A 115343-nucleotide genomic window follows, 5' to 3' on the forward strand; every position below is an offset into this window, starting at 1 on the left:
AATTCATTGTGCACGGCAGCCGACAGTTTCAGCATTTGCTGTTCGTCGACTTCGACCAGGTGTACTTTCTCTTGCGCCGTCAGCGAACGGCTTTCACGCGCAATGGCTTGCGGCGCGGCTTTCTTCAACTGCGCGTAGGCGGCATCGCCTACGGTGATCCAGAAGGTCTTTTGCTGGGCCTGTGCGGCGCCTGCCGCGCCAGCCAGCAAGCTTGCAGCCAACAACGTGGTGAAGCGAACTGCCATGTCTGTCTCCTTGGTTGTCTCAGTACCGGTTGTACGAGCAGCCAAAGGTAGACAGATGCGGCAGGCGAGTCAAAAAAATTGCAAAAATAGACACACAATTAAAATATGTTATAGGTTTAACAGTGGGAGTACCTCATGCCAATATTCCCTCTATCGCCGCCTGATTCAAATTAAGGTTGATGTTGACGGCTATTTCCGATATCCCTCCGAAGGGCATGGTTCATCCTCCTTGAAGTAGGGAGCAATGTATTCTCCGTATAGGGTATGTACATTACCTTTAGAAGTAATTGAAACAGCTCGCCGTATATTACAATCAGCTTGCAATGCACGTTTCGCCAGAGCATTGAGATCTTCCGTTGTTTGCTGGTGGCTAGTCGTTATTTTCTTCAATGCATCTTGTATTGCCTTTAAGTCCATCTCCGTAGACCATTTGATTCCCGACATAGTATTGCTAAATACCGTGGCTGCTGCGGAAAGGGTTTCACTGGACTGCTTCAATTGCCGGGTCTCCGTAACAAGGTTATCGGTAGCCGACTTTAGAGAAGAAGCATAAGTTTCCCACGCTGCCCCCGGCTCTAACTTCACCGGACTCAGAGGTATCGGCTCGTCCAACTTTACAGTCAATGGCGATGGCATTGTCACGTGTTCGTCTCCGCGCCAAATACGGTTATCTTGCTGATTATTAATATTTTTCTGATTCGATGCCTGTGGCGCCACGATTTCAGCGTGGCGCACGGTGTTTCCACCGCCACCGCCATTGCCCGCCAGTGCGGCCCCTACCGACGCGGCCCCCACCAGCGTAGCCGCCCCCACAGCCAGTGCTGGCAACGTCCCCTTTTCTTTTAAAGCCGAGAAAATCTCACCGAAGCTCTTCCCACCTTCAACCGATATTTTCATGCACTTAGCCAAGGTATACATCAGATATAAGCCACAGTATGAAAAGGCCACAACCAAGCCAATGATGATCGCCTTATAGAGGTAGTAGATTGATGACTTTTCATCCACAAATGTTTCCACAAAGCCGTGCTTAGGGGGAGGATTCGCGTTACCTGAGTCCTGCTTTTTCTCCGACGTCATCGCGGCGTTGTGGAGTTTAGCCAAGGCCGGCGGTTTCTCGGACTCCTTCGGTGCATCTTCATCCAGCTTGTCGATGTGCGCTATCACGGCATCGATATCCGGTGTTAACGACACATGTAATTTATTGATTGCAACCTTTGCCTTGTCTAAGCGATCTAGTTTCTCACGAAATAACTTCTCCCGCTCCGATTCCGGGAGTGCAGGAGTCTTTTTCGCCCCGCCTGCAGGCTTCTCTCTATCAGGATCGCTTTTAACGTCGGCAAACTCTAGCCACGCGTCCGTCTCTTGACGCTTCAACTCCAATGAACTCTCATAGGCTGCCTTGCGCTCACTAATAATATGGGCTAATTCATCCATCGCGATTTGCCGACGCACCTCCAGCCTTTTACTTAACAGTTCAGGCTTGGTGTCGATTCTAAGCTGATCCAATTGCCAAATACAAAGTGCCGCAACTAGCATCATGGCCAATGCAAGTAACGGACTCAACCACTTCCAATATCCCGATGCAAAATCAGGCGGCAGAAGAATGCGCGAAAGCATATTCCCTCCCTTTCTCTGATAGAGAAAAGTAATATACCAAAATGTGAATATTTCAAAAAAGTAAAACCAATCTTAAAAAAACCAACCTGGCTGATCTCTCAGATGAGATAGTCAGAACTATTATCGTCAATTTTCTCGCGAAGATTCTCGCCAATCTTCACACCATGCCTTCTCGTGAACCGAGTAATTGAGGCCGAGGTAGTATGCAGAGTGCGCTGAGTGAGAATGTGTGAGTTTTAATAGGTGTTTGGCGGCGCATACTCATAAGATATTCCAACCGCCGGAGGATATATGGACCCTGCAACGCCAAACACCGATGCAACGGCGCCCCCCTCCTGCCTGCTAGCCGACTGCCGCCTTATGTTGCGATATGCGCGTAGCAACGCCATCGCCATTCCTTCCGAAGTGACAGCGATGATCGCTGCGCTTGATCGCGTACTGATTGCGCTCGGCGAACCACCTGTCGCCGACCTTGATCCAGGCATAGTGGCCCAACTCCGCAAAAGGGATTTGCCAAGTAATGAACTGAACGACATGACGCTCGTGGCAATTAAGCCTCGGGACAGCAGTAGCGGTACAAAGTGGCTGCAACTGGAAGAAGCCATCCTGGAGATACATGAAGAACTGTCTCGCGCAATCGCCCCCACCACTGCGCTCACTTTGCGCGTATCAGAACCGCCCCCTGGGAGACACCGTGCATTCGGCGGTATGCCCATGATGGTGAAAAGCGCGGCAGCGCTTTCGTTCGTATTCGCATTATTGTTCGTAATTACAGCCGCCATTACAGCTAAGCATCAGCTCACAGAAACAACGATTTCTAAGACAGCAACCGTTGGCGGCATACCTCCCGTTGCTGCACACCCCATCCGTCCGGAGAGCAGACAATGAACTACTCTGATTACGTGCCGATGCTAAATATCTTTGCCGGGGCTGGTTTAGGCGCCTCATTTTATATCCTGCTGCGGACCCAGCCCTATCTTGAAAATCGTTCATATGACCCAAAGTACAACGCCGCTTATTTTTCCCGCTTCGTAACCGGGCTGATCGCAGGTGTGATACTCGCGTCGGCATTGCGGCCGGTACTTGTACAATCAGGCGGTACTGTAGCGACGCTAGGTGCTGGCATTCTCGCAATACTCGGTGGCTATTCCGCAGAAGCTGTGGAATTGATTCTGCAACGGCTGGTAGAAGTAATACTCGCCACCATACGTGGTGATGGAAGTGCACAGGTGCAGGCCAAGGCTTCGGCCGCGGAACGGGAGAAACTCGCCAAGGTGGACGACGGTGCCGCGAATGTATTGGCAGCGGACACCCTTGAGCAAGCAAAAGCCGAGGCACGTAAGCTTCGCGATAGCGTACGCCGCGATGTCAAACCGTAGCACCACTTACCTGAAGAGGCATGTCATCCCACAGTTCTAGAAGATGAATGTGACGGGAAGGCGACTTGTCAGTTCAGGTCTTGGCCGGTATGGCTGCAGGAGTTCAGCCGAACAGCATAAACTCCATGCAGCCGTGGATAGCTTCGATCACTTGTGCCTTGTTTCTCGTGCCTTCGCTAAAGTGCGCCACGCCCATCTTTGCTGACATTCCAAATGTCACCCCCACGGTGTGTAATCGCAGCCATGATCGATCTTGCCCACCACCTGCACCTGGTTTTCATGGCTTTCGCTGAAATTCACCAGCACGTTGGCGCGGTCTTCACCGTGGTCCAGCACATCGATCCAGTATTTGAGGCCGGCTTCCTCGCCATCGCGATGCAGCACATTGTTGTACAGGTGTGCAACAAACGATGCGTTCGACGAGTGCTCGCCATACCGCTTGATGAATTCATCGCTGTTGATGAAGTTGCGCGCCAGATCGCGCAGCGTCATGTCGTGGTCCAGCGCCTTGATCCAGTAACCTAGGCCCGGCTTATCGGGATCGCGGTCAAACGCGGCGCAATACATACGCCATGCTTTACCGGCATTGCCGTCAATGTCATACGCCACAGATGCATCCGAGAATTGCAAGCGCTCGACATTCGTCAGCACATCCGTTCCGCCGTCGCCCACCACCGTCAATTGATTGCCCGTCTGCGTCACCGTATATTGCGATTTGGTTCCGCTGAACACGACGGTATCCGTGCCGACGCCACCATCAACGCGGTGGGAGCCGGACAGTATCGTGATGGTGTCGTTGCCGGCGCCTGCCAGCACGTCAAGCTTGCCGCCGCCACCGGCCACGGAAATTTTGTCGTCGCCGGCGCCGGAGGCAATCAAGACCGCATGCGGCAGCACGGCCGGCAAATCCACTTTAATGGTGTCGTCGCCGGACAAGGCGCCATGCACGAGACCCAGCATGTCATCGAGCTGGCCGCTGTTGAACATGACGCCCAGGCCGCTGGCGCGCACATAGCTGCCGTCGCGGAATTCCACATCCAGCGATGTGGCTTTGCCATCGAGCGTTACGTCGGAGACGGGCGGCTTCAGCGAGATATCCGGCCGGCCGGCGCCACCGTCCATCGCATCAGGATGGGCCTCGGCATCCGGATTGCCCGACAAGTTGAAGCGGCCCTCCAGGGTGGCCGACGTGAGGAATTTATCGGCCGCCACCTTCAGCGTGCTGAAGGTGCCATGCAGTTGCCCGTCCGCGCCGACCGTCAAGCGGCCCTCCAGCTCCGCACTGACATTGCCGTACACGGGGTCATAATCGGCCGACGTGGTGGCATATAGCGTATGGATCTTGATCGTGTCCATTGCCGCCGCTGTGGCATCCACGCTGAACGATGGCGCCGTCGTGAAACTGAAGTCGAACTTGCCGGTTGTTTCAATTGCCACCGCACCGGGCGACGTCAACTTCATGCCGGTAGCGCTGGCAACGCCATGCGCGGCATCCAATGCCACGCCGGTATATTCCTGCACCACGCCGTTGGGATACGTAATTTTGACTGTATTGTTGACCAAGGTGGCGGCCGTGAATTTTGCGCTATCGCCGGGCAAGCTTGCAACGGCAGCCTTCATTGCATCCAATGCCGCATCCAGCGCGCCATCGTCATGCGCCAACCCATCCAGCGCAGCGCTGTCCATCACTGCCTGGGAAACCTTGACATCGATCTTAGCCATGTTTGCCTCCGATTATTGTTAGCAGCGGGAGTCGTATTTCCAAAAAGCAAACCTTGAAAATATGATTTCATTATATGAAAGCACCCCAATCGAACAGGCCCGCACTCATCAGTTCTTACACTTGCTTACAACTGATGAATTCGCTTACAGGAAGTGAAATATTTTATTTTTAATAACATTATACCCAGAAAAAAAATTGTGCACTGCGGCGGCAGCAACATGCACTGGCGCGATTGCACCCTTATAATGGTCGTTTTCGCATATAACTCACGCCCAACATCATGGAATTAGCCAAGTCTTTCGAGCCTGCCAATATTGAACAGTTCTGGCGCAGCGAGTGGGAAAAGCGCGGTTACTTTGCCGCTTCCCTCGACCTGTCGAAACCGTCCTTCAGCATCCAGCTGCCGCCACCGAACGTGACGGGTACGCTGCACATGGGGCACGCGTTCAACCAGACCATCATGGACGGCCTGACCCGCTACCACCGCATGCTGGGCCACAACACGGCCTGGATCCCGGGCACCGACCACGCCGGTATCGCCACGCAAATCGTCGTGGAACGCCAGCTGGACGCGCAAAAAATTTCGCGCCACGACCTGGGCCGCGAGAAGTTCGTGGAAAAAGTGTGGGAGTGGAAAGAGAAATCCGGTTCCACCATCACGGGCCAGATGCGCCGCATGGGCACGTCCCCGGACTGGGCCCGCGAATACTTCACGATGGACGAGCCGCGCTCGAAAATCGTGTCGGACGTGTTCGTGCGCCTGTATGAACAAGGCTTGATTTACCGCGGCAAGCGCCTGGTCAACTGGGACCCGGTGCTGGGCACGGCAGTGTCGGACCTGGAAGTCGTGTCGGAAGAAGAAGATGGCTCGATGTGGTACATCAAGTACCCGCTGGCTGACGGCAGCGGCCACCTGACCGTGGCGACGACCCGTCCTGAAACCATGCTGGGTGACGTGGCCGTGGCCGTGGACCCGACCGACGAGCGCTACACGGCGCTGGTGGGCAAGATGCTGAAGCTGCCGCTGTGCGACCGTGAAATTCCGATCATTGCCGACTCGTACGTCGACAAGGCATTCGGTACCGGCTGCGTGAAAATCACGCCGGCGCATGACCTGAACGATTACGCCGTTGGCCAGCGCCACAACCTGCCGATGCTGACCATCATGACCCTGGAAGCCAAGATCGCGGACAACGCGCCAGCTGCTTACGTGGGCCTGGACCGCTACGCCGCCCGCAAGCAAATCGTGGCCGACCTCGATGCACAGGGCTTGCTGGAACAAGTCAAACCGCACAAACTGATGGTGCCGCGCGGTGACCGTACCGGCGTCGTCATTGAGCCGATGCTGACGGACCAGTGGTTTGTCGCCATGAGCAAGCCGGCGCCGGAAGGCACGTACTTCCCGGGCAAATCCATCGCTGAAGTGGCGCTGGAAAAAGTCGCCAATGGCGAAATCAAATTCGTGCCGGAAAACTGGTCGACCACGTACAACCAGTGGCTGAACAATATCCAGGACTGGTGCATTTCCCGCCAGCTGTGGTGGGGCCACCAGATTCCAGCCTGGTACGACGAGCAGGGCAATGTATTCGTGGCCAAGACGGAAGAAGAAGCGCAAGCCAAGGCGGCTGCCGCCGGTTCGACCGGCGCGCTGACGCGCGACAACGACGTGCTGGATACGTGGTTCTCGTCCGCGCTGGTGCCGTTCTCGACCCTGGGCTGGCCGGAACAGACGCCGGAACTGTCGGCCTTCCTGCCATCGAACGTGCTGGTGACGGGCTTTGACATCATCTTCTTCTGGGTCGCGCGCATGGTCATGATGACGGCGCACTTCACGGGCAAGGTGCCGTTCAACACCGTGTATGTGCACGGCCTGGTGCGCGATTCGCAGGGCCAGAAAATGTCCAAGTCCAAGGGCAACACGCTGGACCCGATCGACTTGATCGATGGTATCGGCGTCGATGCGCTGGTGGAAAAACGCACCACCGGCCTGATGAATCCGAAGGCGGCGGAAAAGATCGAGAAAGCCACCCGTAAAGAGTTCCCTGAAGGGATCGCTGCTTACGGCACGGATGCCGTGCGCTTCACGATGGCGTCGTATGCATCGCTGGGCCGCAACATCAACTTCGACCTGGGCCGCTGCGAGGGTTACCGCAACTTCGGCAACAAGCTGTGGAATGCGACCCGCTTCGTCATCATGAACACGGAAGGCAAGGATTGCTCGGCTCCGGCCAGCGATGCCGATCTGTCGCAAGCGGACAAGTGGATCATCTCGCTGCTGCAAAAAACCGAACTGGAAGTGGCGAAGGGTTTCGAAGACTACCGCTTCGACAATATCGCCAGCGCGATCTACAAGTTCGTGTGGGACGAGTACTGTGACTGGTATCTGGAACTGGCCAAGGTACAGGTGCAGAACGGCACGGAAGCGCAGCAGCGCGCCACCCGCCACACCTTGCTGCGCGTGCTGGAAGTCGTGCTGCGCCTGGCGCACCCGATCATTCCATTCATCACGGAAGAACTGTGGCAAACCGTGGCGCCACTAGCCGGCAAAGGCGATACGGCAGGTAAATCGATCATGACGCAGCCTTACCCTATCGCTGTGGAAGCCAACATCAATGAAGCGGCGGAAGCCTGGATGGGCGAACTGAAAGCGCTGACCGACGCGACGCGTAATCTGCGCGGTGAAATGAAGCTGGCGCCATCGCTGCGCGTGCCGCTGATCGTGGAAGCCTCCGGTGCGGACAAGGAGCGCATGGCAGTCTTTGCGCCATATATCCAGGCGCTGGGCAAGCTGTCGGATGTGTCGATTGTCGACACGCTGCCGGAAACTACGGCGGCCGTGTCGGTGGTGGGTACGACCAAGCTGATGCTGAAAGTCGAAATCGACGTGAAAGCGGAACGCGAGCGCCTGTCGAAGGAAATCGCCCGTCTGGAAGGCGAGATTGCCAAGGCGTCGGGCAAGCTGTCGTCGGAATCGTTTGTCGCGCGTGCACCGGCTGCCGTGGTGGCGCAAGAAAAAGAACGTGTCGCGACGTTCGGCGCCACGCTGGCGAAGATGCAGGAGCAATTAGCGAAGCTGCCAGCGTAATCCGCGTCAACTCCCAGAAAGCCGGCCATCGCGCCGGCTTTATTCATTTCGGGGCCTGCCCCTAAAAGCACTATCGTTCGCTGCGAATCCAATAGTTGCAAATCCCATCGGTGCCTGGCACCTTTTGTACTATCGTTCGCATTGAGGTTGATAGCAATGCGACACACCGAGTGCACCCTCTAATTAGGTCTATGAAATAGCACGACCGTTTTGCTACACTGGCTGGATAACACCAACAACCCTCTTTGGAGACACTCTCATGTTCAAGCGCTTCACCGCCGGCTTCCTGCTGGCTGCTGCCCTGGCCCCTGCCTTCGCTGCGGACCTTTCCCCTGTTGGCTTGTGGCAAAACATTGATGATGAAACCGGTAAACCGAAAGCCCTGATCCGCATCACGGAAAACAATGGCGTGCTGCAAGGCCAGATTGAAAAGCTGTTCCGCGCGCCAAATGAAGACCAGGCGCCAAAATGCGAAAAGTGCACGGACGCGCGCAAGGACAAGCCGGTCATCGGCATGGTGATCTTGACCGGCCTGAAAAAAGATGGCGATGAATACTCGGGCGGCGAAATCCTCGACCCGAACAACGGCAAAGTCTACAAGAGCAAGCTGGAACTGACGGATGGCGGCAAGAAGCTGAAAATGCGCGGCTACATCGGCATGCCGATGCTGGGCCGTACGCAAACCTGGATCCGCCAAGAGTAAACCCTACCCCGGCGAATTACCCGTTCGCCAAGAGCCGCGTGGATTCCGCATCACTGCGGAATACCAGCGGCTGCATCACCTCCCTGCCCGGCCGCTGCGCCAACTTCACCACCTGGCTGTACCACCCCACACGTGGGTGACTTGTCGCATACCGGATCAGCGGTTCAGCATGTACATGGCGATTCAAAGCCGAAACGCTGAACACACGTGACGGGCAATGCATTGCGGCAAAGTGCAGCAATGTGTGCCATTTCGCGCCAACCATTGCGCTAGCGGATTGTGCCAGCGGACCTCTGCCGCGATGGCATTACATTCTGGGGCAGCAACTTTGATAGAATCGGGGGATTGCCAACCGGACGCCCCTCGTGGCGTCCACACTTAGACAACATCCATGAGCACTCCAGACATCCTGATCCAGCCTTCCACCACTGCCCTGTCCGCCGCCGAACGCGAAAAGCTGATGGCCTCGCCAGGCTTTGGCAAACTGTTCACCGACCACATGGTGACCATCGCTTACAAGGATGGCGCATGGCAGCAGGGTCAGGTGAAGCCATACGGTCCGCTGACCCTGGCGCCTTCGGCATCGGTGCTGCACTATGGCCAGGCGATTTTTGAAGGCTTCAAAGCCTTCATGCAGCCAGACGGTTCGATCGGCACCTTCCGTCCGGAAGCCAACGCCGAACGCTTCAACCGCAGCGCGGCCCGCCTGGCGATGCCGGCCCTGCCAGTGGAACTGTTCATGAAAGCCGCCGACGCGCTGATCAATATCGACAAAGGCTGGGTACCAAAAAATGTGGGCGAGAGCTTGTACTTGCGTCCCTTCATGATTGCCACGGACGCCTTCCTGGGCGTGCGCCCATCGAAAGAATACCTGTTCGTCATGATTGCCTCGCCAGCCGGCGCTTACTTCCCGCAAGGCGTGAAGCCGGTCACCGTCTGGATCAGCGAAGATTACGTGCGCGCCGCGCCAGGCGGCACGGGCGAAGCCAAGTGCGCCGGCAACTACGCGGCCAGCCTGCTGGCGCAAGCCCAGGCGCAAGATGAAGGCTGCGACCAGGTGGTGTGGCTGGATGCCGTACAGCGTTCGTACATCGAAGAAATGGGTGGCATGAACCTGTTCTTCGTCTACAACGAAAACGGCAAGCCAGTCATCGTGACGCCGGAACTGACCGGCACCCTGCTGCCAGGCGTGACCCGCCGCAGCCTGCTGCAAGTGGCAAAAGACCTGGGCTATGAATCGCGTGAAGTGAAACTGACGGCCCAGCAATGGCGCGACGACGTCGCCAGCGGCCGCATGACGGAAGTATTCGCGTGCGGCACCGCTGCCGTAATCACGCCTGTGGGCCACGTGAAAGCCAAGGGCTACAACTTCACCATCAACAATGGCGAAAACGGTCCGGTCACGATGGCGCTGCGCGACGCGCTGCTGGGCATCCAGCACGGCACCAAGCCGGATACGCATGGCTGGATGCACAAGGTCTGCTAAGCGCCAAGTAAGACATTCAAACGCCCGGACGGTTTGCACTCTCCGGGCGTTGCCAGGCAACCCTGACTTACTTCTTCTTCACTTCAATTTCAAAGATCTTCGGCCACAGCTTACCCGTGACAAACAGCCGGTGCGCCTTGCTGTCGTACGCAATGCCATTCAACACGTTATCGGCGCCCGGCACGATATTGGCCTGCGCCGCCAGCCCGGATAAATCGATCCAGCCTACGACACGGCCGCTGAACGGGTCGATCCGCGCAATGCGGTCAGTCTGCCAGATATTCGCGTAAATCTCGCCTTCCACCCATTCCAGCTCATTGATTTGCGTGACGGGTTCGCCATCGGCTGTCACGCGGATGCGGCGCGTCTGGCCCAGCGTCTTCCCATCGAGTACACGGATGTATGGCGTACCGTCGCTCATATAGAGGCGCTCGCCATCGGTGGTCAGCGCCCAGCCCTCGCCCGGATAGTTGAAGGTCTGTTTCAATGCAAAGGTTTTCGCATCAAAAATAAAACCAGTCTGCGACGTCCACGTCAGCGCCACAATATCGCCGCCCATGGGGGCAATCCCTTCGCCGAAATACTGTTGGGGGATATCGCGCTTTTGCAGCACCTTGCCCGACTCCAGCTCCACGCGCCGCACCGACGACCGGCCATTCAAGCCGGTACTCTCGTACAGATAACCATCCTGGAAAAACAAGCCTTGCGTGAACGCGCCGCTATCGTGCGGGTACGATTTCTTCACCGTGTAGCCATACACGGGCACGGCCGAATGCGCGTGCGCCGTCACCACCGCAGCCAACCCCATGGCGGCGGCGCATTTCATATTAAGCGTCAACATTAAAGGTCATCCCACAGTTCTCCGTTTGGACTGGTGCGCGGCGGCGTGGCGCCGAAATGTTTATAGGCCGCGGGAGTGGCCACGCGGCCGCGCGGCGTGCGCTGCAAATAGCCCTGCTGGATCAAATACGGTTCCAGCACGTCTTCAATGGTGTCGGCTGCCTCGCCGATGGCGGCGGACAAGTTGCCCACGCCGACCGGGCCGCCGCCGAATTTATACAAGACCGCTTCCAGCAGCTTGCGGTCCATGACGTCAAAGCCGACCGTATCGACATCGAGCATCACCAGCGCATCGGCCGCGATTTGCTGCGTGATGTCGCCATTGCCTTTGACTTCCGCATAATCGCGCACGCGGCGCAGCAGGCGGTTGGCGATACGGGGCGTGCCGCGCGCCCGGCGCGCGATTTCCGCCGCGCCCTCCGGCGCAATCGATGCTTTCAGCAAGGCCGCGCTGCGCGTGACGATCTTCGTCAATTCCGGCACCGTATAAAACTCCAGCCGCGCCACGATGCCGAAGCGGTCGCGCAGCGGATTGGTCAGCATGCCGGCGCGCGTCGTGGCGCCAACCAAGGTGAATGGTTGCAAATCCAGCTTCACGGAACGCGCCGCCGGGCCTTCGCCGATCATGATGTCGATCTGGTAATCTTCCAGTGCTGGATACAGGATTTCTTCGACGACCGGCGACAGCCGGTGGATTTCATCGATGAACAGCACATCGTTGGCTTCCAGGTTCGTCAGCAATGCCGCCAGATCGCCGGGGCGCTCCAATACCGGGCCAGACGTCTGGCGCAAATTCACGCCCATTTCGCGCGCAATGATGTTGGCCAAGGTGGTTTTACCAAGGCCCGGCGGACCGAACAGCAGCGTGTGGTCCAGCGCTTCCTGCCGCTTGCGGGCGGCGGAAATAAAGATTTCCAGCTGATCGCGGATTTTCGCCTGGCCGACATATTCGTCCAGCAGCTTGGGGCGCAACGCGCGTTCGATGGCTTCTTCGTTCGGCGACGAAGGGGCCGCATCGATGATGCGCTGCTCGGTGAAATTGTCAGTTTGAATACTCATGCTCATCCGGACGCGGGGTCACGCGCATTATCCCTTCGACAGCGCCTTCAGCGCCAGTTTGATACCTTCTGATACACCTGCTTCGGCCGGCACCTTTTTCAGGGCCAGCAACGCTTCCTTGTCAGAATACCCCAGCGCCAGCAGCGCGTTCAAAATATCGGTCTGTGCATCCGGCACGGCATGCGCACCGCCAGCGGCGCCAATATCGGCGCCCAGCTTGCCCTTCAATTCCAGCAACAGGCGTTCCGCCGTCTTCTTGCCGATGCCCGGCACTTTTACGAGGCGGCCCGACTCCTGCAGCGTGACAGCCTGCGCCAAATCCGCAATCGACATGCCCGACAAAATCGACAGCGCCGTGCGCGCGCCCACGCCGGTAATCTTGATCAACTGGCGGAACACGGCCCGCTCTTCCGCATTGCCAAAGCCAAACAGCAAATGCGCATCTTCGCGGATGGCCTGGTGCGTGAACAGCACGACTTTCTCGCCCACGCCGGGCAAGTTGTAGAACGTGCTCATGGACACATCGACTTCATAGCCGACGCCCTGTACGTCGACCAGCAATTGCGGCGGATTTTTTTCAAGCAGGATGCCGGAGAGACGTCCGATCATAAATTCTTTCGTTGAATGAAGTTAGCCGACCAGGCGGCCGCGCCGCATGCGCAGCGAACCCAGCTCGATGGCGGTGGCGACGGCGCCTGTGCTGCGCACGGTGCGCGAGCCAGTCACGGGCACAACGGGATCATCGGCAATGCCAGTGGCGGCGGCGCGCAAGCTGCGCCGTGCAGGTTTGGTCCCCTGCAACAGTGCATGGGCCGCGCCCGCAATGGCCACCATATCCTGGCAATGCGCATGGCAAATCGCCACGCCCAACGCATCGGCCGCATCGGTGCCGGGCAAGCCGGGCAGCGCCAGCAAACGCGCCACCATCTCCTGCACTTGCGACTTCGCAGCGCGGCCCGTGCCGACCACGGCTTGTTTTAATTGGGTGGGTGAATATTCGGCGACCGGCAAACCATTGCTGACCAGCGCGCAAATCGCCGCACCGCGCGCCTGCCCCAGCAGCAGGGTCGATTGCGGATTCACGTTGACGAAGACTTTTTCAATCGCCGCGCAGTCCGGCTTATAGGTGGCGGCAACTTCAGCCACGCCGTCCAGGATGACTTTGAGACGCGCAGGCAATTCCCCTTCGCCACTCTTGATGGTGCCGGAAGCGATGTAGCGCAATTTGTGGCCGTGCTTATGGATAACGCCAAAGCCGGTGGTGCGCAAACCGGGGTCGATGCCGAGGATAATCATCCCCGGATTGTACCCGGGATAATTCATACCTGTATATAAAAACAGTAGGGCGGCTTCCGCTGCATGGAAGCCGCCCTACGTGATCCGTACGGAACTACTTACCGATTAATGGCGGAAGTGACGGGTACCCGTGTACAGCATCACGACGCCGCGCTCATCGGCCGCGTCAATGACTTCCTGGTCGCGCATCGAGCCGCCCGGCTGGATCACGCAAGTTGCACCGGCATCCACCACCACATCGAGGCCGTCGCGGAACGGGAAGAAGGCATCCGACGCCACCGCGGAACCGGCCAGGGTCAGGCCGGCGTTTTGCGCCTTGATGGAAGCGATGCGGGCTGAATCGATGCGGCTCATCTGGCCGGCGCCCACGCCCAAGGTCATGTTATTGCCGCAGAAGACGATCGCATTCGACTTCACGTACTTGGCCACGCGCCACGCAAACATCAAGTCTTGCAATTGCTGCGGGGTTGGCTGCAGCTTGGTCACGACTTTCAAGTCCGCCAGCAGCACGTTTTTCGCGTCCGCCGATTGCACCAGCAAACCGCCGCCGACACGCTTGAAGTCCATGCCGTTCACGCCGTCGCCCAGCGGGATTTCCAGCAAGCGCACGTTTTGCTTGGCCGACAGGATTTGCTTGGCTTCAGCGGAGAACGAAGGCGCGATCAGCACTTCCACGAACAGCTTGGCCAGCTCGGTGGCCGCTTGCGCGTCCACTTCCACGTTGAACGCAATGATGCCGCCGAATGCGGAAGTCGGGTCCGTTTGCAGCGCGCGCTTGTACGCGTCCACCGCGCTCACGCCCAGCGCCACGCCGCATGGGTTCGCGTGCTTGATGATGACGCAAGCGGCAGGCTGGTCGAAACCGCCCATGGATTTCACGCATTCCCATGCGGCATCCGCGTCAGCGATATTGTTGAACGACAGTTCCTTGCCTTGCAGCTGGCGGTAGTTGGCCAGCGCGCCGGCCACGGGCGACAAGTCTTTGTAGAAAGCAGCGGACTGGTGCGGGTTTTCACCGTAGCGCATGTCCTGCACTTTTTCAAAGTGCACGTTCAGGGTTTGCGGGTACGACGAACGGTTCGCGTGCGAACGGTCCGGGCCCAGGCTCGACAGGTAGTTGGCGATGGCGCCATCGTACTGTGCCGTGTGGGCATACACTTTCTTGGCCAGCATGAAACGGGTTTCATAGCTGACGTAGCCTGGCGCATTGTCCGTGGTCTTCATTTCAGCCAGCACCACGCCGTAGTCGGATGGATCGCAGATCACCACCACGTCTTTGTGGTTCTTGGCGGACGAACGCAGCATGGCTGGGCCGCCGATATCGATGTTTTCAATTGCGTCGTCCAAGGTGCACGTATCCTTGGCCACCGTGGCCTGGAACGGATACAGGTTCACCACCACCATGTCGATGGTCGGGATATTGTGCTCTTCCAGTTTCGCCATGTGCTCCGGGAAGTCGCGGCGGGCCAGGATGCCGCCGTGCACTTTCGGGTGCAGCGTCTTTACGCGGCCATCCAGCATTTCCGGGAAGCCGGTGTAATCGGCGACTTCGGTCACAGGGACGCCGTTGTCGGCCAGCAGCTTGGCGGTGCCGCCGGTGGACAGGATGTTCACACCCATCGCGGACAGGGCGCGTGCAAAGTCCAGCACACCGGTTTTATCGGAGACGGAAATGAGAGCTTGTTTGATCATGGCTATGGCTAGGTTGTTGAATATTCTGGATGAGCACGCTGACGTGCTGATGGAACATCCGGCAACATGGCCCAGTCACAGCCATGCCAGCCGGACGTGGAACGGACTGTTTACAGCAGACCGTGTTCCTGCAATTTCTTGCGCAAAGTATTGCGGTTGATGCCCAGCATCTGGGCGGCGTGCGACTGGTTGCCGTCGGCACGGGTCATCACCACTTCAAGGATCGGACGCTCTACGGTCAGAACGACCATGTCGTACACGTTGGAAGCTTTTTGTTCGCCCAGGTCGTTGAAATAATCTTCAAGGCTTTTTTGGACGACTTCCTGGATGCTTTCTTTGCTCATGTTCTTATCTTCTTGCTAAATGTTCTGCCAACTGCGCAGCGATCAAGCTGCCAGCATTTGTTCGGCGAGGCGGTATTGTAACCGCTCACCGTATTTCAATTGCGAATCAAAAAATTCATTGACTGCGAGCAACTGTTCGTCCGTCGATTCCATACGGTTCATGCGCTGACGGAATGCTTCGCCGCCTTCCAGGTCTTGCACGTACCAGCCGATGTGTTTGCGGGCCGTGCGCACGCCCAGGTATTCGCCGTAAAACTGGTAGTGTGCGCGCAAGTGCTCGTCCATCAAGTGGCGTACTTCTTCGACCATCGGCGCGGGCAAATGTTCCCCGGTCCGCAAAAAATGATCGATTTCGCGGAAAATCCACGGACGGCCCTGGGCGGCGCGGCCGATCATGACAGCGTCAGCTTTGGTTTTTTCCAGCACAAACTTAGCTTTTTCCGGCGTCGTGATATCGCCGTTAGCCACCAGCGGGATGTTCACGGACGCTTTGACGGCGGCAATCGTGTCGTATTCCGCATCGCCCTTGTAGCCATCGGCCCGCGTGCGGCCATGCAAGGTCAGCATTTGTATACCAGCCTGTTCGGCGATGCGGGCAATGCGCAGGGCATTCTTGTTTTCCCGGTCCCACCCCGTACGGAATTTCAACGTGACAGGCACATCCACCGCGCGCACCACCGCATTGACGATGCGCTCGACCAGGTCTTCGTGCTGCAACAGTGCGGAACCGCACCAGTTATTGCACACCTTTTTCACGGGGCAGCCCATGTTGATGTCGATAATCTGCGCGCCCTTGTCCACGTTGAATTTGGCGCAGTCAGCCAGGTCTTGCGGGTCGGCGCCCGCAATTTGCACGGCTTTCGGCTCCATCTCGCCTGCGTGGTCGATGCGGCGCGAACTCTTTTCACTGGCCCACAGGCGGGGATTCGACGCAGCCATCTCCGACACGGCATAACCGGCGCCCAGCTGCTTGCACAGCTGCCGGAATGGCCGGTCTGTCACGCCCGCCATGGGGGCGACAAAGACGTTATTGCGGAGGATATGCGGACCGATCTGCACCGTGTGAACCTGTTTCTCGAATGGGGAAGCCGACTATTTTAACCGAACAACTGCTCAATTTATAAGCACAATTTTGTATTGTTCGATTGTTTGTGCAGCATAGTGGTTATGAAACAGATTTTCCGTGTAGAAATAACAACGGCGGCAAGTGTTCAGGACACTTTGCCGCCGTCCATCCGGCCGGAACTTAAATGATGTCGTCCAGCGCCAGTGCGAGGTGATCGACTTCACCCCAGCTGTCCAATGACAATTTCCCGTCAGACAACGTAAAGCGGTTGATGCTGGCGTTGCGCACCTGGAAGTCGCGCGGGCTGTCCAGGCTCATGCCTTTCGCGGCGCGGTACGCGCATTCCAGCACGCCGCCATGCGCCACGATGGCAATGGTTTTGCCCGGATAACGCTCGGCCCATTCCGTGATGGCGGCAATGCAACGTTGATAAAACTGCCTGAAACTTTCCGCGAACCGGTCCCCGTGCGGCATCACGGCATCTGCATCGCGCGATTGCCACTTGGCGAACTCCGCCGGGTACTGGCGCTCGATGTCCGCATACAGCATGCCTTCGAACACGCCATACGCCCGTTCGCGCAATTGCTCATCTTGCTGCACTAGCAACGCATGGTGTGCGCACGCAGCCTGCGCCGTTTGCACGGCGCGCTGCAAATCGCTGGACACAACGGCGGCCAGCGGTTCGTCCGCCAGCGCCCGGGCCAAGGCTTGTGCCTGGCGCACGCCTTCGTCATTGAGGGCAATGTCGATGTGCCCTTGCAGGCGGCGTACCGCGTTCCACGCGGTTTCGCCGTGGCGTATCAATAAGATTGTCGTCATCTCGTTCAGTTAGCGACTGCCGGATTTAACGTGTACGAACCGATCAGCTGCGCCTCGTCCAGGATATGGCCGCGGATCGCTTCCAGCGCTTGCGGCCCGGTGAACCGGCCGTCCAGCGGCAGGCGCGGCACATCCAGCGCATACAAGCGGAAAACGTAATGATGCAGCCGTTCATCGTTCCACGGAGGACATGGGCCGTCATACCCGTAATAATCGCCCGCCATCTGTGCATCACCGGCAAACCAGCCTGTGTAATCGTTGACGCCCTGGCGGACCGGCGCCCCGTTCAACGCGGCATCCGGACCGGGCTTGCCTTGGGCCACCACGCCATCGGCCAGCTGGCCGGCGGCGATCGCCGTGACCGTGGCGGGGATGTCCGCCAGCGTCCAGTGGTAAAAGTCTGCGCGGGGCATCGAGGCGGGCAAGGTTTTGCCTTCCTGGTTGACGTCGGTACCGATGGTGGGCACGTCGCCATCGATGCACACCAGCAGCAGCGATTGCGTACCGGCCGGCACGTCACCCCACGCCAAGTGCGGATTGCGGTTGGCGGACAGGTGAATATGCGTGGCCGCATCCTGTTCGGCAAAGGCAAATTCGGCGGGAATCGCACCGCCATCTTTAAAGGAATCACTCCACAGCTTCATTACTGCCCTCCCTTGGGATCCACTTGCAGCCAGATCGTCACGGGACCATCGTTGGTCAGCGACACTTTCATGTCGGCGCCAAAGCGGCCCGTTTCCACCACGGGGTGTTTCCCCCGTGCTTGTTCGACAAAGTAATTAAACAGGCGTTCGCCGTCGGCCGGCGCGGCGGCGGGGCTGAACGAGGGGCGGGTGCCGGATTTCGTGTCAGCCGCCAGCGTGAACTGGGGCACCAGCAGCAAACCACCCGCTACATCGGCGACGCTGCGGTTCATCTTGCCGGCGTCATCGGAAAACACGCGGTAGCCCAGCAACTTGGCCAGCAAGGCATCCGCTTCTTTTTCCGTATCGCCCTTTTCCGCGCACACCAGCACCATCAATCCATGGCCGATCGCGCCCACGGTGTCGCCATCGACCACCACCTGGGCGCTGGACGCACGCTGCAGCAAGCCGATCATGCGGACAGCGTGATGCGGGCAAACTTGCGCTTGCCAACTTGCACGACGAAGGTACCGGCTTCGACTTTCAAGCCCTTGTCGCTGATGACGGCGCCATCGAGGCGCACGCCGCCCTGCTCCACCATGCGCATGGCTTCCGACGTGGAAGCGCACAAGCCTGCGTTTTTCAGGATATTGGCGATACCTGCCGGCGCGCCGCCCAGCGCGACTTCCGGAATATCGTCCGGGATGCCGCCTTTGGAACGGTTGACGAAGTCGGCCAGCGCCTCCTCGGCTGCCTGGCGCGAGTGGAAACGTTCGACGATTTCCTGGCCCAGCGCGACTTTCGCATCGCGCGGGTTGCGGCCTTCAGCCACTTCGCGTTTCAACTGGGCAATATCTTCGATGGACTTCCACGACAGCAAGTCGTAGTAGCGCCACATCATGTCGTCGGAAATACTCATCAGCTTGCCGAACATGGTGTTGCCCGGTTCCGTGATGCCGATGTAGTTGTTCTTGGACTTCGACATTTTTTCCACGCCGTCCAAGCCTTCCAGCAGCGGCATCGTCAAGATGCACTGCGGCTCCTGGTTCCAATCCTTTTGCAATTCACGGCCTACCAGCAAGTTGAATTTCTGGTCCGTGCCGCCCAGCTCCAGGTCGGCTTTCAGGGCAACAGAATCGTAGCCCTGCATCAGCGGGTACAGGAATTCATGGACGGAAATCGGCGTACCGGCTTTAAAGCGCTTCGTGAAGTCATCGCGCTCCATCATGCGCGCCACCGTGTAGCGGGACGCCAGCTGGATCATGCCGCGTGCGCCCAGCGCGTCGCACCACTCGGAGTTGTAGCGGATTTCGGTTTTAGCGGGATCCAGTACCAGCGATGCCTGCTTGAAGTACGTTTTCGCGTTTTCTTCGATCTGTTCGCGGGTCAGCGGCGGACGGGTGGCATTGCGGCCGGACGGGTCGCCGATCATCGACGTGAAATCGCCGATCAGGAAGATCACCTGGTGGCCCAGGTTTTGCAGCTGGCGCATTTTGTTCAGCACGACCGTGTGGCCCAGGTGCAAGTCCGGGGCAGTCGGGTCCAGGCCCAGCTTGATGCGCAGCGGCACGCCGCTCTGTTCCGAACGGGCCAGTTTTTGCGCGAATTCGCTTTCGATCAGCAGCTCATCGACGCCGCGTTTAGTGATGGCCAGGGCTTCCTGGACGCTGTCGGTCAACGGCAATACGGTGTTGGGCGCCTTCTTCGGCGCATGGGTTGTCTGATCCATAAGGGGGTAACGCGTTCTTTTAAAAATGTAGGAGGAGTCCGATAGTTTGATATAATTCGCGATCCGACCAATCTTGCCGTACGAAAACGAACCAATTAGACAACTATAAAAATATCAAAGTCCCGGAAAGTTCAAGCGGTAAATTTTAACTGATTGCATGGACCCTATAAACAAATTCACAGGCTCCGGCCTGGTCAACTTGCTAGGTTCGACGCGCAAAGCGCGCATCATGAGTGCATCAGCATTGTTTCTCGCTGTGTGCGCTTTTGGTGCGGCTGGCGTCGCTCCGTTGGCGCCGGACGCCGCGGAGCTGCCGGTCACGTCGGTTACCACCGACCTCGCCCTGCCTAGCCTGTCTGATCAAATCAACGCCCTCCAGCAGCAAGAATCCACTGAAAAATACGTGCACGAAGAGCGCATCCGCGCTGGTGACACGTTGGCAACCCTGATGACGCGCCTGGGTGTGGAAGATGATGCTGCCGAAAATTTCATCAAGAAAGACAAAGTCGCCAAGGGCGTCATGCAGCTGAAAACCGGCAAGCGTGTACAAGCCCAGACGGATGAAAACGGCAACCTGATCTGGCTGCGCGCCACCGTGGTGGATGGCAAGGACATTCCTGTCAAAAACATTTCCATTACGCGCAATGGCGACAAGTTCGAGGCTTCGGAAGTGGCCGCGAAACTGGAACGCCGCGTGGAAATGCACTCGCGCACGATTGAAACCACGCTGTTTGCCGCGACGGACAATTCCAACGATGGCGCCAAGCTGCCGGATTCCGTGGTCAAGCAAATCGTTGAAATGTTCTCGACCAACATTGACTTCCGCTCCGACCTGAAGCGCGGCGACAACTTCAATGTGGTCTATGAATCGTTCTATCAGGATGGCGAATTCGTCAAAGCCGGCCGTATCCTGGCGGGTGAATTCACCAACCGTGGCGTGACGTACCAGTCCGTGTGGTTTGAAGATCCTGTGTCGGGCCAGAGCGGCTATTACAGCGTTGACGGCAAGGCGCTGAAAAAAGCGTTCCTGAAGTCGCCGCTGGAATTCTCCCGTATTTCGTCCGGCTTCTCGATGCGCGTGCACCCGATTTCCGGCAACTGGAAACAGCACAAAGGGATCGACTTCGCGGCAGCCGCCGGTACGCCGATCCGCGCTGCGGGCGATGGCGTGGTGGACTTCGCGGGCATGGACAAGGGCGGCTACGGCAACCTGGTCGTGCTGAAGCACTGGGCGAATTACACGACGGCTTATGCGCACATGAGCGGCTTTGCGCCTGGCTTGAAGAAAGGCCAGAAAGTATCGCAGGGTGACGTGATTGGCTATGTGGGTTCCACGGGCTGGTCGACGGGCGCGCACTTGCACTATGAATTCCGTGTGGGCGGCGATGCGAAAGACCCTTCGAAGCTGGCAATGATCCAGCAGGCGCCGCTGACGACGGCAGAAATGGCGCGCTTCAAGTCGGTCTCCGGCGAGATGATGCACCGCTTCGCCCTGCTGCGCCCACTGGGCCGCACGGCCGCGATGATGGCTGCAAAATAATCCTGCCCTACTGCCCTGCGGCAGCGAACCAGACGGCGCCCCAGCGGCGCCGTTTTCATTTCCCCACCGTGGGGTCAGACCTGCATTCGTGCATATTCCCCGTGGGGTCAGGCACGCATTGATGCATGTAATTCGTCCTGAAACCCGCAACAACACTGGATTTCGCACTGTTGAGGTCGCTTGAAAATTCAAGCAGGCTCTACCGCGAAAAAACGGTTCTTACAGCCGGTTCTCCTATGGCGGGAACGCACGAATGCACGTCTGACCCCAGCGGGGAAACGCATGAATGCACGTCTGACCCCACACTAAGCTGATTAATCAACGGGCTATTGGGTGGTGTTCGGGTTTTGTGTTGAGCGCGGGACAGGCGACAATAGGGGGAATTGAACGTGGGAGGGGAATGATGAGCTTGTTTATTGGCTTGATGTCCGGCACCAGCCTGGATGGCGTGGATGGCGTGCTGGTGGATTTCTGGGCGGGCGCGGCGCGCACCATGTCGGCGGCTTATGTGCCCTTCCCTGACGATTTGCGCGCTGAACTGCTGGCCCTGCAGGCTGCCTCGCCCAACGAACTGGAGCGGGAAGCGCTGGCCGCCAATCGCCTCGCGCAACTGTATGCACAATGCGTGGCCGATATCCTCGCCCCCACGGACATGAAAGCTGCCGACGTACGCGCAGTCGGCGTGCATGGCCAAACCATCCGCCACCGGCCCGAACTGGGTTTTACCCGCCAGACCAACAATCCCGCGCTGCTGGCCGAATTGTGCGGCATCGACGTGATTGCCGATTTCCGCAGCCGCGATATCGCCGCCGGCGGCCAGGGCGCACCGCTGGTGCCCGCCTTCCACCAGGCGCTGTTTGCCCAGCAAGGCAAAACCCGTGTGCTGGCCAATATCGGCGGCATCGCCAATATCAGCATCCTCAAAGGCGACAACAATGCCACCGGTTTCGATACCGGCCCCGGCAATGTGCTGATGGATGCATGGATCGCCCGGCACCAGGGCAAACCCTATGACGACAATGGCGCCTGGGCCGCCAGCGGCACGCCCATCCAGCCACTGCTGCAAGCCATGCTGCAAGACCCGTATTTCCTCCTGCCTCCGCCAAAAAGCACCGGCCGCGATTTATTCCACATGGACTGGCTGCAACGCCATTTGAGCCACTACCCGGACGCCCGGCCGCAGGATGTCCAGGCCACGCTGCTGCAATTGACAGCGCAATCGCTGGCCGATGCCATTACCACCCATGCCCCGCGTACGGAAGCCGTCTACCTCTGCGGCGGCGGCGCCTACAACAGCGTGCTGATGCAAGCGATCGAAAACAAGCTGGGACAGAACGTGAAAGTCGCGTCGACCGACGCATTGGGCGTGCCGCCGAACCGCATGGAAGCGCTGGCGTTTGCGTGGCTGGCATTCCGCTTCAACGAGCGGCAGGCAGGAAATTTGCCCGCTGTAACAGGGGCGAAGGGAGAACGGGTATTGGGTGCACTCTACCCGCGCTAAGCGGGGTAGGCACGAAGCCGCGCCGGCGGGATCGCCCGCCAGGCGGCATCAGCAGAAGACCTTAAACGGAGAACGACGAACCGCAGCCGCAAGTCGACTGGGCGTTCGGGTTCTTGATGACGAACTGCGCGCCTTCCAGATCATCCTTGTAATCGATTTCCGCGCCAACCAGGTATTGGTAGCTCATCGCGTCGATCAGCAATTGCACGCCGTTTTTCTCCATCGTCGTGTCATCTTCGTTGGTGATTTCATCGAACGTGAAGCCATACTGGAAGCCGGAGCAGCCGCCGCCCTGCACGAAGACGCGCAGTTTCAAGTCTGGATTGCCTTCTTCTTCGATCAGTTGCGCAACTTTTTCAGCGGCCGCATCGGTGAAAACGATGGGCGACGGAATCGCGTCTTGCGCTTGCGTGGCTTCTGCTACTTCACTCATTTGGTACTCCTTCAAAATCAATGCCTTATTATAGACCGTCGCACGAACTCATGCTGTAGGCGGCCACTTCTACGATCCACTACGCAACAACGTTATTTCGGCGGCAACGCGGTAATTTTGCCGGATGCTGCGGTGCCTGCAGCCGCGGCTGATGCAGCGAAACCCGATGCCGCAGCGCCGGCGCCTTCCGTCAGCCCCACACCCTGCGACGGCGGCGCCGGTACACCCGCCGCCTTCAGCGCCGCCTGCAACGCATCGCGCTCCGCTGTCAGCCGCGCAATTTCCGCCTGCGCGTCATCGAGCTGCCGCTGCACGTCCGGCACGCCCGAACCGTGGCTGGCGCCCATAATGCGCTTGCCCAGGTCCACGCCCCACACCACCAGCACGCCAGCCATCACCAGCACCACGGCAATGCCCAGCACGCGGGCCGCCAGTGGCGGCCGCTTTTCTTCCAGCACCACCGTGCCTTTAGCGCCGTTCTTCACAGGCAATTACGGCAGCAGCGCAATATTGTTCAAGCCCGTGCCTTCGTCCAGGCCGAACATCAAGTTCATGCACTGCACTGCCTGGCCGGATGCGCCTTTCACGAGGTTGTCCTGCACCACCAGCACGATCAGTGTGTCGCCATTGTCCGGACGGTGCAGCGCCAGGCGCAGCATGTTCGCGCCACGCGTGGTGCGGGTTTCTGGATGGGAACCCCAGGGCATCACGTCAACGAATGGCTGATCCTTATATGCGTCCTCGAACAGCTTTTGCAATTCCTCGTTCGACACGTCCTTGGTCAGGCGCGCGTACAAGGTCGAGTGCATGCCGCGGATCATCGGCACCAGGTGCGGCGTGAAGATCAGGCGCACTTTGTCAGAAGTGAAACGCTGCAGCTGCGCAACGGTTTCCGGCGTGTGGCGGTGGCCCGATACGCCGTAAGCCTTGAAATTATCGGAAGCTTCCGAGAACAGGATACCGATTTCCGCCTTGCGGCCCGCGCCGGACACGCCGGATTTGCAGTCAGCAATCAAATTGCCCGCGTCAATGACGCCGGCCTTCAACAGCGGCACGAAGCCCAGCTGCATCGTGGTCGGGTAGCAGCCCGGATTGGCGATCAGGTTCGCGCCTTTGATGTCTTCCCGGTTCAGTTCCGGCAAACCATATACGGCCTCATCGATCAGCTGTGGCGCCGTATGGGCAATCTTGTACGTTTTTTCAAATACAGCCTGGTCCTTGATGCGGAAGTCCGCCGCCAGGTCAATCACTTTCACGCCAGCTTTCAGCAGCGCAGGCGCTTGCTCCATGGCCACGCCGTGCGGGGTGGCGAAAAACACCACGTCGCACTGGGTCAAGTCCACTTTGTCCGGCGCGGAAAATGCCAGATTCACACGGCCGCGCAGGGAAGGATACATGTCAGCCACCGGCAAACCATCTTCCTTGCGCGACGTAATTGCCGTCAGCTGCACTTGTGGATGGACTGCCAACAATCGCAGCAGTTCCACTCCGGTGTAACCGGTGCCGCCGACGATGCCAACTTTGATCATGTTCTTTCCTTGAGAGTGAATGGTAAAAAGGACGTGTATTTTATCAGGGCTGAAAAACCAGCGTCGCCTGCTGAAAAAAGCAAAAAGCCGCCAGGCGAACCGGGCGGCTTTTCCACCAGCACCTGGCAAGCCAGGTGCTGCATAAGCGAAATTAACGCTTCGAGAATTGCTTTGCGCGACGTGCTTTGCGCAGACCAACTTTCTTACGCTCAACTTCACGTGCATCGCGGGTCACGAAGCCGGCGCGTGCCAGATCGCCCTTCAGCGCTGCATCGTAGTCGATCAGGGCGCGGGTGATACCGTGGCGCACTGCACCTGCCTGGCCGGACTCGCCGCCACCGTGCACGTTGACTTTGATGTCGAAACGTTCGGTGTTGCCGGTCAGTTCCAGCGGCTGACGAATAACCATCAGGCCGGTTTCGCGGGAGAAGTATTCAGCGGCTGGTTTGCCGTTGACGATGATTTGGCCGGTGCCAGCTTTGATGAACACACGAGCCACTGCACTCTTGCGACGGCCGGTGCCGTAGTTGTAGTTACCGATCATGGCAATTCCTTACAGTTCGAGTGCTTTAGGTTGCTGGGCAGCGTGCGGGTGCGAACCTTCAGCGTACACTTTCAGCTTCTTGATCATTGCGTAGCCCAGTGGGCCTTTTGGCAGCATGCCTTTAACGGCTTTTTCCAGGGCGCGGCCAGGGAAACGCTGTTGCATTTTCAGGAAGTTGGTTTCGTAGATGCCACCTGGGTAGCCCGAGTGACGGTAGTAGGTCTTCTCGGTTGCTTTGGTGCCGGTCACGCGCAGTTTGCCTGCGTTCACGACAACGATGAAGTCGCCGGTGTCAACGTGAGGGGTGAATTCTGGCTTATGCTTGCCGCGCAGTCGGCGTGCCACTTCGCTGGCAACACGGCCGAGGACTTTGTCCGTCGCGTCAATCACGAACCAATCGCGCTGGACTTCATGGCCCTTAGCGGAAAAAGTTTTCATGTTTTGACTTTCTGTGAAAGATTAACTAACGCTCAAATGGTGGTTCCGCCCTGGTGTTGCAGCGGACGCAGCCTTTTTGTTTACTTTTCCTGAGCGAATGGAAAGCCTGCGAGTATAGCAGTGTTTAATTAAACGGGTCAAGCCGGCTATTTGAGTGAGAAATTCGGCCGGGTCGATAGCAAGGTTGCGCCGCAACTGGTTTTGTCTCCCTCATAAGCAACAGCCTTGCCGTTGATGCGATGGCGCGGGTGACCGGTTGCGACGGTGCAGTTGTCATGTCCCCGTATCGGACACATGACCTTGTCGCCAACGACTGCGATGGGGATCGAACCGGCTTTGACATTGCGGGAACAGCATTCGATGACTTTGCCGCCATGAGAAGTGGGATCACCCAGCCGGATCACGTTAGCCATCATTGATCTCCTGCCAATTTGGTTTCCGTCAACGCAATCGGCACGTTCCGCTCGTCTACGCGTAGCAATTGCCAGGCGGTTTTGCGCGCAACCACGGCTGGTTGCCCCGCAAGACGCTGCCACCAGTGCAAGTGGACGCGATAGCGGATATCCGGCGTGGTTTCCCCTTGCGCAAACCAGCGCACCGGCTCGACAGCACCAGCGTCTTTGCATCCCCACCAGCCACTGGCCGGACTTGGCGAACCGCAGGCACACGTGGCGCCAGGCGCCAGCGTGACCTCGGCAAGATCTGCCGCAGCGCCCCCGACCACCATGTCCCGGGCATCACTTAATTGCGCGCTACCCGGTTGTAACGGACGGGCACACCACCGCCGGTCGATCAGCTGCCATTGCGACGGCTGGGCCATTTGAAACGTCTTACCTTCACCAAACAGGCGCGACCACCCACTGCGTGACTGCAGAATAGCTTGCGGCATCGCGCCCCCGTCACGGAAATAGCGCAGTTGCCCGCCTTTTACCTCAGTGCGGCCATCATCTTGGTCCGCATCCAGGCATTTCCACCAGCCAGCCTGCGGGCAAGGGCCGGCACTGGATACCATGCCGAGTGTGACGACAGGTTTGGCATCGACAGGTGCCGCGACCGGCCGTATCTTGATTGAACCGAGTAACTTATCCCACAACGCCAGCGCTTCCGCATCCGTCAGGCTTGGTGCCCGGGCGCCCTTTTTATTGTCTTTGAGGCCAGTATCCAGTTCGATGTCAACTTCAGGGTGAAATGGGTCATTCGCTGCACCCACACTGTAAAAATTGAACTCATGCCGGTCGTGACTGCCAGGTAATGCAGGTACTCTCGCCAGCACCTGCTGGCCATTCCACTCAAGCACCGTACGTGACTCACGGCTGAAAAATTTGATGCGGTCATACCATTTGCCCTGGCCATGCGCACGCGCCATACGTTCCGAGCTGGCATAGCGGTCGAGGAAATCCTGTTGGGGCTTGACGTAATTTAGATTTTTCCGCGACTCAATCGAGAAATGCACATCGGGGAACTCTGCCAGGCGGATGCCGAGTTGGATGTTTTCATATGTCGACCGCCGGTCCGCGATAGCGCCATCGATGCAAATGCCTTCACCGGACGGGATTTCATTATCCTTGCGGGCACGGAGCTGGCGTGCCACTTCTTCGTGCATATTGAACTTTCGTGGAAGATCCTCCTCAAAAATCCCCAGCCCTTCCATCAAATAAATGTCGTCGCCTAGTACAAAGAACGAATGCAGGTGATATCGCGCGAGCCCAGACTTGCTCAACAAATGCGTCAGTCCCGGCATTTCCCCTGGCAAGCGCTTCCCCGCCCGATCGTCGAGCACGGCATCCGGACTAGCCGTACCAGCACTTTCACGCCGCATATTTTCCCTCATATATTCTTCTATTCTCCCATCCAGTTCCGCAGCTTGACCTGCATAGCGGCTCACTTCTGTATCAACTGTCATCCGCCCGTAGACAACCTTAGCTGACGCCGGCACCTCGATGACAAAACGGGTAAAGCAAATGGCTTTCGTACGCTTAAAGAGTGGCTGCAAGCGATGTGGCAATGACATAGTGGTCGCCCTTTCCTGGGTGATGGCGGCGCGGCCGCCAGTGGATTGCGCCAGCGTCGGCAACGAGCTTGCAAAGCAGGCACAAAGCAATACGCGAGTGATCAAGTTCATGGTTAGCTCCACTTCATTGTCTGGGCAATGCGAACGATGCTGTACACAGTGCTGTACAGCGCGTTTTCATCCTTATAGCTGGCTTGATGTTCATAACCGATCTGCCGGAAAATGCCGCGGAATTTTCCACTATGCAATTGGTCTTCCGCTGATGACAGGGGCACGGTTTGATCGCCAGGGTCGGCAGCGGGCAAGAGGGTGGCCCCAATCGGCAATCCTGCCTGGCTCTGCACAGCCAATACCGGTACTCCGGCTGCGAGAGCCCCTTTCTTGACAGGGCTAGTTAGCCGCAACTGCCCCTCCGCATTGTCGTCGCTTAGCGCCAGGCCAGCAATTTCACTGGAGTTAACATGCGTGTCGAGATCCCACACGACTTTTTTCCACGCCCGCCTAGTCGTGTCTACGCCATAATGGGCGTAGCTAACTGGATGGTAAAAGCCAGCAAGGGTTTGATGGAAGGTCTTTGCTTTGTCGAGCAATCTCAAGGTATTTCGCATCCCATAGCCATCTAGCCCACCGGGATTAATCCAAAGCTCATTCAACAACTGATACCACTTTCCCTGGACCTTGTAGATCTCCTCATAAGGATCCCCCTTGGCCGGCAACTGAAATAGCGTCGTTCCATGGTGCTGCACCTGCAGCCAGCCATTGCCATATGTCTGACTAGGCAGCAATTCCAGCCCGCCCTGCGCATTGGCCAGCACACAAGTCACATCCGGCCCCTTTTGCCCCAGCACCTTGCGCAGTATGCTGTCTGTATCCCCCTCAAAACCACACCGTATGCGTTTATAGCCCGCCCCGGCGCCAATGGCAGGCATCACGCCGTGAACGATACCAAGCACCTCGTTCAACCCACCCATTTCCGGGTGCACCGCTGCCCGCGCCACCAGTCCCCCCATGGAATGCGTCACCAAAATCACTTTCTCGCACTTGAATCCCTTGGCCCTGTACGACTGGATCAATGCCCGCACACGATCCGCAATGTACTTCCCCGATTCCCGATTCGATCTAAGCCAGTTATAGCCCATCGCATGCACCGGATACCAGCAGCCACGCATGATCTGCTTGAACTCTTCCGCAGTGAGCGGCTGCAATGGCGGCTGCGCATAGGCGCCCCACTTGGCAGGCGGCACATCCAGTATGGTGCGGCGCCACCATCCCGCCGGGTTGCCGTCATCACCGAATGGATCATTGAAATTTTTCTCACATAAGCGCAGCAATACACCGTAACTCGAGTAATAGACTTCCCCCCAGCCCCGCTCCAACGCTTTCTGCACCTTGGTGCGGCGATTGGGCGTAGTAACAGGGTCATCGATCAGCAGCAGCGAATCAGCCCGGCCTAAATACAGGGTCGCAAAATTCGTTATCTGCTTGTTCCGTGCATCGGCGGTCTCGCCCGGATTGCCAGTGGGATTTAACTTCGGATCATAATCATCGACTTCTGTGGCCTCGGGATCGAGTTGTGCCTGCCGTTGAGCTGGCGTGGCATCTTTCAACTCCAGGCACGCTCCCGTATCATCCGGGCGCCATGCAATATTGTCCGATTTCTTCAGTTTCTCCTGCCGCGCCTTATTCATTCGCAAATGCGACCCCATAATCCCCGGAATAAAAACAATCGGCAGCACGCGGTTCGGCGCCACGCACATCACCTGCGGTTGTTTGAGCTGCCGTGGTGTGCAATAGCCCTTTGCCTTCTTGCCGCCGCTATCAACGTCCACAGGCAATCGTTGTCCAGTCGCCATCTCATGTCCTTTCAGTCGATTACTTCAATGGTGTAATTGGCAAACGCCAGCTTGGTATCGAACCGTTCCGTCAGCCCATTGGCATCGCTGACGCCCTCAATTTCCGTGCCGTCTTCCACCCGGATGCGATAGCGGCGGTTGGGAAGTACCGCGCGTGTGATCAAGTCCAGCAGTTGCACTTGCTGGTCGTGCTGCACGTCCGTGGCAGGCAAATCCAGTTCCTCAGGTTCGCCATCGCCGGCATCGAGTTGATCGAAGCAAGACGAACGTATCGTGTGTTCCCCACTGCTTTGCTGCGTGATCTTGCCGCCGCCATAGTCGGCCTGCACGCCTTGTGCGACGATCTTGACCGCAGGCGCGTCCAAGCTGATTCCTTCAGCTGCAACCAGCCGAATGTGCTTGAGCGCTGTAATGACGATGTCGCCGTTATGTGCAGACACCTCAACATTGCCCGCCCCGGCGATCAGCTTGATGCCAAGCTTGACGGCAAACAGTTCCAGCGCCCGTGCGGCCCGTGCGAACAAGCCCCGTCCGGCCGACAACTGAACGTCGCCAACGCTGGCCACCTCGACCTGTATTTCCGAGCCCAGCACTACGCCTTTCTGGCTGGTCAACAGCAAACCAGCATCGCCGTGTGCGGCAACAATCGGCTGACCTCCCGCCCCTTCGCCCGATGCATCGACATTGGAACCCTGATCCCAATCCTCAACGTGTTCAGTCAATCGATCCAGCGCCGCAGCCGGTGCCGATTCGGCCATATGCGACCGGGCATGGTTATTGAGGTCGCACGTCAGAGACGCCAGCGAACGAACCGCACCTGCCAGCGTATCGCGCTTCAACTGCGGCACGTCTTCCTGACCAGGCGAGGCAGTAAGCAACACGCCCCGGCCACCACGTATGGCTACCGCATGGTCACTACACAGCTCGGCGCCTTCACCACGCGGCTCGCCCAGGCCATCGCGGCGCCCTTCCGTCAGATAGCCCAGATTCAATTCGCTGGCGCCGTGCTCGCTGGCCAGCTGCACGCTAATCTGGCCCGGCGTATCGTCCAGCCGCAACTGATTACCTCGCATGCCACCCACTTCGCGGCTGCGGATCCCCGACAAATGCCGGTTGCCCGGCAATCCTCCGGCCCGGCTCAACGCGGGCGGCAATGCTGTGCCGTTATAGAGCTGGCCAACGATAATGGGCTTGTCCGGGTCGCCACCAAGGAAGTCCACCAGCACTTCCGTCCCTACGCGCGGCAATGCCAGCGTACCGCACTGTGCCACGTCGCCAGGCCCGTTGCCGGCCCAGTTGGACGCAACGCGGACCCAGGCCGAGTCGCCATCCGCATCGCTAGTCCCCATCCCGGCCGCGTGCGCATGATCTTCCGTGCGGGTCGCGGGAAAGCGTATCTTTACACGCCCATATTCGTCACAAGCCACTTCATCCATCAACGGTCCGACCACAATCGCGCTTTGTAATTGCGGCCGGGGCAAATCCACACGCGGATCAAACGACGGTACGATCCGCACACCACGCCGCACGCACGTGAAACGAGTACGGAAACGCAGTACCTCCCCGGAAGGATGGTGAAAAGCCGCGTAGCGTCCGTCATCCCAGCCGCTGCCGGAAAACAGCCGCTCGATGCGAGGTGCGATCTCCTTCGGTAAATTATTACTGGCAGCAACGTGCTGCGACGTGACAACAAACCGCCGCTGTTCCACGTCATGCGTATCGATTTCAGGATGTTCGCTCAGCGTGAACCATTCACCCGCTGCCAGCGCCCGGACACAGCCTTCGCCACGAAATGTCTTGCTGTCGTAGAGTTGGCGCGCAGCCTGCGCCTCTGCCATGCCGGCAAAGTCGTTGGCATCAGCCGCCACGTGCGGCGCATCGACAAAATATGCATCAAGCCGCGCTGCGAGGTGATTGCCAAACGCGCCCTGGTCAGCCTGAAAAGTGTTCGCCGACGCCATGAAGTCGCGTCCAGCGGGATTCCGGTAATCCCAGCTATGGCGCGTTGCGGTGCTGGCCTGCAATGTACGCACGGCACACCAGCCAGTCACCGTATCACGCTCTTCGGTCGGATTATCCCGGTGATACCGCACCTCGCCGGCCGCACTTTCCGGCAAACGCATGGAGTCATCGAACAGCACCAGCGTATGCGCTGGCATGGCGGATTGCAGCAAATTTGACGGTAGGCCGCGGTTGGCATGGCCGGGGCGAAAATACCAGGCAATGCCGCGCCGTTTCAGCAAGCGGCGGATGAACGCAGCATCCGATTCATTGTGCTGCATCGTGAATGCGCGCTGGGGATGCTGCCGGCCCACCCCATTGCACTCGATGTCGAACGCACTTCCCAGCGGCCCCATACGTTCACGCCATTCCCCCACCAGCAACGTGACGATCTCCAGTTCATTCATATCGCGGAATACTCTGGTATTGGTACGCCGCTCCAGCAACGCCAGGGCATCGGTCACGGCCAGCTGATAGGTGGCCAATGCACCGTCGCTTTCTCCACTCGATGCTTCAGCGACCAGCCCGCATATACTGCGCAACCGCCCTTCATCAGTGACGATCTGCAGTTCGGCCGGTACGCCAATGAAATCCTTCAAAGGCAGCATTGCACTGTCCGCCACGCACAGTACGTGGTATTCAAAGCCGCCACACACGGCTTCATGCCCGACCAGGCGCTGCGGCAATAGAACGTTGTCACACATGCCTGCTGGCAGCATCAAGCGCAGCTTGAGTGGGCGGTTGGCAACGCTCAGCCGGTCAAATGCGCCGATCAAGTCGAGAAGATCTAAATCGCTCTCCATATGGACTCCCGGTTGGCAAGGCGCCGGCGCGACACCGGGCGCAGGATGAACAAGTCACAACAAGCGGCCAGGGCGCCACTTGTGCATCAAGAATTTATGCCGTTAGTTGCGCGAAACCACTGCTTCACCGCCAGTAGATTCCGGCGTGGTGGGCGCAGTTTTTACTTCGTGCTTTACGGACGCCTCCTGCTCCGGCAACCGTTGCTGTAACCGGCGGTCCAGCAACCGCCATTGCGACGGAATAGCACTATGAAAGATGTCGCGCGTCCCTGTCATGCGTTGCCACCAGCTCTGCTTTTGTAAGGCAGCCTGGGGCATTGCATTCCCTTCGCGGAAATAGCGCACCGCACTGCCTTTCACCTGCACTTTGGGACCATATTGTTTGGCATCCTGGCACTCCCACCACCCCGCATTGGGGCACGGCAAGCCGGCGCTGACCGACGTACCGGGAACGACAACGGACTTGGCCACTGCAGCGGGGGCGGCAGGACGAACACGGATGGAACCCAGTAACGTATCCCACAGTGCGATGGCTTCTTCATTCGTCACACTGGGCGGCGTGGCAGCACGCTTGTTTTCTTTGACACCGGTATGGAACTCCGCTCGAATCTGGGGATGGTAAGGATCGTTGGCGCGTCCCGGACTCCAAAAGATGAACTCATGATTGGCCTCATGGAATCCGGCCCTTGCTGGTTTCCATGCTGCGACTTCTTCGCCTTGCAATTCCAGTATGGTGCGCCGGCCCCGCCGCAAGTATTGAATGGAGTCCCACCACGCGCCCAGACCTTCCTCTCGAGCGGATTTCTCCGCATATTTCAAATCACGCTGAAAATCAGTTTGGGGCAAGACAAATTCCCGATTTTTCATGATATTCAATGACAAATGCACGTCCGGAAAATCCTCGAGCCTGAAACCGATCGAGGTATTTTCAAACTCATCGTCATGATCGACGAAACCACCTTCCAAACAGACGCCTTTGCCTGTGGGGATCTCATCGTCTGTGCGGGGACGCAAAAGGTGAGCGACGCGGTTATGTTCTGCGATGCGCTGCTTAATCTTAGTGGGTATGATTCGCATATCTTCAAAAATAAACAGACCGGTGGAAAGCGGAATAAAAGAAAACAATGTGTAGTTGATCGAATTCAAACCCACGAGCATTTTGTGTCCCATTCCGGCGCCGTCGAATACCTTGCCGAAAACAGCATCCGGTGCAGTAACCCGCTCATCCCGGCGATCAAGCTCCTCTTCAATCTTGATGCGCTGTCTCTCGACAAATTGACCGATCTCGCCAGACTTATTCGGACCAATATAAATTTCCGCTCCCACTGTCATGCGGCCCCATATGACCTTGGTTCTGGCCGGCACAGTAATGACGAAGCGGCCAAAGCAAACGGTCTTGGTTTGTGCAAACGTGGCTTGCAAGCGGCTGGGAACTTCAGTCATGTTGGATTTCCTTGGCAAGTTGGGGGTCTGGTCAGCCATGGCGGGAGGAATGGCCAGCAGCGCCAACCACAGCGGCCATCCACGTAAAGCATGCAGAGCGAATAATTTCATGGTGTGCTCCCGGTCATCGAGTGGGCGATACGAATGATGCTGTAGAGGGTGCTGAACAGTGCATTGCTATCCGCATAGCTGGCTTGATGCTCATATCCGGCTTGCCGGAAGATGCCTTTGAACTTTCCGCTTCGGACTTGATCATCGGCCGAATGCATCGGCACCGTCTGGGCACCTGGCGCCGTTGCATCCAGCAGCGTGCAAGTCAAGACACGGGCAGAGGGGTCCAGCGTGTCGAAGTTGGACAAGGGTTCGGTATTGCGTTTTTCGCCGCCATATTCATTTAACGTCAGGGTACCGGTGCCTTCGTCGCCCAGCGTTCGCAATGTATCGACAGCTTTTGCATTCACCCGCTTTGACAGGCGCCAGACAATATCGCGCCATGCGGGACGTTTTGCGGCGGAGCCATAATGGGCATAGCTGTTTTCGTGATAAAAGCCATTGCGTTTGCCAGAACAGCGGTCACGTGCTGGCCTGTCGGACCACACACTTTGGATGCAGGTCCAATTCCCTCCACGCCGCAGCGAAACCGCCGATAGCCTGCTGCCGCACCAATCGCAGGCATCACACCATGTACGATCCCCGCCACCCGGTGCTTCAGATTCCCCATCTCCGGATGAATAACGGCGCGCGCCACCAGGCCGCCCATGGAATGGGTGACGAGTATCACTTGATCACATTGAAAGCCCCACGACTGGTACTTGGCAATCAGCGCGTCAATGCGCTTTGCCACCGCGATTCCGGAATCCCTGTTTGATTTCAGCCAGTTGTAGCCCATTGCATGCACTGGAAAGCAGCGTCCTTTTACTGCCTCGCGCAAGGTCTTTTCATCCAGGGGCGGCAACGCCATCCCGGGCACCGCGCCCCAGCGCACCGGCGCTACGCCCAGTACATTGGTGGCCCACCATTCAGTCGGCTTACCGCCGGTGCAAAACGGCATATTCAAATGCGACTCGCATAATTCCAGGACAGACTTGTAGCTGCTGAAAAGCACTTCGCCCCAGCCACGCTCGTACGCTTTTTGTTCGCGACTCTTGCTGTTCGGCATGCCTGGCGGATCGTTCAACAATAAGACCGATCTGATATCCAGTACCCCTTGTGGAAAAGCGTAATATTCCTTTGTAGGTTTCGAAGGACTATGCCGCATATCCGCTGTTTCAGCGGGATCTCCGGTGGGGTTATGTACCGGATCATAGGTGTCCACTTCCGTCTGGTCCGGATCAAGCTGCTTTTGGCGTACATCCGGCGTTGCTTTGATGAGCGCCGCGCAGGTCGACTTGTCATCCGGGTTCCAAGCCATATTGTCGCTTTTCCCCAGATCCTTCTGCCGGGCAGCGCTCAGCCGCAAATTGCTTCCCATGATTCCCGGGATGAACACAACGGGCACGACGCGCTTCGGCGGCACGTTCATGATCTGTAGCCGTTTATCCGATTTCGGCGTGACATACCCTGTCGTGGTCTTGCCGCCCTTGTCGAGATTAACGGGAAGGTTTTTTCCATCCGCCATGGCAATCCTTTCCTTGTGATGAAGTCCGTTGACCAGCTACGGCGCCAACTCATAGAAATAACTGAATTCACCTGCCGTCTCGGGCCGCCCCAGGCAATATCCCCGCCCCAGCTGATGTCCGCATCCCAATTGCAGCCTGGTGATGTCTGGCTTGCGCAGCACGAGTTGCACGTCAAACCGCATGCTGTCCAGCTTGAAGAGTCCAAGAAACGCCGCCAATGCTTGCGCTCCGGGGGCGTGTGGCAGGAAATAATCAAAGTCGGCCCGGCGCAATGGCCCTATGCGCACGCGTGCGCGGCGGCCACGCACACGCTGCCTTGCCCCCAGCGTGATACTGCCCAGCGTGCAATTGCCGCGCCCCAGCACAGTCAATTCATTGGGTTGAAGCCGATACCACTCGGTATGGAAGGGCTGCACTTCAAACGGCAAACCAAAGTAATCCACCAGCAGCCCTTGCAAAGCCGTAGCCGGCACACAGTGACTACGCGAGACCGCCGCGTAGTAAGCCGCCACTTCATCCGGGACATTGGGCTTGCTTTGCCGTGCCGGCGGCATGCTGGCAATGGCTAGCAGAATCGGAAGAAATGCATCGCTTCCCTGTGCATCCATCGTGTAATGAACGCGCGCCTGTGCCCACGCCTGATAAAACAAATCCACGGAACGCTGCGATAGCATGTCGAAAAACGCACGCACGCTTTCCAACCGGCCGTTTTCCTGCGTCGCTAAAACGCGGCGGGTAAACGCAAACGGCATTTGCCCAGTCGAACCCAGCAAGCTAACCACTGCCGGCGTGACGTTGATCCGCACAATGGCACCTTGCTGCCTCGCACGCCCCAATTCAGCGTTTGTGCCGATGGGGACCCCGGCATCAATAGTGATGCTGTCAACCTCGCTTTGCGGGAAGCTCAGCGAAACGCGGTTGCAAAAGCGGACGCGCCTGTCCAGCCGAAACGGGATGCTGCGCCCCAGCCAGCGGTCCAGCAGGTAGACCGCCTGACCAAACTGGAACTGCCACGGTTCATCAAGCAGCCGTCGGATTACACCAGGGCCAGCATGCCATTGCGTGGTTTGCATCGCATGAGTTCCTTTCCTGTGTGATGGGACACGACAATCAGGTGGACAAAGCTGTTGAGATGGACAGTCAGGCCAAACACGTAGTCCAGTACCTGCACAAAGACGTGCAGTCCGCTGCCCGCATACGCATCCTCGTCCACCGCCAGCGTCACTTCGGTGCCAAACAAATGACCGCTGCCGTGAACATCGCGCCATGGAATGCGCGCCGGGCGATGGCGGATACTTCGCATGCCGCCAATCTGGCGGCGTGTCACAGCGGATTGCGGCAAGTCGTACAACGTCAGCATTTCAGTCAACACCGCCAAATCTTCCTGCAACAGCGAATGCAGCGACACCGACAAGTGCGAGACCAGGCGCCAATGATCCGCGTCGGATACCCGATATGAACGGGAAGGTTTGCGCAGCATGCGGATAGGGAAGCTGCCGACCGGACTGGCCATGGACAAGTCACCGCCCTCGGCGCCACATGCCAGTTGGAGCGGCAAATCCCGATTGGTGCACGTGAGGTCGACCGATACGGTACTGCTGTCCGCCTCAAGCGGATTGAACGCGCTATCGACCAGAGATATCGCCATTTCATAGCCAGGATTGGTGGCAGCCAGCAGCGCGTCCCGCCGCGTCAGCCAATAGCGGCCACACCGTCCTTCCTGAAAACCATGTTTCAAGGAATAGTAAGGGTGGAACTGTGCAGACGTGGTTCCGGCCGAATCATTCGTCGTGACGCAAACCGCATCCACGCTGTAAATTTCATAGGCTTGTGCGTGTTGCACACTCGGCAACAAAGCATATTCGCTCTTGGTGTAATCTTGATAAATGGGACAGGCACTGGTACTGAACAAATTGACGATAGGGGTACAGCCAGTCGCCAAATGCGTTCTTGCCAGCGGCGCCAGCACGTTTGCCAGTGCCGGCTTATCCAAGCGTACGCCAAGATGCAATGTCAACCGGCGGCAATCCGGTGGCAACGTCAATGCGGTCAAATCGAGGTCGAAGAAATTGAATTTCTCCGGATAGAGGAAATATTCCGTGACAATGCGGCAAGCTGGCTGCAACCGTGCCTCATAGGGCAGCATTGCGTCGTCAGGTTCGAAACCGGCGGCGGCCAATGGCACCGTTGCCAGCCGCCGCCACGTTTTTGCATCACCCGCCTGCAACCAGGCTGCAACCACTCTCGTGAACAAGGTATCCCGTAACGTAGCAGCCAGGGCAGCGTCGGCATCAATGAACAGCCTCAGACGCGCCAGCCCAAACTTCGCCGCTGACATGACAGCCGATGTCGACTCCAAAGTGATGGCGATATCCGCCAGCCATTCCCCCGTGGCATATCCCATCAGCGGTTGCTGAGTAGCTGGCGTAAAGCATGCGTCAGCCACACGCACCGGCACGACGTCAACATCATACACTGTGCGGAATTCACAGCGGACACCTTCGCGCTGAGGCGCAAACAAGGCGGTCCCGCGCGGCACCCTCTTTGCTTGTCCCGAGGCCAGCCGCAACGCTTCTTCGAAATCGAACCGCGCGATGGTTGCCGGCGGACTGGGTCTGTCCATATGCGGCAACATGGTTGCAATCAAGTCACGTGCCAGTTGCTGCTGATTGCGCTGCAGGCGGTCGGCGGTACGGGCGTTGGTGAAGCTGATGGCATCCAGCAGGCCCTGCGTGTGCGGATGCTTGGCATGGGAACCGCCTGTCATCCCCAGCGCCCCAGCTTCCGCAGGGAAGCGCTCAGCAAAGTCGCGGCAACTGCGTTCTTGCTCGATGCGCTCCCGCTCGTAATGGCGCAATAAATCCATCAGGCCACGCGTCATACGCGCCCCCATCAGCAATGATCAAGAAGAAGAGCGGCAGCACGCCGCAGCGAAGGTCAAGTCATGCGGCGCCGAATGGTACATCGCTGTCCGGAAGGCTCCAGCATGCCGTCAAAGCAAACAGTTTGCCCCCCGGCGCCGGCCTTCAGGCGAGCGTGAACTTGAAAGCTAATCCGATTGATCGCACTGGCTTCTGGAAGCATTCGCGCACGCACGTCGGCCAGCCGTGGCTCATGCCGGCTGATGGCATGAGCTACCGCAGCGCCAATGCTGTTGACATCGTTACTGACGCACAGTGCAGAAAAGTCCGGCAAGCCATAAGCCAGAATAGAAACTTGCGCGTGAGGGAAGCCATTCAATATGGCATCGGGAAGGGCGCGCCGGGTATTGAGTAAATCTTCCAGGTCGCGGGCTATCGCGCTCTTGAGGTCTTCCAGTGACCAGCCGGTCGGCCTGTCGTGTTCACCAAACAGGCCAGACCAAAAGTCCGGTAATAAGGGTTGTGGCATGGCGAATTCCCACTGGCGGCATTAGAGAATTCATTATTGAAAAAATTGCCAAGCCACAACTTGCGCATGCGCAATTAATGTGAAGGCCACCTCACAGCAGCCCCCACGTACCACTCAATACTGGTACACATTGACCACATTAAACGTCGTATCCGGCACATACACATGCCGGTTATGCGCAAAGATAAAGAACGGCATCCACACGCCGCCCACTTCCGGATAGCGTTTAAACACCAGGTCGCCCGTTTCATATTCCAGCGTATCGCCATCGATCTTGAACACTTTCAAGGCGCGGTTCACCAGGTCGTTGACGATCAGGTTATCTTCTTCATCGATGCACAGGCTGGCCGGCAGGTAGAATTTTTCATAATCCTTGTCCAGGTCGTCGCAATACCCTGCTTCGCCATACGACCACAGGCTCTTACCCTCGCGGTCAAACACGCGGATGCAATTATTGAACTGGTCGCACACGAACAGACGGTCTTGCGAATCCACGTCGACATCGCACGGCGTGAACGTCATCAATTCCTTGCCGTCTTCCTTCCAGCGGAAATTCTTCACGAACGTCACCAGGCCAGTCGGCTGCAACTGCCACATGGAGATGCGGTTGTTGAGCGAATCGGCAATGAAGATTTCACCGTGGCTGTTGACGGTAATGCCTTGCGGCGCCTTCAACGTGCCGTCACCGCCGACGCCTTCGCGTCCAAACGGTATGCCATAGTTCAGCAAGTGGCCGTTCGGGCCATACTGGAACATCGACACCGTGCACATATTGAAGTTCGTAATGAAGATCAGCGGCGTACCGGGGCAAATCTGCCCCAGCAGCGGCTGGCTTGGGTAATACACCGTCATGGCCAGGTCGCCCGGCGCGAAGAAGCCGCGCACCATGTTTTGCAACTGCGCGTACGGATTGACGGCCGTATCGAATGTCTTCAGGCACCAGTTGCCGGAATCGATATTGTACGAAGCGGTACCGACCGCTTTCAGCGGATCGAGGCCCATGTTCACGAGGAAGTGGTCGTACCAGTATTTATAAACCGACGCCGTGGTCTTGGCCCAGCTATCGAGCCAGTTCTGGTTCGGCAATTCGCCTTTACCGGTCTTGCCGCCGCCTTTGCGTTTCGGATCCACACGGATCACGGACGTCATGCAATTGAATTGCGACGTGGCCAGCGCCTTGTTGATGTTATCGCGGCGCTGCCCAACGGAGTCCAGCAGCACGGCGATAGTCGGCAAGTCATCGTCGATGATATTGATGCCGGTATGCAGCACGGTGGACGTGAATGGCTCGGTAATGTAATACGTATTCTTGTCCTTGCCCGCGCAAATCTGGTACGGGCTGACAAACACGCGGTCTTCCAGCGTGTTGTAGATATAGTCCGAGACGGAACGTGGCAATTCCGGCTGGTGGTTCCACAGCGGGTGCATGCCGATCACGGTTTCCTGCAGCACGCCGTCCGGGTTGTACACGGTGATGGCCGCTTCCACCTGGCCCGGCACAAACACGTAATCGTCAATCACGCACACGGAACGCATGACGTTGAACTTGCCGATCCCGGCCGGATTGCCAAACGTGTGCAGCAACGCGGTTTCCTTCGGCGCGATGATGACTTCATCCTTGACCGGCCACGCGGTATCGATTTTCAGCACTTCGTAATAGCCCGTGTTGGCCAGATACAGGTTGCCTTTGCTGTCGCTGGCCAGGCCCTGCGGCCACAGCAAGTCGTGCGTGTGGTCGATATCCTTGACGGTACGGAATTGCAGCACGAATTCGCCATCGAGCGTGAATTTCACGCAGCGGCTGCGCACGTCGTCGCCCGTATGGAAAAATTCATCGGCCACATAAATAAAGTGGTTACCCGACGCTTCGCGGATGATGGTAATGCCGTTCGGATCGGAGAGCGGCACAAAGGACTTGGTCGCCTTGTCGCCGAACGCGAACTGGAAGTCCACGCCATGTTCGTCGTACTCAAACGCCACGACACGGCCATTGCCCATGTCCGTGCAATACATGACGTCTTCCGTCGGATGCGGGCACAGGTGGAATGGCATTAACAGGCGTTTATCTTTGCCCCCCTTTTCCGGCGTGGCGTCGATCACGTGCAGCAGCGTGTCCAGGTCTGCCGTAAACACCAGCACGCGGCTGTTGCCGGTATCGCAGACCCATACATGGTCGTAATTATCGCGCGCAATGCCGACCGGCGAATTCATCGTGAAGTTCGCGGGCAATGCGCCGCTCTTCGTCATGCCCGGCAAGACCAGCTCGCCGTAGTGGCAAATGTGCTTGAAGTTGTTATTCGGTTCCAACGTGGTTTGCGTCATCGGTGTACCTCCTGAATTGATAGGGGAAGGAGTGCGCTGCGTATCCCTCAAGTATGCGCAATAGTGTGTGGACCAGCAACAGGAACCATTTCGCCAATTGCCACCGGGGGAAATCCGGTAGTAAGCTGCATGCGTGTCTGCCTCGTAGGAATTTTCCGACCTCAACCGTATACGATGATGACCCTGCCTACTGCCGTCGTGCATTGCATCCTGCTTCTTGCAGGCTCCGTGTTGATCCTGATGGCAGGCGCGCCGTGGTGGGCGCTGGCCTATTTGCTGGCCGGCGCCGCGCTAGCATGGCTTTCATCGCGCAAGGGAGGATTGGACTTCCGGCCCGTGATGCGCCTGGTGCGCGGCCATAACATCGGCATGTCCGTCGAAGCTGTCCACATCGGCAAGCAAATCAAGGAAGCGGCAGAACACGCAAACAAACAGCAAGACCTCAGCAGCCATATCTATACGCTGGCGGAACGCTCGTCCAGCGAAGTGCAGGTGGTGCAGTCGAGTATCAGCACCATTGCCGGCTTTGCCAATGACCTGGCGTCCGGCATGTCCACGGCGCGGACCGATATGGCGCAGGCCAATGACCAGGCGCGTGAAGCAGCGGAAGTCATGCAGACCTTTAACGCCAACATCGGCAAGCTGCTGGAAGGGACCAAGTCCACACTGGGCTTGATGCATCAAATCTCGGAAATTTCGCAGCAAACGAATCTGCTGTCGCTGAATGCATCGATTGAAGCGGCGCGTGCCGGTGAAAAAGGCCGCGGCTTTGCCGTGGTGGCGTCGGAAGTACGCAGCCTGGCCGAACGCACGCGGGTACTGGCGGTGTCCGTCACCACGCAAGTGAAGGAAATCCAGGAACATTCGCAGCACACGGCAAAAGTCGCCGCCACCATCACGGAGCGCATTGGCCGCACGTGCGAGGTGATGGGCGCCACCACGCAGCAGCTCGATACCTTTGCCGGCGGCAGCGTGCGGGTGTCCAGTGAAATCGATTCGATCCGCGACATCGTGGACCGTGTCACCGACAACAACAACACCATCAGCGACAACATCGGCCAGATGCGCAACCTGTCGCAAGACATGGCCAAGGCCATGAACGCCTGCAGCACGCGTTCGCGCAAATTGACGGCGGCAGCGGAAGACGGCATGCGCGAATTAGGCAAGGTCACGCTGGGTGAAGCAGCCTTCGACAAAGTCATTGTGCGCCTCAATGAATGCCGGCGCGAATGCGAGAAAGGCTTGAAACAGCTGGTGGACCAGGGCTTCGACGTATTCGATAAAAATTACCAGCCTATCCCCGGCACCAATCCGCAGCAATACCACACCACGTATGACATGGCGTATGAGCGGCATTTCCAGCCGCTGTTTGACGCTTGGGCGGAAAGCATCCCCGGCTGCGACCTGGCTGTCATGTGCACGGAAGGTGAAACGTATCCACCCACGCACGTATCGAAATACTGCAGCAAGCCCAGCGGCGACGTGGCATGGGACACGGCCCACTGCCGCGACAAGCGCTTCCACAACGGCAACCAGATGCTGTCCAACGTCAGCAACGATACGCGGGAATTCCTGTTCCAGGCGTATATGCGCGATATCGGCGATATCTTTGTGCTGGTATCGCAGCCCGTGTATGTGAACGGCCGCCACTGGGGCGGCTTCATGTTCGGCCTGCAGCATGAGGCATTAAAGGATTAACCGGCATATTCCGCCCCAGCCAGCAAGCCTGGATTCGCTCCATTACAATAGCCGCAGTCTTTAATTACTGCGGAGATGGAAAATGGAATGCAAAGTCAGCTGGAATGGCCCGTCGGGCATGAGTTTCCGGGCTCAAACGGGTTCCGGCCACATGGTGGTCATGGATGGCGCGCCGGAAGGCGGCGGCCACAATCTGGCGCCCCGTCCTATGGAAATGGTGTTGCTGGGGACGGGCGGCTGCACGGCGTATGACGTGGTATTGATCTTGAAACGGGGCCGTGAAGATGTGCAGGGTTGCGACGTGACCCTGAAGGCAGAGCGCGCGGACGTGGATCCGAAAGTGTTCACCAAAGTGCACTTCCACTTCACCGTGACGGGCAAGAATTTAAAACAGTCGGCGGTGGAACGTGCCGTCAACCTGTCGCATGAAAAGTATTGCTCGGCCTCGATCATGATGGCCAAGACGGCGGAAATTACGCACTCGTACGAAATCGTTGAGGTGTAATGATACGCACGGCGGATTTTATAAATCCGCCGTGCGTCAACGCGGCGCAAACATGGCGGGTTCGGCTCGGCGCCCCGCCCTTGTATTAAATGTAGTAAGCCGTCGACGTCATGATTTTGCCCATGACCGTCATTGCCATCCGCGCCGGCAGCGGCGCTTCTTCCGCGCCCAGCGCTTGCGCCTTTTCCCCGTGTTCGATTTCGTCCGTCTTCATCTGTTCGACGATGGCGCGCGACTTGGCATCTTGCGGCGGCAGTTTTTCCAGGTGGCTGGCCAAATGCGCCTCCACCTGCTTTTCCGTCTCGACGACAAAGCCCAGGCTGCGTGCATCCCCCATCACGGCAGCCACGGTGCCCAGCGCATACGCGCCCGCATAAAACAAGGGATTCAACACGCTGATTTGCGACCCCAGTTCGTGCAGGCGCTGCGCCGTCCACGCCAGATGGTCTTCTTCTTCACGCGACGCCTGTTCAAATTGCGCGCGGATTTCCTCGCTTTTCGCGAAGCGCGCCTGCGAGTTGTACAGCGCCTGCGCCATCACTTCACCCACGTGATTTACGCGCATCAAGCCTGCCGCGTGGCGCTGTTCGGATTCGCTCATGACGGCATCGTCGGCATGGGCTGCAGGATTCGGGCGCGATGCGGATGCGACACCGGCAACCACGCGCAGCGCCTTGTCAGCGGTGGCAATGAACCGGTCCAGGGGATGATGGTAACGGTTGGCAGACATGATGCAACTCTCTTGTAGCTCAGAAAGCACCATTATAAGCCGCCGGACTGCCCTTCCCTGAGAGCTTGAGCAGCCAACTCGGCTTCCCGTTCTTCGCGCAAGATGCGCTGCTTTTCTATCCAGTCCGCCACCGGGCCCCGCACGTCGATGCCGGACAAATCCTTGGCCACGCCCAGGTTCAGCCCCAGCAGGAAGGGAATGTTTTGCACCGGCACGCCGTCACAGTACTCATGGAACGCTTGCAAAAAGCGGGGCGAATCCACCACGCGGATGACTTTTTCGCCGCTCATATATTGCAGGATGCTGGTAATACTGTGGCCCTTGCCGATCGCGTGGTAAATAAACCGGTTGTATTCGCGGTCCAGCGCGGCAAAATCCAGTTTTTCCTTCGTCATCAGGCCGGACAGGTAATGCAAACCCAGGGCCACGCGGAAAAACCCCGTCGCTTCATCGCGGTCCACGCCGCTGCGGGTCACGGCCAGGATGTTTTCCTGGGTCGCGGCATCAAGAAAGGCATTCGGTTTCTTCATAGGCGAAACTATAGCGGCTTTTGCTTCTTGCGAGCCAGAATTTCGGCATGCTAATCTTGCAACCATTTTAATCACCGGGCGACCGCATGCTCGACGTACGAAATCTTGCCAAGCGTTTCCCCCACCCGGCCGCCAAGGGAAAATCCGCCCAGGCGCGCGACCCGCGCGACCATGACGGCTGGTTCCACGCAGTGCGCGACGTCAGCTTCCGTTGCGCTCCGGGCGAAGTACTGGGCTTGCTGGGACCAAATGGCGCCGGCAAGACCACAACGTTGCGGCTGCTGTCCACGGCGCTGAAGGCAGACCATGGCAGCGCCTGGGTCCATGGCGTCGATTTGTTGAAAGATCCGTTGGCGGCGCGCCAGCAAATCGGCTTCCTGTCCGGCTCCACGGGCTTGTATGGCCGCCTGACGGCGCGGGAAAACGTTGAATACTTTGGCCGCCTGCACGGCATGAGCGCGCCCTACCTGAAGCGCCGCTGCGATGAATTGTTCGAGCTGCTGGGCATGCATGAATATGCAAACAAGCGGGCCGACACCCTGTCGACGGGCATGAAACAGAAATGTGCGATTGCCCGCACTGTCGTGCACGAACCGCGCATCGTCATTCTCGACGAACCGACCACGGGGCTCGACGTGATGTCGGCAAAAATCCTGCTGGACTTCATCGCCGGCTATAAAGCACTGCAAGTGCCGCTGATTTTTTCCACGCACCATCTGCATGAAGTGGAAAAGCTGTGCGACCGCGTTTGCATCATCAACCGGGGCAAGACCGCATTCAATGGCACCGTCGATGAATTGCGCCACCTGGGCGGCAGTGCGGATTTGTACGACGCGTTTGTCAGCGTCATTCATCAAGAGATTTAAGCGGGAAGCCTGGCCATGTGGACCATTTATCTGAAAGAAATCCTGGAACTGGCGCGCGACCGCAAGACCCTGATCTTTACCATCCTGATCCCGATCCTCGCGGTTCCACTGATCTCGGGGCTGTTCGCGTATTTTTCATCTACCATGTTCGACAAGGCGCGCCGCGCGGAATTGCCCTATGCCGTCTTTGGCCAGCAATATGCGCCGGAACTGGCACAGCGCTTTGCCAATGAAAAAGGCTTCCGCGAAGTGCCGCTGGCCAGTGAGGCTGACATCCGCAAAGCGATTGACCAGGATGTCATCAAGTTTGCGCTGGTGATCCCGCCCGGCTACCGCGACCGTCTTGAAGGCCAGCGCCAGGCCGTGGTGGTGCTGCACTATAACAGCGCCGTCATGGTGGATGTGATCCGCAAACGGGTGCAGGCTGTGGTGGAAGCGCAGAACGGGGAATTGCGGGAAAGCGCGCTATCGTCGCTGAACCTGAGCCAGCAGCAACTGCGCTTTGCGTTGAATCCCATCCGCCTTGACGAACACTCGACGGCGGGCAAGCGCGAGCAAGTCGGGGCGCTGATCGGCGGCATGCTGCCGTATCTGTTGCTGACGGGCTGTCTGCTGGCGGCCATGTACCCGGCAATTGACCTGGGGGCGGGAGAAAAAGAACGGGGCACGCTGGAAACCCTGCTGCTGGCGCCCGTGCCTCGCGGCGCCATTGTGCTGGCCAAATTCCTTGTGCTGTTCACGGTGGGCCTGTTGTCATCGCTGCTGATGGTGGGCAGTATGAGCGCGCTGCTCTACCTGGCCAGCGCCATTTCGACGGATCCCTCCGTTGCCACCGCCCAAAGCGGCATGGCCGACCTGGCCGCCATGGTGCACGCCATCAGCGCCGGCGACATGGCGATGGTGGCGCTGATGCTGGTCCCGACGGCCGCAATTTTTGCGTCCATCCTGCTGTCGCTGTCGATCTATGCAAAAAGTTATAAAGAAGCCAGCGGCATGATTTCACCATTGACGCTGGTGACCTTGCTGCCGACCATGGCAGCCATGCTGCCCGGTGTCGAATTGAACTGGATGTGGGCCATGGTGCCGCTGACCAACGTGTCGCTGGCCATGAAAGAGTTGGTCAAGGGCACGATGGATTACCGCATGTTTGCGGTCATCCTGGCCTCCACCACGATGATTGCCGGCGCGCTGCTGGCGTTATGCCGCTGGTGGTTCAACCGCGAGCAAGTGCTTTTCCGAAATTAACCTCGGAAAATACTTACCGCCCCTCCCGGAATTTTCGCGTTCTGGCTGTCAGATTCCGCCGACTGTCGCAATGAAGCAACCGCTGTGTCGCAAATTCAATACAATGCGAGCATTGAAAAGTGGTAGTCAGTGTTGCATTGCAACAGGGCACAACAGGAGTCAGCATGGAATTACGCATCCGCAATTTGTCTAAAACCTATAGCAACGGTGTCGTGGCTTTGGACAATATTTCGCTCACGATCCCGGCCGGGATGTTCGGCTTGCTGGGCCCCAATGGGGCCGGCAAGTCGACGCTGATGCGGACGCTGGCGACGCTGCAGGAATGCGATGCGGGTTCTGTGTTTTTCGGCGACCTGGACGTGCTCGACGAAAAAGATGAAATCCGCCGCCTGCTGGGCTACCTGCCGCAAGACTTTGGCGTGTATCCGAAAGTGTCGGCCTATGAAATGCTGGACCACTTTGCCATCCTGAAGGGGTTGTCGCACCGGGGCCGCCGCCGCGAAGTGGTCGATGGCTTGCTGCAGCAAACCAATCTGTTTGAAGTGCGCCATCAAAAACTGGGCACGTTTTCCGGCGGCATGCGCCAGCGCTTCGGCATTGCGCAAGCGCTGCTGGGCGACCCGAAGCTCATTATCGTCGATGAACCGACAGCGGGCCTGGACCCGCAAGAACGGGTACGCTTCCATAACTTGCTGTCCGATATCGGCGACGACCGCACGGTGATCCTGTCCACGCACATTGTCAGCGACGTGGCCGACTTGTGCGCCAACATGGCCATCATTAATAAAGGCCATTTGCTGGTGGCCGGCGCCACGCAGCAATTGATCGATGACGTCAGCTGCAAAATCTGGGCGCGCTTCATCGACAAGCGCGACTTGCAGCAATTCCAGACCCGCCATGCCGTGATTTCCACCCGCCTGCTGTCCGGGCGCACGCTGATTCACGTGTACAGCGACGATGATCCGGGCGACGGTTTCGAGGAAGCCATCGGCGACCTGGAAGATTTGTATTTCGCCACCATCACCGGCCGCCATCACGCAGCCGACCGCTGCGATTAAGCGGAGCCGCGTATGTTTGCCATTGCGTATTTCGAAGCCCGCCAGCGTTTAAAACTGCTGTCGACATGGGTCTACTTCGGCATGTTCATGCTGCTGGCCATGCTGTGGATGGCTGCCGCCGGGGGCGTCTTCAAGGAAGCCATCGTGTCGTATGGCAGCCGCGTGGCCATCAATGCGCCCCGCTCCATCCTGCTGACCACCAGTTTCATCGGCTGCCTGGGCGTGATCGTGGTGGCGGCCATGGTGGGCCGCTCGGTGCAGCAGGATTTCGAATACGACATGCACCACTTCTTCTTCAGCGCGCCGATCCGCAAATACCAGTACATGTTTGGCCGCTTCCTGGGTGCTTCATTCGTGCTGGCCGTGGTCTTTGCCAGTATCTTGCTGGGCACGTGGCTGGGCGCTTTCCTGCCCGGCATCGATCCGGAGCGGCTGGGGCCGACGCCGTGGGTGGCGTGGCTGATTCCGTATTGCTTCACGCTGCTGCCCAATATCTTCATCTTTGGCGCCGTGTTCTTTGTCGTGGCTGCGCTGACGCGCCGCATGCTGCCTGTGTATATTTCCAGCGTCGTCATGCTGATCGGCTACCTGGTGGCGCCGGGACTGGCGCGCGACCTCGACTATAAAACCCTGGCCGCGCTGATCGACCCGTTCGGCACCACGGCCGTGATCCGCCTGACGGAATACTGGCCGATCGCAGAACGCAACGCCCGCCTCGTGCTGCCGGAAGGCGTGTACCTCGTGAACCGCCTGATCTGGGCGTCGTTCGCACTGGTGACCTTGATGCTGGGCTATTGGCGCTTCCACTTTGTCGCCACCATCGACAGTGGCCGCAATGCCGCCCGCAACGAGGGCGATGAACCGCCGCGGCTGTCCGCCACCGCTGCCGATACGCGTGAAAAGCCGGACTTCCAGGCCCGCAGCCTGGGCTTGCTACTGCTGCGTAACAGCTGGCTGAATTTGCGCGAAACCGTCAAGAACGTGTATTTCGCCGTCATCGTGCTGGCCGGTGTGCTGCTGATGTTTGCCACCGCGCTCGATCCGCACACGCTGGGCGTGAAGACTTATCCCGTCACCTACCTGGTGCTGGAACAGATCACGAAAATGTTCACGCTGTTCATGCTGGTCATCACCACGTTCTATGCGGGTGAACTGGTGTGGCGCGAACGGGAAAACCGCACGGCGCAAATGTTCGACGCCATGCCGGTGCCGAACTGGCTGCCGCTGCTGTCCCGCCTGTTTGGCTTGATCGGCTTGCAGGGCTTGCTGCTGGTGGTGGTCATGCTGTGCGGGATGACGATCCAGCTGTTCAAAGGCTACTTCGACATTCAGCCCGGCCTGTACCTGCACAACCTGTTCCTCGTACAGTGGCCGCAATATGCGCTGGTGGCCGTGCTGGCGATGGCGCTGCAAGTGCTGATCAACCATAAATACCTGGCGTACTTCGCCATGATCCTGTACTACGCGGCCACCATCACGGCGGCCGCACTGGGCCTCGACCACCCGCTGCTGGTGTATGGCACGTCGCCGGAATTTACTTATTCCGACATGAATGGCTATGGCAGCTACCTGGTGCGCGAGCGGTGGTTCTTGCTGTACTGGAGCGGCGCGGCGCTGGCGCTGGTGGTGCTGTCGGTGCTGTTCTGGGCCCGCGGCAGCAATACGGAATGGCGCCAGCGCGTGCAACTGGCGCGCCACGGTTTGACCTTGCCGGTACTGGCCGCGTTCACCCTGGCGGCCACCATATTTATCGGCGCCGGCAGCGTGCTGTTCTACGACTTGCAAGTGGCGGGCGATTACAAATCCGCGTACCGCCAGGATGCGGAGCGCGCTGATTACGAACGCAAATACAAGGCGCTGGCTGACGTGGCGCAGCCCCGTATTACCGATGTGCGGCTGGGTGTCGCCATCGAGCCGGAACAGCGCACGCTGCGCGTCAAGGGCCAGTACATCCTGGAAAACAAGACAGCCCGGCCGCTGGCGGAAATCCACGTGACGCAAGATACGCGCGCCGACATGCAGCCGCTGCGCTTCGGCCAGGTGGCCAAACTGGTGCGTGCCGACCGCGAACTGGGCTTCTCGACGTATGCACTGTCGACGCCGCTGGCGCCCGGCGCGAAAATGCCGCTGGACTTTGAACTGGTGTATGCGCCGAAAGGCTTGTTTGGCCTGTGCCAGGATTTGCCCGTCATCGGCAACGGCACCTTCTTCAACAACAGCCTGCTGCCGCACATCGGCTACCAGCGCGCCATGGAATTGCGCGACCCGCGCGACCGTAAAAAGCATGGCTTGACGGCCCAGGAACGCGCGCTGCCACGCGATGACCCGAAAGGGCTGGCCAACAATTACGTTGGTTCCGATGCGGACTGGGTCACGTTCGACGCCGTCATCAGCACGGCGCCGGACCAGACAGCCGTCGCGCCGGGCATCCTGGAAAAAGAGTGGAATGCCAAAGGCCGCCGCTATTTCCACTACAAGATGGACAAGCCAATCCTGAACTTCTACGCCTTCCAGTCGGCCCGCTATGCGGTCAAGCACGACTGGTGGCAAGACACGGGCATTGAAATCTATTACCACCCGGGCCACGAATTCAACCTGGATCGCTTCAACAAAAGCGTCAAGGCGTCGCTTGAGTATTACACGAAGAATTTCAGCCCGTACCAGCACCGCATCTTGCGCATCGTGGAATTCCCCCGCTATGCCGCATTTGCCCAGTCCTACCCGAACACGATTCCGTATTCGGAATCCATGGGTTTCATTGCCAAAGTCGATGAGCGCAATCCGAAAGACGTGGATTTCCCGTTCTATGTGACGGCGCACGAAGTGGCGCACCAGTGGTGGGCGCACCAGCTGGTGGGCGGCAATACGCGCGGGGCGACCGTGCTGTCGGAAACCCTGTCGGAGTATTCCGCGCTGATGGTGATGAAAAAGCAGTTCGGCCCGGACCGCATGCGCCGCTTCCTGCGTTATGACCTGGACCGCTACCTGTTGGGCCGCGCGCTGGAAAACAGCAAGGAATTGCCGCTGGCCGACAATGAAAACCAGGATTACATCCACTACCGCAAGGGCAGCCTGGCGATGTACCTGTTGCAGGACATTATTGGTGAAGACAAGGTCAATGACGTGCTGCGCAACTTGCTGCAGCAGTATGCCTACCATACGTCGCCTTACCCCAGCGTGAACGTGCTGGTCGATGGCTTGCGCAAGGTGACGCCGCCGGACCAGGCTTATTTGATCGACGACTTGTTCAATGCCATCGTGCTGTACGATAACCGCGCCCTCTCCGCCACCATGCGCAAGCTGCCGGGCGGGAAATATGAAGTCACGCTGAAAGTCCACGCCAGCAAGCTGAAGTCCGATGAACTGGGCGCGGAAAAAGACGTGCCGGTCGCGGACTTGATCGACATCGGCGTAGACGACAAGGATGGCAACAGCTTGCTGCGTGAGCGCAAGCTAATCAAGAGCAAGGAATCGACTTATGTGGTGACCGTGTCGGGCCGGCCGGCCAAGGCGGGCATCGATCCGGACAACAAGCTCATCGACCGCAAGCCGGATGACAACATGATTGCGGTGGAGACGGACCAATAACCAGTATTTGCAAAAGAGCAATAAATGTCAAATGCAAAGTTCTTTCCGTCCAATTAAGAGTATATTTTCACAATTGAACCTACCAAAGCACAACTTCAATGCTAATTTGGCTGCTCAGAAAGTTATCCAAACCCTTTCTTCTCTGTGAATTAAATTTACTAATAAAACACGTACAGTCCATTGAAAAATCATTGGCAACAGGAAAAATTGCGCACCCATCATTATGCGCACAACAAATGTTAGTTTCAGCAGAAGATCATCGAGCGTCAAAACATTGCGGAGTTGACGGAATTGCTATTCTACGAGCTATTTTTGTTCGGCTACTTTATGGACGCAGAGAGGGCGCCAGCACCATTGAACAACAGGTAATACGAGTAATTACTAATCAATATCAAATATCTTTTCGCCGGAAAGCAAAGGAGATATTCCTCGCCATTTTATTGACTGAGCACATTGAAAAAAATAGATTTCCTGCCATATACCTAACCATAGCTTATTATGGGACAGGCATGATAGGGTATGAGGCGGCTTGTTCACTGCTCGGTTGCGAACACAACGCTGAGGATCCTGTAATAGCGGCAAAAATCGTGTCCCGTTTGAAATATCCTCAGCCAAGATTGCTTTCAAAGGACAGAATTAACCTTATTTCTCAGCGAGAAGCACACCTTATCAAACTATATAATAAACATCGCCACAAGGGAATTTATGAATATCTCAACTATCGGCCCTTTCTCTCTCGTGAACAAGAGCTTGCAAGATTTAGCTCAGCACCCTGATGCAGAAATTTTCAAATCCATAGTTATGAATTCATCATTACGTGAAAGGGAAACACTAGTACGGCTTTGGTTAACCGAAGGAATTCCTTATGCATTTAAAAGTAGCGCAGCAACATATGATGAAATGAGAAGATGGCTTGCGGCTAGGTTAAGAGTACACTCAAAGGATGTCACGCTTGTTGGAAGTGCCCGAATTGGCTTCTCGATGAAACCAACTGTTTTCGGTCGAGCATTTGGAAAAACATCGGATCTTGATCTAACCATTGTAAATCAAGATCTCTTTAATGCCTGTCAAGCTGACGCTGAGAAATTTTCATTTGATTTCTCAGAAAGTCAAATCATCCCAAGAAGTGAAACCCAAAAAAGAAACTGGGAAGACAGCGTCCGTAGACTTCCTTCTATGATAAAAATGGGATTCATCGATACTTATCTATATCCCGGGAACGAAAACTACTCTGTCGTTAAAGGAATTAAAGACACAATGTGGCGACTAACGGAACGTTTAAAAAAAACACCTGATGTCCCTGCTCCAACTAAAGTAACTGCAAGAGTTTACCGAGATTGGGATGCGCTAATTGAGCGCATCTCTTTTAATTTAGCAAGTGCCCAGAAAGAGTTGTCTACAGCGCCGTCAATATCCACACATGGCAGGTCCTTAGAACCCGCCATACATGCGTGACGTAAACTCCCGCATACATGCTATGCCACCAAGCGAGCGCGAACTTTACGTTCGGCGATGGCCGAGGGTTCCCTGCCACCCGCCACAACCCGCAGCGCAGGCTGGCTGGAACCCTCCGCCAGCCGGAACACGCTCATGGCCTGCGCCAGCGCTTCCGCCTGCTCGCGCAACGCTTCCGCCGCCCCTGCCGACTCTTCCACCAGCGCTGCATTTTGCTGCGTGGCCTGGTCCATCTGCACCACGGCTTCGTTCACCAGTTCAATGCCCGCGCTTTGTTCGCGGCTGGCAGTCGTGATGTCCGCCATGATGTCCGTGACTTTGCGGATACTGCCGACCACATCGCCCATCGTCACGCCCGCCTGTTCCACCAGGCGGCTGCCCGCATCGACCTTGCCGGCCGATTCATCAATCAGCGCCTTGATTTCATGCGCAGCCTGCGCGCAGCGCTGCGCCAGCGTCCGCACTTCATTGGCCACGACGGCAAAGCCGCGCCCCTGCTCACCGGCGCGCGCCGCTTCCACCGCCGCATTCAGCGCCAGGATATTGGTCTGGAAGGCGATGCTGTCAATCACGCCCGTAATGTCGGCAATCTTGCGCGCCGATGCATTGATTTCCTCCATCGTCGCGACCACTTGCTCCACGACGGCGCCGCCCCGCTCGGCCACGCCGGAGGCTTCCAGCGCCAGCGCATTGGCTTGCTGCGCATGGCCCGCATTGTTGCGTACCGTGGCCGTCAATTCTTCCATGGCCGATGCGGTTTCTTCCAGGTTGCCGGCCTGGCGCTCCGTGCGGCAAGACAGGTCGGCATTGCCGGCAGCGATCTGGCCTGCCGCCGCCGCCACCTGCTCGGTACCGGCGCGCACTTCCGCCACCACGCTGGCCAGGCCGGTATTCATGGTCTTCAACGCTTGCAGCAAACGGCCCGCTTCATCGTTGCGGTCCACCACGATGTCGCTGCGCAAATCATTGGCCGCCACGGCGCACGCGATTTCCACTGCGCGCTGCAGCGGACGCGTAATGCCCACCGTCAGCCGCCACGCGCACAGCGCGCCCAGCACCAGCACGACAGCGCCAAAGCCCAGCATGAATATGCGGTCCTGCTGATACGCTTGATGGATTTGTTCGGCATTGTTATCGATGCGCTTGCGCTGCATATCCAGCAGGCCGGACAACGCATCCAGATATGCTTTCGAGTCCGGCATGAATTGCTGTTCCAGCAGCGTTGCCGCTTCGTCCAGCTTGCCCTCTTTCTTCAGTGCGACAATGCCGTCGCGGCTCGCAAGGTAGCGCTTGCGCGCTTCCTTCATACGCTCGAACAGCGCCTTTTCTTCCGCGGTATCGAGCAGCGCTTCCACTTGCTTTTGCAATTCATTGACCTGGCTGGTCGACGATGCCGCTTCCGCAGCAAAGAACGGGCCCAGCGACGGGTCAGCGCTTTTCGAGATGGCCGTGGTACGGCGCACGCTGGTGTGGATCAGACGGTACCAGTCGCTGATCATGCGTTCTTTCGCCAGCGGTTGCTGCATCATCCCGTGCGTGGCTTCCGCCACGGTTTGCATATTGCGCAAGCCAGTGGCCAGCATCAATAAAGCCAGCAGCAATACGAGACCAAAACCGCCTGCCAGGCGGGCGCCTATGTTCATGTTTTTCATGTTTTCTTTCTTAAATCAAACGCGGCGGCGGCCTTGGAGTATGGCGCTGGGCGTTCAAGGGGAACCACGGAGGCAAGCTGAAAGCGTTGCAGGTGAGACTGAATACGGAACTGCCGGAAAGTGATGACACTTTACCCAAATTCAGAAAAAAATTCTTCGTGGAAAGTACGTAGCCGCCGCGGCAATGCTGCGGCGGCAATGTTGACGCAAGATTCAAGCGTAAGTACTGAACGAACTGACGACCGACTGGTTGTACGTATTGGCCACGGCCGTGCTGGCTAAGCCGGGCCGCGCTTTCAATGTATTGGCCCACGACGCCGTGGCGGGCGCACCGTTCAGCGTGGGCAGCAGCGGTGCGCCTGTATATGCGCCGGATGCTTGCGGCGGCTGCGCCAGGGTCGCGGCAATTTGCTGGTTTTGCAATTGCTGCGTATCGCCTTGGTGCGCATCACCTTGCTGATATATGCCTTCATCCGGAATGGCAGGTGCCGCGGGCAAAGCGCCCGCCTGCTTCAAGGTGCTCAGCAAACCTGCCGCCGTGTACACCTGCGTAGACGATTTCGCGCCACCCAGCGTGGCCACCACACTGGCGTTTTCCGACAGGCTGACAGCCACCGTCGGCAACAGCGCATTGTCATTGCCGGTTTCTTCCACCGGCGGCGGCTGGTAGACGGTGTATCCGGGCAGCGGGTTGAGGGGCGAAATCATTGGATGACTCCTTTGATTTCAATATAGATGGGTAAGGCGGGCAGTCAAGCGTGCGGGGGTGCTCCGCAGCGCTGCACCAGTTGCCGCAGCCAGGAAGCAGCCCGTTCGCCGTCATAGACCAGCGCGGCCTGTTCCTGGCACGTGAACGCGGCATCCTGCACGTCAATGCGCACCAGCGCCGCATCATCGAGCGCGAAATCCGGCAGATACGCCAGTGCCGTACCGGATTTCACGAACGCCAGCAGCAGTTGCAAATCATCCGTCCAGTAGCGTATGCGGCGCGGCAACTGGTCTTCGCGCCAGCCGTCGGAACGGGCGCCGCGCCGTTCGCCGCAAAACAGCGAATGCGACGGGCAGGCGAAATCGTGTTGCAAGACCTGGGCTGCCGTCGCGTGCAGCACGGTAGCCGGCAGAACGGCGCCGGTGGGCTGGTCATGGGCGCCCCCGCCTGCACGTTGGTCATGGCGCCTGGCGTCACTCCCGCCCGATGCCATCAGCGCTTGCACCAGCGGGTGGCCAAGCCCGGCAACAAGATGCTGCGCCAGCGTGCCCAACGGCGCGACTTCCCACGCTGCCGACCACTGCGCGCCTTTACCATCCAGCACTTCACCCGTGACGACGGCCGCCTGCACATCCCCGCGCGCCAGCGCCGCCAGCGCGTCATCTTCAAACATGGCTTGCATGTGCAGGCTGGCTTCCGGATAGGGCCGCAATGCTGCAGCCAGCGCTTCCCCATGCCGCCACAGCAGGATTGCCGGACCAGCAATGCGGCAATCAATCACGGCATGGTCGCCCTGGACATCCGCTTTCGCCTGTTCCGCCATGGCCAACAGCGCCTGTGCACGGGGCAGCAGCAGCGCGCCACTGGCATTGAGCACCAGTTGCCGCGCGCTGCGATCGAACAGGGGTTTGCCTAAACTGTCTTCCAGGCGGCGCAAGGCTTTCGACACTGCTGATGGCGTCAAATGCATTTCCAGCCCCACGTCCGCCAAAGTCGGCTGGCGGGCGGCGCTGGCGAAAATACGCAAGTCCGTCAAGTTCATGTTTCCAACCGGGACATCAAAAGTGAATTTAAGTTGCTTTACGCGATACAAACACGAGCATACCATTTCCGCATGAAAACCCTGCTGACTACCCTCGCTTTACTGGCGTCTACGCCCGTCGTGGCCGATCATGGCCCCACCTACGGCGAACACGGCATGGCCCTGTTCGGCGGCAACGACGCCTTGTATGCGTCGCATTTGCCGATGTTTCACGTTCCGCACGATTACCAGGTCGTGTTACAAATCCATTTGGCCGATCCCGCGCTGGATAGGGCAGTAAAAAAGCGCCTGGACGGCAAAACCGCGCTGTGGACCGTGGACCCGGAGAAATTCGACCTGGACCGCTTGCAGCCTGGCGCACCGGCCCCGTTGCAGCGCTTCCAGGCCGACCTGGTACAGGGCCACTTTGAACAAGGCGGTAAAACCGAATACCGGAGCGCCACCGTTATCATCGATAAGGTATGGTTGTTCCGGAAGCTGTCGCCTGAGGTCAGAACCCGTGCCGTGGCCCGATATGTGCAAGTTGGCAACGGTACACAGCGCTACCTCATCAAGGAGATCGACAGCCGCCCTGATTTCGATCATATTGTTTCGTACCGCGCGTCTGCCCGCGCTTCCACGTTGCCGGTGACAATCGCCAGGAATGGCGTGTCGGAGCCGGATGCGAAAGCGCTGGCTGCGGCGCTCAATGCACTTCCGTCCGCCATACGCGGCACGGTTTATTACTACACGGACGACTTACGCTGATGACCGTGCCGTCGATTTACCAGGGGTTGTGGCGCCGGACCGGTATCCGGCGCAGCAACGGCAACACGGATACCACGACCCAGGTGTGGTGGTTCCAGGCTGCCCGTTTCCACATCGACCTGCGTATTCCCATCGACCGTCCCGATCCCGCCAGCCGTACCCACATCGTCAAATACCTGCCCCAGCAACTGGCCCGCTTCGGCGCACAAACAGGCTTTGCCGGCACCACCGTGGTGGAAGGCAACCATTGCGAATGGCACCCTGAAATTGCGTTCCCATGGGTCAGCGACGTGCCGGACGCCGGCTGGATGCGCTTTGACAGCGACGATGCGCTGCATGAAACCGCCGATGACGGCAGCTATGAAGAAGATTGGGAGCGTGTCGCTTCCGGCCCCATGGTCGGCGTGCGGCTGGAAGATCCCCATGCCGGCACGTTCGCCTACCTGATCGCCAATGACTTGTGGATGGCCTGGGCTTGCGGCCGCCCGGACGACCATTACGACCAGGGCGCCCCGCTGTCGTCGCCGTGGAGCGAATTCACGGTGCTGAAAAAAGGCATCCACTGGCGCGTGATGGCATCGAACATGCCGTGGCTGGAAGGCGCCGAAGTTCCCCAGGCTGACGGCCTGGACTGCGAACATATCGCACAGTGGGCGGTGGGCTCGGCAAAGCTGTTGCCGTTTGCACATGAACTGACGTGGCGGGTACTGGATATCACAGTCGACTAGCCGGGCCGGCCTGATGTTGCGCCGGAAGAAATTGTCAAATGCCGTTACACTGATGGTTGCACTAACTCCAACCACAAGCTGTTGACTGTTTTTCCCAGAACTCTACGCCTGCTTGCAGGCATGCTGCTGGCATGCATGCTGGCCACCTCACTTCCCGCTGCCGCCACGACGGCGGCGCCCCCGGCCAGCCGCTTGCTGGCAGATTATGCGCACACGCGCTGGAACGGTTTGCAGGGCGCACCGCGCGATGTGCTGAAATTCGCACAAACCCAGGATGGCTGGCTGTGGATGGCGACCCAGGCGGGCTTGTACCGCTTCGACGGCGTCGCATTTGAGCGCATGGACAGCGTGCAAGGCCATCACCTGTTATCGAGCAACGTGCTGGGTTTGCTGGCCGCGTCGGATGGGCGCTTTTTTGTCGGCTACCGCTTTGGCGGCATCAGTCTGTTCGCCCATGGCGCCATGCACAACTTTGGCGAAGCGGAAGGGTTGCCAACCGGGATCGTCATGAGCATCACGGAAGGCCCGGACGGATCCGTGTGGGCCGCCACCGGCGGCGGACTGGCGGTGTTGCGTCAAGGTGCGGCACGCTTTGACAGGGTGGGGACCGAAAGCGGCCTGCCGCCAGGTATCGCGCGGCAAGTGCTGTTCAGCCCTTCCGGGCGCATGTGGGTTTCCGTCATCGGCGGCATTTATTACCGCGATCCGGGCCAGCAGCGCTTCACCCGCTCCTGGCCGCTGCTGGACTTGATGGGCATGGCGGAAAGCCCCGACGGCACGCTGTGGGGCGGCGATGGCGTCAACCGCTATTACCGGGTCTATGCGGAAGCGCCACGCGGCCGCGCTGCGCCGGTGGCTGAACTGGACGGCAATGGCATGTTCTTTGACCGCAGCGGCGCCATGTGGCTGCTGAAATCGCACGGGCTGGAATTGCGGCGCGGCGACTGGCGTGCCGCCCCTGGCGCGGGCCAGCAACTGACGACGGACAATGGCATCAGCGGTCCGCTGCCGCAAACGTATTTTGAAGACCGCGAAGGCACCGTGTGGATCGGCACCAGTACAGGGCTGGACCGCTTGCGCCGCAACCGCATCCATACGCTGCCTGTCGCGGCGCCGTTTGACCACCCGGCCATGGCGCCGCTGGCCGGCGGCGGCATGCTGGTCGGGGATGGTTCGCAGAATCAAACGCTGCACGCCACGGCGCAAGGTTCACTCACTAAAATATTCGGCCGCCCTTACTCCGCCAGCTACACCACCGCCGATGGCGCACTGTGGATGGCCGACAGTACCGAGATACGGCGCATGGAAGGCAACCGTGCCGCCTGGCGCATCGCGTTGCCCAAGCGTGACGCCACGGCGCAGGCGCTGGTGGTCGACAGCGAAGGCCGGCCATGGATCTCGCTGATGCGCGACGGGCTGCACCGGCTGGAAGGCGGCGCCTGGCAGCGCAATGGCGGGCTGGCCGCATTGCCGGCACAGCGCGATGCGCTGGCCATGACGCTGGCTGTCGATGACGGCGGCAACGTGTGGGCCGGCTACTTGCGCAACCGGATTGCCAGGATAGACCGCCGCGACCACGTGCGCCTGTTCACCGATGCGGACGGACTGGAACTGGGCAATGTGCAGGCGCTGCGCCCCGATGGCCCGCGCCTGTGGGCCGGCGGCGAATTCGGCCTGGCGCTGCTTGACGCTGGCAAGGTATTCCACATTGCCGGCAAGGGCGGCAATGCATTCCGCGGCATATCCGGCATCGTCCGGACTGGCGCCGGCGAACTATGGCTGCATGGCGCGGATGGCGCCATCCGCATCGCCGCTGCCGACGTGGCGCGCGTGCTGAAAGACCCGTCATGGCAGGTCCCCTTCGAACGCTTCGACGGCCTCGATGGCTTGCTGGGCAGCGCCGAACAGGTGCACCCGCTGCCATCGCTGGCGCAAGACAGCGGCGGACGGCTGTGGTTTGCCACGGTCAGCGATATTGCCACGATCGATCCGGCAGCAATTCCCCGCAACGGCCATGCGCCGCCCGTGCAAATCCGGGCCGTGCAATCGAATGGCCGCAACTACCCCGTCTTGCCGGGCGTCGTGCTTCCCCGGGGCAGCAGCGATTTGCAGCTGGCGTTTACAGCGTTAAGCCTGGCCATGCCGGAACGGGTGCGTTTCCGCTACCGGCTGCAAGGCGTGGACCGCGACTGGCAAGATGCCGATGGGCGGCGCTCCGCCTTTTATACGAACCTGCCGCCAGGCAGCTACCGCTTCGACGTTAGCGCCGCCAATGAAGACGGCGTGTGGAACAACGAAGGCGCGTCGGTCCACATCACCATTCCACCCCTGTTCACGCAAACACCGTGGTTCGTCGCGCTGCTGGCCATGGCCGGTGCGCTGCTGTTATGGGGCATGTACGTGCTGCGCGTGCGCCATTTGACGGCCCGCATGCACGACCGCCTGCAAGTAAGGCTGCGCGAACGGGCCCGCATTGCGCGCGGCCTGCATGACACGTTGCTGCAAAGCGTGCAAAGCCTGATCATGTTCTTCGACCGCCAGGCGCAGGCGCTGCCGTGCGATATGCAGGAGCGCAAAAAGATTGAACAAACGCTGGAGCTGGCGGACCAGCTGATGATCGAAGGCCGCGACTACATTATGGAGTTGCGCAGCGGCGATGCGCCGGGCGACCTCGTGTCCGTGCTGACCGACTACGGCAGCGTGCTGCTGCATGAGCGGCTGCATACCAGCGTGCAGGGCCATCCCCGCGCGCTGCAGCCGCACGTGCACAGCGAAGTGCATGCGATTGCGCGCGAAGCGCTGTTCAATGCTGCGCGCCATGCACAGGCGGCCCGCGTGGAACTGGCGCTGGAATATGGGCCGGACTGCTTTACATTGCACATCCAGGACAATGGCTGCGGCCTGGCGCGCGACGTCGCGCGTACCCACTCCCGTCCCGGCCACTTCGGCCTGGTCGGCATGCGCGAACGGGCCACGGCAATTGGCGCCGCATTCACCGTCAATTCGATGCCGGACCAGGGCACGGCAATCCGCCTGTCGCTGGACGCCAGGCTGGCCTATGTGGAACGGCGCGGCGCGTGGCTGGCGCGTTTCCTGCCGGGACGCGGCCGGGCTGGCGCAGCGCCTTGCGGCATCGAAGAGTGACACGCTTTTCGTCCCTCCCCCGATCGAGGTAGCCCATCCTGCCCCTTAGGGCCGATTCCCCGCAGCGGCCCTGTTGTTACGCTCTCAAGTGTGCATTTTTTACATTTCACTTGAACTGAGGGCGTCCATGACCAACAAAACTTCCCCCGCCAATCCGCGCCGCCGCCACGCTCTCGTGGGCGCGGCGGTTGCCGCTGCTGCCGCACCTATGGCAGGCGCGGCTCCTGCCAAAGGCGCTGCCAATGGCGCCGCCAAAGGCCACGCCAGCTTCGCGGGCACCATCATCACGCGCGATGGCGTATCGCTGTATTACAAGGACTGGGGCCCGCGCGACGGCCAACCCATCGTGTTCAGCCACGGCTGGCCGCTGTCGTCGGACAGCTGGGAATCGCAAATGATATTCCTGGCCAGCCAGGGCTACCGCTGCATCGCCCATGACCGCCGTGGCCATGGCCGTTCCAGCCAGCCGTGGGATGGCAACGACATGGACCATTACGCTGACGACCTGGCGCAAGTGCTCGACACGCTGGACATCAAAAACGCCGTGCTGGTGGGCTTTTCCACCGGTGGCGGCGAAGTGGCGCGCTATATCGGCCGCCATGGCAGCAAGCGCGTGGCAAAAGCCGTGCTGGTGGCTGCCGTGCCGCCATTGATGCTGAAAACCCCCGCCAATCCGGGCGGCTTGCCCATGTCCGTCTTCGATGGCATCCGCGCAGGTTCGCTGGCGGACCGCTCGCAGCTGTACCTCGACATTGCCGGCGGCCCGTTCTATGGCTTCAACCGTCCGGGCGCAAAAGTATCGCAAGGCTTGATCAATGCATGGTGGGCGCAAGGCATGCAGGGCGGCCACAAGAACATGTATGACTGCATCAAGGCGTTTTCGGAAACCGACTTCACGGAAGACCTGAAGAAAATCACTGTGCCGACCCTGATCGTGCATGGCGACGATGACCAGATCGTGCCCATCGATGCGGCCGGCCGTGCATCGGCCAGGCTGGTGAAAGGTTCGACGTTGCTTGTGTATGCCGGTGCGCCGCACGGCCTGACCGATACCCATAAAGACAAATTGAATGCCGACCTGCTGGCATTCATCAAAGCTTGATTCACCAGCCCTTCCCCCAACCAAGGAACCATGCCATGACCATTACCGCCACCCCAACGCCAGGCGCCCTGCTGCTGTCGCCACAGGATCACACGCTGATCATGATCGACCACCAGTCGCAAATGTCGTTCGCCACGCATTCGATCGACGCCGTCACCCTGCGCAACAATGCCGCGCTGGTGGCGCACGCTGCCGCCGGGTTCAATGTATCGGCCATCCTCACCACCGTGGCCGAGAAAAGTTTTTCCGGCCCCATGTTTGATGAAATCAAGGAAGCCTTCCCGCGCGCGGAAGCCATCGACCGCACGTCGATGAATACGTGGGAAGACGCCAACGTCATCAAACAAGTCAATGCGATCGGCAAGAAACGCATTGTGCTGGCGGGCTTGTGGACGTCTGTGTGCATCGTCGGTCCGGCACTATCCGCGCTGGACCAGGGCTTTGAAGTGTACGTGATTGCCGATGCCTGCGGCGACGTGTCGCTGGAAGCGCATGAACGCGCAATGGACCGCATGGTGCAGGCTGGCGCACGCCCGATCACGTCGCTGCAATATATGCTGGAACTGCAACGCGACTGGGCCCGCACGGAAACCTATGACCTGACCACCTGCATCGCGAAGAAATTCGGCGGCGCTTACGGCTTGGGTATTATTTACGCGAAGTCCATGTTCAACGCGCACGAAGGCTAAGGCTAAAACATGAAGCTGTATCTCGCCTCGCTGGCTGCCGGCCTGCTGGTCGGCATTATCTACGGAGTGCTGAACGTGCGCTCCCCGGCGCCGCCGGTGGTGGCGCTGGTCGGGTTGCTTGGCATCCTGCTAGGCGAGCAGTTGCCTCCTTTGATCAAACAATGGAGGCAACTGCCCACCGCGCATAGCGCGAGGCTCGATCAGCAAATGAGGCCCCCACTGGTTAAACTGTGGAGGCTACCGGCTGAAGCGCGCACTGCCTGGCTTAATGAACAAGTCAAGCCGCACTGCTTCGGCCAATTGCCCGGAGCTTCCGCCAACTCCACTTCGGAGGTGAAAACGTCATGAACGCTCCACGCTACCCAGACCTGATCCTGCATAACGGCCGTTTCACGACGCTGGACCGCACCAATCCCACGGCCAATGCCGTCGCGATCCGCGATGGCCGCTTTACCGATGTCGGCGATGCGCGCGCCATCCTGCCGCTGGCGGGGCCGGCCACGAACATCATTGATTTGCAGGGCCGCCCCGTGCTGCCCGGCTTGATCGACAACCACCTGCACCTGATCCGCGGCGGTTTGAACTACAACATGGAATTGCGGTGGGACGGCGTGCGCAGCCTGGCCGATGCGATGGCCATGTTGCGCGCCCAGGTGGCCATCACCCCCGCGCCGCAATGGGTGCGCGTGGTGGGCGGGTTCACGGAACACCAGTTCGCGGAAAAGCGCTTGCCGACATTGGAAGAATTGAATGCGGCAGCGCCGGATACACCGGTATTCATCCTGCACCTGTATGACCGCGCCTTGCTCAATGGCGCCGCGCTGCGCGCCGTCGGCTACACGAAAGACACGCCGGAACCGCCGGGCGGGCAAATCCTGCGCGACAGTGCGGGCAACCCGACCGGCCTGCTGCTGGCCAAGCCCAATGCATCGATCCTGTACGCGACATTGGCGAAAGGCCCGAAACTGCCGCCGGACTACCAAAAGAATTCCACACGCCACTTCATGCGCGAGTTGAACCGCCTTGGTGTCACCGGCGCGCTCGATGCGGGCGGCGGCTTCCAGAATTATCCGGATGATTACCAGATCATTGAAGAACTGGCGAAAGAAGGCGCGCTGACCGTTCGCCTCGCATACAACCTGTTCACGCAAAAGCCCAAGGAAGAAAAAGACGATTTCCTGAAATGGACGGCGTCGAGCAAATACCAGCAAGGCGACGATTATTTCCGCCATAACGGCGCCGGTGAAATGCTGGTGTTTTCCGCCGCCGACTTTGAAGACTTCCGCCAGCCGCGCCCCGACATGGCGCCCAATATGGAAGACGACCTGGAAGGCGTGGTGCGCATCCTGGCGCAAAACCGCTGGCCGTGGCGCATGCATGCAACGTATGACGAAACGATTTCCCGCGCGCTGGATGTGTTCGAGAAGGTCAACAAGGACATCCCGCTACAAGGCTTGCACTGGTTCTTCGACCATGCGGAAACCATTTCGCCGCAATCGATCGACCGCATAGCCGCGCTGGGCGGCGGCGTCGCCGTGCAGCACCGCATGGCATACCAGGGCGAATATTTTGTCGAGCGCTATGGCGCAGCGGCTGCGGAAGCCACGCCGCCCGTCGCGCATATGCTGCGTTCCGGCGTCAATGTGTCGGCCGGCACCGACGCCACGCGCGTCGCGTCGTACAACCCGTGGGTGTCGCTGTCATGGCTGGTGACGGGACAGACGGTCGGCGGCTTGCGCATCACACCGCGCCACAATTGCCTGGACCGCGATGAAGCGCTGCGCATGTGGACGGAAAACGTCACGTGGTTTTCCAATGAAGTGGGCAAGAAAGGCCGCATCGCGCCCGGCATGCTGGCGGACCTGCTGGTGCCGGACCGCGATTTCTTCACGTGCGCGGAAAGCGACATCGCCGACACGACTTCGCTGCTGACGATGGTGGGCGGCAAAGTCGTGTATGCGGCAGGACCGTTTGCGGATTACGATGCACCGATTCCGCCCGCCATGCCGGACTGGTCGCCCGTGCGGCGCTATGGCGGCTTTGCCGCGTGGGGAGCGAAAACCGCACCGGCCGTGCAGCAGGCGGCATGCGGCTGTTCCAGCCGTTGCGGCATGCATGGCCACCAGCACGCCACCGCATGGACCAAATCGCTACCCGTGTCGGACTTGAAAAGTTTCTGGGGCGCGCTGGGATGCTCGTGCTGGGCAGTTTGATGTTACAGCGACAGGAAGCCCCGCTTCAGCGCCAAGGTCACCGCATGCGTGCGGTCATTGGCGCCCAGCTTGGACAGGATCGTGCGCATATGCGCCTTCACGGTTTCTTCGGCGATCGCCAGCTGCAGCGCAATGCGCTTGTTGGAATTGCCGGCCGCAGCACAGCGCAGCACCTCTGTTTCGCGGTCGCTGAGCATGGCGTCGCCCATGTGCTGCGCCAGTTCCATCGCAATCTCGGATGGCACGTGGCGCAAGCCCGCATGCACGGCGCGCACGGCATCGAGCAGGTCCTTGCGCACGCTGCTTTTCAACAGGAAGCCGGATGCGCCGGCCTGCAATGCGCGCCGGATTTGCGCATCGCCTTTATAGGTGGTCAACATCAGCACGCGGGCGTGGGAAAAATCGTGGCGGATGGTTTGCAGCGCCGTCACGCCGCACATGTCCGGCATCGCGATATCCATGATGGTGACATCGGGCCGGCAAGCGGCAAAGGCATCGACGGCCGCGCGGCCATCGCCCGCTTCACCTGCCACGCACATGTCAGGTTGCGCCGCGATGGTTTCGGCCAGGCCGGCGCGCAGCAGCGGGTGGTCATCCACGACCAGCACACGGATCGGCGCTGCGGAAGAAACTGGATCGTACGGGCTCACGCGATACCTCCTGCGGGCGCTGTGGAACATGCGGGCAATATAACAAGACATTGCCTTACCGGCAACGTTATCACCCACGCCTACCTCGATCGAGGTAGGTATTCTTCATCCGGAGTCCCATCATGACGCCCCCCTCCCGCTGGTGCGCGCTGCTGCATTCGCCGTTCGTGCACTGGCTATGTTTGCTGATGCTGTGTGCCGCTTACCTGCAAGGCGGCTTGACCAAGCTGGCCGGCTTCGATGGCGCGGTCGCCGAGATGCGCCACTTCGGCTTGTCCCCGGCCGGCCCCATGGCCGTGCTGGTGATTGCCGGTGAACTGGGCGCGTCGCTGCTTGTGCTGACGGGCCGCGCGCGCTGGCTGGGTGCGGCCGGACTGGCGCTGTTCACGCTGGCCGCCACCCTGGTCGCCAACCGCTATTGGGAAATGCAGGGCATGGAGCGCTTCATGGCGGCCAATGCGTTTTACGAACACCTGGGACTGGCCGGCGCATTCGTGCTGGTCGCGTGCCAGGACCTGGACCGGCGCCAACGCACATGAGCACGGAACCTTCGCGCAATACCGGTGCGCTGCTGAGTTTCCTGGCCGGCTATGCCGATACCGTGGGCTTCGTCGGCCTGGGCGGCTTGTTCACAGCGCACGTGACGGGCAACTTCGTGCTGCTCGGGTATGCGCTGGTGGGGCCCGTGCAGGGCATCGTGCCCAAGCTGCTGGCTTTCCCCGTATTCGTGCTGGCCATTGCCGCCACACGCTTGCTGATCGGACGCTGGCAGCAGCAAGGCAATCCGGCGCTGTCGTATGCCATGGCCTTGCAGGCAGCGCTGCTGGCCAGTGCGGCAGCCGCCGCATGGCTGGGCGGCCCCGTCACGGCGCCCGATACGCCGGCCGCACTGGCGTGCGGCATGCTGTGCGTGGCCGCGATGGCGGCGCAAAACGCGTATGGCAAGCTGCTGTTGCCGCAGTTGCCCGCCACCACCGTCATGACAGGCAATGTCACGCAACTGGTGATTGCCATGACCGATGCGCGGGGCGGCAACTGGCCGCCTGCCGCCGGCAACGTGCTGGCCGGCGTGCTCGGGTTTGCCGCCGGCGCCGGCTGCGGCGCATGGCTGGCGCATCGCTCGCTGCCGCTGGCCATGCTGTCCGCCGGCGCTCTGCCGCTGCTGCTGGCGTGGCGGATGCGGCACGCAGCCTGACACCTTATCCCCTCTTCAAGCCGGCCATGCGCCGGCTTTTTTCGTTTACACAACACTAAAACATAACGTGTGCTTTTCTGCCACGTTTACGTAGTAATATTACACACCCACTATGCATGATGCCTAAAACCCGACTACAAACAATCATGTAGTGGCTCAAATTATTAAAAATCAGGGAGACATACCATGCAACAAAAGGGTAGTTTAGCTACAAAAATTTCCGTAGTCGCCGTTTGCAGCGCACTGGCCATGCTGGCCGGCTGTGGCGCGGGCAGCGATAGCGCAAGTACGGGCAAGATGCGTATGGGCGGCGCCGCATCGGCCGGCGCCACGGCTGCCGCACCGGTGGCGCCCGGCTCGATCCGCATGCACTTCCACCGCACCCAGGGCGATGAAGCCCAGTGGGGCGTGTATTCGTGGGACGGCCCCGTCAACCCCAGCTCGGCCTGGATTTCCACCCGCTTCATGATGACGGGCAGCGACAGCTTCGGCGGCTACGTCGACATCCCCATCAACACGGCGAAATCGTCGATCTGGTTCCTCGTGACGGATGGCAGCGGCAACAAGAATTGCGGCGCCGACCAGTCGGCGGCGCTGAATGGCGACATCGCCAGCAATGGCCAGGAAGTGTGGATGCTGGAAGGCGATTGCACCGTCTACAAATCGCAGCCCGCCATCAGCTACGGCAATTTGAACCAGGCTAACGCGCACTGGCTGTCCGCCAATACGCTGGCATGGCCTGGCGTGCCCGCCAGCGGCAGCTACAAGCTGTATTACGCGGCCAACGGTGGCCTGGGTTCCGGCGTCACGGGCGTGACCGGTTACGACAGCGCGATGGAGTTGACGGCATCGTCTTCGCTGCCGGTCGCGCTGAACACCAAATATCCGCATTTGATGGGCGCCACGGCGTTGACCTTGTCGGCGCAGGATGCCGCCACCGTGGCATCGAAAGCATCCGGCCAGTTCGCCATTGCGCAATTCGATGGCAATGGCAAACTGGTGCAAGTGACGTCGCTGCAAATGAGCGGCATGCTCGATACCGTGTTCGCACCGCAGGCAGTTAATGCGGAACTGGGCGTCACGTTTGGCCGCAACAATGTGCCGACCTTCCGCGTGTGGGCCCCGACCGCGAAAGCCGTCAGCCTGAACCTGTATGCCGACGCCAACGGCGAGCGCGTACGCCAGGTCGCCATGACGCGTGACGATGCCAGCGGCGTGTGGCGCTATACGGCGCCGGATGCGTCGATGACGAACCGCTACTACTACACGTATGACGTGCAAGTGCTGTCCCGCTGGGCCAACAATACCATCGTCACCAATACCGTCACCGACCCGTATTCCGTCAGCCTGAATGCCAACAGTGGCCGCAGCTTCATCGCGAACCTGGACAGCAATGCCATGAAACCGAATGGCTGGGACCACCACAGCATTCCCAAACTGGACAACGCGGCAGACATCGCGCTGTATGAATTGCACGTGCGCGACTTCAGCGCCAGCGACACGACCGTGCCGCCTGAACACCGCGGCAAATACCTGGCGTTCACGGACACGCGCTCGAACGGCATGCGCCATTTGCGCGCCATGCGCGAAGCCGGCCTGTCGCACGTGCACTTGCTGCCGGCATTCGACTTTGCCAGCGTCAATGAAGCCGGCTGCAGCAACCCAACGATTCCATCCGCCGCAGCGGACTCCACGGCGCAGCAAGCCGCCGTTGAGCAGTCGCGCGGCCTCGATTGCTTCAACTGGGGCTATGACCCGGTGCACTATGGCGCACCGGAAGGCAGCTACGCCAGCAACGCCAATGACGGCGCGGCCCGCGTCAAGGAATTCCGCGCCATGGTGCAAGGCTTGCACGACCAGGGCCTGCGCGTGACGATGGACGTCGTGTACAACCACACCAGCGCATCGCAGCAAGGCCAGTTGTCCGTGCTCGATAAGATCGTGCCGGCCTACTATTACCGCCTGAACGCCAGCGGCGGCACCACCAACGACAGCTGCTGCGCCGACACCGCGCAGGAAAACACCATGATGGCCAAGCTGATGATCGACACGGCCAGAATGTGGGTGCGCGATTACAAGGTCGACAGCTTCCGCTTCGACATCATGGGCTTCACGCCGCTGGCGGTGATGCGCCAGCTGCAGGCGGCCGTCAACCGCGCGGCAGGCCGGGACATTTACATTTACGGCGAAGCGTGGAACTTCGGTACGGTCGGCAACGATGCCCGCTTCGTACAGGCGCGCCAGGCCAACATGTTCGGCACCGGCATCGGCTCGTTCAATGACCGTTTGCGCGATGCCGTACGCGGCGGCGGCTGCTGCGATGGCGGCGAAGCGCTGGTCAGCCAGCAAGGCTTCATCAATGGCGCGTACTACGATCCGAATGCGAAGGCGTCCCAGAGCAAGGATGATTTGCTGCGCCTGGGCGACCTGGTGAAAGTCGGCCTGTCCGGCACCTTGCGCGATTACAGCTTCACGGACCGCTTCGGCAACGTGAAGAAAAATGCCGACATCGATTACTTTGGCCAGCGCGCCGGCTTTGCCGCCAACCCGTCGGAAACCATCAACTACATCGAAGCGCACGATAACCAGACGCTGTTTGACATTAACGCCTTCAAGCTGCCGCAAAACACGCCGCTGGCCGACCGGGTGCGCGTGCAAAACCTGGGCGCCGCCATCACGGTACTGTCGCAAGGCATTCCATTCCTGCACGCGGGCCAGGAAATGCTGCGTTCGAAATCGCTGGACCGCGACAGCTATGATGCAGGCGACTGGTTCAACCGCCTCGACTACAGCTATGGCTCCAACAACTTCGGCGTGGGCTTGCCGCTGGCAAGCGTGAACCAGTACAACTGGAGCATCATGTCGCCGATCCTGACGAATCCGCTGATCAAGCCGGATACGCAAGCCATCACCACGGCGCGCGACTACATGAATGACATGCTGGCGATCCGCCAGGATACGTCGCTGTTCCGCTTGCGCACGGCAAAGGATGTGTCGGAGCGCCTGCGCTTCCACAATACGGGCCCGCAGCAGGTACCGGGCGTGATTGCCATGAGCATTGATGGCCAGCATCCGCAGCGCTACGATGGCGCGCAATACAAATCCGTCATCACGCTGTTCAACGTGGACAAGGTGGCGAAAACGGTATTGCTGCCGGAACTGCGCGGCCGCAAGCTGAAGGTGCACAAGGTGCAGCTGAAGTCGGAAGCAGACCGTTTGGCGCGCACGGCGCAATATGATGCGGCGACGGGGTCGTTCACGATCCCGCCGCGCACCACGGTGGTGTTCGTGGAGCACGCGGCGCACGATGATTAAGCGTTGATTCAGCGTTGATTCAGCGTTAAAAAGGGCCGGTTTTTCCGGCCCTTTTACGTTAAAACTTCATCTCGACATTCGCCCCCAGCCGCGCCGATCCCGGGCTCCAGCTGCGGGTTTCGCTGGTTCCGCTGCGGTCCACATAGCGCGACAGGCTGTCGTTATCGTCGCCCAGCAGATTGCTGGCGGACAGCCGCACTTGCAGACCCGCGTGCACCTTGTACAGCCAGTACGCTTCCACGTCGCGCCGCCGGTATTGGCGCACAAACTGTTCGTCCGATATCCGCACCGGGCCGCCGCCGCGGTATGCCAAGCTGGCGCCCGCGCTGAATTTGTCTTCGCGGTAGTCGGCGCCCAATGTCACCGTCAGTGGGATTTGCTGGTCGAGGCGGTTGTCCGGCCCCGGCACGGTATCCACGGCGGACCAGTTGCGGTTGGCGCTGAAGCGGAAGTCAAATGGCAGCGCCTCCTTGTCGAAAGCTTTCAGCGGGAATTTCACTTCCACATCCAAGGTGCGCACGGTTGCGCTGCCATCGTTGAGCGGCATGGTCAGCCAGTGGCCCGGGCGGTCTTCGATCAGGCGCGAGCGGATGTAGTCGCGGATATTGCGCTGCGACGTCCCCACGGAAAACACGGCGCCGGGCGCCCAGAAATGTTCGTACGTCCTGACGGCCGCCCGGAGGCAGCGCGGCCAGCGCCTGCGCATAAGCTGTCTGATGAAGAACGCCAACGCATCCTGCAGTTGTGCCACGAACCGCGCTTTGCCGACTTGCCACCGGCGCAGATCGTTCCGCGCTTGGCTGATGAAGGGGAATATGTGGCATCGGAATCGTCGTTCTACCGTGTACTGAGAAGCGCCGACCAGCAGCATCACCGAGGCCGTAGCAAGGCTCCTGTGGCCAGCGAACCGGTGCTTCACGTCGCGCATGGCCCTAACCAGGTCTGGAGTTGGGACGTGACGTACTTGCCCAGCCGGGTGCGCGGACTGTATTTTTATCTGTACGCCGTGCTCGATATTTACAGCCGCAAACTGGTCGCATGGGAAGTCCACGAACGGGAAAATGGCGAGGAAGCTGCTTTGCTGATTGAGCGCGCCTGCTGGCGTGAACAACGCCGCAACGCGCCGTTGGTACTGCATGCCGATAACGGTGCCGCGCAAACCTCGCATACGCTCAAGAGCAAGCTGGAAGTGCTGGGCATCGGCTCCTCGCACAGCCGGCCCGGCGTCTCCGACGACAATGCCCATATCGAAGCGTGGTTCCGCACCTGCAAATATGCGCCCAGCTATCCGGCCAAAGGTTTTGAAACCATCGCACAGGCGCGGGCCTGGACATTGCAGTTTGTAACTTGGTACAACGGCACTCACCTGCATAGCGCCTTGGCCTATGTGACGCCGGAGCAGCGCCATACCGGCGCCGCTAACGCGGTATTGGCCCGCCGCCGCGACGTTTATGCCGCCGCTCAGCAACGCCATCCGCTGCGCTGGAAGCGCCATGTGCGGCCTTGGCTGGCACCGAATGAGGTCTGGCTTAACCCGCCATCGAAACAGGACCAACGTATGGCTGCTTAATCAATTTATGCGACAACTGTCTTGACGCGCGCTGTTCTGGCTTCAGGTTCGGGTTGCCGCTGCTGTCGGGCGTGAAGCGCGTATTAAGGTCCGCTTCATAACTGCGTCCCGTCCGCTGAAACGCCTGCGAGCGTCGGACATACGTATCGTTGACATGCAACATTAAAGATCACCCACACTGCACGCTCAGGAACCGCCGATTTACGTCCAGCTGCTCCAAGTTCGTTAATGAGATAAGCACAGCCAACCGAAAATTAAAAAAAACAGAAACAATCTCTTCATAAAATTGGAATTTGAGGTATATTATTATTTCCAGTTGGAAATAATACAAAAAAGTAACTACCAATTGGCAATTGACTCTTTGACTTAATTGACACATAACTTTTAAGCCAAGTTATTCCATAAACTTAAATCCCATAAATAATATTAACAATGAACTCGTTACATTATAAAAATTCTGGAATTTGGAAATCTTGCCTAGCTCTTAGGGACTCTGATCCGTACGAAAATAGCCGCAGCCGGTTAAGAACCTCTTTCGAGAATACCCGTCATCATGTAGAACCTCTAGTAGCAAAGATAGGTCAAGAGCTTCCAAGTTTAACAGTTCATGATATCACTCACCTAGATGCACTCTGGCATATCGCTGACGTAATCCTAGGACGAAACTATCCGCTCAATCCCGCAGAAGCATACATTTTAGGGATGACATTCTTAATGCACGATGCGGCAACAAGCACATTTGCATTTAAGAATGGAATAACAGATATCAAGAATAGTGTTCAATGGAAAGATTTAATAGCACAAAAGAAAATTAACATTGATAATGTAGGCACCGATTCGGAAATTTACAAGTTTGCGCTCTTTGAATCATTAAGACAACTACATGCTGAACAAGCAGCAAAGCTACCTACACAAAGCTGGAAAGATGCCGCTGGATTAGACAGATATTTAATTGAAGACGTGGAACTTAGAAACTACTATGGCCGGGAAATTGGGCGCCTTGCAGCAAGTCATGGAAAAGATATAACTGATGTTGAACAACAGTGGGCTTATATCGCGCCAATTCCACCTCATAGCTCATTAGGAATAGGAGCAGAATCTAACTGGAAGGTGGACTGCCTAAAACTTGCATTGTTGCTACGATGTATTGATGCGGCCCACATCGATAGCTTGCGCGCCCCTGACTTTAACTACGTGCTTAATAAGCCAAAAGGAGAGTCCAGCAATCATTGGACTTTTCAAAACAAACTCAGCAGCATAGCAATCAACGAAGCTAATGAAATATATTGGTCAGGCTCGGGATTTGGAATAGACCAATCGGAAGCTTGGTGGCGATGTTTCGAAACGGCCAAAATGATCGACAAAGAAATTTCGTCCTCTAATCGCATGCTATGCGACCATTCAAAGCCAGCACTACAATGCATCGGAGTTGCTGGAGCAAATAATGTAACGGAATTTCAGAGAAATGTTCCAACTGAAGGTTGGACTCCTTTGGATTTCAATTTCCAAGTTAGTCAAATAGGAAATGTCATCGAGAAGTTCGGAGGAAAGCAACTTTACGGAGACAAGCCGTACTTGGCCTTGAGAGAATTAATCCAAAATTCTTCAGATGCTATTCATGCAAGAAGAAAATTAACTAATTTTCCGAGCATCGGTCAAATAGAAATTTCCCTGACATCGGAAAATTCCGAAACTTGGCTTAATGTGCAAGATAATGGCATTGGCATGAGTAACTACGTCTTAACTGAGGTTCTACTTGATTTTGGTCGTTCACTTTGGGCAGATGATGCACTCCGCCGCCAATGGTCAGGCCTTGCCAGTAAAGGATTCGAGGCTATGGGTCAATTTGGGATTGGTTTTTTCTCTGTCTTTATGCTTGGAGATGAGGTAAAGGTTACAACATGGCGCTACGGAGCGGATTTGTCCAGTCAGATAACTTTACATTTGCGAGACCGAGCAATAAAAAGACCAATCGTATGCCCAACTACTGAGAGTGAACGGCTAAGTGATTTCGGAACGCGTATATCAATACGTTTAAAAAGCGGACAGCAATCCCTACTTCGATCATATAGCGATTACAAATATATAGATGGAAAATTTTCCTCAGTAAAAACGGAAGAAAGGCTGGAGGTCCTAGTAGGTTATCTCGCACCCGCTAGCGATATCGACATATTTACAAAATCCGTAGGCGAGGATAGCGTTATTTGCGTTAAGGCCAATGACTGGAAAACCATGCCATTTGAAAGCTTATTACGCAGAATATTGCCACGCGCAAAGGAAGAAGACCTAAAAAAATATTACCCACAAGGAAGCGACATATATACAGATGACGGAATTTTAGCTGGGAGAATATGCATTTGCGCAGAACCAGCTTATCGCTCAAGAGATATCCCTTGCACCTTATCCCACAATGGAATACTCGTCGGAGAATGCCATGGATTATTAGGGATCTTACTTGCCTCAAATAATAAAGATCTAGCCAGAGGCGAGGCGGCTCCAATAGTTAGCGGAAAAATTATAAAGAAATGGGCATCCGAACAATATACAAAAAATAGAATGTATGCGACCCCTATAATATCAGAGCGCGCAAACAGCTTGGGTGTAGTTGATTCACACCTCATAATTGGAAATTACAAAGAAAAAAGGACTTCTATTTCCGAACTTATAGAATTAGTAAAAACAAAGGAAATAGAAGAAATAAAATTCCTCTTGGAACAGCCGAGCTGCCCGAGTGATATGTCTGAAGACGAGTTCAACGAACTTGAAATAGACGATAACTTGGTTGACCTCACTGATTGCGCACCAACTAATAGATTTAATTTCGGGCTAGAAAATTGGCTTGCAACAGAGCTTCCTGAAAACAATAACGAACCGCGCACCTTACGACATACAATAGAATTTTTATTTTTAAGAGAATTTCCAAATTCCGTCTTCAGTAATGAATGGTGCAAGATTGGCGAGGCAAATTACGTTGAGATTGAAGAGAGTTGCCTTGTATTTCGATACTTAGAATAAAACTCATACGAGATTTAAATTAAACCGAAAAAATCCTGCACTTCGCTAATATTCTCCAAAAAACTGGAGCGCATAGAACTAGGATACATTTATCGACCCAGCACCCACCATTCCGTAGCTCAATATTGCCTGAACACAGGCATTACACGATGGCTGGTAATCTTCCGTATATCCTGAAGAAATTTAACAGCCATCGTAGCGAAGCCTACCGTATTAGCGATCGTTTGCATATCAAAAGAAAAATACCGTTGCACCCCAACTCAATAACATTATTTACTAGACCCGTCTATTTAAAACTTCATCTCAACATTCGCCCCCAGCCGCGCCGATCCCGGGCTCCAGCTGCGGGTTTCGCTGGTTCCGCTGCGGTCCACATAGCGCGACAGGCTGTCGTTATCGTCGCCCAGCAGATTGCTGGCGGACAGCCGCACTTGCAGACCCGCGTGCACCTTGTACAGCCAGTACGCTTCCACGTCGCGCCGCCGGTATTGGCGCACAAACTGTTCGTCCGATATCCGCACCGGGCCGCCGCCGCGGTATGCCAAGCTGGCGCCCGCGCTGAATTTGTCTTCGCGGTAGTCGGCGCCCAATGTCACCGTCAGTGGGATTTGCTGGTCGAGGCGGTTGTCCGGCCCCGGCACGGTATCCACGGCGGACCAGTTGCGGTTGGCGCTGAAGCGGAAGTCAAATGGCAGCGCCTCCTTGTCGAAAGCTTTCAGCGGGAATTTCACTTCCACATCCAAGGTGCGCACGGTTGCGCTGCCATCGTTGAGCGGCATGGTCAGCCAGTGGCCCGGGCGGTCTTCGATCAGGCGCGAGCGGATGTAGTCGCGGATATTGCGCTGCGACGTCCCCACGGAAAACACGGCGCCGGGCGCCCAGAAATGTTCGTACGTGACGTCGATGCCATTGGCCAGTTCCGGCTTCAGGTTCGGGTTGCCGCTGCTGTCCGGTGAGAAGCGCGTATTGATGTCGGCTTCATAGCGGCGCGCAGTCAACTGGCTCGTGTTGGGCGCCTTGAACGTGCGCGTCAGCGCCATGCGCAGCTGGCGGCCACTGTCGCCGGGGAATTTGTACAGCGTTTGCGCCACGGGGCTCAGCACGTGGTTGCGTGACTGCGTCTCGGCCAGGCTGGTACCGGAACTATCGGTGCGGATGCCTTCCCAGCGCGCACCCAGATACACGGACCATTGTTTGGTGACATTCCATTCATCCTGCGCGTACGCGGCCAGCTTGACGACTTGGGGGTCGAAGTATTCGCGGATGGTTTGCGGCAGCGCACCCGTCAGCGTTTCCACGCGCACGGTGCTATCCCGGCTCTGGTTGCTGGTGACTTCCCAGCCGCTGGCCATCGCATGGCCGTCAAACAGCGTGCGCGTGTATTTGCCGGTGCTGCTGTAATTGGTATAGCGGCTGACAGTATCGCTGTCGCGCACGTAGTGGATGGCGTTGCCAGCCGTTGCCGACTGCTGGCCGTTGCCGCTGGCGGCCCGCCCGCCGGATACAGACAATTTCGCATCAAGCTTGCCGCCGCCCAGCTTGGCGACCCAGTTCACGTCGCCGCCAAAGAATGCAGAATGACCGTCGAGCTCACCGTTCCGGTTCACGTACTCGGGAGCGCCAAACGAGCCACTGCGCACATCAACGGTGTTGCGCCAATCGTTGCTGGTTTTGGCTGCCTGGACAAAGCCGTTGACATTGAACTGTCCTTCATCCGGCAATTTCCAGTTCAGGCGTGGCTGCATGCCCAGCATGGTGGAACGGTAGTGCGACACGCCACTCGTCTGCCGCCAGTTCACCACGTCGCCCTGCGGTGTAAAAAACCGGTTTTCGGACCAATTGGGCCCGCTGCCCCGGTTATGTCCCAGCATGGCGTTCAGGTAGTACGACAGGTCGTCGACGCGGTCCGCCAGCGTTCCCATCAAGAACAGATTCGTGTTTTCATCGGAGCGTCCGCTGCTGAAGCGCACATCGCGCTGCGGCTTGGCAACGATTTTCTTCAACACGATATTGATGGTGCCCGCCACGGCCTGCATTGAATGCTCGGCCGTGGCGGCGCGGATCACTTCAATCTTTTCAATCTGGTCGGGCGCCAGTGCATCCATGGAAAAGCCTGGCGGCGGGCGCTCGCCATTGACGAGGATTTGCGTGTAGCCACTGCCCAGGCCGCGCATGCGGATGCTGTTGCCGATCACCGTTACGCCGGGCGCGCGCTTCAACACGTCGAACACATTGTTGTCGCCGTACTTGATGATTTCTTCGTGGCTGAGGACGGTCTTGCCGGCCGTGTCGTCGCGGCGCGGGTCGTAGGCTTGCGTATTGCCCTTTACTTCCACGCGCTGGATGGTTTTATCACTGGTGACAGTGGTGCTCGTAGACGCTTTGGCGGGCGCAGCGCTTTCCGTACTGCCAGCGTTACTGTCCGCGTCATCCGCCAGCGCAGTGGGGCCTGCCATGAGCAGGGTGATCGCCAGCGCGATGCGGGTTAGTGCAAATTTCATTGTTTCCTTGCGTGATTGCAAAATCTGCAATTATGCACAGGATTTTCCCAACTGCACTACTTCGGTAACACTTTGCAAGAAATAATCACCGGGTTGCGCAATTTCAATGTTGCCAAACACTGTCGGTGCCTGGCACCTTTCGCCAAGAAACGTTTCTTTTTCCTCTGGTGCCTGGCACCGTTTGTAAAAGAAAAACGGGACCGAAGTCCCGTTCTTGCGCTGCTGGAAGGTTTTATTTGGCCGCTGCCGCAGCCTTGCGGGCTGGCGCTTTTTTTGCGGCAGGCTTTGCAGCCGGCTTCGCAGCGGCGGCTTTTTTCGCTGCCGGCTTCTTGGCCGGTGCAGCCTCCGCGCCGCCATCGGCATCATTTGCCGCGCCGTCGTCAGCCGCCTTGCTCTTCGCACCCGGCTTGGCTTTACGCTCTTCGAACTCGAAGCTGATCTTGCCATCCTTGCCTTTGACGAGGAAAGCCTTGAACGGACGGCGCGTACGCTGCGAAATAAAGCCCGGCAGCAAATCCGTCTTGCCTTCATTGAGCAGCTTGCTCATCTGCTCAGGCAAAATCTCTTGCTGCAAGATGATGCGGCTGGAACGGAAGTCGCACGCCTTCGGTTTCGCCACCGTATGCTCGCACACGTACGCCAGGCCCATTTCATACACGTTGCCCGTGCATTTCGGGCATGGGCCCACCGGCGTCTGGTTCGAGAAGTCGACGCCTTCGCCTTCTTCCCCCTCTTCCTCGTTCTGGCCGAAATCGAACTCCAGCTTGAAGTTCTTGATTTCTTCATCCTTCACGATACGCAGGATGGCGGCAAATGGACGGCCCATCTTCGAACGAAAGCCTTGCAGCGGGCCGATGGTGCGCTCGCGCAGCAATTCTTCCACTTCATTGATTTCAAACTGGCGGCTGCCCGGCGTCTTCGTCATCGAGAATTCGCACTTGGTGCACGCGAAGCGGCGGTAGTTTTCCTTGACGGTGCCGCCGCAATTCGGGCACGGCGCCTGCAACGTCGCATAGTCGCCAGGAATCGTGTCGTTGTCGTATTCCTTGGCGCGCTTGACGATAATTTGCGTCATTTGCGCAATTTCACGCATGAATTCTTCGCGCGAAATCTTGCCCTTTTCCATCTGCGACAGCTTGTATTCCCACTCGCCCGTCAATTCCGGCGCCGTCAATTCATCCACGCCCAGGCCGTGCAGCAACGTCATCAGCTGCGACGCTTTTGCAGTCGGCATCAAGTCGCGGCCTTCACGGATCAGGTATTTCTCCGTCAGCAGCCCTTCAATAATGGCCGCACGCGTGGCTGGCGTGCCCAAGCCTTTACCGGCCATCGCATCGCGCAATTCATCAGAATCCACCAGCTTGCCCGCGCCTTCCATGGCCGACAGCAAAGTCGCTTCGTTGTAGCGTGCAGGCGGTTTCGTCACGAGGCCGTTTGGCGTGACTTTCTCCGTGTGGACTTTCTCGCCCTTCTCCACCGCCACCAGGTTGCCGCCGCCTTCCTTGTCGTCGGTGGTGTCCTTGCCATAGATGGCCATCCAGCCCGGATTGGTCATCACCTTGCCTTCCGTCTTGAACTGGTGGCCCGCTACTTCCGTGTAGCGCGTGGTGACGAGGAATTCCGCCGCCGGGAAGAACACGGCCATGAAACGGCGCGTCACGAGGTCGTACAGTTTCTGTTCCGGCTCCGACAAACCTTTCGGCACCGTGCCGGTCGGGATGATGGCAAAGTGGTCGGAAATCTTCGTGTTGTCGAAGATGCGCTTGTTCGGCTTGACCCAACCCTTGGTCAGGATTTGCTTGGCAAACGTGTGGTAGTTATTGTTTTCACCCAGCACACCCAGCACTTGCTTGGCCGTGTCCAGGTAGTCTTCCGGCAAGTGGCGCGAATCCGTACGCGGGTAAGTCAGCACTTTGTGCTTTTCATACAGCGCTTGCGCCAGGCCCAGCGTGTTCTTCGCCGAGAAACCGAAACGGCCGTTGGCTTCACGCTGCAAGCTGGTCAAATCAAACAGCGCAGGCGCCATCGACGTGGTCGGCTTCGACTCTTCCGTCACGATGCCAGGCTTGCCCTTGCACGCAACAACGATGCTTTCCGCCGCCGCCTTCGACCACAGGCGTTCCGCTTTCTTTTCCGGATCCTGTTCGTCTTTCTTGAACTTGGTATCGAGCCAGCGGCCTTCATACACGCCGGCTGCGCAAATGAATTCAGCGCGCACTTCCCAGTAATCGCGCGGCACGAACTTTTTGATTTTCTCTTCGCGCTCGACCACGATCGACAAGGTCGGCGTCTGCACGCGGCCCACGGTGGTCAGGTAAAAGCCGCCTTCTTTCGAGTTGAAGGCCGTCATTGCACGGGTACCGTTAATACCGATCAGCCAGTCCGCTTCCGAACGGCAGCGCGCGGCATCGGCCAGCGGCAGCATTTCTTCATCGCTGCGCAGGCGCGAAAAACCTTCGCGGATCGCGGCCGGCGTCATCGATTGCAGCCACAAGCGCTTGATTGGCTGCTTGGCTTTCGCATTTTGCGCAATCAAACGGAAAATCAATTCCCCTTCGCGGCCCGCGTCGCATGCGTTAATCAGGGCCGTGACATCTTTACGCTTGATCAGCTTGTTCAACACCTTCAGGCGTGATTCCGTCTTGGCGATGGGGTTCAGCGCAAAGTACGGTGGAATCATCGGCAAGTGCGTGAAGCTCCATTTGCCGCGCTTGACGTCATACTCCTCGGGCACGGCAATTTCCAGCAAGTGGCCGACTGCGGACGACAGCACATACTCGTCCGATTCAAAGTACTCATCGTGCTTGGTAAAGCCGCCCAGCGACTTCGCGATATCGTTCGCGACAGATGGCTTCTCGGCGATGATGAGGGTTTTGCTCATAGTGTTGAATTCTCTTTTTATAGTGGCGGCACGGCACGCTGCGATGACATCCAGCGGTGTGTAATACGTGGGTAAGCGTGTCAGTGCAACAGGCGCGGCAACTGGTCTTCATCCGAACCGAACAGATCGTCGAACATCAGCGCATCCGGCTCCTTGCCCTGGCTCCATAACACGAGCAAGACAATGATCTTCAGTTTGCCCAAGGACACAGGGACTTCGTTCAGAGCCAGCGCGCGCTCAATGACGATTTCACGCTGCAATGGGGACAGCACTTGCGCGCTTTCCAAAAACTGGATGAAGCCGATCGCTTGTGTGCCCAACGCATCCCTTTCCTCTTCCACATAATAGCGGATGCCAGTGGAAGCAGCCGTCGACGCTTGTTCAGCGCCGGCCATTGCATTCAAGTCTGTCAGCCAGACCAGCGCTTCGGAAATCTCTCCGTCGTCGAACCCGACAGCCGACAGTTTCCGCGCCAGCGCGGCCGGCTCAGGGCACGCGTCGGGACGGTAATAAGTCTCGTAGAGATAAACCAGGATGTCGAACATGGCGCTACTCTAACAGTTAAGATCGGCGAAACACAAGTCCCGCACTTTAATAGCGAAGGGCTCAGTTTTGCAACCTTTGATAGATTCCACCCGGCAATCTCTCGACCAATCCCGCCAATTCCAGCGCCAATAAATGGCCTTGCGTATCGGGCAGTGGCAAGCCTGAACGGTACGCCAGCGCCTCGGCGGAGCCCGGATCGTGGCCAATCGCCACCAGTAGTTTCGCCAGCTCGCCCTGCACGGCGGCCGTGCGCTGGACCTTGTGCGGCGCCCCATTGCAGGCCGTGCCAGGCTGCACGACTTCGAGCACATGGGCAACAGATTCCACCAGGATAGCGCCGTTGCGCAGCAGTTCATGGCAGCCACGCGCCAGCGGTGAATGGATGGAGCCGGGGATGGCCATCACGTCGCGGCCCTGCTGCCCCGCCAGCCGGGCAGTGATCAGCGAGCCAGACTGTTCAGCAGCTTCGACGACCAGCACGCCCAGCGACAAGCCGCTGAGGATGCGGTTGCGCTTGGGGAAGTGTTCGGGCCGTGGTGGCGTTCCCAATGGATATTCACTGACGATGCAGCCCTGCTCTGCAATTTGCCGCCGCAATGCCAGGTTGCGCATCGGATACGTCACGTCGATGCCCGCCCCGATGACTGCCACGGTGGAACTCAGCGCGCCGCGGTGCGCGGCCGCATCGATCCCCAGCGCCAGCCCGGACACGACAACCAGCCCCGCTTCCGACAAGCCCCGCGCAAACTGTTCAGCATGCGCCATGCCTTGTGCGCTGGCTTTGCGCGCCCCCACGACACCGACCGCCGGCCGGCTGAGCAGCGAGCGGTCCCCCTCTATATATAGAAGCACTGGCGGATCGACAATTTCCTTCAACAACGCCGGGTAATCGTCATCGCCGGCCGCGAGCAGGCTGTGGCCCGGCTGCGCGGCCCAGCCCATGGCCCGGTCCGCCATGCGCGCAATCTGATCGAGCCAAGGGCGCGGAGGTTCCCGTAGCGCGCGCACGGCAGCATCGGTGCGGCAGCCCGGCACCTCGTTCAGCCACTCAGCCAATTGTTGAGGATCCGCCGCAAAAATTTTGGCAGGGTCTGCCTCATTATCGAGCAGCACTTTGGCGGCAACGGGTCCGACGTGCGGCGTTTCCGCCAGGCGCAACCAGGCAGCAGCATCGCGCTGGCGGCCAGGCACTGCATCGACAGGGGCATCCGTGGCTTGCACGGCGTCGGTTACTCCGGCGATGTGGCGACGTCGCCTACCTCGACAGGTTCGGTCACCTGCATGATCAAGCCATACGAAATATGCTTGAACACGCGGAAGATAAACAAGCTGCCCACTTGTTCATCCGGCAGCTTGACCTTGGGGTCGCCCATGTTGTGCCAGCCTTTGCTGGCGCCTGGATCGGTGACGACCTTCCCCCGATGGTACAGCTGCAGCACGGAGCCGACATCGAGTCCGTCAACCTTGCCCCGGTTGACGGAAACCACCTGGTTCTGCCCAGCGTGCGTGACGCCGCCATAAATTGCCACCACGTTCGCGTCGACTTTGCGTTCCGGCGGATGCGGCACGAAGTGGTTCATGGGCGTGGGCGGCATTTGCATCAGCAAATCCCCTTTGCCCATTTCTTCTTTCGCCGTGGCCACGACAAAGGTATGCACGTCGGTGCCAGCCGCAGCCGGCTGCACGAGTTTCAACGTGCCCAGGTAAAACGCTTCCTGGCCGATCACGGCCTTGGTAATCGGGTCTTGCAGCGGTTTGCCGGGACGGAAGACCTGGAACGACGTGCCATCCTTGAGGTCGCCCCGCACATACGCTTTTTCATCCTTGCCCAGGAACATGTGCCCCTCTTGCGCGGCAACGATGCGGGGCGCATTCTTCAATTCATCATTTTCAATGATCAGCGGCTGCGACAGGAATGGTTCAATGACGCCATTGGGTATGGATTTGACGGCATCCTTGCCCAGCCCCTCCATGCGCAATTGCGGTTGTATGCGCAAGTCGGACGGATCGCCGGCGCCGCCGGCGCCATTCGCGCCAATCGGCGTCCCCAGCCGCAAGCGGCCTGCCGCGCGGTCAAAGTAAACGATTTGTCCCGGATAAATCCAGTGGGGGTTCTTGATTTCCTCTTTATTCATGCCCCACACTTGTGGCCAGCACCAGGGCTTTTCGAGGAAACGGCCGGAAATGTCCCATAAGGTGTCGCCCTTGACCACCACGTGCTGGTCCGGCGCATTGGGACGGAAATCGCACTGCATGGCTTGCGCCCCGGAAGCCACGGCACTGGAAATCAGGCAGGCAATCGTCAGGCGTGCACCGACTGTGCTAAAATTTTTCATTGATAACGGCCTTTCCCACCAAAGGCTTTGGCGCAGTAAATTGCCACAGTGAATCATATTTCTGCCCATAATACCCTGAACTCGCGAGAAACAGTCACACGGCGCACGTGCTGCGTTGCTGGCTGGCCTTATCGTATTTTTAAGTCTCTGACGCCCGCATGTCCAAACTGAATATCCTCCGCTACCCTGATCCGCGCCTGCACAAAGTTGCCAAGCCAGTCACCGTTTTTGATGCCCGCCTGGCCAAACTGGTCGAAGACATGGCTGAAACCATGTACGACGCACCAGGCGTCGGCCTGGCAGCCACCCAGGTGGACGTACATGAGCGCCTGATGATTATCGACGTCACGGAAGACAAGACCGGCTTGAAAGCCTACGTCAATCCGGAAATCATCTGGGCCAGCGAAGACAAGCAAGTCTACGATGAAGGCTGCCTGTCCGTGCCTGGCATTTATGACGGCGTCGAGCGCCCTTCGCGCGTCAAAGTGCGCGCCCAGGACGTCAAAGGCGAAACTTTTGAAGTAGAAGCGGATGGTTTGCTGGCCGTGTGCATCCAGCACGAAATGGACCATTTGATGGGCAAAGTGTTCGTGGAATACTTGTCGCCCTTGAAGCGCAACCGCATCAAGACCAAAATGATCAAGGAAGAGCGGGAAATCGCGCGCCACCAGGCCCGCCCGCACCGCCGCTGATCCCAGCCTTGAGTTCCGTAGGGCGGATTAGCGGGCAACGCCCGCGTAATCCGCCATTCCATGCGCCGCCGGTGCACCTGGCGGATTACGGGGGACGCCGAGTCCTGGCGCTAATCTGCCCTACATGAATTGGCGCCGCACAAAGAGGAAAAAATAATGAAAATCGTCTTCGCCGGCACGCCAGAATTCGCGGCAGTCGCATTGCAAGCCCTGCATGAAGCAGGCTTTACCATCCCCCTGGTATTGACCCAGCCCGACCGCCCGGCCGGACGCGGCATGCATTTGCAGCCGTCCGCCGTCAAACAATACGCGGTCGCCCACAACCTCCCCGTTGCCCAGCCACTGTCGCTGCGCATGGACAGCAAAGACCCGCAGCGCGCTGCCGAAGCCAAAGAAGCGCACGAGCGCCTGCTGGCCACGGATTACGACGCCATGGTGGTGGCCGCTTACGGCTTGATCCTGCCGCGCAGCACGCTCGACATCAAACCGTGCATCAATATCCACGGCTCGCTGCTGCCGCGCTGGCGCGGCGCCGCGCCAATCCACCGCGCAATTGAAGCGGGCGATGCGGAAACCGGCGTCACCATCATGCAAATGGAAGAAGGGCTCGATACGGGCCCGATGCTGTTGATGGAACGCTTGCCGATCGGCCCGCACGACACCACCGGCATCTTGCACGACAAGCTGGCCGCCATGGGCGCCGCCATGTGCGTGAAAGTCATGCGCAAGATGGAACTAGGCGTGGTGGAAGCCGTGCCGCAGCCGGAAGCTGGCGTCACGTATGCAGCCAAGATCAGCAAGGATGAAGCGACGCTGGACTTCACGGCGTCCGCCCGGGAAATCGGCCGCAAGATCCGCGCGTTCAATCCCTTCCCCGGCGCGCATGGTTCCGTCAATGGCGTCACCATTAAATTGTGGAATGCGGAAGTGCTGGACGCGGACAGTTCCGCTGCACCCGGCCAGGTATTGGCAGCTGACGCACAGCATGGCATCGTGGTCGCGTGCGGCTCCGGCTCGCTGCGCCTGACGGAATTGCAAAAGCCGGGCGGCAAGCGCTTGCCAGCCGCCGAGTTCATCAAAGGCTTCCCGCTCGACGGCCTGCGCTTCGCGTGAGCGACACCACGCGGATGGATCAGCTGGCTGCCTTGCGCGCGCTGCGCAAGGTGGTCGAACTGGGCAGTTTTACTGCCGCCGCGGAAGCACTGGGCCTGTCGCACACGGCCATTTCCCGCCAAATCGCCCAGCTGGAAAGCAAGCTGGGCGCGCAACTACTGAACCGCACGACACGCCGTTTCGCCCTGACCGAAGCAGGCAAACAATACTACGAAGCGTGCAAGCAAATCCTCGATGCGCTCGATGAAGCAGACCGCGCCGTTGGCGACCACCAGGCCCGCCCTGCCGGCACCTTGCGCATCAATGCGCCGATGGCATTCGGCACGCTGGAACTGGCGGAATGGCTGCCGGATTTCCTCGCGCACTACCCGGAATTGCAAATGGACCTCGTGTGCAATGACCGCATTGTCGACTTGATTGAAGATGGCTTTGATGTGGCCTTGCGCCTCACACGCGAATTGCCGGATTCCACGTTGATTGCGAAACGGCTGGCCACCAGCGAAGTCCTGGTGGTTGCCAGCCCCGCCTACCTTGCCCGGCACGGCACACCGCAAACGCCGCAGGATTTGCTGGCCCATAACTGCATGACGTACACACAGGTATTGCGGCCACAGGACTGGACGTTCATTGATGCCGATGGCGTGGCGCAAACCATTGCCGTGCGGGGTACGCTACAAGCCAACACAGGCATCGCACTGCGCACGGCAGCGTTGCAGGGACTGGGCATCGCCACCACGGCGTCATTCATCGTGCACGAGGATTTAAAGGCGGGACGGTTGGTGAAATTGCTGCCCGCCTATGGACTGAAGCCGCGCGAACTGTATGCGCTGTACCCGCACAACCGGCACTTATCGCCGAAGGTGCGGGCGTTTGTCGATTACGCAGCGGCTATCTACCGCGAGCGGCGCTGGGATACACAATAATTAAACGGAATTCACAGCCTGGATTGCACTGTCTATATCCGCATACACCACCTCAGTAGTTAAACGGGTGGGGACAAAATGCAAAATAGCATTTAATTCCGCCAGCGCTTTATCCACTGCTGCTTGTGCTGCTGATAAGTTATTCATCAATGCTGGATCGCGCAACCGAAATTTGGCAGCGCAATCGCCAATATGATTCGATTGCTGCGCAAGTTTTGGAGCGTCGGCGGGGTGGAATGGCAACTGTGGCTGAGATGACAGTTTCGCCTCTATATACGCCAATTGAGCAAGAGTCTGAAACAGATGAGCAGCTGCAATTGGATCTGCCATGATAAGCTCCTATTTTAACAAATTGACGATACCGGCGACGTCCTTCGCTACCATTTTAAATTCCTGGAAGCGCGCATTCCGTATTGCTTTCTTGTCCTTATCATCCGGATTCAAGACAAGTTGAGTTAATGCATCGTTTGCTTTTTTCATTGCCTCAAAAAGGCCGTTAATCGCATCGATCCGTTCTTGAGGGTCGGAGATCAATACAGCATCGCGCTTTTCCAGGAAAATACCTCTGTCATATTCATTTTTTGATTTCTTAAATGCATCTCCATAACGCTCCCGCAATGCAGTGGCGGCCTTGACATTGTAGGCTGCCGCCAAATACTGGTCCCCTGTCGCCAGTTCTTTCAGGGCCTCAATCAATTTTTTGACATCTTCAGAATTTTTAACGACTTCCGCTTTTATTTTTTCAGCGGCATCGTTGGCAGCAGCGATATTTGAAATATCATTGGCCAGCGCGCCAAAGGCAGTGATGGCGTCTGTTGCTTTCGTCAGCGAAGCTTTATCCGCCGTACTCAGTTGCTTCCCAGTGATATCTGCAATCTTTGCAGAAACGTTGTTAACTTTGCCGCTCAATTTCTTCGCATCTTCCCCTACTTCCGACTTTGAATAATTCGCCGCCTTTTCCAGCAAATCAAAGTAATCAAGCAGGGAAGCAAGGTAAGATTCCAGAATCTTTGCAGAGACAGGTTGGGCTCGTTTATATTCGGATGCATTCAGCGCTTCCAAAAGCGGCGCCGTGGATTTCAAGAAGTCATCGGCTTGTGTTCCGGATAGGCTCTTGAGCGTTGCGGCCGACCGCCCTTCAAGATTGACCAGGCAAAAATTCTCATCTGCCGAGTAACATCTTCCGGGACAGGCTTGGCCGCTATCACACTTGTAAAGAACGCGGCATTCCTGGGACTGGTTTAACAAGTCAGGCATCCGGTCCAATGCCTGGGCAAATATGCGCTGAGGAGATTGACGAACAAAGATACGCTCGAGCTGAATTGGGCAGGTTTGATCTGCCACAATCACTTGTGCTTTTGCATAGTCTTGCGCCACGTGGAGTTCATTGGATGCATCTGCCAGCGATTTCGTTGCAGCCCGTCCTGCCGCAGTAAAAGTAGTTGCTGAGTCAACATAAACCAGACCACCACATCCGCCCAGGATCAGCGTGCCAACCATAACAATGATGTATTGCACCAAGCGCATTATAGCTCCCCAGATTTCAAGCACATCATATAAAATCGCAAGTGACATTCCTGAAAAACTAGCGCTCCAAGCGGCGGCAGGTAACTTAATCAAGAATGCTTTTTTTATTATCCACCCTATTATCAACAACAATCTCTCAGAAAATCACATCATCGATTTTTAATGCCTGATCAGTTCGCAAATACTGCGTGCGCACCACAGGCGGGCTTCGCGTGGACGGACGTATGGAGCGCCCGTCCGCACAAACATGTCATGACACCGCCTTGCGCACCGCCCTGACTTGCTGCGTCACGCCACCCCAGCCCCACGCGGCAGGCCGCGCGTCATCAATGTGCACATAGCTGACTTCATGCAGCGGCCCCAATAATTCCGCCATACCGCGATAAACCGCATCGATATACGCGGCCTTTTCCTGCGCCGTATTGGTTTCGTCGCTGACCTTGATATCGAGGAAGAAGCTGGCCTTGCGCTGCGCCGCCACCGTGACACCGCCAACAAACCACTGCTGCGCCGGCACATACTGGATCGCAATCGCCGTTAATTCCGGCGCCTTGTGCAAGATGCCGTGCGTGTGTTTCATCAGCAGCGCGGCAGCCTGCTCCGTGAGTTGCGCATTGGGTTCTACAGACATCGTCAAGTTCAAGATAGGCATGATCAAGCTCCTTGTTCAGTTGGCGGAAACCGGCAGTTCCAGGATGGCGCCCGTATTGCGGACGTCGGCAAAGTTGTCGTGCAGCGCAGTCAAGGTGGCGCGGTGCAAGCCGGCGTGGGCCACCACGTCGCCATTCCAGTCACTGATATCGCGTGTGGCGCTGGCATCGGCCGCCACCACGACCTTGTAGCTGGATGCACCAAAACTGCGCGCTTCCCGCACGGCAGTCGAGACGCACATATGCGTCATCAGGCCCGCCACGATCAGCGTATTGATGCCCAGCCCCTGCAATTGCGCGTGCAAATCCGTGCCGGCAAAGCTGGCCACGCGGTCTTTGGCCACGATATGGTGGTGCGGCGCAGGCGCCAGCAAAGGATGGATTTCCCCTGCATGGCTGCCGGCGGCAAACAGTGCGCCGGTTGCCGCGCCCACGTGCTGGACGTGGAACACAGGCATGCCCAGCCGGTCCGCCCACGCCACCAGCCGCGCCGCATTGCGGGCCGCCGGCAAGCCGTCAGGGATCGGCAATTTGCCGTCGTAATATTCGTTTTGGAAATCAATCAGTACCAGCGCCGTGGCGGCAGGATTGAGTTGGGATACCGGGGCAATGCCGGCAATGCTGCGGATGGTCTGCGTCATGATGGGCTCCTTGGTTAGCGATGGAGCCATCATAATTAGTGCGCAGGACGCACACCATACTACCTAGATCACATAATTTGCACGATAAACGAACAAATCAATGGTGGCGGTTGCCGTGTTCACCCATTTGCCGGATCGGCGATATGCGCGGATACACGTGCTTCCTGCTGCGTACTTCCTGATTCCAGTTCTTGTTGGCCTGGTGCAGCTCGGCATCGTAATAACCGCGCCCATGGTCCAGGTGCAGGCTGACAATGGAATGGCGTGCACGCACGCCCTTGACGCCGATATTGTTCAGCCGCAGGCCCATGTTTAAATCTTCGCCACCGTACGCCATGCTTTCATCGAAGCCGCCCACTTTCAGCACATCGCTGCGCCAGGCACAGGAATTGGCGCCGGAAAACGCATTGCGCGGCGACAGGAAGTCATAAAAGCGCTGCAAGCCGGGGTTGCGCAGCAAGCGGTTGCGGCTCTTGGAAAAGCCGTCGATGCTGCTTAGGAAGTCGTAATCGAACAGGCGCTGGCTGACGATGTGTGGAATCAAGTCGTGCGTCTGGTGGTAATGCTCGGGTACGCTGACATGGCTGCCACCCGCCAGGAAGATCCCGGGGCGCATCAGCCTGACGTAAGCATCAACAAAATCATCGCGCGGCACGCAATCGCCGTCCGTAAACAACAGGATATCGCCGGACGCCTGCAAAATCGCTTTATTCAGCGCGCGGCATTTGCCAAAACCCCGGTGTTCTTGCGTCAAATGCATTAATGGCAAGCCGAGGTGGGCGCTGTTGGCGATGGCTTCCGCGATTTCAGGGAATTCGCCATCTTGCGACACGATGATTTCATCGGCCGGACGGCGCTGCGCCGCGTAGCCGGCCAGCACGAATTCCATTTCCCGGCGCTTTTTATGCGCGGAGATGATGACAGTAATTTTCATGGGGAAGCATTCTACGGCAAGGGCATGATATCGGGTATCGCAACGCCAGCCGGTACGAATGGCACGCTTGATTTATAATCTCAGACCCGGTAGTAAAACCCCGCTCTACAGTTCAAAAAAGCCTCGAAAGCCTGAAATGACGAATAAAGTCACACCCAACGCCTCCAAAATCGAAGCGCAATTGCGCGGCATCCTCGCGAAACGCATCATGTTCCTGGACGGCGCGATGGGCACCATCATCCAGCAATACAAGCTCGATGAGCTGGCTTACCGTGGCGGCCCGGCGGGCCGTTTCGTGGACTTCGCAGCGCCCGCCAATAGCGGCGCCCGTGAATTGTTCGTCAAAGGTAACAACGAGTTGCTGACCCTGACGCAGCCGCACGTGATCCAGGAAATCCACGAACGCTACCTGGCCGCCGGCGCCGACCTGATTGAAACGAATACCTTCGGCGCCACGGCCATTGCGCAGGAAGACTACCATATGGCCCACCTGGCCTATGAGATGAACGTGGAAGCGGCCAAACTGGCGAAAGCCGCGACAGCAAAATACAGCACGCCGGACAAGCCGCGCTTCGTGTGCGGCGCGCTGGGCCCGACGCCAAAAACCGCCTCGATTTCCCCGGACGTCAACGATCCGGCCGCCCGTAACGTCACCTTTGACCAGCTGGTGGAATCGTATTACGAACAGGTGCGCGGCCTGGTCGATGGCGGCGCCGACGTGCTGCTGGTGGAAACCATTTTCGATACCTTGAACTGCAAGGCCGCGCTGTTCGCCATCGACCAGTATTTCGATGAGCGTCCGGAAATCGAGCGCCTGCCGCTGATGATTTCCGGCACCGTGACCGATGCGTCAGGCCGTATCCTGTCCGGCCAGACCGTGTCGGCGTTCTGGAATTCCGTGCGCCACGCGCGCCCGCTGACGATCGGCTTGAATTGCGCGCTGGGCGCGGCGCTGATGCGTCCTTATGCGGAAGAACTGTCGCAAATCGCCGATACCTACGTCTGCATTTACCCGAACGCCGGCCTGCCCAACCCCATGAGCGACACGGGCTTCGACGAATTGCCGGCCGATACGTCCGCCCTGCTGCGCGAATTCGCCGATGCGGGCTTTATCAACGTGGCGGGCGGCTGCTGCGGCACCACGCCGGATCACATCAAGGCCATCGCGGAATTGCTGGCCGACGCGAAGCCGCGCACCGTCCCGGAAGTGAAAATCGCCCAGCGCCTGTCCGGCCTGGAACCGTTCACCATCGACGATGATTCGCTGTTCGTCAACGTGGGCGAGCGCACCAACGTGACGGGTTCGAAAGCGTTTGCCCGCATGATTCTCAACGAGCAGTATGACGAAGCGCTGTCGGTGGCGCGCCAGCAAGTGGAAAACGGCGCACAAGTCATCGACATCAACATGGACGAAGCGATGCTGGACTCGCAGGCCGCCATGACGCGCTTCCTGAACCTCATTGCATCGGAACCGGACATTTCCAAAGTGCCGATCATGATCGACTCGTCGAAGTGGTCGGTGATCGAGGCGGGCTTGAAATGCGTGCAGGGCAAGTCCATCGTCAACTCGATTTCGATGAAGGAAGGCGAAGAAGAATTCATTCGCCAGGCCAAGCTGTGCCGCCGTTATGGCGCCGCAGTCATCGTCATGGCCTTCGATGAAAAAGGCCAGGCCGACACGTTCGAGCGCAAGATTGAGATTTGCGAGCGCGCTTACCGCGTGCTGGTCGATAAAGTCAACTTCCCGCCGGAAGACATCATCTTCGACCCGAATATCTTTGCAGTCGCAACGGGCATCGAAGAACACAACAACTATGCGGTGGATTTTATTGAAGCCACGCGCTGGATCAAAAACAACCTGCCGCACGCGAAGATTTCCGGCGGCGTGTCCAACGTGTCGTTCTCATTCCGCGGCAATGACCCGGCCCGTGAAGCGATCCACACGGTATTCCTGTATCACGCCATTAAGGCCGGCATGACGATGGGTATCGTCAACGCGGGCATGATCGGCGTGTATGACGATTTACCGGCTGAATTGCGCGAGCGCGTGGAAGACGTGGTGCTGAACCGCCGCGAAGATTCCACCGAGCGCATGATTGAATTCGCCGCCAATCTGAAAGCCGGCGGCAAGGCGCAAGAGCAGAATCTGGAATGGCGCAACGCGCCGGTGGAAAAACGCCTGGCGCACGCGCTGGTACACGGCATTACGCAGTGGATCACGGAAGACACGGAAGAAATGCGCCAGCAGGTGGCCAACAGCGGCGGGCGTCCGATCAACGTCATCGAAGGCCCGCTGATGGATGGCATGAACATCGTCGGCGACTTGTTCGGCCAGGGCAAAATGTTCTTGCCGCAGGTGGTGAAATCGGCCCGCGTCATGAAGCAGGCTGTCGCACACCTGATCCCGTTCATTGAAGAAGAAAAGAAAGCTGAAGAAGCGCGCACCGGTATCGTTGCCAAACCCAAGGGCAAGATCGTCATCGCCACCGTGAAGGGCGACGTGCACGACATCGGCAAGAACATCGTGTCGGTGGTCTTACAGTGCAATAACTTCGAAGTGGTAAACATGGGCGTGATGGTGCCCGCATCGGAAATCCTGGCGCGCGCCAAGGTGGAAAATGCCGACATCATCGGCTTGTCCGGCTTGATCACGCCATCCTTGGAAGAAATGGCCCACGTGGCGCGCGAAATGCAGCGCGACGACCACTTCCGCATGATGAAGATCCCGCTGCTGATCGGCGGCGCCACCACCAGCCGCGCCCACACGGCCGTGAAGATTTCGCACAACTACGACGGCCCGGTTGTCTATGTGCCGGACGCATCGCGTTCCGTCTCCGTTGCGCAATCGCTGCTGACGCCGGAAAGCCGCGACCAGTACATCGAAGAACTGGAACACGATTATGCCCGTATCCGCGAACAGCACGCCAGCAAGAAAGCGCTGCCGTCCGTGTCGCTGGCGGCTGCCCGCGCGAATAAAGCCAAGCTGGAATTTGCACCGGTGCGTCCAAAGTTCGTCGGCCGCCGCGTGTTCAAAAATGTCGATCTCGCCACCTTGGCGCAATACATCGACTGGGGCCCGTTCTTCCAGACATGGGACCTGGCCGGCCCCTTCCCTGCCATCCTGACGGACAGCGTGGTCGGTGAAGCCGCGACCAAGGTGTATGAAGAAGGCCAGCAACTGCTGAAGAAAATCATCGATGGCCGCTGGCTGACGGCAAACGGCGTCGTATCGCTGCTGCCTGCCAACACCGTCAATGACGACGACATCGAAATCTATACGGACGAATCGCGCGAACAGGTGGCGTTCACGTATTACGGCTTGCGCCAGCAAGGCGTGAAGCCTGTCATCGATGGCGTGCAGCGCCCTAACCAGTGCCTGGCGGACTTCATTGCACCGAAAGAGACCGGCATCAAGGATTACATCGGCATGTTCGCAGTCACGGCGGGCCTGGGCATCGAGAAATACGAACAGCGTTTCGAAGATGCGCACGACGATTACTCGTCCATCATGCTGAAGGCGCTGGCGGACCGCCTGGCCGAAGCATTCGCCGAGTACATGCACGAGCGTGTGCGCAAAGACTTGTGGGGCTATGCGGCGGATGAAGCCTTGAGCAATGAACAGTTGATCAAGGAAGAGTACAAGGGTATCCGTCCGGCGCCAGGCTACCCGGCCTGCCCGGAACACACGGTCAAGGCCGACATGTTCCACCACTTGCAGGCCGAGGAAATCGGCATGGAGCTGACGGAATCGTTCGCCATGTATCCAGGCGCTGCCGTCTCCGGCTTCTACTTCGCGCACCCGGACTCGAAGTATTTCGTGGTGGGCAAAGTCGAAAGCGACCAGGTCGAAGACATGGTCAAGCGCCGCAACGCCAGCAAGGAAGATGTGGAGCGCTGGCTGGCGCCGAACCTGTAAGCCCTGCGGGCTGAAGTGTAAAAGCAACACTTCAGCCCTTCTCCTTTACACCGTCCACCCGGCTGCTTACATTAAAGCTTCTCCCGCCCATCAAGGAGTCGCCATGAAAGCATTGCTGCAAGCAGTCGTCCTGTCCCTCCTGTGTTCCACGCTGGCGTTTGCCGGCGAACGCGGCACGCCCGATGAAGCCATCGCGCTGGTGCAAAAAGCCGTTGCCTACCTCAAGGCCAACGGCAAGGAAAAAGCGTACGCCGAATTCAACAACCCTGCCGGCCAGTTCAAGGACCGCGATTTATACATTTTCGTCATCGACATGACGGGCATGGAATGGGCCAATGGCGCCAACCAGAAAATCGTCGGCAAGAACGTGCTGGATTTAAAAGATGCGGAAGGCAAGATGATGGTGAAAGCCTTCATCGATCTCGCCAAGTCCAAAGGCAAGGGCTGGGTCGACTATAAATGGCCGAACCCGGTCCAGAAAACCGTGGAAAGCAAGTCCACGTACCTGGAAAAAGTCGATGACGTGCTGATCGCGTCCGGCATTTACAAATAAACGCCGGACGCGCCGGAGGCAGTGTCAGCGCCACTGGTCGCGGCGCATTTTCCAGATTGCCAGTCCGGTAAAAGCCACGGCAAACGCCAGCAGGGCGGCCATCGGCGCCAGTGCGCCGTGCAGGCCGAGGCCGCGCCACGTGACCGCATCGAAACCGTCGACGGCCCAGCGCGTCGGCACGGCCAGGGTCAGCGATTGCATCCAGCCCGGGAACATGAACGATGGCACCCAGGCGCCGCCCAGCATGACCATGATCAAGGTGACAAACACGGCAATCCCACGGGCGGCTTCCGGCGTTTTCCCCCATGCGGCAATCAAGAGGCCAAAGCCGGCAGTCATCAGCGCAAAGCAGGCGGCAACGCCGGCAAACCCGGCGGCGGTAGTAATCGCCACTTTGAAGATCAGCATGGCGCACAGGAAGATCGCCGCCAGCAAACCGCACGCAATGATGGCGGCCGACACGCAGCGCGCCAGCAGCAGCGTGGTCAGCGTGACAGGAGCGGCCAGCAAACGGTTCCAGATGCCGGCGCGGCGGGCCAGCAAGATACCGATGCCGATGTCGACGCCCATGAACAGGATGAATTGCACGCTCATGCCGGCAAACGCATGGGCATAGCCGTTGTATTTGGGACCGGCGCTCAATGCTTCATCGCGGGTGGAAAATGGCATCGCCAGCCCGCCCTTCTGTTCCGGCGCCTCGGCCTTTGGCAAGGCGGCGCGGCTGTCCTGGAACTTGTTCAGGCTGGCCAGCAGTTCGCGTAACGGCAATGTCTCCGGCGTTTGCGGCATCTTTTTCAGGCTATCTTCCGTCAATTGGCGGCCCGCGTCGCCGTTGAACATTTCCGAGCTGACCACTTGCATCACGTGCTGCGTCAATATGCCTTTCACCATCGCCAGCACGGCCGACTGGGAAGGATCATAAAACAGCGGCAGTTCCGGTTTCGTGGCAGCGGAAAACAGTGCCGCGCCAGCCGCCTCGCCAAAGCCGGCAGGAATGACGACGGCCACGGCCAGCTTGCCCCCTTTGACTTTGGCCTGCGCTTCCGCCAGCGGCAGATCCACCACGTGCAGCGTGCTATCGCCCTTCAAGCCATCGGCAATTTTGCGGGCGGCCGCGCTGCTGTCTTCCTGCACCAGCGCGATATCAATGCGGCCCCGTTCTTCACCGCCACTGCCGCCAAACAAGGAACCAAAGAATGCCGCCAGCACAACCGGCAGCAGCAGGTGCATCATCAGCGCCCGCTTGTCATTCAGGTACAGCATCAAGTCTTTGCGCACCAGCGCGAAAAATGCAGTCATCGTGGCTCCTTTCAGTCGCGCAGGGTGCGGCCGGTCAGCGTCAGGAAAATGTCTTCCAGGCTGGCGCGGTTGGTGGCGAAATGCAATGGCGCGCCCGCTTGCGCAGCCAGCCAGGCCAGGACCGCCGGGGCCCCGGCCGTTTCCTGCAAGCCGATATCGAGCGCAGCGCCATCGGCGCGCACGCTGGTCACGCCGGGCTGCCGCGCCAGTTCCTGCAACAGCGCCGCAGCGGGCGCCTGCGCCAGTTCTGCGCGCAACGCCGCTTGTGATGGCAGGCGGCGATACAAGCCTGCCGGGCTTTCGTCCGCCAGCACTTTGCCGTGGTCGATAATGACGATATGGTCGGCCAGCCGTTCCACTTCCTCCATGTAATGGCTGGTGTAAATCAGCGCCATGCCCTGCGCTTTCAACGCTTCCAGCGTATCGAAGATGGCATTGCGGCTTTGCGGGTCGACGCCGACCGTTGGTTCATCGAGTATCAACAGGGCGGGCCGATGCAGCAGGGCCGCTGCAATATTCAGGCGGCGCTTCATCCCGCCGGAAAACGTGGCCGGCTTGTCGTCCGCGCGGTCGGACAGGCGCACCTGCTGCAGCACTTCCGCGCAGCGCTGCTTCAGCTGCGCGCCTGCCAGGCCATACAAGGCGCCAAACAGTTTGAGGTTTTCCAGTGCGGATAAATCGTCATATAGTGCCAGGTCTTGCGGCACGAGGCCCAGTTTGCGCTTGGCGGCGCTGTTGCCGGGCGTGATAGGCTCGCCATTCAGCGTGACGCTGCCGCCATCGCTGCGCAGCAAGCCCGCGATCATGCCAACCGTCGTGGATTTACCGGCGCCGTTGGGACCCAGCAGGCCGACCACCTGGCCGGCCATGACCTGGAATGAAACGCCGTCGACGGCCAGGCGGCCGCCATAGGATTTACTGAGATTGCTAACACTGAGCAGCACGGAAGACATGGCACACCAGGATCGGTAAAAACCGCCAGATTACTGCCATACTTGCCGAACTAGCAAGAAATCAATAGAGAAACTGATCAAACCGTTGCGGCATTGCACTGCAAGCCATGTCACGCTCAGATCGCGTAGCGCACCACGTTGTCGCTCCACTCGAACGCCGCCACTTCCAGCTCGACCAATTCGTCGGTGGACATTTCCAGGTCGCGCAAGGTCGGATCGATCTTGTGATCCATTTCTTCGACTTGCTCCAGGCATTCCGCCAACTGCAGCAATTCGCCAAAGAAGCCCTGGCGGTGCATCAGCGCTTCAGCCACTTCATCAATGACAGGGATTTGCGTGAGGATTTCTTCCATCGGCAAGCCAAACAACGTATCCATCAGCGACATGATGCCGACCGTGAACGCAATGTCCGACACGTGCTGGTGTTTTGGGCGCAATTTATGGGCCAGCAACTCGAGCAGACGGCCACGGGTGGTTGCCAGCATCAGCAGTGGCGTCATGCTGTGGCCGCGCTTGGCAGGTTCCGCATACAGCATGATTTGCAGCCAGCGCTGCAACTGGCGGCGGCCCAGGATGGTCACGGCCTGGCTCAGCGAATCAATGCGCTGGCGCGCACCGACTGCCGGCGTATTCACGAGGCGCAGCAAGTTCAGCGCCAGCGATACGTCTTTCTTGATGGCACGCTCGATTTCCACATTGTCCGCATCGGACGTCACCAGGGTCATCAATTCCATCAGCGCCAGTTGCGACGGCGACAGCTTCTTGCCGCTCATGATGATGGGCTTGGCAAAGTAATAGCCCTGGAAGAAATCAAAGCCCAGGTCCAGGCAATGTTTGAATTCGTCGCGCGTTTCAACTTTTTCCGCCACCAGTTTCTTGCCGTCTTGCTTGAAACGGGGCGCCATGCGCATCAGGGCCGGCAAGTCGGCATTGCGCATGTTCATCTTGACGTATTCGATCATCGGCAGCAGCGATTGCACCTGGCCGGTTTCCGCCGTCACATCGTCCAGCGCGAAGCGGAAGCCCTGCTCCACCAGTTCCGCCATGCGCGCCAGCACTTCTGGCGTGGCATCCATGTTTTCCGTGATTTCCAGGATGACTTTTTCCTTCGGCAAGAACCCCCAGATATCGCTCATGATGGTGTCGGCATCGACATTGACGAAGCCCAGGGCATCGCCAATGACTTTTTCCATGCCCAACTGCGCCGCGTGCGCGATTACGGACGCCGTCGCGCCGAGGTCGGACGTCACATTGGCGGGGCCGATCGGAGCGTTGCGGAATAACAACTCATAGCCAAACAATGCCTGATTGCGGTCCAACAGGGGCTGCCTTCCAAGATAAAACTCGCGTACACGCAAGTTTTTCGAGGCTGAATCGTGGGAAGAGAGATCGATCATGGCGTTTTCCTGCTGGTGGGGAACTTAAAATGTGCCGAAAGGTGCCGATAGGCAACAGAAGCTTATTGATACAAGGTTTTACTGATATTTTGGCATCAATTGCCGCCCTTGTCGCGGAGAATTTCAGGTGGCAACCCAGTAACAGCTTGCGGCAAGCCATCGATAAACAGTTTCAATTCGCCCTGGCCAAACGCGGTCCACTGCTCATTCGTAGTCAGCGGTTGCGTGACAATCACGGCCACGCGGTCATTCGGTGTCGTGACTTCGGAAAAATCCACTTTGACGTCTTCATCCGACAACATCGCTGTCTCGAATGGATATTGCCGCACCAGGTAATGCAGGTTGGTCGAACAGTGCGCCCACAGTTCGCCGCCGGATGACAGCATCATGTTGAAGGTGCCATGCGCAGCGATTTCCGCCACCAGTTCCGCCAGCACGGGGCGCAATTCGTCGCGGCCCGGGCAGCAATCGCCAAAGCGGGCGCGCAAGGTTTGCAGGATGTAGCAAAAGGCCCGCTCGCTGTCCGTCGTGCCGACGGGGCGGTAAGCGCCATCGAGCTGCGGGTGGAATGCTTTCAAATCGCCGTTATGGGCAAACACCCAATATTTGCCCCACAGCTCGCGCACGAACGGGTGGCAGTTTTCCAGGTTGACTTCACCCTGCGTGGCCTTGCGGATGTGCGCGATGACGTTCTTGGATTTGATTGGATACCGCTTGATCAAGTCCGCGATCGGCGACGTCACCGCCGGCTGGTGGTCGACAAAGTGGCGCACCCCGGCGCCCTCGAAAAATGCAATACCCCAGCCATCCTGGTGGGTATCGGTGCGGCCGCCGCGCATGGCAAAGCCGGTGAAGCTGAACACAATGTCCGTCGGGACGTTACAGTTCATTGCAAGGAGTTGGCACATGGGCAGATAAAGCTGGTTTCCTGAACCCGCACCTTATCATGCGTGCCGCCGCGAGGCGAGAGAAAGCCGGGCTCGGGCGCCCGGCCCGGGGATCAATGCAGCAGCACCGGCTGGCTCATTAACGGTTCATAGTTGCCCAGGAATTCGTCGACTTCTTCCATGGTGGGCTCGCCGGCAATCAGCCGGTTGACGTCGCGCCGGAACGTTTGTGCCATCACGCCGGCAATGAAAATCTCGCGCTTTCCTCCTTTGTCCACGATTTCATAGCCGCCAAACCGCAGGGCTTCCAGCTCGCGGTCGGCGCCAAACTCGACCACGCTGTATTGCTCGCTGTTATAGATCAGGTTCATGTCGTTTCCTTCGCGCTAGTGGCGGACACCGAGATGGTCTGCCGTACACCATGGAGGTGAGGGCCTGGCTAAGGAATTCAAGTAAGGCAAACGTGCCAATTGGTTCCCAGTGTTAGCAAACCAACATAAGGCGCATTTTCCAGCATGCCGCGCAACTGGCCGGCATGTTCCGCATTAGCCAGGCTGATCAACAACCGCGCCGGAGGACGGCGCAGCAGTCGATTTAATGATACGCGCAAAACCAGATTCCCGGTGCAGCACAGGCAGCCAGGAGCGATCCGCACCACAGTGACTTCCGGACCACACTCTGCCAATGGCGAATTGGCATCGGCTAAGCCTTCCAGAATGACTGCGGTATGCATACCGGGGTGGACCGCGCTATCGGCATGAATCGCGGCATGGATAGCGGCTTCGCGGGCCCCTGCAGTGGGGCCCGTGACAACCGTCGTGATGGTAAGGTTGACGCCGGCGGGCTGGCCGCCAGCAGGGACCGTCATTGGTTTTTCTTGGCCAGTTTGCCTGGCTCAACGCCCAACTGCTTGAGCTTGCGGTACAGGTGGGTGCGCTCCAGGCCGGTCTTCTCCGCCACGCGCGTCATGGAACCGCCTTCGCGGCCCAGATGGTGTTCGAAGTACATGCGCTCGAACGCGTCGCGCGCTTCACGCAGAGGCAAGTCAAACGACAGGTTGAACATATGGCCTTCGCCGGCATTGACGCTGGCGCCGCGGATCGCTGCATGGCCTGGCGCAACGTTGGCTGCGGCAAATGGTGCACCGGCTGCCACGGCGCCATCTTCCGGCGGCGGCGCCACAGCTGGACGCGGCGCCAGCGCTGGCGCGCGCGCCACTTCTTGCGCGCGGCTCAAGCCGGCCTGCACTGCCTTCAGCAGCTTTTGCATGGCAATCGGCTTTTCCAGGAAATTCAGAGCGCCGATGCGCGTCGCTTCCACCGCCGTATCGATGGTGGCGTGGCCCGACATCATGATTACCGGCATGGTCAGCAAACCGTCGCGCTGCCATTCCTTCAACAAAGTAACGCCGTCGGTGTCCGGCATCCAGATATCCAACAGGACCAGGTCAGGCGCGCCTTGCGCACGCGCCTCGCGCGCCTGCTGCGCGTTTTCGGCAAGTTGTATCGCATGCCCCTCGTCGCTCAGAATTTCGGAGAGCAACTCGCGGATACCCATTTCGTCATCGACTACCAGAATGTTCGCCATCTATCCCTGCCTTTTATACATTTCGCTGGACATGAAGCATTGTAATGCTTGCACGGCTCGCGATGATTTTATTAGTCTTTCAATATTATGCCAACTGCACCGGTGCCAACTTTAACAGCAAAATCAGCATCGATGCGCCACTTCTATCGACGTGGTTCTGGATATCGATCCGTCCCCCGTGTTCATCGATAATCTTCTTCACCATCGCCAGGCCCAAACCGGTGCCTTTCGCTTTCGACGTGACATACGGTTCGAACGCGCGCGCCAGGATTTTAGGCGCAAATCCGGGGCCATTGTCAGAAATTATCAGGCGCACGGCAGTCCGGGTTCCCCCGTCCGCGCCCTGGTAATGAATGGCCTCGGTGACGACGTCGATGCGGGGAGCGGCCGAGCCGGGTGGCAAGTCCGCCATCGCATCTTGTGCATTCTGTAATAAATTGTGGATGACCTGGCGTAATTGGCCAGAATCACCCATTACTTGCGGCAAGTCCGGCGCCAGCGCCAGGTGGATAATATCGTTGCCTTCGCCGGTAATGTACAGGTTAAGGATCTCTTCCACCAGTGCATTCAGGTCCAGGGATTCAAGGATGGCGGGCGGCGTGCGGGCGTAATCGCGGAAGTCGTCCACCATGCGCTTCATGGCGGCTACCTGGTTGACGATAGTCGAGGTGGCCTTGTTCAGCAGGTCGATGTCCGGCTGCTCTTCCAGCTTGGGTTCAAGCTTGTATTGCAACCGCTCCGCTGACAGCTGGATCGGCGTCAGCGGGTTTTTAATTTCATGCGCGAGGCGGCGCGCCACTTCACCCCACGCGATTGAACGCTGGGCTGAAATCACATCGGAGATATCGTCAAACACGACGATGTAGCCGCTGCCAGACTCCACCGGCAAGCGCGATCCCCGCATCAGCAGGGTCAAATCATGTTCTTCTTCACTGCCGGCCGGACGGGGGATATCGACCTGGCGCTGCCAGTGCAGGCGCTGCGCATTGCGGCCGGCCGCCGACGAGTGGGCGCTTTGCGCGGAAAACGCGGCCACGACGGCATTGGCAAAGTCTTGCAGCGACTCAATTTGCGTCAGCTGCTGGCCAATCAAGGTCACGCCTGCATGCTGCAAAATGCGCTCGACAGAATCGTTGCACGACACGAGGCGGAATTCGCCATCGAGCACCATCACGCCGGCCGACATATTGGCCAGCACAGATTCCAGGTGGGCTTTCGCGTTTTGCAGCGCGGCGCGGTTGCGTTCGACGGCGCTGCGCGCATCCGACAGCTGGCGCGTCATCGTGTTGAACGATTGCGTCAGCGTGCCCAGTTCATCGGAGCTGGCGACAATCGGCCGCGGCGACAAGTCGCCGCCCGCCACGGCCCGCGTCCCTTCCGCCAGCAGCAGCAGTGGCTGCGCCAGGTCGTTTGCAATCAGGAACGCCGCCGCAATGGCGCCAAACACGGCCAGCAGCAGGGTCAATGTCAGCGTTTCGGTATACATCTTGCGCAAGCCGTCGCGGGCCACGAAACGCTCTTTATATTCACTGTATGCGGTACGCAGGATCTTGCCGTTGGCCGCCAGCTGCACGGGCACGGCCTGGATGATTTGCAGGTAGCGCGGGGCCAGGTGCGAGCCATTCAATTGCACGGGATCGGGAATCGCAATCAGCACGCGCACGCGCAACTGGTTGGCGGCATCCGGCGCCGGCGGCGGCGGCGCGCCCACGCGGTCGTCGCGCAGTTCACTGCCATCTTCCGCCATCGCATACGATTGCTCGCTTTTCGCCGTGGCCAGCATCGACGAATTCGGCAAGTCCGCCGACAAGTTGATGCGCTGCGGCCCCGTGGCGGACACGATCAGCCCCCCTTCCGCATCGACAATGACGGCGCTCTGGGTGCCCGGATGGGTCTTCACGAAACGCGATAAGATCGCGGGCGCCGCATAAAACTGTTCTTCCGCCAGCAGGTTGGCTGTCTTTTTCGCTTGCGCATTGAGGTCGATGACGGCCTTGTCCAGCGCGTCGCGGCCCAGGTTCAAGCCCGCATCGAGCGCTTCCTCAATGCGCACGTTGAACCACGATTCAATCGAATGGGACACAAACTGCACGGACACGAGGAAGATCACGAGGCCCGGCAGCACGCCGATCCCGGCAAACAGCAGCACCAGCCGCATCATCAGGCGCGAACCGAATTTGCCCTGCTTGTAGCGTGAATACAGGCGGAACAGCGATACGCCGACGAGGATCAGCAGCGCCAGCGCGACCGCCGCATTCAGGCCCAGCAGCCAGCCGTAATAGCGGTCAAAAAAGCCGGAATTGTCCGAAGCGGAGGCCAGCAGGAACAGCAAAATGCTGACCACGGCGCCCGCGACGACGAACACATACCGCAATGCTGGCGTCACTTATTCCGCCCTGTACTGGAAAGTTTTCTTCGCTTCCAGGCGCCATTCGCTGTTATTGAAGGCATTGACCTGGATCGGCTTGGGCAGGAAATCACGGTCCAGGCGCATGCGCAGCGAGACGTTATAGACTTCGCCAGGCTTCAACTGGTTGCGCTGTGCAATCACCCAGCGGCTGGGGCGCCGGATCAAAAACAGCGCGTCATCGAGCGTCGCAAAGGATTGCTGTACGCTGCCGACGATGCCGACGTGGTATTGCCGCGTCAGCACATTGTAGGAAATACGGGCCGTACGCTTGACCCGCACGGCTTTTTCATCGACCCAATACCAGCGCGGACGGGTCAGCTCGACTTCCGTCGTGAAATACAACTGCACGCCATGCACCAGCGCGTCTTCCAATCCGTGGTTGAGTTCGAACGAATACGCGGCAGACAGCCGGTAACCCTCTTCCGCCGCTTCGATGAAATGGCGCGTGATTTCGACGGTGTCGTCGGACGCCTGCGCCGGATACGCGCACGCAACCATCAATAGCAACTGCATAACGAGTTGTCGAAAGAAGCGTCGCGTCACAAGAAAACCGGTACGTTGTATAACTGATAAATAATGGCGGATAGCAATAACGACAATATTACGCATCTTTCTGGAACAATGCGTAATACAAACCGTCATGATCCTGTTCGACACTGCCGGTGGGCAGCAATTGGCCGGGCGCATCGAGTCGGGTCGCGCCATTGCGCACCGCGAAAGCGGCCGCCTGCGCCTCGGACTCTTGCGGCCACAACGAGCATGTCACGAACAGCAATTTACCATTGGGGGCCAGCATTTTCCAAAGGTTGTCGAGGATTTCACGGGAAAGTGTTGCAAGTTGGAGCGTGTCCGACTTGCGGCGCAGCCAACGGATATCCGGGTGGCGGCGCACGATGCCGGACGCCGTGCAGGGCACGTCAGCCACAATGCGGTCGAACTGCTGGCCATCCCACCAGTTGTCGTGCTGCGCTTCGGCAACCTGCAATTGCGCACTGAAACCCAGGCGCTGCAAGTTTTCACCAACGCGGTCCAGGCGTTTCGGATCCGCATCGAGCGCCGTCATGCTGACGTCGGCCAGCTCCAGGATGTGGCAAGTCTTGCCGCCCGGCGCCGCGCACGCATCCAGCACGCGCATGCCGTTTTGTACATCGAGCAACCCGGCAGCGAGCTGCGCGCCCGCATCTTGCACAGAGACGATGCCATCGGCAAAACCAGGGATGTGCTGCACGCCGACCGGTTTGGCCAGGCGCACCGCATATTTGCCAACCTGGGTGGCGGCAATGCCGGCCTGTTCCAGGGTTTTCAGGTAGTCCGCCACGGTGGTGCGGCGCGCATTGACGCGCAAGGTCAGCGGCGGCGCCTGATTGCCCGTGGCGAGGATCGCCTGCCAGTCTTTCGGATACGCCGTGATGACGGCGTCGATCCACCATTGCGGGTAATTCCATTTCGCCACCGGCTGCTGCTCGATGGCTTCCAGCAATTCCTTGCGTTCACGCTGGAAGCGGCGCAGCACGGCGTTCATCATGGCTTTCGCGCGGGCCGTGTCCGGGTGCGAGCTGGCCGCCGTCACGGTCTGGTCGACCACGGTGAACTGGCTGTACGCCGCTTCGCCGTCGTCATCTTTGACCATCAGCGGCAATGCGCACGCCAGCAGCGCGCCCACCATGGGTTCCGGCGCTTTCGGCGCCATGATGCCGACCAGCGCATCGCTCCAGCCCAATTTGCGCATGGCGCGGTAAGCGATGTCCTGGATCGCGCCGCGTGCTTGCGGCGTCGCTTGCGTATCGTTGAACACGATGGCCAGCGCTTGCGGCAGGGCCATGCCTTCACGCACGCGCACCACGGCGGCGGCGGCGCCCAGCAGGGCGAAGGCCAGCGAATCCGGTTTGACGTCGGCTTTAAAACTGGTTTGCGGCGCGGTTTTGAAATCGCGGTGGTATGACGGACGCAGGCCGTCTTCGTTGCGGTCGGCGCGGGCCACGGGTGCGGCGGCCGGGCTCGGCGTGCGCGGCGGCTGTGCCTTGACTGCGGCGCCACGGTACGGGGCCTGGCCGGCTACGTCGTCGCGGCGCGGGCTGGAGGCAGGTTTGCCGTCGCCGCCATCCGGGCGCGGGAAGCGCTCGCGGAAATGGCCTTTGGCGCCGTCGTCGCTGCGGTTGAAGCGTTCGGTACGGAATGGTGCATCGTCGCTGCTGCGGGGAGCGCGCTCCGAGCGGAACGGTGGTTTGCCGGATGCGTCGTCATGGCGCGGGCCGCGTTCGCCACGGAATGGCGGTTTGCCGACGCTGTCATCGCTGCGCGGACCACGTTCGCCACGGGAAAACGGCTTACCGGCGCCATCATCAATGCGTGGGCCGCGTTCGCCGCGAACGAACGGCTTGCCTGCGCTGTCATCGTTGCGTGGGCCACGCTCGCCACGGAAAGGCGGCTTGCCGGCGCCATCATCATGACGGGGAGCGCGCTCGCCCCGGACGTATGGTTTACCGGCCGCGTCATCGCTGCGGGGGCCGCGTTCACCGTGGAATGGCGCAGCCTGGCCGTCGCGGCTGCCGCCAGTGCGGAACGGCTGGCCGCCATCGCCGCGCGGCGCCCCCGGTACTGCAGGTTTCCCCCCAGGCTTGCCACCTTGATATGCCCCCTTCCCCATTGCCGGACGGGCGCCCTTGGCAGGGGCCGCTGGCACGGCAGGCTTGTTCAATTTAAGGACGGGACGCTGCTTGTTCGACATATCGGAATTCCAGAGAGGTGGCCGCGCCCGCCTCCGTGCGGATCGGAGCCGGGAGCAGCCATTCTGGCTGCCGCTACGCGCATAAAACATGTAAAGGCAGCATTGTAACCCGGCTTGCCTGCAGTTCCTCCATGACATCACGTGGGCTCCGGCGCGCACCCGCCACGAAATGATCAAGAAAATAACATTGTCAAAGAAATCATTTCAAAAGAATCGCCATACATCAATATCTATTTGATAACAATACATAGTCTCTCTCTGGCTTACCCCAAGGAGAATGACATGACTAAGCGAATATGCGTAATTGTCACTGCCGTGGCCTGCGGACCCGCGCTGGCCTTCGCTGCAGAAGGCACACTCGGCTGGCGATACATCGATTGGTATAAGTCAGGTTCAACGATTCGTTACGCCCGCGACCCCGTCACCGCCTGTTCAAATTCTTCATTGCCCGGTGCATTCTGGGGATTGATCAGCATGGAACCGTTGGTAACTAGTTCTGGCTGGGATGGCGGCGCTTATTTTTGCAATTTAATAGGGCATACCAAGCCCCCCTCCGGGGCAGCGCTGGTCATCCTGGATTGCGATGCCATGGCAGGCTATATTCCGCAGTTCCCGGGTGTCTGCAAGAAAAAACGTCAGGCGCCACCGGCAGCACCGGGGTGTTCAGCAAATTCGGCGGGCTTTACGATAGGAAACCCGATTATGCTCGCGGCCGGCGCAAAAATTCAAAACGAGGTTGAATTGCAAAGCGGGAAGTCATTGCAAGTCTCCCGCCTGTACCGTACTGAACGCGCCCCTTCACATACGTCGACCGCAGGCTATATCTGGTCGTTTTCATTCCAGCGCTACCTGCTTGCAGCACCCGTGCCCGCCGGCCAGGTTTCTCCTTTCGTCACGCTGTTCAACAGCGATGGAACCAGTGTCCAATTCAACAAGGCAGGCAATCAATATGTGCCGGCGGATTCACATGGCGATGTGCTGACACCCCTGCCAACCGGTCCAGACGAGTGGCTGCTGAAAACAGCGGAAGGCCGGCTGGACAAGTTCACGAAGGTCTCTGGTCATTTGCGGCTGACCGCGTCGACAACAGCGGCGGGTCAAACCTCCACCTACCTTTACGACAGTAATGGAAGGCTCACAGACATCAGCGACACCGCTGGGCGCACGCTAAAAGTAACGTGGCACGACAACTACACCATCGCAGCGATCGCCAGCCCGGAGCTGGAAGTGCGGTACAACTATGAGCAGTTGGGCGCCGCCAGCGGCGTAACAACACCCGGCGCCGCCCGCCTGGTCAGTGTGAGCAAATACACACCCGACGGCAAGGTCATCAGCACTAGGCAATACCATTACGGTGAAGACTGGGATACGTGGTTTTTACTGACAGGTATTACGGACGAAAACAATGTCCGGTACACGAGCTACGCTTATGACAATGAAGGACGCGCCGTCCGCTCAGAGCATGCGGGCGGCGCGGACCGCTATGACATCAGCTATCCAAGTGACAGCAGCCGTGTCGTAACCGATCCGCTGGGAGCACAGCGGACCATCACCCTGTCCTGGGTCGGCGCCCACCACCTTGTCACCAAATTCAGCCAGCCCGGTGGTGCAGGATGCGGCCCCGCTGCCGCCAACTATGCGTACAACGACAACGGTACGTTACTGAGCCGTACTGATTTCAATGGTACAAAGACATGCTATTCATATGCCTCCGCACGCAAGCTGGAAACCACCCGCGTTGAAGGATTGCAGGCCACGGCAAGCTGCCCTGCCCCTGGCGCCATACCTTCAGTGGGTCAGCGCAAGACTTCCACCAAATGGCATCCAGACTGGGCCATCCCGGTAGCAACAGCTACGCCGCTGAAGCTAACGCATTACATCTACAATGGGCAACCTGACCTCGATGGCAAAATCCTTGATTGCGCATCTGGCGCCACGCTGCCCAACGGCTTGCCGTTCGCAGTCCTGTGCAAGAAGATCGAAATCCCCACCAGCGACGCCAATGGCAGTGCAGGGTTCAACGCCACGCCAGCCGGTCCTGCACGCGCCACGACCTATACCTATAACGCCGATGGACAAGTGCTGACAGAAACGGCAATGGGCCGTGCCGGCAGCAGCGGTGACACCACCACGTATGCTTATTACACGGCTACTGGCGCGTCATATTTCGCCGGGGACCTGGCAAAAGTAACACTTCCCGATGGATCAACCACCGAATACCTGGAATATACGGCATCAGGCATGCCGACCAGAATTCGGGAAGCCAACAGCCAGACCACGCTCCAGGTATTCAGTCCCCAAGGCTGGCTACTGCAGCGAACCATTTTTGCCGGCACGCCAGACGAACAGCAGACCCGATATAGCTACGACCCTGCAGGGCAACTGATCCGGGTCGAGTTTCCTGACACGACTGCTGTTAGCTATACATATGACGATGCACATCGCCTGACTGGTATCAGTGACAACTCTGGCAATACGGTGAGGTATGTCCTCGATCCGGCCGGGAACCGAATAAGCGAAGAAGTGCGGAATGCCAACGGCATATTACGCCACCAAATCACCCGCGTCTTTGACGTTCTGGGGCGGCTGCAACAAACCAGCGAAGGGGGGCAACGATGAATACCGTCTCGACTCTTGCGCTGATGTTCGCCGGCTCGGCAATACCATTCACGTCGTCCCCCGCTACTTTTGAATACGATGCCAATGGTAACCTGACCCGCGTCACAGATCCGCTGGGAAGAACAGCCAGCAAGCAGTATGACACCCTCAACCGGCCGGTGCGCGAGCAACTGCCTGCCGCGGGCGCCGGAACCAGTGCGCCGTCCATGAGATACACATATGACGCACTCGATCAACTGGCCAGCGTCACCGATCCAAGGAATCTCAAGACCACTTACATAGTCAATGGCCTTGCTGATCAACTGGGTTTGAGCAGTCCAGATACCGGGAACATTGCCCGAACCTACGATGCTGCCGGCAATCTGATATCGAGCACGGATGCGCGCGGCCAAGCCACGACCTATACCTACGATGCCAGAAATCGGCTGACGCGCATCGCCTACGCCAGTGGCATTGCCACAACGTTCGAGTATGGAGCAGCATCAGGCAGCGCCGATGGCCAATTGATCAGAATGACGGATGAATCCGGCGAAACAGATTATCAGTACGACGCAGCGGGCCGCCTGGTGTCGAAAACACAGACGGTCCGCCATGACGCCATTAGGCGGGAATTCAAAGTTAATTATTCCTATGGACAAAGCGGCTTCAGCCTCGGGAAGATCGACAGCATTACTTACCCAAGCGGCAATCGGATCTTGCTGGTTTATGGCAACGACGGCCGCGTATCGGATATTTATACGACCAGCGCCGGCAGCACCGCGTCCACGATCCTGCTACGCGACATCCACTATTCGCCGATGGGGTTGCCGGAGTCTTGGCACTGGGGAAATGGGCGTCGCTATCAACGCGACTTCGACCTGCAAGGAAGGTTGACCCGCTTTGCACTCGGCGAAGAACAGCAAGGCGGCACTGTCCGCTCGCTTGAATATGACGGCGCCGGCAACATCATGGCCACGCACCATACCCGTACAGATATCGGGGTCACCGAACTCGATCAACGCTACGCATATGACGAACTCGATCGCCTGACATTCTTTAATTCAAACAACACTTCACTATCGTTCGGCTACGACGTATCCAGCAACCGCACTCAGCTTGCTCTTGGCAGCCGTATCTATCCCATCCGCATCGCCCCGGCAAGCAATCGCTTGCAAAGCGCCGAAGGCCCGTTACCCGCCAAAACCTACACTTATGACGCGTCTGGCAATCTTGTCAGCAATGGCACTTTCAGCTTTACCTATAACGCGCGGGGACGGCTGTCTTCGTCAAAAAATAGCTCTGGCCAAACCCGCTACCTCTATAACGGAATGGACGAGCGGGTCGCCAAGACTACCGCTTCAACGGCATCCACCAACGGAAGTACATATTTTATCCACGATCAGGATCACCAACTGATCGGAGAATATGATGCCGAGAGCATCAACAGTATTGAAACAGTTTATTTGGAAGATATGCCCGTTGTAGTAATGCGGACTACCTTGCTCGCAGGAGTACCTGTCGCAAGCCTCTACTACATTTACACGGACCAGATTAAGACTCCGCGCGTCATTGCGAACGCGAAGGACAACAGTATCGTGTGGCGATGGGATCATGCCGACCCGTTTGGCTTGTCAGCTCCAGGCCCGGGAAGCGGCAATGCATTTATTTTCAATGGCAGATTCCCAGGCCAATATTACGATTTAGAAAGCAACCTAATCCATAACCGCCATAGGGATTATGACCCGGAAGCCGGACGATACATCGAATCCGACCGACTGGGGCTGGCAGGGGGACTAAACACTTACCTTTATGCTGACGCAAATCCTGTAAGCCGGATCGATCCAACGGGAGAGTTTGCCATCCCTGCACCTCTGATCATCATTGCTGCTGGTACAGGTGCCTACTACTGGTGGATGTCACAACACCGGCCTCCGCTTACAGCATCCCAGCCGGGCGGCATCATTCCGCCACAAGATTTCCCAGGCGGAATATCTTATCCCCCGAAAAATCAACCACAAAATTGTGTAGTGGGCGTCTTGCCCCCGGAAGTTCCTCGACCTCCCAGGGCAGACTGTGAAACCACCTTCAACATTTGCGTTGCCCATGTTAAAGGTTATGCCACCGGGTGGCTAACTCGAAGTTCTGGATATACACTTTGCTTAATGGCGTATGCAGTTTGCCGAAAACGAGGAGGTCAACCATGAAAACCACGTTCCCAAGCAAAAACTTTATAAACGATGCATACAATGCGTTTGACAATAGGGACACTCTGCAAATTTCCATAAACAGTAGTTGGCGCAGAAAAATACTTGTCAAGGAAATTGAAAGCTGGGCTCCCACAAAAAAAATCACATTAAGACCGATGGAACGATGGAGAATACCATCAGTGTTATGTGGATTATTTATGGTTCGATTGCATATGATTTATTATATGGCATTAGCCTCTGATTATCATGTTATCGGTGGAGTGAGCGATAACTCCATTATTATTATGTGCACGCCACTTTATTAATTCCCACACCGGAGCGAACGGCATGATCAGCCGTTCGCCCAAGCCTACCATAGCTGAAGCTACAGTCTGAGCATCGCTGGCTAATGCCTCTGCCCCCTTCCCTCCTTCACCAAACCAGTATAATGTTTGCTGTTTGACCCGGCGCAAGGCCGGGTCCCAGCTTTCCAAGTTACTTACGCGGCCCGGCCGCCCCAACAAACATGCTCGCCCAACAAAAACAAGAGATCATCGCCCTCTTCAACGCCGCCCTGGCCCCTATCCTCGACGGCACCGAAGTGACCGCCAACGTGGTGCTGGAACGCCCACGCGATTCGGCGCACGGCGACGTCGCCTGCAATATCGCCATGCAGCTGGCAAAACAGTTGAAAATGAACCCGCGCGAACTGGCCACCAAGGTCGTTGCCGCGCTGCTGGAAAACCCGGCCGGCAAGCACCTGGTGGCATCGGCGGACATCGCCGGCCCGGGCTTCATCAACTTGCGCGTCACCGACGCATCGAAACAAGCTGTCGTGAAAACCGTGCTGGCGCAAGGCGCGCAGTATGGCAAAGGTACGGCAGGCGCCGGCAAGCATGCGATCATTGAATTCGTATCGGCTAACCCAACCGGCCCGCTGCACGTGGGCCACGGCCGCCAAGCCGCACTGGGCGATGCGCTGTCGTCGCTGTTTGAAGCGCAAGGTTTCGACGTGACCCGAGAGTTCTATTACAACGACGCCGGCGTGCAAATCTCGACGCTGGCCACGTCCGTGCAGGCGCGCGCACGCGGCTTCAAGCCGGGCGACGCGGAATGGCCTGAATCAGCGTACAACGGCGACTATATCCAGGACATCGCCAACGACTTCCTGGCCAAGAAAACCGTGTCCGCATCCGATGGCGCACCAGCCACCGCATCGGGCGACGTCAACGACATCGAATCGATCCGCGCCTTCGCCGTCACGTACCTGCGTAACGAACAAGATATCGACTTGCAGGCATTTGGCGTCAAGTTCGACAACTATTACCTGGAATCGTCGCTGTACACCGATGGCAAGGTGAACGCCACCGTGGAAGCGCTGATCGGCTCCGGCAAAACGTATGAGCAGGACGGCGCGCTGTGGCTGCGCACGACGGAATATGGCGATGACAAGGACCGCGTGATGCGCAAGTCCGATGGCACGTACACCTACTTCCTGCCGGACGTCGCCTACCACATCCAGAAATTCAAGCGCGGCTTCACGCAAGCGATCAACATCCAGGGTTCCGACCACCACGGCACCATTGCCCGCGTGCGCGCCGGCCTGCAAGCCGTGAACATCGGTATCCCGCAGGGCTACCCTGACTACGTGCTGCACAAGATGGTCACCGTGATGAAAGATGGCGCGGAAGTGAAGATTTCCAAGCGCGCCGGTTCGTACGTGACGGTGCGCGACCTGATCGAATGGTCGGGCGGCGGCGACATCACGAAGGGCCGCGATGCCGTGCGCTTCTTCCTGATTTCCCGTAAAGCCGACACGGAATTCGTGTTCGACGTGGACGTCGCACTGAAAACGTCGGATGAAAATCCCGTGTATTACGTGCAGTACGCGCACGCCCGTATCTGCCGCATGCTGGAACAGTGGACCGGCAGCGAAGCGGAGCTGGCCAATGTCGACCTGTCGCCACTGACGGCGCCGGCCGAAGCGACGTTGCTGGCGACGCTGGCGTCGTACCCGGAAGTGCTGGCCCGCGCCCAGGCGGAACTGGGCCCGCACCAGATCGCGTTCTACCTGCGCGACCTGGCAGCCGCGCTGCACAGCTTCTACTTCGCCGAGCGCGTGCTGGTGGACGACGAAGCCGTCAAGATGGCCCGTATCGCACTGATGGTGGCGACCCGCCAGGTGCTGCGCAACGGCCTGGCGCTGATCGGCGTTTCCGCTCCGGACAAGATGTAATCGCGTTTTTAATCGCCCATCGAGGAATTACCGTACCTATGCATTTCCGTTCCCGTCTCGCCCCGCTGCCACGCCAGCAGGGCAACACGCTGGTTGGCATCATCATTGGCCTGGTCGTCGGCCTGGCGATCGCCGTGGTTGTCGCGCTGGTGATCAGCAAGGGCTCGTCGCCCTTCACCGACAAATCCGGCAAGGTAGGGAAACCTGCCGAGCCGACTGCCGGCCAGATTTCGGACCCGAACAAGCCTATGTACGGCAACAAGGATGCCGCGCGCGAAGCTGCACGCGACTTCGCCAAGGAACCTGCGCGTCCTGTTGAAGGCGTGCCGCCACCGGCAGCGCCGCCCGCGCACGCGCCGGCGCCAGCGCCGAAAGATGAGTTGCAGCAAGTCGTGGACCGTATCGAAGCGGCATCGAAAACCAAGCCTGCTGCAGCGCCAGCGGCCGCCGCTCCTGCTGCTCCGGCAGCGGCGCCTGCAGCGCCTGCCACGGCCGCTGCCGCCCCTGCGGCGGGCGACGATAAATATGTGTATTACCTGCAGGCCGGCGCGTTCCGCGAAATGGCCGATGCGGAAAGCCAGCGCGCCAAGCTGGCTTTGATGGGCTTTGAAGCCACCGTATCGGACCGCACCACGGACGCCGGCGTGCTGCACCGCGTGCGCATGGGACCTTATGCGCAGGTGGAAGCCATGAACAAGGCGCGCAGCAAGCTGTCTGAAAACGGGGTCGACGTATCGGTCGTGCGCAATCAGCGCTGATTTACTGAGGAGCGAGCATGCGGGTCTTCAAGCAATTGCTGGGTGTCGCCATCTTGTCTGCCGCTGCCATGGGTGCAATGGCATCGCCCCAAAATCCCGCCAATGGCACGGAATACGTGACCTTGGCGGCGCCGCAGCCTGTCCCCGCAGGCAAAAAAATCGAAGTCCTGGAATTCTTCGCTTACTGGTGCCCGCACTGCAATGCCTTCGAACCGCTGCTGGCCGAGTGGATCAAAAAGCAGGGCAACAACATTGTCGTGCGGCGCATCCACGTGCCCAAGAGCGACATGACCTTGCCACAGCAAAAACTGTTCTTCACGCTGGAAGCCATGGGCATGGCCGAGCAATACCAGGCCAAGGTTTTCGAAGCCATGCACGTGCAGCGGGAAAAATTCACCAAGGACGAACAAGTGCTGGACTGGGTGGCGAAGAATGGCTTCGACCGCAAAAAGTTCACGGACATTTACCGTTCGCTGCCTGTGCAGCAGCGCGTCAAGCTGGCGGACCAGGCCATGACGGATTACGGCATTGATTCGTGGCCCATGGTGATTATCGATGGCCGCTACAAGACGTCGCCGCAAATGGCCAGCGCCACATTGGGCAGCGAACCTGAAATCGAATACCACAAGGCCACCATCGCGGTGATGGATCACTTGCTGGCCAAAGCAAAGGCGGAAAAGAAATAAGCATGGCGGAAGCACATGCGCTGCGGCGCGTCTTTATCACGGGCGCGTCCAGCGGCCTGGGCGCCGCGCTGGCGCTGCGCTATGCGCAACTGGGCGCCACTCTCGGCTTGCTGGCACGGCGCGGCGACGCGCTGCAAGCGCTGATCGACACCCTGCCCCACCCGGAAAAACACCGCGCCTATGCGGTGGACGTCAACGACCACGAAGGCATCCGCGAAGCCGCCATCGATTACATCGAACATGCGGGCGGCATCGACGTGGTGATTGCCAGCGCGGGTATTTCACATGGCACGCTGACGGAATATGGGCAGGAAGATTTGCCCGTGTTTGCATCGATCTTTGCCACCAATGTCACCGCCACCTTTGCCACGTTCGCGCCGTTTATCGGGCCGATGAAAGCGCAGCGTACGCCGGCGCGCCTGGTAGGTATCGGCAGCGTGGCCGGGATCCGTGGCTTGCCAGGCGGCGGCGGGTACAGTGCGTCGAAATCTGCCGTGATTACGTATTGCGAATCGCTGCGGGTGGAAATGGCGCCGTATGGCATTGACGTCGTCACCATTTGCCCCGGCTATATTGATACGCCGATGACGCAGCATAATTCGTATGCGATGCCATTCCTGATGCCGGCCGATCAATTCGCTGCAGCTGCCGTGCGGGCCATTGAACGGGGCGCCAGCTATACCGTGATTCCATGGCAAATGGGCATCGTGGCCAAGCTGCTGCGCGTGCTGCCCAACCCGGTCTATGACTGGGCGTTTTCCAAGGCGCCGCACAAGGCGCGCAAGAAGAAATGATGATGACGATGGATTTGAATGCGGCTGCCATCACGGACCACTGCGCGGCATGCGCATCGCACGTGGCAGTGACGGTGGTGCAGGAAACCGGCTCCACCAATGCGGACTTGCTGGCGCAAGTACAAGGCGGTGCGCTGGCCGGCCCCGCCCTGTTGGTGGCGCACAGCCAGACGGCTGGGCGGGGCCGCGCGGGGCGCAGCTGGCTGTCGGCGCCGGGCGCGACGCTGATGTTTTCGCTGGCGTGGCGTTTCAAATCGCCGTTGCAGCATCTGGTCGGGTTGCCGCTGGCTGCCGGCGTGGCGCTGGCCGAAGCCATCCAGGCGCTGGGCGTGCCGGTGCAATTGAAGTGGCCGAATGACTTATTGAAAGATGGCGCCAAGCTGGCCGGCATCCTCGTGGAAACGCAAACGGGGCCGGATGGCGCCGTGTGGGCCGTCGTCGGTGCGGGTATTAATTTGCTGATGCCGGATGCACTGGAAACCGATATTGGCCGCGACGTGGCGTCCGCGCCATGGCTGGCGCAAATGGACCGCAATGCCTTGATGGGCGCGCTATTGAACCGCTTGTCTGCCACGCTGGCGGAATTTGACGACACGGGCTTTGCGGCTTTTACGGAGCGCTGGAACCAGTTGCAGGCGTGGCGCGGCGAGCCGGTGCGCATCCTTGACCAGGGCAAGGTGCTGCTGGAGGGGCGCATGGCGGGTGTCGATGACACGGGGCGCCTGTTGCTGCAAACGGATGGCGGCATGGTGCCGGTGATGTCGGGCGATGTATCGCTGAGGCTCGCGCAATGAATACGTTCTTGATCGATGCGGGGAACACCCGTATTAAATGGGCGCTGGCTGCTTCCGATGCGCCGCTGGGTGTATGGCTGGCGTATGGCGCCGTCATGCACGCCGATGCGGCGCAGTTGACGGAGGCGTGGCGCGGCGCGGTGGCGGCGCATGGTGCAGCAGGCAAAGTCATTGTTGCCAATGTGGCGGGTGCGGATCGGCGTGCATTGCTGGAATCCATGCTGGAAATGGCCGGCGT

General features: G+C 58.6%; 97 protein-coding genes and 1 pseudogene (2 of these 98 cut by a window edge). 41 read left to right on the plus strand and 57 right to left on the minus strand.

Features of this window, described 5'->3' with window-relative positions:
- Both GM668_RS07800 and GM668_RS07805 read right to left on the minus strand, forming a co-directional pair.
- A protein-coding gene (locus tag GM668_RS07800; protein WP_155438376.1) for a M20/M25/M40 family metallo-hydrolase crosses the window boundary here: on the minus strand, nucleotides 1-245 show its 5' portion. The gene continues 1294 nt to the left of window position 1, outside the view; 245 of the gene's 1539 nt are visible here — the first part of the coding sequence; its start codon is at nucleotides 243-245; its stop codon lies beyond the left edge, outside the window.
- Nucleotides 246-434: 189 nt separating this feature from the next.
- Nucleotides 435-1862, minus strand: a complete 1428-nt coding sequence (locus GM668_RS07805; RefSeq protein ID WP_155438377.1) for a hypothetical protein — start codon at nucleotides 1860-1862, stop codon at nucleotides 435-437.
- 291 nt (nucleotides 1863-2153) lie between these two features.
- Between GM668_RS07805 and GM668_RS07810 the strand changes: the two genes are divergently transcribed.
- Nucleotides 2154-2750: a hypothetical protein gene (locus tag GM668_RS07810; RefSeq protein ID WP_155438378.1), complete on the plus strand. Its 597-nt coding sequence runs from the start codon at nucleotides 2154-2156 to the stop codon at nucleotides 2748-2750.
- Nucleotides 2747-3241, plus strand: coding sequence for a hypothetical protein (locus GM668_RS07815; RefSeq protein WP_155438379.1), 495 nt, complete (start codon nucleotides 2747-2749; stop codon nucleotides 3239-3241). The genes GM668_RS07810 and GM668_RS07815 overlap by 4 nt, the downstream gene beginning before the upstream one ends.
- A gap of 216 nt (nucleotides 3242-3457) precedes the next feature.
- Here GM668_RS07815 and GM668_RS07820 read toward each other — a convergent pair whose 3' ends face one another.
- Entirely contained in the window at nucleotides 3458-4963 is a 1506-nt protein-coding gene (locus GM668_RS07820) for a DUF4214 domain-containing protein (protein WP_155438380.1), read from the minus strand.
- Between the two features lie 281 nt (nucleotides 4964-5244).
- Between GM668_RS07820 and GM668_RS07825 the strand changes: the two genes are divergently transcribed.
- From GM668_RS07825 to GM668_RS07835, 3 genes are all read left to right on the plus strand, one after another.
- A complete protein-coding gene (locus tag GM668_RS07825; RefSeq protein WP_155438381.1) occupies nucleotides 5245-8049 on the plus strand; it encodes a valine--tRNA ligase in 2805 nt (934 codons plus the stop codon).
- Between the two features lie 259 nt (nucleotides 8050-8308).
- Nucleotides 8309-8752, plus strand: coding sequence for a DUF2147 domain-containing protein (locus GM668_RS07830; protein ID WP_155438382.1), 444 nt, complete (start codon nucleotides 8309-8311; stop codon nucleotides 8750-8752).
- A gap of 391 nt (nucleotides 8753-9143) precedes the next feature.
- Nucleotides 9144-10238 (plus strand): branched-chain amino acid aminotransferase, encoded by a 1095-nt coding sequence (locus GM668_RS07835; RefSeq protein ID WP_155438383.1) that lies wholly within the window; start codon nucleotides 9144-9146, stop codon nucleotides 10236-10238.
- Nucleotides 10239-10305: 67 nt separating this feature from the next.
- Here GM668_RS07835 and GM668_RS07840 read toward each other — a convergent pair whose 3' ends face one another.
- The 11 genes and pseudogenes from GM668_RS07840 to tyrS form a co-directional block, all read right to left on the minus strand.
- Nucleotides 10306-11079 carry a glutaminyl-peptide cyclotransferase gene (locus tag GM668_RS07840; protein WP_229499033.1) on the minus strand — a complete coding sequence of 258 codons (774 nt, stop codon included), beginning with the start codon at nucleotides 11077-11079 and terminating at the stop codon, nucleotides 10306-10308.
- A complete protein-coding gene (gene ruvB, locus GM668_RS07845) occupies nucleotides 11079-12137 on the minus strand; it encodes a Holliday junction branch migration DNA helicase RuvB (RefSeq protein WP_155438384.1) in 1059 nt (352 codons plus the stop codon). The genes GM668_RS07840 and ruvB overlap by 1 nt, the downstream gene beginning before the upstream one ends.
- A gap of 27 nt (nucleotides 12138-12164) precedes the next feature.
- Nucleotides 12165-12746, minus strand: coding sequence for a Holliday junction branch migration protein RuvA (gene ruvA / locus GM668_RS07850; RefSeq protein WP_155438385.1), 582 nt, complete (start codon nucleotides 12744-12746; stop codon nucleotides 12165-12167).
- A 234-nt stretch (nucleotides 12747-12980) separates the two neighbouring features.
- Nucleotides 12981-13433 (minus strand): annotated as a pseudogene (gene ruvC / locus GM668_RS07855) (crossover junction endodeoxyribonuclease RuvC); the annotation flags it as partial.
- Between the two features lie 105 nt (nucleotides 13434-13538).
- Nucleotides 13539-15125 (minus strand): bifunctional phosphoribosylaminoimidazolecarboxamide formyltransferase/IMP cyclohydrolase, encoded by a 1587-nt coding sequence (purH, locus tag GM668_RS07860; protein WP_155438387.1) that lies wholly within the window; start codon nucleotides 15123-15125, stop codon nucleotides 13539-13541.
- A gap of 110 nt (nucleotides 15126-15235) precedes the next feature.
- Complete coding sequence (locus GM668_RS07865) at nucleotides 15236-15469, minus strand: helix-turn-helix domain-containing protein (RefSeq protein WP_155438388.1); 234 nt, start codon at nucleotides 15467-15469, stop codon at nucleotides 15236-15238.
- Between the two features lie 42 nt (nucleotides 15470-15511).
- Nucleotides 15512-16528, minus strand: a complete 1017-nt coding sequence (gene dusB, locus GM668_RS07870) for a tRNA dihydrouridine synthase DusB (RefSeq protein WP_170305543.1) — start codon at nucleotides 16526-16528, stop codon at nucleotides 15512-15514.
- Nucleotides 16529-16715: 187 nt separating this feature from the next.
- Nucleotides 16716-17354, minus strand: coding sequence for a histidine phosphatase family protein (locus tag GM668_RS07875; protein WP_155438389.1), 639 nt, complete (start codon nucleotides 17352-17354; stop codon nucleotides 16716-16718).
- Between the two features lie 5 nt (nucleotides 17355-17359).
- Complete coding sequence (locus tag GM668_RS07880) at nucleotides 17360-17998, minus strand: YbhB/YbcL family Raf kinase inhibitor-like protein (protein WP_155438390.1); 639 nt, start codon at nucleotides 17996-17998, stop codon at nucleotides 17360-17362.
- Complete coding sequence (gene dtd, locus GM668_RS07885) at nucleotides 17998-18453, minus strand: D-aminoacyl-tRNA deacylase (protein ID WP_155438391.1); 456 nt, start codon at nucleotides 18451-18453, stop codon at nucleotides 17998-18000. The genes GM668_RS07880 and dtd overlap by 1 nt, the downstream gene beginning before the upstream one ends.
- Nucleotides 18450-19706, minus strand: coding sequence for a tyrosine--tRNA ligase (gene tyrS, locus GM668_RS07890; RefSeq protein WP_155438392.1), 1257 nt, complete (start codon nucleotides 19704-19706; stop codon nucleotides 18450-18452). Before tyrS ends, dtd begins: the two co-directional genes overlap by 4 nt.
- A 157-nt stretch (nucleotides 19707-19863) precedes the next feature.
- Here tyrS and GM668_RS07895 point away from each other — a divergent pair, with 157 nt between their 5' ends.
- The gene (locus tag GM668_RS07895; RefSeq protein ID WP_155438393.1) at nucleotides 19864-21246 is read left to right on the plus strand and encodes a M23 family metallopeptidase; all 1383 of its coding nucleotides are present in this window, start codon (nucleotides 19864-19866) and stop codon (nucleotides 21244-21246) included.
- Nucleotides 21247-21649: 403 nt separating this feature from the next.
- Nucleotides 21650-22747, plus strand: a complete 1098-nt coding sequence (locus tag GM668_RS07900) for an anhydro-N-acetylmuramic acid kinase (RefSeq protein WP_155438491.1) — start codon at nucleotides 21650-21652, stop codon at nucleotides 22745-22747.
- 61 nt (nucleotides 22748-22808) lie between these two features.
- Here GM668_RS07900 and erpA read toward each other — a convergent pair whose 3' ends face one another.
- The 16 genes from erpA to GM668_RS07975 all read right to left on the minus strand — a co-directional run bounded on the left by erpA (nucleotide 22809) and on the right by GM668_RS07975 (nucleotide 41133).
- Nucleotides 22809-23180 (minus strand): iron-sulfur cluster insertion protein ErpA, encoded by a 372-nt coding sequence (erpA, locus tag GM668_RS07905; protein WP_155438394.1) that lies wholly within the window; start codon nucleotides 23178-23180, stop codon nucleotides 22809-22811.
- A gap of 92 nt (nucleotides 23181-23272) precedes the next feature.
- On the minus strand, nucleotides 23273-23665 hold the full coding sequence (locus GM668_RS07910) for a hypothetical protein (RefSeq protein ID WP_155438395.1): 393 nt from the start codon (nucleotides 23663-23665) through the stop codon (nucleotides 23273-23275).
- A 6-nt stretch (nucleotides 23666-23671) separates the two neighbouring features.
- A complete protein-coding gene (argC, locus tag GM668_RS07915) occupies nucleotides 23672-24709 on the minus strand; it encodes an N-acetyl-gamma-glutamyl-phosphate reductase (RefSeq protein WP_155438396.1) in 1038 nt (345 codons plus the stop codon).
- A gap of 151 nt (nucleotides 24710-24860) precedes the next feature.
- Nucleotides 24861-25253, minus strand: coding sequence for a 30S ribosomal protein S9 (gene rpsI, locus GM668_RS07920; protein WP_154375548.1), 393 nt, complete (start codon nucleotides 25251-25253; stop codon nucleotides 24861-24863).
- 9 nt (nucleotides 25254-25262) lie between these two features.
- A complete protein-coding gene (rplM, locus tag GM668_RS07925) occupies nucleotides 25263-25691 on the minus strand; it encodes a 50S ribosomal protein L13 (RefSeq protein WP_155438397.1) in 429 nt (142 codons plus the stop codon).
- 146 nt (nucleotides 25692-25837) lie between these two features.
- The gene (locus GM668_RS07930; RefSeq protein WP_371868658.1) at nucleotides 25838-26107 is read right to left on the minus strand and encodes a PAAR domain-containing protein; all 270 of its coding nucleotides are present in this window, start codon (nucleotides 26105-26107) and stop codon (nucleotides 25838-25840) included.
- Nucleotides 26104-27813 (minus strand): T6SS immunity protein Tli4 family protein, encoded by a 1710-nt coding sequence (locus GM668_RS07935; protein ID WP_155438398.1) that lies wholly within the window; start codon nucleotides 27811-27813, stop codon nucleotides 26104-26106. Before GM668_RS07935 ends, GM668_RS07930 begins: the two co-directional genes overlap by 4 nt.
- Nucleotides 27814-27815: 2 nt before the next feature.
- Nucleotides 27816-29555 (minus strand): esterase/lipase family protein, encoded by a 1740-nt coding sequence (locus tag GM668_RS07940; protein WP_155438399.1) that lies wholly within the window; start codon nucleotides 29553-29555, stop codon nucleotides 27816-27818.
- A gap of 11 nt (nucleotides 29556-29566) precedes the next feature.
- Nucleotides 29567-32359: a type VI secretion system Vgr family protein gene (locus GM668_RS07945; protein WP_155438400.1), complete on the minus strand. Its 2793-nt coding sequence runs from the start codon at nucleotides 32357-32359 to the stop codon at nucleotides 29567-29569.
- A gap of 102 nt (nucleotides 32360-32461) precedes the next feature.
- The gene (locus GM668_RS07950) at nucleotides 32462-33913 is read right to left on the minus strand and encodes a T6SS immunity protein Tli4 family protein (protein ID WP_155438401.1); all 1452 of its coding nucleotides are present in this window, start codon (nucleotides 33911-33913) and stop codon (nucleotides 32462-32464) included.
- Nucleotides 33910-34263: a hypothetical protein gene (locus GM668_RS31100; RefSeq protein ID WP_229499035.1), complete on the minus strand. Its 354-nt coding sequence runs from the start codon at nucleotides 34261-34263 to the stop codon at nucleotides 33910-33912. The genes GM668_RS07950 and GM668_RS31100 overlap by 4 nt, the downstream gene beginning before the upstream one ends.
- Complete coding sequence (locus GM668_RS07955) at nucleotides 34260-35420, minus strand: esterase/lipase family protein (protein WP_229499037.1); 1161 nt, start codon at nucleotides 35418-35420, stop codon at nucleotides 34260-34262. The genes GM668_RS31100 and GM668_RS07955 overlap by 4 nt, the downstream gene beginning before the upstream one ends.
- Before the next feature lie 36 nt (nucleotides 35421-35456).
- The gene (gene tssG / locus GM668_RS07960) at nucleotides 35457-36494 is read right to left on the minus strand and encodes a type VI secretion system baseplate subunit TssG (RefSeq protein ID WP_155438402.1); all 1038 of its coding nucleotides are present in this window, start codon (nucleotides 36492-36494) and stop codon (nucleotides 35457-35459) included.
- Entirely contained in the window at nucleotides 36458-38302 is a 1845-nt protein-coding gene (gene tssF, locus GM668_RS07965; RefSeq protein WP_170305544.1) for a type VI secretion system baseplate subunit TssF, read from the minus strand. Before tssF ends, tssG begins: the two co-directional genes overlap by 37 nt.
- A gap of 56 nt (nucleotides 38303-38358) precedes the next feature.
- Complete coding sequence (gene tssE / locus GM668_RS07970) at nucleotides 38359-38811, minus strand: type VI secretion system baseplate subunit TssE (RefSeq protein ID WP_155438404.1); 453 nt, start codon at nucleotides 38809-38811, stop codon at nucleotides 38359-38361.
- A 114-nt stretch (nucleotides 38812-38925) separates the two neighbouring features.
- Entirely contained in the window at nucleotides 38926-41133 is a 2208-nt protein-coding gene (locus tag GM668_RS07975) for an NHL repeat-containing protein (RefSeq protein ID WP_170305545.1), read from the minus strand.
- A gap of 174 nt (nucleotides 41134-41307) precedes the next feature.
- Between GM668_RS07975 and GM668_RS07980 the strand changes: the two genes are divergently transcribed.
- Both GM668_RS07980 and GM668_RS07985 read left to right on the plus strand, forming a co-directional pair.
- The gene (locus GM668_RS07980; RefSeq protein WP_211923363.1) at nucleotides 41308-42831 is read left to right on the plus strand and encodes a methyl-accepting chemotaxis protein; all 1524 of its coding nucleotides are present in this window, start codon (nucleotides 41308-41310) and stop codon (nucleotides 42829-42831) included.
- 82 nt (nucleotides 42832-42913) lie between these two features.
- Nucleotides 42914-43336 (plus strand): OsmC family protein, encoded by a 423-nt coding sequence (locus tag GM668_RS07985; RefSeq protein ID WP_155438407.1) that lies wholly within the window; start codon nucleotides 42914-42916, stop codon nucleotides 43334-43336.
- Nucleotides 43337-43421: 85 nt separating this feature from the next.
- Here the strand turns inward: GM668_RS07985 and coq7 are convergent, their stop codons facing one another.
- Together coq7 and GM668_RS07995 are read right to left on the minus strand one after the other, a co-directional pair.
- Nucleotides 43422-44066 (minus strand): 2-polyprenyl-3-methyl-6-methoxy-1,4-benzoquinone monooxygenase, encoded by a 645-nt coding sequence (coq7, locus tag GM668_RS07990; RefSeq protein WP_155438408.1) that lies wholly within the window; start codon nucleotides 44064-44066, stop codon nucleotides 43422-43424.
- A 32-nt stretch (nucleotides 44067-44098) separates the two neighbouring features.
- Nucleotides 44099-44596 carry a hypothetical protein gene (locus GM668_RS07995; protein WP_155438409.1) on the minus strand — a complete coding sequence of 166 codons (498 nt, stop codon included), beginning with the start codon at nucleotides 44594-44596 and terminating at the stop codon, nucleotides 44099-44101.
- An 86-nt stretch (nucleotides 44597-44682) separates the two neighbouring features.
- Here GM668_RS07995 and GM668_RS08000 point away from each other — a divergent pair, with 86 nt between their 5' ends.
- The 6 genes from GM668_RS08000 (at nucleotide 44683) to GM668_RS08025 (ending at nucleotide 52808) form a co-directional block, all read left to right on the plus strand.
- Nucleotides 44683-45462 (plus strand): ABC transporter ATP-binding protein, encoded by a 780-nt coding sequence (locus GM668_RS08000; protein WP_155438410.1) that lies wholly within the window; start codon nucleotides 44683-44685, stop codon nucleotides 45460-45462.
- Nucleotides 45463-45477: 15 nt separating this feature from the next.
- Complete coding sequence (locus GM668_RS08005; RefSeq protein ID WP_155438411.1) at nucleotides 45478-46707, plus strand: ABC transporter permease; 1230 nt, start codon at nucleotides 45478-45480, stop codon at nucleotides 46705-46707.
- A 164-nt stretch (nucleotides 46708-46871) separates the two neighbouring features.
- On the plus strand, nucleotides 46872-47765 hold the full coding sequence (locus tag GM668_RS08010) for an ABC transporter ATP-binding protein (RefSeq protein WP_155438412.1): 894 nt from the start codon (nucleotides 46872-46874) through the stop codon (nucleotides 47763-47765).
- A gap of 12 nt (nucleotides 47766-47777) precedes the next feature.
- Nucleotides 47778-51353: a M1 family aminopeptidase gene (locus GM668_RS08015; protein ID WP_155438413.1), complete on the plus strand. Its 3576-nt coding sequence runs from the start codon at nucleotides 47778-47780 to the stop codon at nucleotides 51351-51353.
- 98 nt (nucleotides 51354-51451) lie between these two features.
- Nucleotides 51452-52129 (plus strand): transglycosylase domain-containing protein, encoded by a 678-nt coding sequence (locus GM668_RS08020; protein ID WP_155438414.1) that lies wholly within the window; start codon nucleotides 51452-51454, stop codon nucleotides 52127-52129.
- Nucleotides 52059-52808 carry a hypothetical protein gene (locus tag GM668_RS08025; protein WP_155438415.1) on the plus strand — a complete coding sequence of 250 codons (750 nt, stop codon included), beginning with the start codon at nucleotides 52059-52061 and terminating at the stop codon, nucleotides 52806-52808. Before GM668_RS08020 ends, GM668_RS08025 begins: the two co-directional genes overlap by 71 nt.
- Nucleotides 52809-52828: 20 nt before the next feature.
- Here the strand turns inward: GM668_RS08025 and GM668_RS08030 are convergent, their stop codons facing one another.
- From GM668_RS08030 to GM668_RS08040, 3 genes are all read right to left on the minus strand, one after another.
- On the minus strand, nucleotides 52829-54460 hold the full coding sequence (locus tag GM668_RS08030; RefSeq protein WP_155438416.1) for a methyl-accepting chemotaxis protein: 1632 nt from the start codon (nucleotides 54458-54460) through the stop codon (nucleotides 52829-52831).
- A 213-nt stretch (nucleotides 54461-54673) separates the two neighbouring features.
- Nucleotides 54674-55168: a hypothetical protein gene (locus tag GM668_RS08035; protein ID WP_155438417.1), complete on the minus strand. Its 495-nt coding sequence runs from the start codon at nucleotides 55166-55168 to the stop codon at nucleotides 54674-54676.
- A 44-nt stretch (nucleotides 55169-55212) separates the two neighbouring features.
- On the minus strand, nucleotides 55213-56211 hold the full coding sequence (locus GM668_RS08040) for a LysR family transcriptional regulator (protein WP_155438418.1): 999 nt from the start codon (nucleotides 56209-56211) through the stop codon (nucleotides 55213-55215).
- A 72-nt stretch (nucleotides 56212-56283) separates the two neighbouring features.
- On the opposite strand from GM668_RS08040, the gene GM668_RS08045 reads away from it, so the two are divergent.
- The 7 genes from GM668_RS08045 (at nucleotide 56284) to GM668_RS08075 (ending at nucleotide 64834) form a co-directional block, all read left to right on the plus strand.
- A complete protein-coding gene (locus tag GM668_RS08045; RefSeq protein ID WP_155438419.1) occupies nucleotides 56284-56958 on the plus strand; it encodes a hypothetical protein in 675 nt (224 codons plus the stop codon).
- Nucleotides 56958-57686, plus strand: a complete 729-nt coding sequence (locus GM668_RS08050; RefSeq protein WP_155438420.1) for a hypothetical protein — start codon at nucleotides 56958-56960, stop codon at nucleotides 57684-57686. The genes GM668_RS08045 and GM668_RS08050 overlap by 1 nt, the downstream gene beginning before the upstream one ends.
- A 135-nt stretch (nucleotides 57687-57821) precedes the next feature.
- Nucleotides 57822-60830 carry a sensor histidine kinase gene (locus tag GM668_RS08055; RefSeq protein ID WP_170305546.1) on the plus strand — a complete coding sequence of 1003 codons (3009 nt, stop codon included), beginning with the start codon at nucleotides 57822-57824 and terminating at the stop codon, nucleotides 60828-60830.
- A gap of 127 nt (nucleotides 60831-60957) precedes the next feature.
- On the plus strand, nucleotides 60958-61932 hold the full coding sequence (locus GM668_RS08060; protein WP_155438422.1) for an alpha/beta fold hydrolase: 975 nt from the start codon (nucleotides 60958-60960) through the stop codon (nucleotides 61930-61932).
- A 35-nt stretch (nucleotides 61933-61967) separates the two neighbouring features.
- On the plus strand, nucleotides 61968-62621 hold the full coding sequence (locus GM668_RS08065) for a hydrolase (protein WP_155438423.1): 654 nt from the start codon (nucleotides 61968-61970) through the stop codon (nucleotides 62619-62621).
- Between the two features lie 9 nt (nucleotides 62622-62630).
- Complete coding sequence (locus GM668_RS08070) at nucleotides 62631-62969, plus strand: DUF1427 family protein (RefSeq protein ID WP_155438424.1); 339 nt, start codon at nucleotides 62631-62633, stop codon at nucleotides 62967-62969.
- Nucleotides 62966-64834 (plus strand): amidohydrolase, encoded by a 1869-nt coding sequence (locus GM668_RS08075; RefSeq protein WP_155438425.1) that lies wholly within the window; start codon nucleotides 62966-62968, stop codon nucleotides 64832-64834. Before GM668_RS08070 ends, GM668_RS08075 begins: the two co-directional genes overlap by 4 nt.
- 2 nt (nucleotides 64835-64836) lie before the next feature.
- On the opposite strand, the gene GM668_RS08080 is transcribed toward GM668_RS08075, so the two are convergent.
- Complete coding sequence (locus GM668_RS08080) at nucleotides 64837-65484, minus strand: response regulator transcription factor (protein WP_371868659.1); 648 nt, start codon at nucleotides 65482-65484, stop codon at nucleotides 64837-64839.
- A gap of 122 nt (nucleotides 65485-65606) precedes the next feature.
- Here GM668_RS08080 and GM668_RS08085 point away from each other — a divergent pair, with 122 nt between their 5' ends.
- The 3 genes from GM668_RS08085 (at nucleotide 65607) to pulA (ending at nucleotide 69994) form a co-directional block, all read left to right on the plus strand.
- On the plus strand, nucleotides 65607-66023 hold the full coding sequence (locus GM668_RS08085) for a DoxX family protein (RefSeq protein WP_155438426.1): 417 nt from the start codon (nucleotides 65607-65609) through the stop codon (nucleotides 66021-66023).
- Complete coding sequence (locus tag GM668_RS08090; RefSeq protein ID WP_155438427.1) at nucleotides 66020-66679, plus strand: YoaK family protein; 660 nt, start codon at nucleotides 66020-66022, stop codon at nucleotides 66677-66679. The genes GM668_RS08085 and GM668_RS08090 overlap by 4 nt, the downstream gene beginning before the upstream one ends.
- Before the next feature lie 186 nt (nucleotides 66680-66865).
- On the plus strand, nucleotides 66866-69994 hold the full coding sequence (gene pulA / locus GM668_RS08095; RefSeq protein WP_155438428.1) for a pullulanase-type alpha-1,6-glucosidase: 3129 nt from the start codon (nucleotides 66866-66868) through the stop codon (nucleotides 69992-69994).
- A gap of 58 nt (nucleotides 69995-70052) precedes the next feature.
- Here pulA and GM668_RS08100 read toward each other — a convergent pair whose 3' ends face one another.
- A complete protein-coding gene (locus GM668_RS08100) occupies nucleotides 70053-70628 on the minus strand; it encodes a porin family protein (protein WP_155438429.1) in 576 nt (191 codons plus the stop codon).
- A gap of 18 nt (nucleotides 70629-70646) precedes the next feature.
- Between GM668_RS08100 and GM668_RS08105 the strand changes: the two genes are divergently transcribed.
- Both GM668_RS08105 and GM668_RS08110 read left to right on the plus strand, forming a co-directional pair.
- The gene (locus GM668_RS08105; RefSeq protein ID WP_155438430.1) at nucleotides 70647-71564 is read left to right on the plus strand and encodes an IS3 family transposase; all 918 of its coding nucleotides are present in this window, start codon (nucleotides 70647-70649) and stop codon (nucleotides 71562-71564) included.
- Between the two features lie 432 nt (nucleotides 71565-71996).
- Complete coding sequence (locus tag GM668_RS08110; protein ID WP_155438431.1) at nucleotides 71997-74579, plus strand: HD domain-containing protein; 2583 nt, start codon at nucleotides 71997-71999, stop codon at nucleotides 74577-74579.
- Between the two features lie 290 nt (nucleotides 74580-74869).
- Here GM668_RS08110 and GM668_RS08115 read toward each other — a convergent pair whose 3' ends face one another.
- The 5 genes from GM668_RS08115 to GM668_RS08135 form a co-directional block, all read right to left on the minus strand.
- Nucleotides 74870-77080: a TonB-dependent receptor plug domain-containing protein gene (locus tag GM668_RS08115; RefSeq protein WP_155438432.1), complete on the minus strand. Its 2211-nt coding sequence runs from the start codon at nucleotides 77078-77080 to the stop codon at nucleotides 74870-74872.
- Nucleotides 77081-77312: 232 nt separating this feature from the next.
- Complete coding sequence (locus GM668_RS08120) at nucleotides 77313-79961, minus strand: DNA topoisomerase III (protein ID WP_155438433.1); 2649 nt, start codon at nucleotides 79959-79961, stop codon at nucleotides 77313-77315.
- An 80-nt stretch (nucleotides 79962-80041) separates the two neighbouring features.
- Nucleotides 80042-80506 (minus strand): Smg family protein, encoded by a 465-nt coding sequence (locus GM668_RS08125; protein WP_155438434.1) that lies wholly within the window; start codon nucleotides 80504-80506, stop codon nucleotides 80042-80044.
- Between the two features lie 61 nt (nucleotides 80507-80567).
- Nucleotides 80568-81728 carry a DNA-processing protein DprA gene (gene dprA / locus GM668_RS08130; RefSeq protein ID WP_371868660.1) on the minus strand — a complete coding sequence of 387 codons (1161 nt, stop codon included), beginning with the start codon at nucleotides 81726-81728 and terminating at the stop codon, nucleotides 80568-80570.
- A gap of 8 nt (nucleotides 81729-81736) precedes the next feature.
- Nucleotides 81737-82843, minus strand: a complete 1107-nt coding sequence (locus GM668_RS08135; protein WP_155438435.1) for a LysM peptidoglycan-binding domain-containing protein — start codon at nucleotides 82841-82843, stop codon at nucleotides 81737-81739.
- A 158-nt stretch (nucleotides 82844-83001) separates the two neighbouring features.
- On the opposite strand from GM668_RS08135, the gene def reads away from it, so the two are divergent.
- The 3 genes from def to GM668_RS08150 all read left to right on the plus strand — a co-directional run bounded on the left by def (nucleotide 83002) and on the right by GM668_RS08150 (nucleotide 85571).
- Nucleotides 83002-83535, plus strand: coding sequence for a peptide deformylase (gene def, locus GM668_RS08140; protein ID WP_155438436.1), 534 nt, complete (start codon nucleotides 83002-83004; stop codon nucleotides 83533-83535).
- A gap of 156 nt (nucleotides 83536-83691) precedes the next feature.
- Nucleotides 83692-84648: a methionyl-tRNA formyltransferase gene (gene fmt / locus GM668_RS08145; RefSeq protein WP_155438437.1), complete on the plus strand. Its 957-nt coding sequence runs from the start codon at nucleotides 83692-83694 to the stop codon at nucleotides 84646-84648.
- Complete coding sequence (locus tag GM668_RS08150) at nucleotides 84645-85571, plus strand: LysR family transcriptional regulator (protein WP_371868661.1); 927 nt, start codon at nucleotides 84645-84647, stop codon at nucleotides 85569-85571. The genes fmt and GM668_RS08150 overlap by 4 nt, the downstream gene beginning before the upstream one ends.
- On the opposite strand, the gene GM668_RS08155 is transcribed toward GM668_RS08150, so the two are convergent.
- The 5 genes from GM668_RS08155 to GM668_RS08175 form a co-directional block, all read right to left on the minus strand.
- Nucleotides 85572-85901 (minus strand): hypothetical protein, encoded by a 330-nt coding sequence (locus GM668_RS08155; RefSeq protein ID WP_155438438.1) that lies wholly within the window; start codon nucleotides 85899-85901, stop codon nucleotides 85572-85574.
- Nucleotides 85902-85910: 9 nt separating this feature from the next.
- Entirely contained in the window at nucleotides 85911-87191 is a 1281-nt protein-coding gene (locus tag GM668_RS08160; RefSeq protein WP_155438439.1) for a hypothetical protein, read from the minus strand.
- A 157-nt stretch (nucleotides 87192-87348) separates the two neighbouring features.
- Nucleotides 87349-87750, minus strand: a complete 402-nt coding sequence (locus GM668_RS08165; RefSeq protein ID WP_155438440.1) for a tautomerase family protein — start codon at nucleotides 87748-87750, stop codon at nucleotides 87349-87351.
- Between the two features lie 15 nt (nucleotides 87751-87765).
- Nucleotides 87766-88392, minus strand: coding sequence for a cysteine hydrolase family protein (locus tag GM668_RS08170; protein ID WP_170305555.1), 627 nt, complete (start codon nucleotides 88390-88392; stop codon nucleotides 87766-87768).
- Nucleotides 88393-88486: 94 nt separating this feature from the next.
- Complete coding sequence (locus GM668_RS08175; RefSeq protein ID WP_155438441.1) at nucleotides 88487-89323, minus strand: glycosyltransferase; 837 nt, start codon at nucleotides 89321-89323, stop codon at nucleotides 88487-88489.
- A 136-nt stretch (nucleotides 89324-89459) separates the two neighbouring features.
- Here GM668_RS08175 and metH point away from each other — a divergent pair, with 136 nt between their 5' ends.
- Together metH and GM668_RS08185 are read left to right on the plus strand one after the other, a co-directional pair.
- Nucleotides 89460-93239, plus strand: coding sequence for a methionine synthase (gene metH, locus GM668_RS08180; protein WP_155438442.1), 3780 nt, complete (start codon nucleotides 89460-89462; stop codon nucleotides 93237-93239).
- Between the two features lie 103 nt (nucleotides 93240-93342).
- A complete protein-coding gene (locus GM668_RS08185) occupies nucleotides 93343-93792 on the plus strand; it encodes a cache domain-containing protein (protein WP_155438443.1) in 450 nt (149 codons plus the stop codon).
- Between the two features lie 24 nt (nucleotides 93793-93816).
- On the opposite strand, the gene GM668_RS08190 is transcribed toward GM668_RS08185, so the two are convergent.
- From GM668_RS08190 to rsmB, 10 genes are all read right to left on the minus strand, one after another.
- Nucleotides 93817-95091, minus strand: coding sequence for an ABC transporter permease (locus GM668_RS08190; protein WP_155438444.1), 1275 nt, complete (start codon nucleotides 95089-95091; stop codon nucleotides 93817-93819).
- Between the two features lie 11 nt (nucleotides 95092-95102).
- Nucleotides 95103-96044, minus strand: a complete 942-nt coding sequence (locus GM668_RS08195; protein WP_155438445.1) for an ABC transporter ATP-binding protein — start codon at nucleotides 96042-96044, stop codon at nucleotides 95103-95105.
- A gap of 116 nt (nucleotides 96045-96160) precedes the next feature.
- Nucleotides 96161-97441 carry an EAL and HDOD domain-containing protein gene (locus GM668_RS08200; protein ID WP_155438446.1) on the minus strand — a complete coding sequence of 427 codons (1281 nt, stop codon included), beginning with the start codon at nucleotides 97439-97441 and terminating at the stop codon, nucleotides 96161-96163.
- A 95-nt stretch (nucleotides 97442-97536) separates the two neighbouring features.
- Entirely contained in the window at nucleotides 97537-98349 is an 813-nt protein-coding gene (locus GM668_RS08205; RefSeq protein ID WP_155438447.1) for a class II glutamine amidotransferase, read from the minus strand.
- A 92-nt stretch (nucleotides 98350-98441) separates the two neighbouring features.
- Nucleotides 98442-98699 carry a BTH_I0359 family protein gene (locus tag GM668_RS08210; RefSeq protein ID WP_154375633.1) on the minus strand — a complete coding sequence of 86 codons (258 nt, stop codon included), beginning with the start codon at nucleotides 98697-98699 and terminating at the stop codon, nucleotides 98442-98444.
- 77 nt (nucleotides 98700-98776) lie between these two features.
- Nucleotides 98777-99196, minus strand: a complete 420-nt coding sequence (locus GM668_RS08215; protein ID WP_155438448.1) for a P-loop NTPase family protein — start codon at nucleotides 99194-99196, stop codon at nucleotides 98777-98779.
- Nucleotides 99193-99915, minus strand: coding sequence for a response regulator (locus GM668_RS08220; RefSeq protein ID WP_155438449.1), 723 nt, complete (start codon nucleotides 99913-99915; stop codon nucleotides 99193-99195). The genes GM668_RS08215 and GM668_RS08220 overlap by 4 nt, the downstream gene beginning before the upstream one ends.
- Before the next feature lie 85 nt (nucleotides 99916-100000).
- Nucleotides 100001-102301, minus strand: coding sequence for a sensor histidine kinase (locus tag GM668_RS08225; protein ID WP_170305547.1), 2301 nt, complete (start codon nucleotides 102299-102301; stop codon nucleotides 100001-100003).
- Nucleotides 102302-102838, minus strand: a complete 537-nt coding sequence (locus GM668_RS08230; protein ID WP_229499041.1) for a DUF4390 domain-containing protein — start codon at nucleotides 102836-102838, stop codon at nucleotides 102302-102304. It abuts the gene before it with no gap.
- A gap of 88 nt (nucleotides 102839-102926) precedes the next feature.
- On the minus strand, nucleotides 102927-104276 hold the full coding sequence (rsmB, locus tag GM668_RS08235) for a 16S rRNA (cytosine(967)-C(5))-methyltransferase RsmB (protein WP_229499065.1): 1350 nt from the start codon (nucleotides 104274-104276) through the stop codon (nucleotides 102927-102929).
- A gap of 918 nt (nucleotides 104277-105194) precedes the next feature.
- On the opposite strand from rsmB, the gene GM668_RS08240 reads away from it, so the two are divergent.
- The 9 genes from GM668_RS08240 to GM668_RS08280 form a co-directional block, all read left to right on the plus strand.
- Nucleotides 105195-107672 carry an RHS repeat domain-containing protein gene (locus GM668_RS08240; protein WP_155438450.1) on the plus strand — a complete coding sequence of 826 codons (2478 nt, stop codon included), beginning with the start codon at nucleotides 105195-105197 and terminating at the stop codon, nucleotides 107670-107672.
- Complete coding sequence (locus tag GM668_RS08245) at nucleotides 107669-109855, plus strand: RHS repeat domain-containing protein (protein ID WP_155438451.1); 2187 nt, start codon at nucleotides 107669-107671, stop codon at nucleotides 109853-109855. Before GM668_RS08240 ends, GM668_RS08245 begins: the two co-directional genes overlap by 4 nt.
- A complete protein-coding gene (locus GM668_RS08250) occupies nucleotides 109852-110163 on the plus strand; it encodes a hypothetical protein (protein WP_155438452.1) in 312 nt (103 codons plus the stop codon). Before GM668_RS08245 ends, GM668_RS08250 begins: the two co-directional genes overlap by 4 nt.
- 200 nt (nucleotides 110164-110363) lie before the next feature.
- Nucleotides 110364-112073, plus strand: a complete 1710-nt coding sequence (argS, locus tag GM668_RS08255) for an arginine--tRNA ligase (protein ID WP_155438453.1) — start codon at nucleotides 110364-110366, stop codon at nucleotides 112071-112073.
- Between the two features lie 38 nt (nucleotides 112074-112111).
- A complete protein-coding gene (locus GM668_RS08260; protein WP_155438454.1) occupies nucleotides 112112-112831 on the plus strand; it encodes an SPOR domain-containing protein in 720 nt (239 codons plus the stop codon).
- A gap of 17 nt (nucleotides 112832-112848) precedes the next feature.
- Nucleotides 112849-113517, plus strand: coding sequence for a thiol:disulfide interchange protein DsbA/DsbL (locus GM668_RS08265; RefSeq protein ID WP_155438455.1), 669 nt, complete (start codon nucleotides 112849-112851; stop codon nucleotides 113515-113517).
- A gap of 2 nt (nucleotides 113518-113519) precedes the next feature.
- Complete coding sequence (locus GM668_RS08270) at nucleotides 113520-114311, plus strand: SDR family oxidoreductase (RefSeq protein WP_155438456.1); 792 nt, start codon at nucleotides 113520-113522, stop codon at nucleotides 114309-114311.
- A gap of 2 nt (nucleotides 114312-114313) precedes the next feature.
- Nucleotides 114314-115105, plus strand: a complete 792-nt coding sequence (locus GM668_RS08275) for a biotin--[acetyl-CoA-carboxylase] ligase (RefSeq protein ID WP_371868664.1) — start codon at nucleotides 114314-114316, stop codon at nucleotides 115103-115105.
- On the plus strand, nucleotides 115102-115343 hold the 5' end (the start) of the coding sequence (locus GM668_RS08280) for a type III pantothenate kinase (protein ID WP_155438457.1). 526 nt of this gene lie beyond the right edge of the window; only the first 242 of its 768 coding nucleotides appear in the window; the start codon lies at nucleotides 115102-115104; the stop codon falls past the right edge of the window. Before GM668_RS08275 ends, GM668_RS08280 begins: the two co-directional genes overlap by 4 nt.

It is taken from the genome of Pseudoduganella ginsengisoli (genome assembly GCF_009720865.1).
Taxonomy (GTDB): Bacteria; Pseudomonadota; Gammaproteobacteria; order Burkholderiales; family Burkholderiaceae_D; genus Rugamonas; species Rugamonas ginsengisoli.

Excerpts from the sequence above, each read along its gene's own strand:
- GM668_RS08085 (WP_155438426.1), top strand. The coding sequence starts at position 65,607 with ATGACGCCCCCCTCCCGCTGGTGCGCGCTGCTGCATTCGCCGTTCGTG.
- fmt (WP_155438437.1), top strand. The coding sequence starts at position 83,692 with ATGAAAATCGTCTTCGCCGGCACGCCAGAATTCGCGGCAGTCGCATTG.
- GM668_RS07930 (WP_371868658.1), bottom strand. The coding sequence starts at position 26,107 with ATGATGGCTAACGTGATCCGGCTGGGTGATCCCACTTCTCATGGCGGC.
- GM668_RS08045 (WP_155438419.1), top strand. The coding sequence starts at position 56,284 with ATGAAAACCCTGCTGACTACCCTCGCTTTACTGGCGTCTACGCCCGTC.
- GM668_RS08275 (WP_371868664.1), top strand. The coding sequence starts at position 114,314 with ATGACGATGGATTTGAATGCGGCTGCCATCACGGACCACTGCGCGGCA.
- GM668_RS08245 (WP_155438451.1), top strand. The coding sequence starts at position 107,669 with ATGAATACCGTCTCGACTCTTGCGCTGATGTTCGCCGGCTCGGCAATA.
- GM668_RS08015 (WP_155438413.1), top strand. The coding sequence starts at position 47,778 with ATGTTTGCCATTGCGTATTTCGAAGCCCGCCAGCGTTTAAAACTGCTG.
- GM668_RS08020 (WP_155438414.1), top strand. The coding sequence starts at position 51,452 with ATGCTAATTTGGCTGCTCAGAAAGTTATCCAAACCCTTTCTTCTCTGT.
- GM668_RS08220 (WP_155438449.1), bottom strand. The coding sequence starts at position 99,915 with ATGGCGAACATTCTGGTAGTCGATGACGAAATGGGTATCCGCGAGTTG.
- metH (WP_155438442.1), top strand. The coding sequence starts at position 89,460 with ATGACGAATAAAGTCACACCCAACGCCTCCAAAATCGAAGCGCAATTG.
- GM668_RS07955 (WP_229499037.1), bottom strand. The coding sequence starts at position 35,420 with ATGGCGGATGGAAAAAACCTTCCCGTTAATCTCGACAAGGGCGGCAAG.
- tssF (WP_170305544.1), bottom strand. The coding sequence starts at position 38,302 with ATGACGCGTGGCCTGATGGATTTATTGCGCCATTACGAGCGGGAGCGC.
- GM668_RS07810 (WP_155438378.1), top strand. The coding sequence starts at position 2,154 with ATGGACCCTGCAACGCCAAACACCGATGCAACGGCGCCCCCCTCCTGC.
- tssG (WP_155438402.1), bottom strand. The coding sequence starts at position 36,494 with ATGCAAACCACGCAATGGCATGCTGGCCCTGGTGTAATCCGACGGCTG.
- GM668_RS08115 (WP_155438432.1), bottom strand. The coding sequence starts at position 77,080 with ATGAAATTTGCACTAACCCGCATCGCGCTGGCGATCACCCTGCTCATG.
- ruvB (WP_155438384.1), bottom strand. The coding sequence starts at position 12,137 with ATGAGTATTCAAACTGACAATTTCACCGAGCAGCGCATCATCGATGCG.
- GM668_RS08090 (WP_155438427.1), top strand. The coding sequence starts at position 66,020 with ATGAGCACGGAACCTTCGCGCAATACCGGTGCGCTGCTGAGTTTCCTG.
- GM668_RS08265 (WP_155438455.1), top strand. The coding sequence starts at position 112,849 with ATGCGGGTCTTCAAGCAATTGCTGGGTGTCGCCATCTTGTCTGCCGCT.
- GM668_RS08055 (WP_170305546.1), top strand. The coding sequence starts at position 57,822 with ATGCTGGCCACCTCACTTCCCGCTGCCGCCACGACGGCGGCGCCCCCG.
- GM668_RS08075 (WP_155438425.1), top strand. The coding sequence starts at position 62,966 with ATGAACGCTCCACGCTACCCAGACCTGATCCTGCATAACGGCCGTTTC.
- GM668_RS07825 (WP_155438381.1), top strand. The coding sequence starts at position 5,245 with ATGGAATTAGCCAAGTCTTTCGAGCCTGCCAATATTGAACAGTTCTGG.
- GM668_RS08105 (WP_155438430.1), top strand. The coding sequence starts at position 70,647 with ATGTTCGTACGTCCTGACGGCCGCCCGGAGGCAGCGCGGCCAGCGCCT.
- argS (WP_155438453.1), top strand. The coding sequence starts at position 110,364 with ATGCTCGCCCAACAAAAACAAGAGATCATCGCCCTCTTCAACGCCGCC.
- GM668_RS08040 (WP_155438418.1), bottom strand. The coding sequence starts at position 56,211 with ATGAACTTGACGGACTTGCGTATTTTCGCCAGCGCCGCCCGCCAGCCG.
- GM668_RS08185 (WP_155438443.1), top strand. The coding sequence starts at position 93,343 with ATGAAAGCATTGCTGCAAGCAGTCGTCCTGTCCCTCCTGTGTTCCACG.
- GM668_RS08195 (WP_155438445.1), bottom strand. The coding sequence starts at position 96,044 with ATGTCTTCCGTGCTGCTCAGTGTTAGCAATCTCAGTAAATCCTATGGC.
- GM668_RS07820 (WP_155438380.1), bottom strand. The coding sequence starts at position 4,963 with ATGGCTAAGATCGATGTCAAGGTTTCCCAGGCAGTGATGGACAGCGCT.
- pulA (WP_155438428.1), top strand. The coding sequence starts at position 66,866 with ATGCAACAAAAGGGTAGTTTAGCTACAAAAATTTCCGTAGTCGCCGTT.
- GM668_RS08005 (WP_155438411.1), top strand. The coding sequence starts at position 45,478 with ATGTGGACCATTTATCTGAAAGAAATCCTGGAACTGGCGCGCGACCGC.
- GM668_RS08200 (WP_155438446.1), bottom strand. The coding sequence starts at position 97,441 with ATGATCGATCTCTCTTCCCACGATTCAGCCTCGAAAAACTTGCGTGTA.
- GM668_RS08070 (WP_155438424.1), top strand. The coding sequence starts at position 62,631 with ATGAAGCTGTATCTCGCCTCGCTGGCTGCCGGCCTGCTGGTCGGCATT.
- GM668_RS07875 (WP_155438389.1), bottom strand. The coding sequence starts at position 17,354 with ATGACGACAATCTTATTGATACGCCACGGCGAAACCGCGTGGAACGCG.
- GM668_RS08135 (WP_155438435.1), bottom strand. The coding sequence starts at position 82,843 with ATGAAAAATTTTAGCACAGTCGGTGCACGCCTGACGATTGCCTGCCTG.
- tyrS (WP_155438392.1), bottom strand. The coding sequence starts at position 19,706 with ATGGATCAGACAACCCATGCGCCGAAGAAGGCGCCCAACACCGTATTG.
- GM668_RS08270 (WP_155438456.1), top strand. The coding sequence starts at position 113,520 with ATGGCGGAAGCACATGCGCTGCGGCGCGTCTTTATCACGGGCGCGTCC.
- GM668_RS07935 (WP_155438398.1), bottom strand. The coding sequence starts at position 27,813 with ATGAACTTGATCACTCGCGTATTGCTTTGTGCCTGCTTTGCAAGCTCG.
- GM668_RS08165 (WP_155438440.1), bottom strand. The coding sequence starts at position 87,750 with ATGCCTATCTTGAACTTGACGATGTCTGTAGAACCCAATGCGCAACTC.
- GM668_RS07940 (WP_155438399.1), bottom strand. The coding sequence starts at position 29,555 with ATGGCGACTGGACAACGATTGCCTGTGGACGTTGATAGCGGCGGCAAG.
- tssE (WP_155438404.1), bottom strand. The coding sequence starts at position 38,811 with ATGCCACAACCCTTATTACCGGACTTTTGGTCTGGCCTGTTTGGTGAA.
- GM668_RS07945 (WP_155438400.1), bottom strand. The coding sequence starts at position 32,359 with ATGGAGAGCGATTTAGATCTTCTCGACTTGATCGGCGCATTTGACCGG.
- GM668_RS08065 (WP_155438423.1), top strand. The coding sequence starts at position 61,968 with ATGACCATTACCGCCACCCCAACGCCAGGCGCCCTGCTGCTGTCGCCA.
- GM668_RS08250 (WP_155438452.1), top strand. The coding sequence starts at position 109,852 with ATGAAAACCACGTTCCCAAGCAAAAACTTTATAAACGATGCATACAAT.
- GM668_RS08025 (WP_155438415.1), top strand. The coding sequence starts at position 52,059 with ATGAATATCTCAACTATCGGCCCTTTCTCTCTCGTGAACAAGAGCTTG.
- GM668_RS07815 (WP_155438379.1), top strand. The coding sequence starts at position 2,747 with ATGAACTACTCTGATTACGTGCCGATGCTAAATATCTTTGCCGGGGCT.
- GM668_RS07985 (WP_155438407.1), top strand. The coding sequence starts at position 42,914 with ATGGAATGCAAAGTCAGCTGGAATGGCCCGTCGGGCATGAGTTTCCGG.
- GM668_RS08230 (WP_229499041.1), bottom strand. The coding sequence starts at position 102,838 with ATGCAGTTGCTATTGATGGTTGCGTGCGCGTATCCGGCGCAGGCGTCC.
- ruvA (WP_155438385.1), bottom strand. The coding sequence starts at position 12,746 with ATGATCGGACGTCTCTCCGGCATCCTGCTTGAAAAAAATCCGCCGCAA.
- coq7 (WP_155438408.1), bottom strand. The coding sequence starts at position 44,066 with ATGTCTGCCAACCGTTACCATCATCCCCTGGACCGGTTCATTGCCACC.
- def (WP_155438436.1), top strand. The coding sequence starts at position 83,002 with ATGTCCAAACTGAATATCCTCCGCTACCCTGATCCGCGCCTGCACAAA.
- GM668_RS07895 (WP_155438393.1), top strand. The coding sequence starts at position 19,864 with ATGGACCCTATAAACAAATTCACAGGCTCCGGCCTGGTCAACTTGCTA.
- argC (WP_155438396.1), bottom strand. The coding sequence starts at position 24,709 with ATGATCAAAGTTGGCATCGTCGGCGGCACCGGTTACACCGGAGTGGAA.
- GM668_RS07835 (WP_155438383.1), top strand. The coding sequence starts at position 9,144 with ATGAGCACTCCAGACATCCTGATCCAGCCTTCCACCACTGCCCTGTCC.
- GM668_RS07950 (WP_155438401.1), bottom strand. The coding sequence starts at position 33,913 with ATGAAATTATTCGCTCTGCATGCTTTACGTGGATGGCCGCTGTGGTTG.
- GM668_RS07805 (WP_155438377.1), bottom strand. The coding sequence starts at position 1,862 with ATGCTTTCGCGCATTCTTCTGCCGCCTGATTTTGCATCGGGATATTGG.
- GM668_RS07840 (WP_229499033.1), bottom strand. The coding sequence starts at position 11,079 with ATGTTGACGCTTAATATGAAATGCGCCGCCGCCATGGGGTTGGCTGCG.
- GM668_RS08050 (WP_155438420.1), top strand. The coding sequence starts at position 56,958 with ATGACCGTGCCGTCGATTTACCAGGGGTTGTGGCGCCGGACCGGTATC.
- GM668_RS08205 (WP_155438447.1), bottom strand. The coding sequence starts at position 98,349 with ATGTGCCAACTCCTTGCAATGAACTGTAACGTCCCGACGGACATTGTG.
- erpA (WP_155438394.1), bottom strand. The coding sequence starts at position 23,180 with ATGAGTGAAGTAGCAGAAGCCACGCAAGCGCAAGACGCGATTCCGTCG.
- GM668_RS08190 (WP_155438444.1), bottom strand. The coding sequence starts at position 95,091 with ATGACTGCATTTTTCGCGCTGGTGCGCAAAGACTTGATGCTGTACCTG.
- GM668_RS08175 (WP_155438441.1), bottom strand. The coding sequence starts at position 89,323 with ATGAAAATTACTGTCATCATCTCCGCGCATAAAAAGCGCCGGGAAATG.
- GM668_RS08125 (WP_155438434.1), bottom strand. The coding sequence starts at position 80,506 with ATGTTCGACATCCTGGTTTATCTCTACGAGACTTATTACCGTCCCGAC.
- dtd (WP_155438391.1), bottom strand. The coding sequence starts at position 18,453 with ATGATCGGCTTGCTGCAGCGTGCGTCCAGCGCCCAGGTGGTGGTCGAT.
- GM668_RS07830 (WP_155438382.1), top strand. The coding sequence starts at position 8,309 with ATGTTCAAGCGCTTCACCGCCGGCTTCCTGCTGGCTGCTGCCCTGGCC.
- GM668_RS08210 (WP_154375633.1), bottom strand. The coding sequence starts at position 98,699 with ATGAACCTGATCTATAACAGCGAGCAATACAGCGTGGTCGAGTTTGGC.
- GM668_RS08060 (WP_155438422.1), top strand. The coding sequence starts at position 60,958 with ATGACCAACAAAACTTCCCCCGCCAATCCGCGCCGCCGCCACGCTCTC.
- GM668_RS08010 (WP_155438412.1), top strand. The coding sequence starts at position 46,872 with ATGGAATTACGCATCCGCAATTTGTCTAAAACCTATAGCAACGGTGTC.
- GM668_RS07880 (WP_155438390.1), bottom strand. The coding sequence starts at position 17,998 with ATGAAGCTGTGGAGTGATTCCTTTAAAGATGGCGGTGCGATTCCCGCC.
- GM668_RS07975 (WP_170305545.1), bottom strand. The coding sequence starts at position 41,133 with ATGACGCAAACCACGTTGGAACCGAATAACAACTTCAAGCACATTTGC.
- GM668_RS08000 (WP_155438410.1), top strand. The coding sequence starts at position 44,683 with ATGCTCGACGTACGAAATCTTGCCAAGCGTTTCCCCCACCCGGCCGCC.
- rpsI (WP_154375548.1), bottom strand. The coding sequence starts at position 25,253 with ATGATCGGTAACTACAACTACGGCACCGGCCGTCGCAAGAGTGCAGTG.
- rplM (WP_155438397.1), bottom strand. The coding sequence starts at position 25,691 with ATGAAAACTTTTTCCGCTAAGGGCCATGAAGTCCAGCGCGATTGGTTC.
- GM668_RS07980 (WP_211923363.1), top strand. The coding sequence starts at position 41,308 with ATGATGACCCTGCCTACTGCCGTCGTGCATTGCATCCTGCTTCTTGCA.
- GM668_RS08215 (WP_155438448.1), bottom strand. The coding sequence starts at position 99,196 with ATGACGGTCCCTGCTGGCGGCCAGCCCGCCGGCGTCAACCTTACCATC.
- GM668_RS08030 (WP_155438416.1), bottom strand. The coding sequence starts at position 54,460 with ATGAAAAACATGAACATAGGCGCCCGCCTGGCAGGCGGTTTTGGTCTC.
- GM668_RS07995 (WP_155438409.1), bottom strand. The coding sequence starts at position 44,596 with ATGAAGAAACCGAATGCCTTTCTTGATGCCGCGACCCAGGAAAACATC.
- purH (WP_155438387.1), bottom strand. The coding sequence starts at position 15,125 with ATGATCAAACAAGCTCTCATTTCCGTCTCCGATAAAACCGGTGTGCTG.
- GM668_RS08110 (WP_155438431.1), top strand. The coding sequence starts at position 71,997 with ATGAACTCGTTACATTATAAAAATTCTGGAATTTGGAAATCTTGCCTA.
- GM668_RS08155 (WP_155438438.1), bottom strand. The coding sequence starts at position 85,901 with ATGGCAGATCCAATTGCAGCTGCTCATCTGTTTCAGACTCTTGCTCAA.
- GM668_RS08260 (WP_155438454.1), top strand. The coding sequence starts at position 112,112 with ATGCATTTCCGTTCCCGTCTCGCCCCGCTGCCACGCCAGCAGGGCAAC.
- GM668_RS07900 (WP_155438491.1), top strand. The coding sequence starts at position 21,650 with ATGAGCTTGTTTATTGGCTTGATGTCCGGCACCAGCCTGGATGGCGTG.
- GM668_RS07865 (WP_155438388.1), bottom strand. The coding sequence starts at position 15,469 with ATGAGCAAAGAAAGCATCCAGGAAGTCGTCCAAAAAAGCCTTGAAGAT.
- GM668_RS08120 (WP_155438433.1), bottom strand. The coding sequence starts at position 79,961 with ATGAGCAAAACCCTCATCATCGCCGAGAAGCCATCTGTCGCGAACGAT.
- GM668_RS08035 (WP_155438417.1), bottom strand. The coding sequence starts at position 55,168 with ATGATTTCGCCCCTCAACCCGCTGCCCGGATACACCGTCTACCAGCCG.